At 28.9% G+C, this 115,343-nt stretch carries 103 protein-coding genes, 6 tRNA genes and 2 rRNA genes (1 of these 111 running past the window's edge); 14 read left to right on the top strand and 97 right to left on the bottom strand.

Annotated elements, in window-relative coordinates; translation table 11 throughout:
- From GPX08_RS14645 to rph, 7 genes are all read right to left on the bottom strand, one after another.
- Positions 1-51 (bottom strand) — tRNA-Pro (locus GPX08_RS14645) (it extends 25 nt beyond the left edge of the window).
- Between the two features lie 6 nt (positions 52-57).
- Positions 58-134, bottom strand: a tRNA-Arg gene (locus GPX08_RS14640).
- Positions 135-207: 73 nt separating this feature from the next.
- Positions 208-281, bottom strand: a tRNA-Gly gene (locus tag GPX08_RS14635).
- A 15-nt stretch (positions 282-296) separates the two neighbouring features.
- Positions 297-372 (bottom strand) — tRNA-Pro (locus tag GPX08_RS14630).
- Positions 373-520: 148 nt separating this feature from the next.
- Complete coding sequence (locus tag GPX08_RS14625) at positions 521-1,000, bottom strand: YfcE family phosphodiesterase (protein WP_156627579.1); 480 nt, start codon at positions 998-1,000, stop codon at positions 521-523.
- 9 nt (positions 1,001-1,009) lie between these two features.
- Positions 1,010-1,621 (bottom strand): XTP/dITP diphosphatase, encoded by a 612-nt coding sequence (locus tag GPX08_RS14620; RefSeq protein ID WP_156627578.1) that lies wholly within the window; start codon positions 1,619-1,621, stop codon positions 1,010-1,012.
- A gap of 2 nt (positions 1,622-1,623) precedes the next feature.
- Complete coding sequence (gene rph, locus GPX08_RS14615; protein ID WP_156627577.1) at positions 1,624-2,370, bottom strand: ribonuclease PH; 747 nt, start codon at positions 2,368-2,370, stop codon at positions 1,624-1,626.
- 96 nt (positions 2,371-2,466) lie between these two features.
- Between rph and GPX08_RS14610 the strand changes: the two genes are divergently transcribed.
- Positions 2,467-4,020 carry a hypothetical protein gene (locus tag GPX08_RS14610; RefSeq protein WP_156627576.1) on the top strand — a complete coding sequence of 518 codons (1,554 nt, stop codon included), beginning with the start codon at positions 2,467-2,469 and terminating at the stop codon, positions 4,018-4,020.
- 15 nt (positions 4,021-4,035) lie between these two features.
- On the opposite strand, the gene GPX08_RS14605 is transcribed toward GPX08_RS14610, so the two are convergent.
- Positions 4,036-5,589, bottom strand: a complete 1,554-nt coding sequence (locus GPX08_RS14605; RefSeq protein ID WP_156627574.1) for a peptide ABC transporter substrate-binding protein — start codon at positions 5,587-5,589, stop codon at positions 4,036-4,038.
- Between the two features lie 112 nt (positions 5,590-5,701).
- On the opposite strand from GPX08_RS14605, the gene GPX08_RS14600 reads away from it, so the two are divergent.
- Complete coding sequence (locus tag GPX08_RS14600; RefSeq protein ID WP_156627572.1) at positions 5,702-5,971, top strand: hypothetical protein; 270 nt, start codon at positions 5,702-5,704, stop codon at positions 5,969-5,971.
- Between the two features lie 75 nt (positions 5,972-6,046).
- Here the strand turns inward: GPX08_RS14600 and GPX08_RS14595 are convergent, their stop codons facing one another.
- The 3 genes from GPX08_RS14595 to GPX08_RS14585 all read right to left on the bottom strand — a co-directional run bounded on the left by GPX08_RS14595 (position 6,047) and on the right by GPX08_RS14585 (position 9,293).
- Positions 6,047-8,203: a sensor histidine kinase gene (locus GPX08_RS14595; protein WP_156627570.1), complete on the bottom strand. Its 2,157-nt coding sequence runs from the start codon at positions 8,201-8,203 to the stop codon at positions 6,047-6,049.
- Complete coding sequence (locus GPX08_RS14590) at positions 8,178-8,879, bottom strand: response regulator (RefSeq protein ID WP_156627568.1); 702 nt, start codon at positions 8,877-8,879, stop codon at positions 8,178-8,180. Before GPX08_RS14590 ends, GPX08_RS14595 begins: the two co-directional genes overlap by 26 nt.
- A 111-nt stretch (positions 8,880-8,990) precedes the next feature.
- Positions 8,991-9,293, bottom strand: a complete 303-nt coding sequence (locus GPX08_RS14585; RefSeq protein WP_156627567.1) for a thioredoxin — start codon at positions 9,291-9,293, stop codon at positions 8,991-8,993.
- Positions 9,294-9,590: 297 nt separating this feature from the next.
- Here GPX08_RS14585 and GPX08_RS14580 point away from each other — a divergent pair, with 297 nt between their 5' ends.
- Positions 9,591-10,304, top strand: a complete 714-nt coding sequence (locus GPX08_RS14580) for a superoxide dismutase (protein WP_156627565.1) — start codon at positions 9,591-9,593, stop codon at positions 10,302-10,304.
- 152 nt (positions 10,305-10,456) lie between these two features.
- Here GPX08_RS14580 and GPX08_RS14575 read toward each other — a convergent pair whose 3' ends face one another.
- The 6 genes from GPX08_RS14575 to GPX08_RS14550 all read right to left on the bottom strand — a co-directional run bounded on the left by GPX08_RS14575 (position 10,457) and on the right by GPX08_RS14550 (position 17,987).
- Positions 10,457-12,535 (bottom strand): AAA family ATPase, encoded by a 2,079-nt coding sequence (locus GPX08_RS14575; RefSeq protein WP_156627584.1) that lies wholly within the window; start codon positions 12,533-12,535, stop codon positions 10,457-10,459.
- 221 nt (positions 12,536-12,756) lie between these two features.
- Positions 12,757-14,760, bottom strand: coding sequence for an ATP-dependent zinc metalloprotease FtsH (hflB, locus tag GPX08_RS14570; protein ID WP_156627563.1), 2,004 nt, complete (start codon positions 14,758-14,760; stop codon positions 12,757-12,759).
- Between the two features lie 22 nt (positions 14,761-14,782).
- The gene (gene lepB / locus GPX08_RS14565; protein ID WP_156627561.1) at positions 14,783-15,316 is read right to left on the bottom strand and encodes a signal peptidase I; all 534 of its coding nucleotides are present in this window, start codon (positions 15,314-15,316) and stop codon (positions 14,783-14,785) included.
- Positions 15,316-15,540 (bottom strand): DUF3006 family protein, encoded by a 225-nt coding sequence (locus tag GPX08_RS14560; protein WP_156627559.1) that lies wholly within the window; start codon positions 15,538-15,540, stop codon positions 15,316-15,318. The genes lepB and GPX08_RS14560 overlap by 1 nt, the downstream gene beginning before the upstream one ends.
- Positions 15,541-15,784: 244 nt before the next feature.
- A complete protein-coding gene (lysA, locus tag GPX08_RS14555) occupies positions 15,785-17,077 on the bottom strand; it encodes a diaminopimelate decarboxylase (RefSeq protein ID WP_156627557.1) in 1,293 nt (430 codons plus the stop codon).
- 232 nt (positions 17,078-17,309) lie between these two features.
- The gene (locus GPX08_RS14550) at positions 17,310-17,987 is read right to left on the bottom strand and encodes a hydrolase (RefSeq protein ID WP_156627555.1); all 678 of its coding nucleotides are present in this window, start codon (positions 17,985-17,987) and stop codon (positions 17,310-17,312) included.
- A gap of 374 nt (positions 17,988-18,361) precedes the next feature.
- On the opposite strand from GPX08_RS14550, the gene GPX08_RS14545 reads away from it, so the two are divergent.
- On the top strand, positions 18,362-19,612 hold the full coding sequence (locus GPX08_RS14545) for a DUF1576 domain-containing protein (RefSeq protein WP_156627554.1): 1,251 nt from the start codon (positions 18,362-18,364) through the stop codon (positions 19,610-19,612).
- A 30-nt stretch (positions 19,613-19,642) separates the two neighbouring features.
- On the opposite strand, the gene GPX08_RS14540 is transcribed toward GPX08_RS14545, so the two are convergent.
- Both GPX08_RS14540 and sfsA read right to left on the bottom strand, forming a co-directional pair.
- Entirely contained in the window at positions 19,643-20,140 is a 498-nt protein-coding gene (locus GPX08_RS14540; protein WP_156627553.1) for an NUDIX domain-containing protein, read from the bottom strand.
- A gap of 33 nt (positions 20,141-20,173) precedes the next feature.
- Entirely contained in the window at positions 20,174-20,869 is a 696-nt protein-coding gene (gene sfsA, locus GPX08_RS14535; protein ID WP_156627552.1) for a DNA/RNA nuclease SfsA, read from the bottom strand.
- Between the two features lie 528 nt (positions 20,870-21,397).
- Between sfsA and GPX08_RS14530 the strand changes: the two genes are divergently transcribed.
- Positions 21,398-22,093: a DUF1700 domain-containing protein gene (locus tag GPX08_RS14530; RefSeq protein ID WP_156627551.1), complete on the top strand. Its 696-nt coding sequence runs from the start codon at positions 21,398-21,400 to the stop codon at positions 22,091-22,093.
- Positions 22,093-23,076 (top strand): DUF4097 family beta strand repeat protein, encoded by a 984-nt coding sequence (locus tag GPX08_RS14525; protein ID WP_156627550.1) that lies wholly within the window; start codon positions 22,093-22,095, stop codon positions 23,074-23,076. Before GPX08_RS14530 ends, GPX08_RS14525 begins: the two co-directional genes overlap by 1 nt.
- Before the next feature lie 650 nt (positions 23,077-23,726).
- On the opposite strand, the gene GPX08_RS14520 is transcribed toward GPX08_RS14525, so the two are convergent.
- From GPX08_RS14520 to GPX08_RS14490, 7 genes are all read right to left on the bottom strand, one after another.
- Positions 23,727-24,005, bottom strand: coding sequence for a DUF3892 domain-containing protein (locus tag GPX08_RS14520; RefSeq protein WP_156627583.1), 279 nt, complete (start codon positions 24,003-24,005; stop codon positions 23,727-23,729).
- Positions 24,006-24,134: 129 nt separating this feature from the next.
- Positions 24,135-24,572 carry a hypothetical protein gene (locus tag GPX08_RS14515; RefSeq protein WP_156627549.1) on the bottom strand — a complete coding sequence of 146 codons (438 nt, stop codon included), beginning with the start codon at positions 24,570-24,572 and terminating at the stop codon, positions 24,135-24,137.
- A 131-nt stretch (positions 24,573-24,703) separates the two neighbouring features.
- Positions 24,704-25,294 carry a response regulator gene (locus GPX08_RS14510; RefSeq protein ID WP_156627548.1) on the bottom strand — a complete coding sequence of 197 codons (591 nt, stop codon included), beginning with the start codon at positions 25,292-25,294 and terminating at the stop codon, positions 24,704-24,706.
- A gap of 12 nt (positions 25,295-25,306) precedes the next feature.
- On the bottom strand, positions 25,307-27,139 hold the full coding sequence (locus GPX08_RS14505; protein ID WP_156627546.1) for a HAMP domain-containing protein: 1,833 nt from the start codon (positions 27,137-27,139) through the stop codon (positions 25,307-25,309).
- Between the two features lie 240 nt (positions 27,140-27,379).
- Entirely contained in the window at positions 27,380-27,967 is a 588-nt protein-coding gene (locus tag GPX08_RS14500) for a rubrerythrin family protein (RefSeq protein ID WP_156627544.1), read from the bottom strand.
- A gap of 189 nt (positions 27,968-28,156) precedes the next feature.
- Entirely contained in the window at positions 28,157-29,059 is a 903-nt protein-coding gene (gene pfkB, locus GPX08_RS14495; protein ID WP_156627543.1) for a 1-phosphofructokinase, read from the bottom strand.
- A 363-nt stretch (positions 29,060-29,422) separates the two neighbouring features.
- Positions 29,423-29,743 carry a (2Fe-2S)-binding protein gene (locus GPX08_RS14490; protein ID WP_156627542.1) on the bottom strand — a complete coding sequence of 107 codons (321 nt, stop codon included), beginning with the start codon at positions 29,741-29,743 and terminating at the stop codon, positions 29,423-29,425.
- Positions 29,744-29,988: 245 nt separating this feature from the next.
- On the opposite strand from GPX08_RS14490, the gene pflB reads away from it, so the two are divergent.
- Entirely contained in the window at positions 29,989-32,217 is a 2,229-nt protein-coding gene (gene pflB / locus GPX08_RS14485) for a formate C-acetyltransferase (protein ID WP_156627540.1), read from the top strand.
- Positions 32,218-32,315: 98 nt separating this feature from the next.
- On the opposite strand, the gene GPX08_RS14480 is transcribed toward pflB, so the two are convergent.
- The 9 genes from GPX08_RS14480 to GPX08_RS14440 form a co-directional block, all read right to left on the bottom strand.
- A complete protein-coding gene (locus GPX08_RS14480) occupies positions 32,316-33,203 on the bottom strand; it encodes a hypothetical protein (protein WP_156627538.1) in 888 nt (295 codons plus the stop codon).
- Entirely contained in the window at positions 33,193-34,635 is a 1,443-nt protein-coding gene (locus GPX08_RS14475; protein WP_156627537.1) for an FAD-dependent oxidoreductase, read from the bottom strand. The genes GPX08_RS14480 and GPX08_RS14475 overlap by 11 nt, the downstream gene beginning before the upstream one ends.
- A gap of 31 nt (positions 34,636-34,666) precedes the next feature.
- Positions 34,667-35,119: a DtxR family transcriptional regulator gene (locus tag GPX08_RS14470; RefSeq protein ID WP_156627535.1), complete on the bottom strand. Its 453-nt coding sequence runs from the start codon at positions 35,117-35,119 to the stop codon at positions 34,667-34,669.
- 208 nt (positions 35,120-35,327) lie between these two features.
- Positions 35,328-37,346, bottom strand: a complete 2,019-nt coding sequence (locus tag GPX08_RS14465; RefSeq protein WP_156627533.1) for a chemotaxis protein — start codon at positions 37,344-37,346, stop codon at positions 35,328-35,330.
- Between the two features lie 335 nt (positions 37,347-37,681).
- Positions 37,682-38,092, bottom strand: a complete 411-nt coding sequence (locus GPX08_RS14460; protein ID WP_156627532.1) for a PTS mannose transporter subunit IIA — start codon at positions 38,090-38,092, stop codon at positions 37,682-37,684.
- Between the two features lie 48 nt (positions 38,093-38,140).
- Positions 38,141-38,944 carry a PTS system mannose/fructose/sorbose family transporter subunit IID gene (locus GPX08_RS14455; RefSeq protein WP_156627582.1) on the bottom strand — a complete coding sequence of 268 codons (804 nt, stop codon included), beginning with the start codon at positions 38,942-38,944 and terminating at the stop codon, positions 38,141-38,143.
- The gene (locus GPX08_RS14450; RefSeq protein ID WP_156627530.1) at positions 38,937-39,740 is read right to left on the bottom strand and encodes a PTS sorbose transporter subunit IIC; all 804 of its coding nucleotides are present in this window, start codon (positions 39,738-39,740) and stop codon (positions 38,937-38,939) included. The genes GPX08_RS14455 and GPX08_RS14450 overlap by 8 nt, the downstream gene beginning before the upstream one ends.
- Positions 39,741-39,762: 22 nt before the next feature.
- Complete coding sequence (locus GPX08_RS14445) at positions 39,763-40,239, bottom strand: PTS mannose transporter subunit IIAB (RefSeq protein WP_156627529.1); 477 nt, start codon at positions 40,237-40,239, stop codon at positions 39,763-39,765.
- On the bottom strand, positions 40,232-42,727 hold the full coding sequence (locus GPX08_RS14440) for a hypothetical protein (RefSeq protein WP_156627526.1): 2,496 nt from the start codon (positions 42,725-42,727) through the stop codon (positions 40,232-40,234). Before GPX08_RS14440 ends, GPX08_RS14445 begins: the two co-directional genes overlap by 8 nt.
- Before the next feature lie 302 nt (positions 42,728-43,029).
- On the opposite strand from GPX08_RS14440, the gene GPX08_RS14435 reads away from it, so the two are divergent.
- The gene (locus GPX08_RS14435) at positions 43,030-43,881 is read left to right on the top strand and encodes an SIS domain-containing protein (RefSeq protein WP_156627525.1); all 852 of its coding nucleotides are present in this window, start codon (positions 43,030-43,032) and stop codon (positions 43,879-43,881) included.
- A gap of 134 nt (positions 43,882-44,015) precedes the next feature.
- Here GPX08_RS14435 and GPX08_RS14430 read toward each other — a convergent pair whose 3' ends face one another.
- The 48 genes from GPX08_RS14430 to GPX08_RS14195 all read right to left on the bottom strand — a co-directional run bounded on the left by GPX08_RS14430 (position 44,016) and on the right by GPX08_RS14195 (position 98,667).
- Positions 44,016-44,759, bottom strand: coding sequence for an ATP-binding cassette domain-containing protein (locus GPX08_RS14430; RefSeq protein ID WP_156627523.1), 744 nt, complete (start codon positions 44,757-44,759; stop codon positions 44,016-44,018).
- Positions 44,760-44,778: 19 nt separating this feature from the next.
- Positions 44,779-45,546, bottom strand: coding sequence for an ABC transporter permease subunit (locus GPX08_RS14425; protein ID WP_156627522.1), 768 nt, complete (start codon positions 45,544-45,546; stop codon positions 44,779-44,781).
- A 190-nt stretch (positions 45,547-45,736) separates the two neighbouring features.
- Entirely contained in the window at positions 45,737-46,552 is an 816-nt protein-coding gene (locus GPX08_RS14420) for a transporter substrate-binding domain-containing protein (protein ID WP_156627520.1), read from the bottom strand.
- A gap of 783 nt (positions 46,553-47,335) precedes the next feature.
- On the bottom strand, positions 47,336-48,148 hold the full coding sequence (locus GPX08_RS14415; RefSeq protein ID WP_156627518.1) for a MerR family transcriptional regulator: 813 nt from the start codon (positions 48,146-48,148) through the stop codon (positions 47,336-47,338).
- A gap of 74 nt (positions 48,149-48,222) precedes the next feature.
- Positions 48,223-48,858, bottom strand: coding sequence for a transcriptional regulator (locus GPX08_RS14410; RefSeq protein ID WP_156627517.1), 636 nt, complete (start codon positions 48,856-48,858; stop codon positions 48,223-48,225).
- Between the two features lie 163 nt (positions 48,859-49,021).
- Positions 49,022-49,357, bottom strand: coding sequence for a branched-chain amino acid transporter AzlD (locus GPX08_RS14405; protein ID WP_156627515.1), 336 nt, complete (start codon positions 49,355-49,357; stop codon positions 49,022-49,024).
- Complete coding sequence (locus tag GPX08_RS14400; RefSeq protein ID WP_156627513.1) at positions 49,354-50,070, bottom strand: branched-chain amino acid ABC transporter permease; 717 nt, start codon at positions 50,068-50,070, stop codon at positions 49,354-49,356. The genes GPX08_RS14405 and GPX08_RS14400 overlap by 4 nt, the downstream gene beginning before the upstream one ends.
- Positions 50,071-50,387: 317 nt before the next feature.
- Positions 50,388-50,642 (bottom strand): branched-chain amino acid transporter AzlD, encoded by a 255-nt coding sequence (locus tag GPX08_RS14395; RefSeq protein ID WP_156627511.1) that lies wholly within the window; start codon positions 50,640-50,642, stop codon positions 50,388-50,390.
- Positions 50,643-50,660: 18 nt separating this feature from the next.
- Complete coding sequence (locus GPX08_RS14390; RefSeq protein WP_156627509.1) at positions 50,661-51,473, bottom strand: esterase family protein; 813 nt, start codon at positions 51,471-51,473, stop codon at positions 50,661-50,663.
- A 353-nt stretch (positions 51,474-51,826) separates the two neighbouring features.
- Positions 51,827-52,081: a hypothetical protein gene (locus GPX08_RS14385; protein ID WP_156627508.1), complete on the bottom strand. Its 255-nt coding sequence runs from the start codon at positions 52,079-52,081 to the stop codon at positions 51,827-51,829.
- A gap of 9 nt (positions 52,082-52,090) precedes the next feature.
- Complete coding sequence (locus GPX08_RS14380; RefSeq protein WP_156627506.1) at positions 52,091-52,669, bottom strand: TetR family transcriptional regulator; 579 nt, start codon at positions 52,667-52,669, stop codon at positions 52,091-52,093.
- 705 nt (positions 52,670-53,374) lie between these two features.
- A complete protein-coding gene (gene rlmD, locus GPX08_RS14375) occupies positions 53,375-54,751 on the bottom strand; it encodes a 23S rRNA (uracil(1939)-C(5))-methyltransferase RlmD (protein WP_156627505.1) in 1,377 nt (458 codons plus the stop codon).
- Positions 54,752-55,405: 654 nt separating this feature from the next.
- The gene (gene pyk, locus GPX08_RS14370) at positions 55,406-56,824 is read right to left on the bottom strand and encodes a pyruvate kinase (RefSeq protein ID WP_156627503.1); all 1,419 of its coding nucleotides are present in this window, start codon (positions 56,822-56,824) and stop codon (positions 55,406-55,408) included.
- A gap of 106 nt (positions 56,825-56,930) precedes the next feature.
- On the bottom strand, positions 56,931-57,890 hold the full coding sequence (gene pfkA, locus GPX08_RS14365) for a 6-phosphofructokinase (RefSeq protein WP_156627502.1): 960 nt from the start codon (positions 57,888-57,890) through the stop codon (positions 56,931-56,933).
- A gap of 521 nt (positions 57,891-58,411) precedes the next feature.
- Positions 58,412-61,963, bottom strand: coding sequence for a DNA polymerase III subunit alpha (locus GPX08_RS14360; RefSeq protein WP_156627500.1), 3,552 nt, complete (start codon positions 61,961-61,963; stop codon positions 58,412-58,414).
- Positions 61,964-62,130: 167 nt separating this feature from the next.
- On the bottom strand, positions 62,131-63,081 hold the full coding sequence (whiA, locus tag GPX08_RS14355; protein WP_156627499.1) for a DNA-binding protein WhiA: 951 nt from the start codon (positions 63,079-63,081) through the stop codon (positions 62,131-62,133).
- Positions 63,082-63,165: 84 nt separating this feature from the next.
- Positions 63,166-64,413 carry a GHKL domain-containing protein gene (locus tag GPX08_RS14350; RefSeq protein ID WP_156627497.1) on the bottom strand — a complete coding sequence of 416 codons (1,248 nt, stop codon included), beginning with the start codon at positions 64,411-64,413 and terminating at the stop codon, positions 63,166-63,168.
- A gap of 195 nt (positions 64,414-64,608) precedes the next feature.
- The gene (gene yvcK / locus GPX08_RS14345; RefSeq protein WP_156627496.1) at positions 64,609-65,946 is read right to left on the bottom strand and encodes a uridine diphosphate-N-acetylglucosamine-binding protein YvcK; all 1,338 of its coding nucleotides are present in this window, start codon (positions 65,944-65,946) and stop codon (positions 64,609-64,611) included.
- The gene (gene rapZ / locus GPX08_RS14340; protein WP_156627494.1) at positions 65,943-66,827 is read right to left on the bottom strand and encodes an RNase adapter RapZ; all 885 of its coding nucleotides are present in this window, start codon (positions 66,825-66,827) and stop codon (positions 65,943-65,945) included. Before rapZ ends, yvcK begins: the two co-directional genes overlap by 4 nt.
- Positions 66,828-67,024: 197 nt before the next feature.
- Positions 67,025-68,125, bottom strand: a complete 1,101-nt coding sequence (locus GPX08_RS14335; protein ID WP_156627493.1) for a histidinol-phosphate transaminase — start codon at positions 68,123-68,125, stop codon at positions 67,025-67,027.
- Between the two features lie 235 nt (positions 68,126-68,360).
- A complete protein-coding gene (locus GPX08_RS14330; protein WP_156627490.1) occupies positions 68,361-69,152 on the bottom strand; it encodes a TIGR00266 family protein in 792 nt (263 codons plus the stop codon).
- A 21-nt stretch (positions 69,153-69,173) separates the two neighbouring features.
- Complete coding sequence (locus GPX08_RS14325; RefSeq protein ID WP_156627489.1) at positions 69,174-69,656, bottom strand: hypothetical protein; 483 nt, start codon at positions 69,654-69,656, stop codon at positions 69,174-69,176.
- 210 nt (positions 69,657-69,866) lie between these two features.
- Positions 69,867-70,787: a UDP-N-acetylmuramate dehydrogenase gene (gene murB, locus GPX08_RS14320; protein ID WP_156627487.1), complete on the bottom strand. Its 921-nt coding sequence runs from the start codon at positions 70,785-70,787 to the stop codon at positions 69,867-69,869.
- A 114-nt stretch (positions 70,788-70,901) separates the two neighbouring features.
- The gene (uvrC, locus tag GPX08_RS14315; RefSeq protein ID WP_156627485.1) at positions 70,902-72,773 is read right to left on the bottom strand and encodes an excinuclease ABC subunit UvrC; all 1,872 of its coding nucleotides are present in this window, start codon (positions 72,771-72,773) and stop codon (positions 70,902-70,904) included.
- 147 nt (positions 72,774-72,920) lie between these two features.
- Complete coding sequence (locus GPX08_RS14310) at positions 72,921-73,469, bottom strand: dTDP-4-keto-6-deoxy-D-glucose epimerase (RefSeq protein WP_156627484.1); 549 nt, start codon at positions 73,467-73,469, stop codon at positions 72,921-72,923.
- Between the two features lie 327 nt (positions 73,470-73,796).
- Positions 73,797-75,263, bottom strand: coding sequence for a penicillin-binding protein 2 (locus GPX08_RS14305; protein WP_156627482.1), 1,467 nt, complete (start codon positions 75,261-75,263; stop codon positions 73,797-73,799).
- A gap of 31 nt (positions 75,264-75,294) precedes the next feature.
- Positions 75,295-76,527, bottom strand: a complete 1,233-nt coding sequence (locus GPX08_RS14300; protein ID WP_156627481.1) for an FtsW/RodA/SpoVE family cell cycle protein — start codon at positions 76,525-76,527, stop codon at positions 75,295-75,297.
- A 10-nt stretch (positions 76,528-76,537) separates the two neighbouring features.
- Complete coding sequence (locus GPX08_RS14295; RefSeq protein ID WP_156627478.1) at positions 76,538-76,990, bottom strand: FHA domain-containing protein; 453 nt, start codon at positions 76,988-76,990, stop codon at positions 76,538-76,540.
- Between the two features lie 75 nt (positions 76,991-77,065).
- Positions 77,066-79,891 (bottom strand): excinuclease ABC subunit UvrA, encoded by a 2,826-nt coding sequence (uvrA, locus tag GPX08_RS14290; RefSeq protein ID WP_156627477.1) that lies wholly within the window; start codon positions 79,889-79,891, stop codon positions 77,066-77,068.
- A gap of 154 nt (positions 79,892-80,045) precedes the next feature.
- The gene (locus GPX08_RS14285; RefSeq protein ID WP_156627475.1) at positions 80,046-81,278 is read right to left on the bottom strand and encodes a DUF4179 domain-containing protein; all 1,233 of its coding nucleotides are present in this window, start codon (positions 81,276-81,278) and stop codon (positions 80,046-80,048) included.
- Positions 81,279-81,280: 2 nt separating this feature from the next.
- Positions 81,281-81,763, bottom strand: coding sequence for a sigma-70 family RNA polymerase sigma factor (locus tag GPX08_RS14280; RefSeq protein WP_156627474.1), 483 nt, complete (start codon positions 81,761-81,763; stop codon positions 81,281-81,283).
- A gap of 108 nt (positions 81,764-81,871) precedes the next feature.
- Positions 81,872-82,768: a radical SAM protein gene (locus GPX08_RS14275; protein ID WP_156627473.1), complete on the bottom strand. Its 897-nt coding sequence runs from the start codon at positions 82,766-82,768 to the stop codon at positions 81,872-81,874.
- 2 nt (positions 82,769-82,770) lie between these two features.
- Positions 82,771-84,216 carry a hypothetical protein gene (locus tag GPX08_RS14270; protein ID WP_156627472.1) on the bottom strand — a complete coding sequence of 482 codons (1,446 nt, stop codon included), beginning with the start codon at positions 84,214-84,216 and terminating at the stop codon, positions 82,771-82,773.
- A 118-nt stretch (positions 84,217-84,334) separates the two neighbouring features.
- A complete protein-coding gene (uvrB, locus tag GPX08_RS14265) occupies positions 84,335-86,308 on the bottom strand; it encodes an excinuclease ABC subunit UvrB (protein ID WP_156627471.1) in 1,974 nt (657 codons plus the stop codon).
- 320 nt (positions 86,309-86,628) lie between these two features.
- Positions 86,629-87,897 (bottom strand): signal protein PDZ, encoded by a 1,269-nt coding sequence (locus GPX08_RS14260; protein ID WP_156627470.1) that lies wholly within the window; start codon positions 87,895-87,897, stop codon positions 86,629-86,631.
- Between the two features lie 11 nt (positions 87,898-87,908).
- Positions 87,909-89,165, bottom strand: a complete 1,257-nt coding sequence (locus GPX08_RS14255; RefSeq protein ID WP_156627469.1) for a PDZ domain-containing protein — start codon at positions 89,163-89,165, stop codon at positions 87,909-87,911.
- Between the two features lie 120 nt (positions 89,166-89,285).
- Entirely contained in the window at positions 89,286-90,176 is an 891-nt protein-coding gene (locus tag GPX08_RS14250; RefSeq protein WP_156627468.1) for an FtsX-like permease family protein, read from the bottom strand.
- Positions 90,166-90,852, bottom strand: coding sequence for a cell division ATP-binding protein FtsE (gene ftsE / locus GPX08_RS14245; protein WP_156627467.1), 687 nt, complete (start codon positions 90,850-90,852; stop codon positions 90,166-90,168). The genes GPX08_RS14250 and ftsE overlap by 11 nt, the downstream gene beginning before the upstream one ends.
- Positions 90,853-90,980: 128 nt before the next feature.
- Positions 90,981-91,817: a DUF2179 domain-containing protein gene (locus GPX08_RS14240; RefSeq protein WP_156627466.1), complete on the bottom strand. Its 837-nt coding sequence runs from the start codon at positions 91,815-91,817 to the stop codon at positions 90,981-90,983.
- Positions 91,818-91,858: 41 nt separating this feature from the next.
- Entirely contained in the window at positions 91,859-92,704 is an 846-nt protein-coding gene (locus GPX08_RS14235) for a DUF2179 domain-containing protein (protein ID WP_156627465.1), read from the bottom strand.
- Positions 92,705-92,925: 221 nt separating this feature from the next.
- The gene (locus GPX08_RS14230; RefSeq protein ID WP_156627464.1) at positions 92,926-93,870 is read right to left on the bottom strand and encodes a transketolase family protein; all 945 of its coding nucleotides are present in this window, start codon (positions 93,868-93,870) and stop codon (positions 92,926-92,928) included.
- Entirely contained in the window at positions 93,870-94,694 is an 825-nt protein-coding gene (locus GPX08_RS14225; RefSeq protein WP_156627463.1) for a transketolase, read from the bottom strand. Before GPX08_RS14225 ends, GPX08_RS14230 begins: the two co-directional genes overlap by 1 nt.
- 265 nt (positions 94,695-94,959) lie before the next feature.
- Positions 94,960-95,313 (bottom strand): PemK family transcriptional regulator, encoded by a 354-nt coding sequence (locus tag GPX08_RS14220; protein WP_156627462.1) that lies wholly within the window; start codon positions 95,311-95,313, stop codon positions 94,960-94,962.
- An 8-nt stretch (positions 95,314-95,321) separates the two neighbouring features.
- Positions 95,322-95,564 carry a hypothetical protein gene (locus tag GPX08_RS14215; protein WP_156627461.1) on the bottom strand — a complete coding sequence of 81 codons (243 nt, stop codon included), beginning with the start codon at positions 95,562-95,564 and terminating at the stop codon, positions 95,322-95,324.
- A gap of 219 nt (positions 95,565-95,783) precedes the next feature.
- The gene (locus GPX08_RS14210) at positions 95,784-96,395 is read right to left on the bottom strand and encodes a hypothetical protein (RefSeq protein WP_156627460.1); all 612 of its coding nucleotides are present in this window, start codon (positions 96,393-96,395) and stop codon (positions 95,784-95,786) included.
- Positions 96,396-96,442: 47 nt separating this feature from the next.
- Positions 96,443-97,942 carry an NAD(P)H-hydrate dehydratase gene (locus GPX08_RS14205; protein WP_156627459.1) on the bottom strand — a complete coding sequence of 500 codons (1,500 nt, stop codon included), beginning with the start codon at positions 97,940-97,942 and terminating at the stop codon, positions 96,443-96,445.
- A complete protein-coding gene (locus tag GPX08_RS14200) occupies positions 97,939-98,310 on the bottom strand; it encodes a holo-ACP synthase (protein ID WP_156627458.1) in 372 nt (123 codons plus the stop codon). Before GPX08_RS14200 ends, GPX08_RS14205 begins: the two co-directional genes overlap by 4 nt.
- A gap of 54 nt (positions 98,311-98,364) precedes the next feature.
- Positions 98,365-98,667 carry a hypothetical protein gene (locus GPX08_RS14195; protein ID WP_156627457.1) on the bottom strand — a complete coding sequence of 101 codons (303 nt, stop codon included), beginning with the start codon at positions 98,665-98,667 and terminating at the stop codon, positions 98,365-98,367.
- 477 nt (positions 98,668-99,144) lie between these two features.
- Between GPX08_RS14195 and GPX08_RS14190 the strand changes: the two genes are divergently transcribed.
- Positions 99,145-101,775: an MBL fold metallo-hydrolase gene (locus GPX08_RS14190; protein ID WP_156627456.1), complete on the top strand. Its 2,631-nt coding sequence runs from the start codon at positions 99,145-99,147 to the stop codon at positions 101,773-101,775.
- A gap of 219 nt (positions 101,776-101,994) precedes the next feature.
- On the opposite strand, the gene ssb is transcribed toward GPX08_RS14190, so the two are convergent.
- Positions 101,995-102,372: a single-stranded DNA-binding protein gene (gene ssb, locus GPX08_RS14185; RefSeq protein ID WP_156627455.1), complete on the bottom strand. Its 378-nt coding sequence runs from the start codon at positions 102,370-102,372 to the stop codon at positions 101,995-101,997.
- Positions 102,373-102,447: 75 nt separating this feature from the next.
- Positions 102,448-103,287, bottom strand: coding sequence for a YihY family inner membrane protein (locus GPX08_RS14180; RefSeq protein WP_156627454.1), 840 nt, complete (start codon positions 103,285-103,287; stop codon positions 102,448-102,450).
- Between the two features lie 235 nt (positions 103,288-103,522).
- Between GPX08_RS14180 and GPX08_RS14175 the strand changes: the two genes are divergently transcribed.
- The gene (locus GPX08_RS14175) at positions 103,523-104,401 is read left to right on the top strand and encodes an aldose 1-epimerase family protein (protein ID WP_156627453.1); all 879 of its coding nucleotides are present in this window, start codon (positions 103,523-103,525) and stop codon (positions 104,399-104,401) included.
- Between the two features lie 191 nt (positions 104,402-104,592).
- Here the strand turns inward: GPX08_RS14175 and GPX08_RS14170 are convergent, their stop codons facing one another.
- The 3 genes from GPX08_RS14170 to GPX08_RS14160 form a co-directional block, all read right to left on the bottom strand.
- Positions 104,593-106,878 (bottom strand): ATP-dependent DNA helicase, encoded by a 2,286-nt coding sequence (locus GPX08_RS14170; RefSeq protein ID WP_156627452.1) that lies wholly within the window; start codon positions 106,876-106,878, stop codon positions 104,593-104,595.
- Between the two features lie 191 nt (positions 106,879-107,069).
- Positions 107,070-107,213, bottom strand: coding sequence for a YvrJ family protein (locus GPX08_RS14165; RefSeq protein ID WP_156627451.1), 144 nt, complete (start codon positions 107,211-107,213; stop codon positions 107,070-107,072).
- A gap of 47 nt (positions 107,214-107,260) precedes the next feature.
- Positions 107,261-107,851, bottom strand: coding sequence for a DUF1836 domain-containing protein (locus tag GPX08_RS14160; RefSeq protein WP_156627450.1), 591 nt, complete (start codon positions 107,849-107,851; stop codon positions 107,261-107,263).
- A gap of 447 nt (positions 107,852-108,298) precedes the next feature.
- Between GPX08_RS14160 and GPX08_RS14155 the strand changes: the two genes are divergently transcribed.
- Positions 108,299-108,538, top strand: a complete 240-nt coding sequence (locus GPX08_RS14155; protein ID WP_016207519.1) for an AbrB/MazE/SpoVT family DNA-binding domain-containing protein — start codon at positions 108,299-108,301, stop codon at positions 108,536-108,538.
- 89 nt (positions 108,539-108,627) lie between these two features.
- On the opposite strand, the gene rsmI is transcribed toward GPX08_RS14155, so the two are convergent.
- The 4 genes from rsmI to GPX08_RS14135 form a co-directional block, all read right to left on the bottom strand.
- Entirely contained in the window at positions 108,628-109,473 is an 846-nt protein-coding gene (gene rsmI, locus GPX08_RS14150) for a 16S rRNA (cytidine(1402)-2'-O)-methyltransferase (RefSeq protein WP_156627449.1), read from the bottom strand.
- Positions 109,474-109,475: 2 nt separating this feature from the next.
- On the bottom strand, positions 109,476-110,225 hold the full coding sequence (locus GPX08_RS14145; RefSeq protein ID WP_156627448.1) for a methyltransferase domain-containing protein: 750 nt from the start codon (positions 110,223-110,225) through the stop codon (positions 109,476-109,478).
- Between the two features lie 175 nt (positions 110,226-110,400).
- The gene (locus tag GPX08_RS14140; protein ID WP_156627581.1) at positions 110,401-111,612 is read right to left on the bottom strand and encodes a glycoside hydrolase; all 1,212 of its coding nucleotides are present in this window, start codon (positions 111,610-111,612) and stop codon (positions 110,401-110,403) included.
- A gap of 240 nt (positions 111,613-111,852) precedes the next feature.
- Positions 111,853-112,158: a hypothetical protein gene (locus GPX08_RS14135; RefSeq protein ID WP_156627447.1), complete on the bottom strand. Its 306-nt coding sequence runs from the start codon at positions 112,156-112,158 to the stop codon at positions 111,853-111,855.
- Between the two features lie 151 nt (positions 112,159-112,309).
- Between GPX08_RS14135 and GPX08_RS14130 the strand changes: the two genes are divergently transcribed.
- Positions 112,310-112,385, top strand: a tRNA-Pro gene (locus GPX08_RS14130).
- 125 nt (positions 112,386-112,510) lie between these two features.
- Here GPX08_RS14130 and GPX08_RS14125 read toward each other — a convergent pair.
- Entirely contained in the window at positions 112,511-112,648 is a 138-nt protein-coding gene (locus GPX08_RS14125) for a hypothetical protein (RefSeq protein ID WP_156627446.1), read from the bottom strand.
- A gap of 115 nt (positions 112,649-112,763) precedes the next feature.
- On the opposite strand from GPX08_RS14125, the gene GPX08_RS14120 reads away from it, so the two are divergent.
- Entirely contained in the window at positions 112,764-113,405 is a 642-nt protein-coding gene (locus GPX08_RS14120) for an HAD-IA family hydrolase (protein WP_156627445.1), read from the top strand.
- An 80-nt stretch (positions 113,406-113,485) separates the two neighbouring features.
- Here the strand turns inward: GPX08_RS14120 and GPX08_RS14115 are convergent, their stop codons facing one another.
- Positions 113,486-114,232 carry a peptidylprolyl isomerase gene (locus tag GPX08_RS14115; protein WP_156627444.1) on the bottom strand — a complete coding sequence of 249 codons (747 nt, stop codon included), beginning with the start codon at positions 114,230-114,232 and terminating at the stop codon, positions 113,486-113,488.
- Positions 114,233-114,403: 171 nt separating this feature from the next.
- Here GPX08_RS14115 and GPX08_RS14110 point away from each other — a divergent pair, with 171 nt between their 5' ends.
- A complete protein-coding gene (locus GPX08_RS14110) occupies positions 114,404-114,856 on the top strand; it encodes a thioredoxin-dependent thiol peroxidase (protein WP_156627443.1) in 453 nt (150 codons plus the stop codon).
- 78 nt (positions 114,857-114,934) lie between these two features.
- Here the strand turns inward: GPX08_RS14110 and GPX08_RS14105 are convergent.
- From GPX08_RS14105 to GPX08_RS14095, 3 genes are all read right to left on the bottom strand, one after another.
- A tRNA-Phe gene (locus GPX08_RS14105) sits at positions 114,935-115,010 on the bottom strand.
- Positions 115,011-115,015: 5 nt separating this feature from the next.
- A 5S ribosomal RNA gene (gene rrf, locus GPX08_RS14100) occupies positions 115,016-115,132 on the bottom strand.
- Positions 115,133-115,218: 86 nt separating this feature from the next.
- Positions 115,219-115,343: ribosomal RNA gene (locus tag GPX08_RS14095) — 23S ribosomal RNA — on the bottom strand; the annotation flags it as partial.

Below are 115,343 nucleotides of genomic sequence, written 5' to 3'. Positions count from 1 at the left end.
TGCGACCTCATGGTCCCAAACCACGCGCGCTCCCATCTGCGCCACACCCCGAGATTATGGTGCGTGTTAAGAGATTCGAACTCCTGGCCCACGCCTTAGAAGGGCGTTGCTCTATCCAGCTGAGCTAAACACGCATATTCTCGTAAAGAACATAAATTATTTTATATCATTACCGCTTAAATGTCAACATTTTTTTAAACCCTTTTTTGGAGCGGGTGATGAGAATCGAACTCACGTAACTTGCTTGGAAGGCAAGGGCTCTACCATTGAGCTACACCCGCATATAAGGATTTAATTGGTCGGGGTGACAGGGATTGAACCTGCGACCTCATGGTCCCAAACCACGCGCGCTCCCATCTGCGCCACACCCCGAAACACTAACATCTCTCAGCGACAATGTTTATTCTACAATAGGAATGCGAATCCGTCAATATATTTTTTTAAAATACTTGCCATAAATTTAATGCCATATTATAGCAAAAATATATTGATGGATTGCAACCACAGTTAACTTCTTATATTAGACTATTTCCTTCAAATATACATAAGGCCTCTTACCTTCAGTTAACTCTATAAATCCCATAGTTTTTTTAGCTCCACCATAAGGCAAAGTTACACTTCCAGGATTCATTAATATCATATTATCCTGATTAGCTACCATAGCTTTATGAGAATGTCCAAAAAGCACTATATCAGCTTCTGATTCTTTTCCTTTATAAAAAATAGTATTATACTCACTTTTTACATTATACATATGCCCATGGGTAACAAATATTTTAGTACCTATAATATCTAAAAGTCTCTCTTTAGGATATTTATTACTAATATCACAGTTTCCTCTAACAGCATATATTTCACCCTTAAAATCTTGTTCTAATAACTTCGTATCTTCTGCCCCATCCCCACAATGAATTAATACATCTACATCACAAAGATATTTCTTTACTAGTTTTATGGATGAGGCATCATAATGAGAATCACTTATTACAGCTATTTTCATCATTGCCTCCTATATTAAACTTTCTAATATTCTAACAGCCTTTTGTAGAGCTATTCCTCTATGAGATATTTTATTTTTTTCTTCCATACTCATTTCTGCAAAGCTCTTATTAAATGGTTCATATAAGAATAAAGGATCATAACCAAACCCACTATCTCCTGATTCTTTTTCTAATATGATTCCTTCTACATGTCCCTTTACATTAAAGTATTCATTTTTGTCATTTATTAAAGCTAGCTCACATACAAATCTAGCTTTTCTATCATCTTTTTTTACTCCACTTAGCTTATTAAGAAGCTTCTCATTATTTTTCTTATCATTTCCATGCTCACCTGCATATCTAGCTGAAAAAACCCCAGGTTCTCCATTTAAATAATCTACTTCTAATCCAGAGTCATCAGACATAACAATAAAATCTGTTTCCCCTCTTTTAATAAGCTCTTTATAAATTTCTACGCTTTTCTTTTTGGCATTTTCTTCAAAAGTTAAACCATCTTCTACTACATCTATATCTATTCCCATATCCTTTAGAGAAAATACTTCAATAGGAAACTTCTCTAATAGCTTTTTTATTTCTACTATTTTTCCTTTGTTATTGCTTGCTAATACTAACCTCTTCATATTTAATTTCCCCCAGTGCCTATCCATAATGCATCCATTTTTAATGCATCCTTCTGCAATTGTGTCATTTGCTTAATTCCCTTTTGAGCTAAATCTAATAGTTCATTTAATTCATCTCTATTAAAAGGTGCTTCTTCGCCAGTACCTTGTATCTCTATAAATTCACCTTCATCAGTAGCTATAATATTCATATCTACCTTTGCCTTAGAGTCTTCTTCGTAACAAAGATCTAATATTTTCTCACCATTTAAAACTCCAACACTTGTTGCACTAACAAATTTTCTAATAGGATATACATTAAAAGGCTTCTCTTTGTGAAGTTTATTTACTGCATCTACTAATGCAACAAAAGCTCCTGTTATAGATGTAGTTCTAGTTCCTCCATCTGCTTGTATAACATCACAATCTATCCAAATTGTTCTTTCTCCTAAAGCTTTTAAATCCATAACAGACCTTAAAGCTCTACCTATTAACCTCTGGATTTCCATAGTTCTTCCGTCTATTTTAAGTTTAGCAATATCCCTAACTTTTCTAGTGCCAGTTGATCTAGGAAGCATATTATACTCCGCTGTGATCCATCCTTCTCCTTGCCCTTTTAGAAAAGGAGGTACTTTATCTTCAATAGAAGCTGTACATATTACCTTAGTATCCCCAACTTCTATCAAAACAGATCCTTCTGCGTATTTTGTGTATCCTCTAGTTATCTTAGTACTTCTTACTTGGTCGTTTTTTCTTCCATCTATTCTCATAATCCAGCCTCCACTCTTAATATTATTAAAAATTATGCACTATTTTAACATTAAACTCATATTATTAATATAAGGATTAATGAAGAGGTGACAATTTTGCGATATATTGGACCATATTTTAGAATGAACAAATTATCTTGTAAAGAAATTAATGGCCAACTTTTCCACTTATCAAAAGAAGCCATTAGAACCTTGGTTCTAGAATCAAAATGTGGATTAGTAGATTCTATAAAAAATTATAAAAAACTATCATCCACCATTGATATTACCACATCCAGTAATTTTTCTCCACTACTATGTATATATAGAAAATCGTCTCCTAACTATATTCATAGTAAAAATTATAATGGTTTTGATGAAGAATCTTTCAAAAAAGATATTTCACCTATAACAAATGCTTTACTGACTACTAGTGTACTTAATTTATCTAATTATTATTCTCGTTTTTACGGTGTAGATGAGAAATTATATTCATACTCAAAAGCTTATAAAACTTTGGCTAGAAATCAGCTAGAATTTTACTCTGAAAACTTAAGAAGTAATGAGGGAGTTTTTATTGAAAAAAGAAATCTATCTGAAAATAATTATAAAGGCTTTAATTTAGTTGATAAAAACAATAAGTTTAAATTTTCTGATCAGGCTTTTATGATGGTAGCTTATAATTTATATTCAATATTATATGAAGAAGATGATATATCTGAGGATTATAAAAAATTCTCGTTAGAGATATTACAAACTCTTATAGAATTTAAAGAGAAAATTTATGAATCTTCTTTTGAGGAAGTCTGTAAGATTCTTTTTGCTATTAATATATTTTATAGTAATTCAAAAAATAAAGATGCACAGATACTAATAATAGATCTAACTGATTTTTTAATTAATAAATTTGATGAGAAAGATTATTATGTTGAATCTTTAGATTATACATCCCTTTTTTCAATTAACTTGATACTATCTTATAAAAATACTAATATCTTTACATTTAAGGATAAATCTAAGGAAATAAATAATAAGTTATCTTCCTTATATGATGATGAAAAAGAAGTTTTCCTTAAGCTTTCTAGTAAAAAAGAATTAAAATATTCATGCTTTGATATAGCATTTTACTTTTTAGCAATTTATACTTACTCAAAAGAAGATAATAGAGAGAATGAATATAAGACTATGATATCTTCATTATATAAAAAATATTTTATAAACTCAGGCTTGATTACTTCTTGGCCTGATGCTCCAACTTTAGATGAAGCAGAAAGATACAGAGGCCTAACCTTCAGTTCTTCTGATATGCTTGATGAAGGGTTCTTTAGAACTACCACTACTCCAACACCATCTAGCTTAGGTGTTGCCCCTATATTTAGAAGAAATATATCTTATTCTAAAAAGAAGAATACTTTTTCTAATTCAAGTTCTTCTTTTGATAGCTTCAAAAATTTATTTATATATCAATTGATAATTTTTCTATTTAGAGATGATTTTCTAAAAGAAGTTAGCTTAATTAAATTAGAAGCTCAACTAAGGAATACAGATGATCTTGAAATAGATGAGTCTAATATAAATATTGAATCTATAGCAAAAGAAGAAAGTAAGTTAGAAGAAGAAATATCTTCTAATATAGATATTTCTATATTAGAAGATGACTTAAAATCATAAAGATTGAGTATAAACTCAATCTTTATCATTTTCTATTTTACTAAAGTCAATATTCCCGTTTCCATCTAAATTTATATTTCTAAATTTATTATTAACAGCAATATTATCATTATAAAACATTATCGGTAATATCTTATAATTATTAAAGAGCTCATCTTCAATCTTTAAAAAACTTTCAATTCTCTCTCCTTCAGTTTTTAAATTCATAAACTCTTCTTTATTTGAAGAATCTAGAAATTTAATTATATCATTATATATTGATACTTCATCAGATAATGTTAAGCTTCCACTAATTAATGCCATATCATAATAATTTTCTTTATCTATATTCTCTAAGTCTGATAAATTTACTAAATCATAAATTAAGTATATATCAGAGTTATTTTCAAACCATTTCACTAAATACTCACATATTTCTTTATTTTCGCTGCTTTCTTCGGCTATAAGATGGATAACTTCTGGTTTCTTCCATTCACCTTCCCCCACACTCATTACTTTTCTAGCCTGTAATTTTGATAAATCTTCTTTATCTGTTCTAAAATAGCTTCCCTCAGCCAGCTCTACATATAAACTATTATCTAATTGATAATTTTCAAAAGCTTCATTAAAAAGCCTATATATTTCCTTTCTTCCTTCTAACTGAAGCCTATCATCCTTCGGATTGAAGGCAAGATACATCGCCTTGTTAGCCTTTAAATTTATTAACCTTTCTTCATTGTTTAATCTATCGAGCTGACTCTTAGGCGGATTTATAACTATATCTCTATCCCCTATTTCAAAAGCTGCCATAGCGACCTCTTCACCCTCATCAATTATCACTTTAATATTATTAACAATATTTAAGTTTATGTAATCATTCTTCTCAAGGTCAATTTCTGATAATGACATACCAGCAATAGTATAATTACCTGAATATATTAATGAGCTATAATTATTATTTATATCTTCCCATAACAAAACATTCTTTCTTATTCTATACTGAGGCATAGTAAGTTCTTCAATGAATTTATCATCTTTAGAATTTAATCTAAAAACTATATTATTTTCGCCATAACTAATTCCAACATCCTTTAAGAAAGAACCAGTTCCTCCCCTATATGTTTTAGCTCCATATACATTGAGTAAAGCTGGAATGTTTTCCTCTTCTTCTTCAGTTAATATCTCCCTAAAAAAAGTTGCTATATCTAAAGGAGTAATTTTACTTCCATCACTCCAATATATATCTTCACGTAATTTAAAATCATATTCTAACCCATCATCTTTAACTTCTACACTTTCAGATAATGATGGTTCTATTTCATTATTAGAATTTAACTCAACAAGACCTCTGCTAGTTGCATTAACTATATCTTGCATCCTCTTATCTAAGTTTCCAACGGACTTTAGATTGTATTTTATTTCTGGTATAGAGTACACAAACTCCTTACCACCTTCTTTTTTCTGTGGTTCTACAACATCTATAAATACTATTAAAAATAGAATTAAGCATAATGCTAATACTATAGTAGTTATAATTTTCTTCATAATATGCTTCTCCTTATATTTAATATCCTCTAAAATTATATCCATATAGATAAATTAGTAATCACTCTAGATAAAAATATTGACTTTTTAAATTTATACTAAATAATTGTTTTTCTATGCTATAATATTTTTATATAGTGTTTGGGAGGATGGTTTTATGGATTTAGCAGTTAAAATTTTTCAAATAATTTTTTATAGCATTGGCGCTTTATTTATGCTGACATTTGCTATTATAGGAATATGGTCTTTTATAATTTTTTATAAATACTATAAGACTAAGAGAATAGAAAATTATCTTTTAGAAAAGATCTATCAAGCTATAAATCAAATTACATATAAAAATAATAATTCTCTTATGGAAAACACTGATGAAGATTTACTTAGCTTAGATGATTTGATAGATGAAAATACAGATAATGAAAAATAAATAATTAAGGTTGCAATTTTTTCCAAATTGTTAATAAAAAAAGAAAACTCATACAAGAGTTTTCTTTTTTTATTATTAATTATTAGATTTTTTGAATTTTGTACTTACCTTAAATAAATCTCCATCTATTTCTATATTAAATACCCCACCTTGTAATTCTACTATGCTTTTTGCAATGGAAAGACCTAATCCTGATCCTTCAGTAGTTCTTGATTGATCTCCTCTTTTAAATCTTTCAACTATTTCTTCTGATGTAAAGTCAATTTGATATGCTGAAATATTTTTCATTACAACAGTAACATATTTTTCATCATCTACTACTTCAATATAAACTCTTGAGTTTTTCATTGAATACTTAATTATATTATTTACTAAATTTTCATAAACCCTATAAGTTTTTCTACCATCTAAGTATAAAATCACTTTATCTTCAGGCCATTTAGTTACTATATTTAAATTAGCTTTTGAAATTTTCTCTTCTAATTCACCTAATACTTGTCTTAATAGAGCTGTTATATTTAAGTCTTCTTTTTGAAAATTCATATTTCCAGAAGCTGCTTTTGAAGCTTCAAATAAATCTTCTATTAATACCTTTAGTCTCTTCGCCTTAGTATCTAAAACTTCTATATATCTAGCTTTCTTTTCATCACTTACATCATCCTTAAGTAAATTAATATAATTAATTATTGAAGTTAAAGGGGTCTTTAAATCATGAGAAACATTAGTAATTAACTCACTCTTCATCTTCTCACTAACAACCGCCTTATCTATAGCATCTTTTAATCCATCCTCTATTGTAATAAGATTATTTTCTATGCTTTTTAACATTACAGTCTTACTTTCATTTTTATTATCGTAATTCCCCTTAGATATTTCAAATGTTTTTGAATCAAGCTTACTTATATCAAAGATAAGCACTATAAAAATAATCACTGTCATTATTATATAGAAGGCTAGAAATGTGCCAGCAACAATCGTGAGCATAGTATACCAATACATATACTTATATACCCATAATGAAATCAACGCAAGTATAGACATTATAATAATAAAGGAAATTTTAAATTTATTACTCTTTATAAAATTAGTAATTTTAGCATTATTTTTTATAAAATTGTATAAATTAAATATAGAAACTTGACCTAATTTCCTTTTCCCTTCTAAGATTAAGATTACATCCTTAATTAAGTATAAATCTAATACTATTAATGGTACTGCATATATAACACCACTTACACTATATTCTTCAAAACTAAAGTAAGGAATTATATTAAAGATTATTTTTTTGATATGACTTATACTATATATAAAAATTATTGCTCTAATATCTATCGGTACTTTAATATATAATTTCTCTATTATAGTCATTTCATTATCTTTTCTCTTTTTATAAAGAATAAATACTATAGCTAATATAAGAATTCCATATACTGATGATTTAGCTATATTTTTGTAAATAGATTTAATATTCATTTCCCTATAAGACCATATCTCATATAAGTGATCTCCTTGAACTGGATTTTTAGGCATCCTATAGAACCTTAGTATTTCTTTATCATTACTACTTAATGCAGTATATAAATTCTCTAAGCCATCTGAATAAAGATCTTTATTTCCAATTGGTTTTTCATTTGGAAAATATACATAATAGTAATTTTCATCATTAATAAAGGATTTATTATTTATTATATCTTCAATATTATAATCTTTAATATTAGTTACTATATTCCCTTCACTATCCTTAAAGAAAAATTCTAAATTAATATAAGTACTTAAAAAGCTTTTAAATCTATTTTTAACCTCTTCAAAATTTTCATCTACATAACTTTCACTACTTAATATTATTTTTTTTGCCTCTTCTACTTGTTTATTTATTTCTTCTTCTGATAAGTTTTCTTCTTTTCCTCTTTCTCTTATACTTTTTTCAGCCTCTTTAATATTTTCCTCTTGATTCTTCTTATATTCTTCTACTTGCTTATTATAGACATCTTCTTTTATATTTCCATCTATATCCTTATAGTTATCAGCATATTCAGTAAAGTAAACATCTGCATACTGTATATCCTTTATCAAGTAACTATCATTTAAATAATTGTTACTGAAATCTCTTTCTAACCTACTATACTCAGTTAAAGTGTTTTTCAATGAAATAGCAAAACATATAACTAAAGTAACTAAAGCTATTATCCCCAAATCTTTGATAATCTTATTTTTTGTCGACTTTGTATCCAATTCCCCACACCACCTTTAAATATTGAGGATTTCTAGGATCTACTTCTATCTTCTCCCTTATCCTCCTAATATGGACAGTTACTGTATCTACATTATAAGGTGCTTCGTTCCAAACTCTTTCATAAATCTCTTCTATCGAAAATACCCTACCTAGATTATTCATTAATAAGCTTAATATCTTAAATTCTAATGGAGTTAATTTAACTTCTTTGTTATCTACAGTTACACTTTTACTTTCCTTATCTAACTCTAAAGCTCCTACTGTAATTATGTTGTCATTATTATTTAAGCTGTTTAATGATGAAAATCTAGTATATCTTCTAATTTGAGAATTTACCCTAGCAATAAGTTCTAAAGGATTAAAAGGCTTTGTTAAATAATCGTCTGCCCCTAAATTTAGTCCTAGTATAATATCAGAGTCCTCAGACTTAGCTGATAACATTATTATCGGTATTTCCTTTTCCTTTCTTATTTCCATAGTTGCTCTAGTTCCATTAAGATTAGGCATCATTATATCCATAATTACTAAATGAATATCTTCCTTTCTTATAGTATCTAGCGCTTCCATTCCATCATAAGCTACAAATACCTTATATCCTTCATTTAAAAGATATATCTCTATTGCTTCAGTTATTTCCTTATCATCATCTACCACTAAGATATTGTACTTATTCATATATCCTCCCCTATTAACTGTAGTATTTAAATGTAGTTTAAGTAACTTCCTATACTGATGATATTAAATTAAATAAGTTACAAAGTTTCTATCAAAATTCTTAAGGAATTCTTAAAAAATCATATTGTAATATCTATCTATAGAATTTTTAAACTCTAGAATATCAAAATACCTTCCAAATCTTAATACTTCTTTACCCTCTACAAATAAAATTAATATTGGCAACGTAAAAACATCATATTTTGCTGCTATTTCCTTATTTTCAACTGCATTAATTTCTAAGAAATTAATCTTTTCATAATCTTTAATAAGTCTCTTAACTTTATCTCTAATAACATCACATGCTCCACAAATAGATCCGCTAAAGTAAACTATACTTATTAAATTATCACTTACATATTTTTCTACATCCATCTCTGAATTTCCTCCAAATAAATAATCTATGTCTCAATTAATAACCTACATATATAATCTTATAAAATTACAGATTAAAATATTTTTATTAAATTATCTTCATCGAAATCATAGTTCTTTAAATTCTATATAAGTTATTAAGATACCTATCTATCTTAAATATTTCTAACTCAAAAAGCAATTTTATATAAAGTAGATTTTTTCTTAAAACTTATATACTTATTTTATTATAACATTTTTAGTATTTATTAATAAATTTCCTTCCAATTGTAAATAATAATAAAGGAGGTGTATTTTATGAAGAAAAAATATTCAATACTTTTATTAGCAACTTTATCTATAATAACATTCATCACATTAATTCCTAATATATCTGCAAAGAGTAGTAAATTAAGCGATTCACAATTTGAGCTTAAGCCATTACCTTATGCTTATGACGCTCTTGAACCATACATAGATAAGGAAACAATGATGCTTCATCATGATAAGCATGAAAAAGCATATTTGGATAATCTTAATAAAGCTATTTCTAAGTATCCAGAACTATATAAAATGGGTATAGAAGGAATGCTAAAAAATCTAAATTCAGTACCTGAAGATATAAGAGAAACTGTTAAAAACAACGCTGGTGGTGTGTATAACCACGAATTTTTCTGGTCTATAATGTCGCCTGAGAAAAACCAAGCTCCATCAGGAGAATTATTAAAGGCCATAAACAGAGATTTTCAATCCTTTGATAATTTCAAAACTAAATTGAAAGATGCTGCTTTAGGAAGATTTGGCTCAGGCTGGGCTTTTCTTGTTAAAGATAAAGATGGAAAATTATCTATCATATCTACAGCTAATCAAGATTCACCTATTTCTAAAGGCTTAACCCCTATTATTGGTATAGATGTATGGGAACATGCTTACTATCTAAAATATCAAAATAGAAGAGGGGATTATATAGATAATTGGTGGAATGTAGTTAATTGGAAACAAGCAGAAAAAAATTATTCAGATAAAAAGTAATTTAAAAGCTTACTTTTTATATTGAAAATTAAAATAAAAAACTCCTTTTGGAGTTTTTTATTTTAAAGTATTTCAGGTAATCCTAACAGAATTACATTAATAGTTTTAAATTATCATTTTTTAAATACCATGTCTTAATTAAATATAAGTATTTATCTTACCTTTACTACAGATAATCTATGAAGCGCTCTTGTACTCATAATATACTTAATTAAATTATCAGTATTCTCATCAAAATCTACTATAATAACTCCATCAAATTCTAATCCCTTTGCATAATAAGAAGGAACCATAACTTTTCCACCTTTATACACTATTTCAGATTTATTAAATGCTAGTATATTAGTATATTTTTTAATTTCAGGAGCTATTTTATTTAACTCTTCCTTATCCTTTGTAATAACAGCTATATTTTCGTACTTTTCTTCTTGATAATCTTCTAATAAGTTTAATATAACATCTACTAACTCATCCATATTATCTTTTGGAACTGTAGTTTCTAACACATCAAACTCACCTTTTCTTACAAATGGAACTACTGCATCTTCGTCTAATAACTTACTTGCATACTCCATTATTTGATACGTAGATCTATAGCTCTTCTTTAATTCAAATAGTTCAAAGAATCCACCAAAGATTTCTTTAAGTCTAAGCATAGCAGGTACTTCTTCTGCCTTTACTAATCTTTGATTTGAATCTCCAACAATAGTATAACTTCTACATCCAGTAAGTTCTTTTATAACCATGAATTGAAGCATATTATAATCTTGTGCTTCATCAATAACTACGTGTTTTATTTCGTAACTAGACTTCTTGCCATCAAGCTTAATCATTAGATATAATATACCAGCTAGATCTAAATATGATAGTTTTTCAATATTTAAAATTTCCTTATAAATATCAACAATAGACTCATTTTCTATCCACTCTTCTATTTCAGACTTAACTTTCATTACTTCTCTTACAACATCTCTTATAGCAAGTCTTCTTCTAAATTCAATATTATTTTCTTCAATTTGAAGCTCTTCAGGAGATAAGGCTTCTCTTTCCTCTTTTGCTTTTAAGTTTATTAGCCTTACAGCCTCATCTCTTTTATCTTTTATCTTAGAAACTAATATTCTTTTTACCTTTTGACTTCTTCTAAAGATAGGCATGTATTTATAATGCTTATTAAATAATTCTTCAACTTCTTCTTTAGATACAACTTCTTCATCTAAGAAATTAACAGATCTTAATTTGAAATATCCCTCTTCTATTTCGTTTGCTTTATTATCTAAGAAATCTATAAATTCTTTAGAAGATTTATATTTAATTTCATCTATTATTTTATTGTTTCCTTTTAACACCTCTTCTAAATAAGATGTAATGTCGGAAACTTCTTCTTCTAAATTAATTTCTTTATAAGCAAAAGATAAGAATGTTTCATTCTTAACAGCCGTTTCTCCTAAGTTAGGTAAAACTTCAGAAATATAATCCATAAAAATATCGTTAGGTCCTAAGATTAAAACTTTATCTGTTAACTGTTTTCTATAATTATATAAAAGGTATGCAACTCTATGAAGAGCAATAGTTGTTTTCCCTGAACCTGCTACTCCATTAACAACTACAGCTTTACTTCTATCAGCTCTTATTATTTCATCTTGTTCTTTTTGAATAGTATTAACTATATCTTTTAGCTTTTCTCCTGAGTTAGATGATAATACCATTTGTAATATTTCATCCTGAATATTAATATCTGAATCAAAGAAACCTTCAAGCTTAGCCTTCTTTACGATAAGCTGTCTTCTTCCTATTATATCTACAGGTATTTCTCCATTCGGTGTTGTATAAGAAGTTTCTCCTACCATTCCCTTATAAAATAATGATGCTACTGGAGCTCTCCAATCCACTATCACTGGATCATAGCTACCTTCTGGTGTTAATCCATATCTACCTATATATAGACTTTCAGCTATATCATCATCAACAAAATTAACTTTTCCAAAGTAAGGTGATTCTTTAAGTTTAACGAACTCACCTAGCTTTCTATCTATAGTTTTATAACTTTCTTCCTTTATATATCTTTCATGATCAAAATATTCTACAAGTTTATCTTCATCATCTCTATATTCCTCAATATATTTTTTTCTATAATCTAATATATAATCAGCTATAGCTTTTCTTTTTTCTATATAATTTAAAGTTTCCTGATTTAGTATATCTAAAGTCTTCTCTAAATTTTCTTCTTCCATCAATAATTCAATTCTATCCAAGGTAACTCCCCCTTAACATTTACTAAAGAAAGAGTGTAACAAAACTCTGTACACTCTCTCTTAGTATTGACTGACTTTTAAATTTTAAACTTTTATAGTCTATGTTTTGATTAATTCTATATAAGTCTCTTAATCAATAGTATTACTTAAACACTATTAATAAAATATAATTTAATTAACTGTAAAATATTTACTCTAACTTATATATCTTCAGAATTAGAGTCATTACTCTTATATTCTATACTCTCTTCATTAGCGTTTATATTTTCAACATTATTATTTTCTTCTATATCAACATCAATAATAATATTTTCCTTATTAGATTTATCTGATTCTACTTTCTTTCTTTTTTTCAATTTAAGCTCTGGATATTTTTCAAATACAAATTCCATGAACTCATCACCAAATATTGTTTCTTTTTCTAATAAGTATTCAGAAATCTTATCTAATAAATCTCTATTATCTCTTAAAAGCTTTCTAGTATTTTCATGACAAGTTCTAATGATTCCTAGTACTTCTTCATCTATTAATGTAGAAGTCTGATCACTACATTCTCTAACAGCTCTACCATCTAGATATCTATTTTGTACTGATTCTAAAGCCATCATATCAAACTTATCTGTCATACCATATACTGTTACCATACTTCTTGCAGTCTTAGTAGCTCTTTCTATATCGTTAGATGCCCCAGTTGAAACTAAGTTGAATACTTCTTCCTCTGCTGATCTTCCCCCTAACATAACCATTATTTGATTAGTTAGCTCTTCTCTAGATACTAAGTACTTTTCTTCTTCTGGAAGCTGCATTGTATAACCTAACGCTCCCATAGTTCTTGGAACAATAGTTATCTTATGAACAGGATCAGTATTATCTAAAAGAGCTGCTACAAGAGCATGCCCAACTTCATGGAAGGCAACTATTCTCTTCTCTAAAGGAGATAGAATTCTGTCCTTCTTTTCTTTACCTGCTATTATTACTTCAACAGCTTCTCTTAGGTCTTCTTGCATTACATATTCTCTACCATTTTTAACAGCAGCTAATGCACCTTCATTAACTATGTTAGCTAAGTCTGCTCCCACAGCTCCTGGAGTACTCTTTGCAATTTCTTCAAGATCTACATCATCACCAAGCTTTACTCCCTTAGAATGTACTTTCAGTATATCTACTCTTCCCTTTAAGTCTGGTCTATCAACTATTACCCTTCTATCAAATCTACCTGGTCTTAATAATGCTTTATCTAATATTTCAGGTCTATTAGTAGCTGCTAATACTACTATAGCCTTTGTAGAATCAAAACCATCCATTTGAGTTAATAATTGATTTAAAGTTTGTTCTCTTTCATCATTAGTTTGAATCTGAGAATCTCTACTTTTACCTATAGAGTCTACTTCGTCTATAAATATTATACAAGGAGCATTCTTTTCTGCTTCTTGGAATAAGTCTCTTACTTTTGCAGCTCCCATTCCAGCAAACATTTCAACAAAGTTTGAACCTGAAATTGATAAAAATGGTACATTTGCTTCACCTGCAACCGCTTTTGCAAGTAATGTTTTCCCTGTTCCTGGAGGTCCAACTAATAAGGCTCCCTTAGGCAACTTTGCTCCTATATCTATGTATTTTTCTGCGTGATTTAAATAATCTATTATCTCTTTTAATGATTCTTTAGCCTCATCTTGACCTGCAACATCATTAAATGTAATTTTTATATCATTTTCTCTATATACTTTGGCATTACTTTTCCCCATGCCCATCATAGGTCCGCCCATACCCATTTTCTTACCTAGTCTTCCGAATAAAAATCTAAATATACTAAATAATATTAAAGGCATGATAACCCAATTAAATATAAATTCAGACATAAAGTTATTTTGAACCGCTTCAGCTTTATACTCTACACCTGCTTCATTTAATAAATTTATTAAATTAGGGTCATCTACATTACCTGTATATAATATCTTTCTACCAGATGCATTTTCCTCATTTTCTTTAGGTAAAATCTTTATTTCTCCTGATGATATGATAACACTTTCTACTTGTTTTTCTTCTATCATAGAAAGAAACTTATTATATGTTATTTCTTCAGTAGTCATAAAACTTTTGGCAGATGTAAATGCATATAAAAATAAAAATGCTAAAATTATATACCATATACTATTCTGTTTTTTTCCATTATTGTTGTTTTCTTCGGTATTTTTATTATCCATATTTCTTCCTTTCTATATCAATCTACTTTACACTTCCTATTTCATCAAAAGGAAATACTTTAATTTGAGCCTTTCCACTTATATCGTCACCATCAATATAAGGATTAATCCAATACCTTGAATCTTTTGACCAAAGTCTATTATCTCCTAAGAAGAAATACTTTCCTTCTGGAACTTCATATTCTCCACTAAAATTATCAGATGCTCCAATATAATCTTCTTTTAAAACTTCTCCATTTACTGAAACTATTCCGTTTTCAATCTTTATTTTATCTCCTGGTAAGCCTATTAATCTCTTTATTAAATCTGCTTGAAGCTCTTCTGAATAAAATACTACAATATCTCCTCTTTTTAACTTATCCAAATTATAAACTCTTGTTACAAATAATCTATCATCAACGTTTAATGTAGGTACCATAGATTCTGATGGAATTATTACTTTAAACAATAAGAACTTATTTATAAGAAAAGCTATTATAATTGCAGAAATTATTGGAATTCCCCATTCACTAATAAAGCTTTTTTTAGTAACCTCTTCCTTTTCATCAATTTCCATTAATCTTCCCATAATCCTTTCAATAAATTATTTATTTCTTCACTTCTTATTCTAGTTGCTTCTTCATCTATAAAGTATAGGGAATCCTTTTTATAAAGAACACTGCCCTCTTTTAAATTTCCTCTTATATTAGTAATTTCTACGTTAATTATATTACCTTCTTTATCCTCTAATATTGCATTGTTACCTTCTATTCTATCTACTATGTAAAACATTTCTTTCATCGTAGTACTAAATATCACCTCTCTTTTTTAGCTTATATTATAGTATATCATATTTATAGCAATTTTAAATAGAATAATAATTAAAATACATCAGACATAACTCGAAATTTATAAACAAAAAAGAGTTGTTATAAAACAACAACCCTTCAGGAATTAAGAATGAAAAATTGAAAATGAAAAACTGAGGAAGTAATTTTTTCAAAAACTCCATAGGAATTTTTTCATTCATTCTACATTATACATTTTAAACTTCATCTTTTACTAAATCCTCGTAACTTTGTCTCTTTGCTACTATTCTTGCTTCACTATTTCTAACAAATACTACAGCTGGTCTTAATATTCTATTATATCCACTTGCCATTGAGAATCCATAAGCTCCTGTAGATAAAACGGCTAAAATATCTCCACTCTCTGCTTTTTGAATTTCTATATCATTAATCAGTATATCACCAGATTCACAACACTTACCTGCTATAGTAACCTTATCGTTAGCAGGAGAGTTTGCCTTATTCGCTATAAATGCTTCATATTTTGCACCATAAAGGGCAGGTCTTATATTATCAGTCATACCACCATCTACAGCTACGTATTTTCTTATTTCCGGTATTTCCTTGATAGAACCTACTGTATATAATGTAGTTCCTGCATTTGCTACTATAGATCTACCTGGTTCTATAGTTAATATAGGTCTTTTTAGTCCTAACTCATTACATACTTCATCAACTCTATCTAATATAACATTACAATACTCTTCAATTGATTTAGGTTTATCTCCTTCAGAATAATATATTCCAAAACCTCCTCCTAAATCTAATTCCTCTATTAAATGTCCTGTTTCTTGCTTTATTTCATTTATAAATTTTAACATAACTTCTGCGGCGTCTCTAAAAGGTGTAGTTTCAAATATTTGAGAGCCGATATGACAGTGCAATCCAACTAAATTAACATTTTCTAATAATAGCCCTTGCTTTACCGCATCTAAAATTATGTTTCCAACAGGCGCAAAGCCAAATTTGGAATCTATTTGACCGGTCTTAATATAATCATGAGTATGGGCTTCTATTCCAGGTGTTAATCTTAAATATATATCTTGTTTTTTATTATATTTTTCTGCTATCTCATTTATTTTAGACATTTCCCACGAATTATCTACAATAAATCTTCCTACCCCTAATTTTATGCCTAAATCTATTTCATCTATTGTTTTGTTGTTCCCATGAAAATATATCTTTTCCATAGGGAAATCAGCCTTATATGCAGTATATAATTCCCCACCTGAAACTACATCTAAATATAGACCTTCTCTATCAATAAGTTTACACATTTCTACAGTTAAAAAAGCTTTTCCTGCAAATGCAACTCTATTATTCTCTTCTTTTGCTCTAAATGCATTTATATAGCCCCTACAATTATCTAATAAAAGCTGTTCATCCATAACATATAACGGAGTCCCATATTGTTCCGCAAGGCTAGTCGCCTTAATTCCTCCAATATATAAGTCACTTCCTTCTATCTTGCTCGCCCCAAATAACTTCATAAAACAACCTCCAAATATTTTATATTTATACATAAGTTGTTAAGATAACTTCATACTATTAAATACTTTTAACGCTAAATATAACTTAATAAAGTGTAGAATCTTATTGCAACTTATATAATAAAACCACTATGGAATTCCATAGTGGTTATTTTAACTTAACAGTTTATTTATATATATATTATTATACACTTTTTTTCAGAATTATTCTATAATTTTAAAAATTTATTTTCTAATTTTCGCCTCTATATTTATCCATTAAATCTCCCATAATATCTCCAGATAGTGGTGGGGTATAAGTAATAGCATTAGCTCCTGCTTCAATAGTTCTCATTATGCTTTCTTCAGTAGGACCTCCAGTTGCAATAATAGGGAAAGTAGGAAACTCTTCTCTTATCTTTCTTACAATTGCTGGTGTATGTTTACCTCCTGATACATTTAATATAGTAGCTCCTGCTGCAATTCTATCTGCAATACTTTCACACTCAGATACTATAGTAACTATTACAGGTATATCTATTACTTCTCTAACATTTTCTATTATTTCATTTGATGTAGGTGCATTTACTACCACTCCCATAGCCCCTTTAAACTCTGCATCTAAGGCTAAGTTAACTACTCTTTTCCCTTGAGTGATTCCACCACCTACTCCACAAAAGACTGGTATATCCGCAGCCATTACTAGAGCTTGAGTTATAATGGGTTGAGGAGTAAAAGGATAAACTGCTATAATAGCATCAGCATTTGTATTTTTTATAATTGCAACATCTGTAGTGAATAATAATGACTTAATTCTTTTTCCGAAAATTTTTATTCCGCTACACTCTCTTATGCAAGATGGAACTTCTATTACATGGCTTCTTAATGCGCCCTTTATCTCTGGTACATGTTTGATTTTCTTCCCATCCATATAAAACTCCTCCTATTAGTTTTTATATATTATGCTTTTTTACGTTTAATAATATTATACTACTTTTATATTTCTTTACGGTATACATAACTAGAATATTTTATAAAATAGTAATAATATAATCAATATTTTTTTATAAAAAAATATGTATCTTTCGATTAATAATCTACATAGTTATGTTATTATAAAATTAGAAATTAAAAATTAATATAATTATTTTAATAAAATATCAAAATTGAAAGGATATATACTAATTAATTTCTTATATAACTTTATAAAATACTAAAATTAATTAAAATTATTAGTTTTAATTATAATTCGATTAACTATATAGAATATTTATTACAACATATATCTTTAATTATTATTGAGAGGTGATTTATATAAAAGAGAGGAGATTTTATCCCCCCTATATTGTAATATCTATAATTAATTTATTATTTTTCTTAACTGCTTTTATCTTAGATTCTCCAAGGGAAATTTTATCTGGACTTACAACTATACTTAAAAGCCCAGATATCCTTATTACTGATTATGTTGAACTTGGGGGTATTGGTGCTGCACTAATTAACTCTAGTCTCACAAGTTTCATTCCTATGATAATATTAATTCTTTTAAAAGTTAAACCCACAGGATCTATTATAATGTCACTATGGCTCATAAAAGGATTCGCTTTCTTCGGGAAAAACATTCTAAATATTTGGCCTATTATGATAGGCGTATATTTATATTCAAAATATAAGAAGGAACCTTTTTCAAATTATATATTAGTTGCTCTTCTTTCGACAACACTTGCTCCAACAGTAAGTCAATTTAGTTACACGGGACATTTCCCAAATTATTCAGGAATAATTTTAGGTTATTCCCTTGGCATATTAACTGGCTTTATATTATCACCTATTGCTAGTTATTGTTTTAATGCTCATAGTGGGTACAACCTATATAATGTAGGCTTTGCTGCTGGATTATTTGCCACCTTATTAATGGCAATATTACGTGCTTTAGGTATTGAATTCCCTTCAAGATTAATATGGAATGTAGGTTCAAATCTTGAATTCTCTATCTTATTATTTTCTATATCAATTTTTCTAATTATTATTGGTTCATATAAAAATAAAAATCTAGTTACAGATATGAAAAATATTTTTAAAAGTTCTGGAATTCTCTCTACTGATTTTTATGAAAGTTTTGGTAGAACATCTTACTTCAATATGGGCATATTAGGTTTACTATCCACATCCTTAGTATTAATTATTAATGGTGACTTAAATGGACCAACTATCTCTGGAATTTTCACTATTATCGGATTCGGAGCCTTCGGTAAACACATGCTTAATGTTATCCCAGTTATTATAGGAGCTTTAATTGGAGCCTATATTAATATTAATCCTATAAATTCTCCATCCTTAATATTATCAATACTATTCTCAACAGCTCTTGCTCCTATAGCAGGGAAATTTGGCTGGCTAGCAGGTATATTAGCTGGTGTACTTCATGTAAATATGGTTAGTAATATTGGATACCTTCATGGTGGATTAAACTTATATAATAACGGTCTGGGTGCTGGTTTCGTAGCAATGTTATTAGTACCGATTCTGAAAACCTTTAAACCTCAAAAAATATAAGGAGCTGTCTTATGACAGCTCCTCTATGACTTATTTTTTTGATATTTTATCTAATGCTTTCTTCACTACTTTTGTACCAATAACATCTTCTTTCATTTCTTCTAATGCCTTTGATAGCTTGGTCCATCCCATACCTTCAACTTCACATGACTTTTGAATTTCACCACTAACATATTCAGCCATAAAGGTAATCATTAATATTTCCTTATCTTTTACATAGTCAGATCCAAGATACTCTATATTCGTAATATCTATTCCGGCTTCTTCTTTGACTTCTCTATATACAGCCTCTTCAGCTGTTTCATTAATTCCAACATATCCAGTTAAAAGAACTTTAGAATTTTCATATATATAGCTTTGTTTTAATAATAGAATTTCATCTTCTTTAATTATCGCTACCATAATACATGGTTTAGGTATATCAAAAAACATCATATCATCATGGGAACAATAAGGCACTCCGCCCTCATCCCAGCTATACTTTTCCTCTAGTCTTCTTCCGCATATAGGACAAAATCTACACTTCATAATTCACCTCTCACTTAGCAAAACCTGGCTTAATTACAATATTATATCAACCTTTTTATTAATTTCAATCATATTTTTTTCTACCTTACAGTTATATGCCATTATATCAACATCATTTTCTCTTGCTAATCTTAAAGCTCTTCCGAACTCTGGATCTCTTTCATCATTTGGAGAAAATGTATCTACATTATCTAATTGTACTAAAAAAAGTATCCCAGCGCCATATCCTTCCTTTTTTGCATCTATTAATTCTAGTATATGCCTTGCTCCCCTTTCTGTAGGTGCATCGGGAAACATACAATGACCATTATCCTCTAGGGTTACCCCCTTAACTTCTAAATAATAAATTTCTTTCTCATCCTCAGTGGATAGCTTAAAATCAAATCTACTTTTTCCATAAGTCTTCTCTCTATTTATTTTACTATATTTATGTAAAGTATCAATTTTTTTATTTAATAAAGCTTCATTAACTACCTTATTAGGTATTTGTGAATCTATATTTATTAATATATCCCCTTTCATAGCTGCAATTAAATCATATTTAGTCTTCCTAGTTGGATTCAATTCTTCCCTTAAAAATATCTTAGTTCCTTCCTTTAAAATTTCTCTACATCTACCTGTATTAGGAACGTGTACTACTAGCTCTTCACCATCTAATAACACTTTTGCATTAAACCTATTAGGTCTCTCTATGAATATTCCTTCATAAATTTTCTTATCAAATTCCATAATTTCTCCTTATCTATTAAAAATAATCTAATTATTCAACAATTTTTTTAATTTTATCCACTTGATATAATAAAGTTTTCCACAGGTTAATTCTTAAAACCTATGAATTTTTCGTCATTTACTGTAATATTGTAACATTATCCACACTTTTTATCCACAATCAGTACAAACTGTGCATAACTTTATAAACAACTTTTAAAAGTGTATTTTTATTACTTTCTATATTACATCATATACTAATATTATTCTCCATATATCATCATATTGTTACAAACATATATTCACTCCATATATATTGTGTCAATATTTTTTTTAAAGTTTTCAACAGTTTTTAATAGTTGTCCACATTTTGTGGATAACTTTCCACAATTTTAACATTAATCACTTCTTAATTTTTACTTATCTACACCTTAAAATTTCCTTAAAGGACATATAAATCTATTGTATTGCTAAATAGTATTTTTTATACTTAAATCAACATTACAGTATTATAAACCAATTTATTTTTTAATATAAAGGAGAATTTTTATGAATAAAGAAACCTTTTTAGGAATACTAAAAAACGGTTTAAGTGACTTTCCAGAAGGAGAGCTTATAGATATATTGTTTTATTATAAAGACTACTTTGATCTAGCAAATGAACAGGGAAAAACCTACGATGAAATTATAAATGAATTAGGTGATCCACATGATATTGTTAAAAAATATAGATATAATAAAGAAAATCTTACTTCAAACCAATTAATAATACCAGGTAATATTAATAATGAATCAGGAAGTAATTCAAGAAATAATAATAACTACAATGGAGCAGATAATTATAATATAAACTCCTATAATAGAAAGAAGAAAAGAAATAATTCTAATAATTTTATAGTTACTTTACTTATTATTATTCTTTCTTGTGTGTTGTTTGGTCCCTTTATTATAGGATTAGTAGGCGTAGTTGGAAGTATATTTTTAGCTATAGTAGTTTCTTCTTTTTCTTTATCAGTATCTGGTATTATAGTTCTAATAGGAAAAGTTATAACTAACATCGGCTTAACAGTCCTACCTAAATTCATTTTAGATTTTCCTAATTCTGTATTAGCTTTTTCAGTTTTAGGGAGTATATTTTTATTTATCTTTTCAATTTTATTATTGTACTACTTCATAAAACTTTTAATACATCTATCTAAAAAGATATTTAAATCCTTATCTAATAAAATAAAGGAGGAAAGATAATGGAAAAAAGAAAAATAATTAGTAATAAGATGAAGATATTTATGGCTTTTCTATTACTTTCATCTATTATTTGCTTTACTACTGCCTTTATTCAACTCTACTATAGCGATTTTAAAATTGATAACTATTTTGATGTAAGTCAATATTATAACAATACTCTGAGTTTAGGTATGGATTCAAATGTTTTAAATGGTGACGAGATTTATTCGAAATCTATCGATTTAAAAGACATTGATACTGTTAATATAAATTTTGATAATTATACTACTATTGTTCAAAGCTATCCTGGTGATAACTTAAGTATTTCAATTTACTCGAAGTATAATTCATCTTCTGCTCAAAATAAACAAATTGAATTACTTTCTAACTCAATAGACAATAAAGTATTAAAAGTTACACCTTCTCAAAATATATTGTCAGTAAATGAATATAGAAACAATATAAGTTTCCTAATAAAAATACCTTATTCATACTCAAATAGTGTAAATATTAATAACTCTAATGGAAATATTGATTTAACTAATTTAAACTTAAAGAACTTAAATATTAAATCCACTAATTCAGATGTTTTAATTAATAATCTTAATGCTGAATCAACTACCATTTCTACTACTAGTGGAAATATTGTAACTAATGGGCTTAACTCTAAAGAATTAGCTCTAAATACTACTGATGGAAGTATTTCTTCTACAGATAATTTTTCTAATAGCTCTATTTCAACTATAAATGGATATATATCTGCATTAATATCTAGTAATTTAAGTAATTTAACTATAAATTCTACTTCTGGAGATGTTAATTTATCAATCGAAAAAGATTCTAATTTAACTTTAACTTACTCTACTATAAATGGTAGCTTATACAGGGACTCTTCTGATAATAATTCAGATTATGTAGATACTGATACTACCTTAACCTTTGGAAATGGATCTGGTAAAGTCAATATTAAAACTGTACATGGAGACTTAAATATATCAGAATAAAAAAGCCAGAAATTTTCAATTTAAAATCATAATTAAAAGTTAAATAAAAAAACTCTTTTAAGATTATTAAAAGAGTTTTTTTATTTATTAACGATGGGATGTCCACGACAATCACTCATTAATTTATTTAAATATTATTTAATTGCATATTTATTTTTATAGCATGATAGTAAATATTGAACTGCTAAAACAGTTGGTCCTAGAAAAACTGTTACAGCTGCCCATATAATCTTATTTTGCCCTTTTTCTTCTGCTAATTTAAATGATGCAAAAACTGATAGCACTAATACTAATACTAATGTCATAATTATTTTTTATCTCCCTTATGTTTTCATAGTTCCTTAATCCAATTTAATTCTACATAATAAGTTAGTAGCTTTCAATAAAACTATGTCATAGAAAAAGTAAACTATTTATGAATTATTCACTAAAATTTAAAACATTAAATTAGCCATATATAAAAACCTTCTTATTCATTAGCTATGCACCAGGTCATACAAAACTTATACATCTTCCTCATGGAGCTATAGGAAGAAAACAACAAAAATTACTCATAGTATAGATTATTTATATTTTCATCATAAAATAAAAAAGAGTACTACAGAAATAATCATATTACTTTCGAGTACTCTTATATAAATTTAATTTTACTATTCTACTGTTGGTAGTGAACTTAAATTATTATTTTCACTTTGATCTGGAAGGCTTCTTAAGTATTCTTCTCCCTTTTTAGAAACTCCAATAGCAACTCCGGAAATCTCTCCTTCTCTAGCCATCTTTACTCCTTCTTCCTTAGATATTCTTTCACCACTCTCTAGTTCATATCCTACTACTTCCCCAGATTTTTTTATTAATGCTTTTATTGAATGTGCATTATCCTTTGCTGTAGGCACCTCTTTATTAATATTTACAGGTAATCCTCCAAGCATATTGTCATTTTTATTTTCCAAAATAGCACCTCCTATACTTTATGGTGTTATTTTGCTCAATTAAAATTCTTTAATTCGTTTATTTAAAGATAAAAAAATAGGAATACTATGTATTCCTAAACTATATATTTATAAAATCATTTCCGCTTGCTCTTTTAAAAGTTCAATATTATTTTCTGCATCAACAGTAGTAAAATTATATACATCTGTGAAATTATAGAAATAGTTCGCTATTGCAATTCTTTTAGCTCTAGGAATGTTAAACTCAGATGCTATTTTTTCTAAGAAATCTACTTCTTCTTCTTCATACTCTCCATCTACTAAAGCTAAGCCAACTAGTTCAAAATATATTATTCTCCTTGCTCTTTCGCTTGAGGATTTTAAGTTTTGGATAACATCTTCATATCCTATCTCTTTAATCTCAGAACCTACTAAGCCTAATTCTTCTTTGTATTCATCTAAAAGCGCCTTTTCCTCTTTTGCAAATTCATTATCAATTTTTGCAAATATTGATACTAAATTTAAAAATGCATTTGCCTCTTCCTTACTCAATTCCTTTAAAAACATATTTCATAATCTCCTATTATCATAAAATTTTATTATAATATAATTATATATTAGTTATTATCAATTTTAAATATGCTATATGTTAATTTTTTAGCCTATTTGTTCAAATATTCTACAAATTTCTCTTTACTCTATTCAAACAGCTTGTATATCTCTCTAAATCTAAGCATTTCAGCTTCATTTCCTAGAATCTTATTTACTTTACTTATTAATAAATATATTTCTTTATAATAAGGATTCATACTAAGCGCTTTTTTTAATAAGTCATGAGCTCTATTTATATTTTCTTCGCTTTGTAGTAAACTCCTTACTTCATCTAATATGGAATCTATATCTTCATTTTTATTTTCTATTGCTCTCTTATTTTCAATTTCATCTAAAACCAAATTTATTCTTTCAGGAGAAAAAGGTTTTTGAAGATATATCAAAGCTCCTAACTTAGTACATTCTACTGCATTTTTCACTGTTGCAAATGCAGTCATAATAACTACTGGACAGTTACTTCTTATGTATTTTATGTTTTTCAGTAATTCAGTACCACTTATTCCAGGCATTCTTATATCTAAAAATATTAGATCTATATTTTGATTTTTATCGTTAATTATATCTAATGCTTCTGCACCATTATCCGCTGTAATTACCTCATAGCCCCTAAGCTCAAGGCATGTACTTAATAAAACTCTAATATTCTTAGTATCATCAACAACTAATATTCTCTTCATCAACTTCATCTCCTAGTTATCCTCGGGAGAAATTGGTATTGTAAATATGAATTTACTTCCAACTCCAACTTCACTTTCACACCATATTTCTCCGCCATTAATTTCAACTATATCCTTTGCAATAGAAAGCCCTAATCCTGTACTCTCTTCAGGAATCTCAAATTCCTCTACCCTAACAAATCTTTCAAATATCTTTGTTAAATAGTTATTAGGAATCCCCCTACCTGTATCAGCTACTTGCACATATATTTTATCTGATTTTTTATAAGAACTAACTATTACTTGTCCTACTTCTGTATACCTTATTGCATTAGATATTAAATTATTAAGAACCCATTTTATTTTTTCCCTATCAATCATGACTAGAGGAAGGTCTTCATTAATATCTAATTTTAATTCAATATTTTTTTCCTCGGCTTGATTAACAAAATTCAAAACTACATCATTCAATAGCTTTTTCATATCATTTTCCTTAATATTAAAGCTATATTTATTCCCTTGAATTTCTGATATTTTTAACAAATTAGAAACGAGTTCATTTAAGTTCTGAACATCTTCTCCAATTGTCTTAACTATGTCTTTCTGCTTCTTATTTAATTCACCAATATTGTTATTATTTATTAACCCTATACCCATCATAATTGATGTAAGAGGTGTTTTTAACTCATGAGAAACAGCTCCAATAAACTCTGTTTTCACAGCTTCAAGTTCCTTTAAATCTGTAACATCTTTAAATAGAACAGATAATTCCTGAACATCTTCACCACTTATTTTTATTGCATTAATAGTTAAGTTAAAGAAATACTTTTTATTATTTTTAGTAAATTCTATAATCTTTGTTTTATTATCATCCTCTAGGCTACCCTTAATAAATTTAAAAGCTTCTGGAATCGGAATAACCTCTAAGAAATTCTTATCCTTATAGGTATCATTATAAATATTGAAAAATTTCTTTCCTTTGTCATTAATAAATTTTATCTTAAAACTATTATCTAATAATATAATAGGATCTGATATACTCTTAATTATATTTATAGATTTATCTTTTTCTGCTTGCAAGCTACCTTTAGATTCTATTTCATACTCATAAAGTCTATTTATCATATTGTTGAATTCTAAAGCTAACTCTCCTATCTCATCATTATAAACTATAGGAGCCTTCTTATTTAAGTTTCCTTCTTTAACTGACTTTATCGCATCTAATAATAAATTAATAGGATTAAAATATCTATTAGTTAGAAACATTGCAATAGATCCTCCTACCAAAGAAACAATTATAGCAATAAACCCAACTATAATGATAGCTGTCTTTGACATGCTTTTTAAGCTTTCTTTCTTGCTAAACATAATCTCTTCATTTAAATCTGATAGTTTCTCTAAGGAAGTATTTATAACTTTGAATTGAGGTACTATTTTATTATAATAATACTCTACTATTTCCTCATGATTGCTACCATTGCTAATATCCTGAAGAGATGAAAATAATTTGCCAAATTCAATATATTGAGTATTAATTTCATCTACAACATCCAGTTCTCCATCTTCAGTAATATTACTTTTTTCAATATAGAACCACTTATAAAACTCATCATCATTAGTATGAAATAAATTCAACGCTTCTTCTTTATTTCCTTGAAGATAAATTAATATAGCTTTATCTTGATTGTTTATAGCATTTATCATATTATTTACAGAATCTATGCTTTTATAGTTATTGCTTATAAACCCATTTATATAATTCCTTATTGAATATGTGCTGATTGTTGATGCTACTCCTACAAAAATTATAAGTAAAACTAATGCAAGATAGATTGATGTAAACTTTTTTTTCAAAGATTTAAACATAATAATACCCTTTCATGCATTTCTAATATTATATTAATTATATATCTTATTTTACTTATTAATCTATATGTATTTATTATAGATATAAACTATAAATAAAAAATTCTGTCCTACAATGTGAAATTCACAATATAAAAGTTAAAGAAAATAAAAAAAACTCTTAAAAGAGTTTTATTATCAACATATTTTTAGCTGTTAAGTATAAATTAGGGGCTGCCAACGACAACCCCTTGAAAACTATTAATATCTTTCAGTGTATAATTCAAAGTAAGCTTTTGGATGTAAACATGCTGGACATAATTCTGGAGCTTCTTTTCCTTCAAAAATAAATCCACAATTTCCACATTTCCAAAGAACTACTTCTTCTTTCTTAAATACAGTTCCATCTTCAACATTCTTTAATAATGCATTATATCTTCTTTCATGCATATTTTCTACTTCACTTATTTTATCATAAGCTGCTGCTACTGCTGGGAATCCTTCTTCTCTTGCTATTCTAGCAAACTCAGGATAATCGTGAGACCATTCTTCATGTTCTCCAGCAGCTGCTGCTCTTAAATTATCTGCAGTGCTTTCATATAATCCTACTGGATAAGCTGCATTTATTTCAATAGCTTCACCTGCAAATTCATCTTTTAAGAATTTATAGAATCTCTTTGCATGCTCTTTTTCTTGTTCAGCTGTTTCCATAAATATGTTTGAAATTTGAACAAAGCCTTCTTTCTTAGCTACACTTGAATAATAAGTATATCTAGTTCTAGCTTGACATTCACCTGCAAATGATTTCATAAGATTTTCTGCTGTTTTTGTACCTTTTAGACTTTTCATTCTATCACACTCCTATAATATAATTTGATTTTATACTAAACTTCCTATGTTTCTATTATATTACAGTTTATCCTTATTTTCAAAGTCTAAATTTACAATTAATATGAATCGTTCAAATATTGCATCAATTTATTTCATTTTACTTACTCATATTTACTTTTATTAAGGATCCCTCAATTTTAACTTATTTTATAATTGATTTAATAATTCATAAACTTTATCTTTTACGGCAAGTCCTTCTGAAAATGCACTAGCACTTCCAGTAGCTACTCCCATTTTAAAAGCTTCCTTTAAAGAATTACTTTTTAAGTATCCAGCTATAAATCCGGCTACCATTGAATCTCCTGCCCCAACAGAGTTAATTAATTTTCCTTTTGGGGTATTTGATTTAATAACTTCTTCATCTTCATTTATAAATATAGCTCCATCACCAGCCATAGATACTAATACATTCCTAGCTCCCATTTCTCTAAGTTTTTTAGCATATATTATTATTTCTTCTTGGCTATTCAATTTAGTATTGAATAATTCTCCTAATTCATGGTGATTAGGCTTAATTAAAAAAGGCTTATACTTAAGAACTCTTAATAATAGATTTCCTGTTGTATCAACAATAAATTTAATCCCTCTATTTGATAATCTCTCCATAATATCTTCATATATATCTTCAGATAATGTATTTGGTATACTTCCAGCTAAAACTAGAATGTCTCCATCCTTAAGAAAATCTAATTTTTCATATAACTTAGTTAAATTATTAGCGCTTATCTCAGGTCCTTGAGCATTTATTTCCGATTCTTCTTTAGATTTCATCTTAATATTGATTCTTGACATTCCCTTTTCAAGCTTTATAAAGTCAGTTTTACATCCCAAAGACTTAACTCTTCTCTCAATTTCATCACCAGTAAATCCAGCAATATATCCTAACGCTACATTATCAATTCCTAGATTATTTAATACTATCGAAACATTAATCCCTTTCCCTCCAGCATAAAATTCCTCAAAATCTGTTCTATTTACTTCTCCAATCTTTAGATTCTTAACTCTAACTATATAATCTAAAGCTGGATTAAAAGTTATAGTATAAATCATAGTTTTACACCTCACAATTTCTGTTTTATTAAAATATCTTGAATCCTCTAACCTAGTAATTATTATAATAGCTTCATCTATTTCGCCAAAAGCTATGCAACCTATTTAATTAAATTTTAATTTCTCTGCTAAAATAATTTTAGATGTTTCATCTGTTAACATAAATAAAACTTCCTGTATATATAATACAATGGTTCTCACTTAAACCCAACCATTTCCACTTAGAATAAGTCAACCATATTTAAAAACATCTATAAATAATCACAACTATTTTTAATATCCTCACTTTTCCAAATGAGAAAATAATTAGTTAAAAAAAAGTCATTTTAGTGATCTAAAATGACTTTTTTATTTATTATTATGTTATCTTTTATATTTTATTACACTATCTATTAACGGCCTACACCTTCCACAAGTAGTTCCAGCTTTAGTTAATTTGCCTACCTTTTCAACAGTATCTGCACCATTTTTAATAATTTCTTCAACTTCTTTCATCGAAACATCATTACATCTACATACAGATTCTAATATTCCAATAACTTGGCTTGTACACCCTCCACAGCAAGTGGCAGCACCTGTAATTTCCATAATATCCTCTAAACTTCTAGCTCCCTCCACCATTGCATTTCTTATCTCTAAATAGCTAACATCTCTACATCTACAAATTTTTATTCCCCTAGCCATAAAAAACCTCCAACTTTTTTTGTAATACACCTTTATATTTTTTAAATTTTCTATATAATTATAAAGGTATGATAATTTATAATCAAGATATTTTGCATTTAGAATGTATATTATATTGTTAAATTTTAAACATTTTTCTTGCAATTACATTTTATTAATGGTACAATTTAAATGATAAGCATTATTTGTTGAGAGCTATTTTCAAGCCTTTAGTGCTAATAATTTTAAAAAAAGGGGTGCAATGCATGAAGCAAGAATGGATCAACTTTAAAGAAGGTCAATGGACTAAATCTATTGATGTTAGAAACTTTATCCAACTTAACTACACAGAATATAAAGGTGACGACAGCTTTTTAGCTGGAGCTACTGATGCAACTAAAAAATTATGGGATGAAGTAAGTGAACTATTTAAAAAAGAAAGAGAAAACGGTATTTTAGATTTAGATACTGAAACTGTTTCAGGAATAAATGCATATAAAGCTGGATATATAGATCAAGCTTTTGAAAAAATAGTTGGGGTTCAAACTGATGCTCCATTAAAAAGAGCCGTTATGCCTTTTGGTGGAATAAGAATGGCTGAAAATGCTGCAAAATCATATGGCTATGAAGTAAGCCCTAAGATTTCAGAAATATTCACTAAATATAGAAAAACACACAACCAAGGTGTTTTCGATGCTTACACAGATGAAATGAGACTTGCAAGAAAATCTGGTGTTATCACTGGTCTTCCAGATGCTTATGGTAGAGGAAGAATCATAGGTGATTACAGAAGAGTTGCTCTATATGGAGTAGATAGATTAATTGAAGATAAAATTGCTCAAAAGAAGAGTTTAGAAGTTAAATGCATAGATGAAGATATTATTAGATTAAGAGAAGAAATCTCTGATCAAATCCTAGCTTTAAAAGAATTAAAAGGCCTAGCTGAAACTTACGGATTTGACATTTCTAAGCCAGCAACTAATGCTAAAGAAGCTATCCAATGGTTATACTTTGGATTCCTTGGAGCTATAAAAGACCAAAACGGTGCTGCTATGTCTCTTGGAAGAACTTCTACTTTCTTAGATATATATATAGAAAGAGATTTAAAAGCTGGATTAATTACAGAAGAAGAAGCTCAAGAATTAGTTGACCATTTCGTTATGAAATTAAGACTTGTTAAATTCTTAAGAACTCCAGAATACAACGATTTATTCTCAGGAGATCCAACTTGGGTTACTGAATCAATCGGTGGTATGGGATTAGATGGAAGAACTTTAGTTACTAAGAACTCTTTCAGAATTCTTAACACACTATATACTTTAGGACCATCACCTGAACCAAACCTAACTGTACTTTGGTCAACTAGATTACCTCAAGGATTTAAAGATTTCTGTTCAAAGGTTTCTATTGATACAAGCTCAGTTCAATATGAAAATGATGATTTAATGGCTCCATACTGGGGAGATGATTATGCAATTGCTTGTTGTGTATCTGCAATGAGAGTTGGTAAGCAAATGCAATTCTTCGGTGCTAGAGTTAACTTAGCTAAAACTTTACTTTACGCTATAAACGGTGGTAAAGATGAAAAGTACGGAATGCAAGTAGGACCAAAACTAGCTCCTATCACTAGCGAATACTTAAATTATGATGAAGTAATGGAAAAATTCGAAATAATGACAGATTGGTTAGCTAACCTTTATGTTAATACTTTAAATGTTATCCACTACATGCATGATAAGTATTCATATGAAAAATTACAAATGGCTTTACATGACAGAGATGTATTTAGAACAATGGCTTGTGGTATAGCAGGACTTTCAGTTTGTGCTGACTCACTTTCAGCTATTAAATATGCTAAAGTTAAGCCAATAAGAAATGAAGAAGGAGTTGCTATTGATTTCGAAATCGAAGGCGATTTCCCTAAATACGGAAATGATGATGATAGAGTTGATGATATAGCTGTATATCTAGTTGAAAACATGATGAATAAGATCAGACAAAACAAGACTTACAGAAATGCATACCACACTCAATCAATATTAACTATAACTTCAAATGTTGTTTATGGTAAGAAAACTGGAACTACTCCTGATGGAAGAAAAGCAGGAGAACCATTTGCTCCAGGTGCTAACCCAATGCACGGAAGAGATAGCAGTGGTTCATTAGCATCATTAAACTCTGTTGCTAAATTACCATATGAACATTCACAAGATGGTATTTCAAATACATTCTCTATAATTCCTGATGCTTTAGGAAAATCTCCTGAAGACAGAATTAAGAACTTAAGTGCATTAATGGATGGATATTTCGGCCAAGATGCTCATCACTTAAATGTTAATGTATTTGATAGAGAAACTTTATTAGATGCAATGGAACATCCAGAATTATATCCTCAATTAACTATAAGAGTTTCAGGTTATGCTGTAAACTTCATTAAGTTAACTAGAGAACAACAATTAGATGTTATAAACAGAACATTCCACAAATCAATGTAATATAAAAAAGAACTGCCTCAAGGCAGTTCTTTTAATTTTATTTTGAAAACTCTTTTAGGAGTTTTTTTATCAATTATTCACTTTTAATTATTCTTTACTTAGCTGTTTACGCACTCAAAACTTGCCTTATCACTATCTAAATCAAATATTTTCTCTTCATTTTTATAAAATTTGAAATTTGCTTTACATGATATATTTTCATATATAGTTCTTATCATTTCTCCACCATTAGGAGCTAATAAGCTTTGAGGAGATACTTCTTTTATTTTTACTTCCAATCTGTATATTCCTCTTTTTATTATTAAGCCCTTTTCATCATAAGAAATTAACTTTACTCCATTATATGTAGCTAATCTATATTCCTTGCCTTTATAGTACACTACTGCTATACATCCCTTAAATTCAAAACCTAAAAAAGGTATATCAGCAATAGATACCATTATACTAGTTTCTTCTGTAGAATAGTCATTACATTGTAACCATAAATACCTCTTAGGGAAAGACCTCCCCCAATCTTTTTCTATGTATCCTATCCCATTATTAAAAATTAATTCTTTACTATTTACCACTATACTTCCACTAACTCTATGCTTCATACTTAAGACTCCATGGAAGCACTCCATAAATGGAAAGTATGCAAAAGGCCCCATAATATCACCTCTAATTGGAGTAATATCACTATATATAAGCCTTCCCTTAATATTGATATCTTTATTTCTTATATTTAAAATCAGACCTTTTGTTGAAAATATACTGTCTTTTATCTTAATCGTAAGCTTATCTTTACTTATAGAAAAGTCTCTAAAATCATAATTTACATTATATGATTCTTCGTCAGTAATTATTTGAATGAAAGCATACTCAGTTCCATCTTTACTTATGTTGACTCCAGGAATAAATGCAATACTTTTATCCTGAATTTGATGTTTAAAATACCATCCTTCAAAAAAGCTTTTCTTATTGCCGTAATCATACTTATTCTTCATATTTTAACTCTTTAATTGATGGTGAATCTAATAAATTACCTTTATAATCAAACCTTGATCCATGACAAGGACAATCCCAAGATAAGTCATCATTATTCCATTTTAGTTCACAACCTAGATGAGGACATTTTGTAGATACTGTATGAACTTCCCCCTTATCTGTTTTATATATCCCTACTTTTTTACCTTCATACATTATTACATCCGCTTCTCCATTATTAACATTTTCAATAGTCGCTAATGGTAGTCTTATCTTTTCCGCTATAAAATTATATGTAGTTTCAAGTCCATCTATTGCTAAGTTTTTAATTGATGCAGTAAAATCAAATCTACTTGGGGAGAATATTTCATTAAAATCATATTCTTCACCAGTAATTAATCCACTTATTATAATGGCAGAGACCATAGATGAAGTCATTCCCCACTTATTAAATCCAGTAGCTACATATACATTAGGCATTTCTTTTGAATAGTATCCTATAAATGGAATCCCATCAGAAGTAATGCAATCCTGAGCTGACCAGTGATACTCTTCTACTGAATTTTCATATAACTTCTTAGCAAAATTTCTAAGCTTATCATATGACCCACCTACTTCATTATTCCCAGTTCTACCAGCAGCCCCACCAAGTATTAAATAATCCTTGTATCTTCTAAATGAATATCCTCCATCCTTTTCATCTATATACATTCCATTTAATATCTGAGCATTTTTTAAAGCAATAACATATTCTCTTTCTTGATGCATTCTTAAGAAATAAAAGCCTGGAACATTTATAATTGGGAAATGAGTTGCAACTACTATATGCTTAGCTTTAATTTCTCCCTTATCAGTTATTACTGTATTTCCCTTAACTTCTATAGCTGTAGTATTTTCATATATAGTTAAATCCTTTGCTATAAAATTTAAAAACTTTATAGGATTATAATTAGCTTGATTTTTAAACTTAACAGCCTTTGCAACTTCAAATGGAAGCTCTGTTTTATCTACTAATTCAGCATCAATTCCTAATTTCATGGCGGCTTCATATTCTTTAATGATCTTTTTAGGATCATCTAAGGAATAAACATAAGCATCTTCTTTTTCAAATTCACAATCAATATTATTCTTTTTTATTATCTCTTCATAATTCTCTAGAGCAAGTTTATTTGCATCTGCATATCTTTTAGCATTTTCTTCTCCATACTCTTTAATTAATTTATCATATATAATGTTATGTTGTATTGTTATCTTTGCAGTAGTATTAATAGTATTTCCTTTTAGAACCTTACCTCTATCTATTACTATTGCCTCTACTCCCTTTTCCTTAAGTTTATAAGCAGTAAGTAACCCTGCAATTCCTCCCCCTATAATTAAAACCTCTACCTCTTTTGACCCCTTTAATTGATTCTTTCCTTTTATATCATAACTTTCACTCCAAATGGATTTCATAATATCACTCCTAAATAATAATATTTTCTTATTATTTAGTATTACCTAATCTCTCTCTAATTATTGGATAATTATCTATTATCTCTATAAAATTTTCTATCCTTTCAAAGGTATCCTTACTTAATACATGCTCTATTTTTTCAGTTTCCTCTAATACATTTTTAGTAGCTCCAATAATATTTAAAAACTTTTCCACAGTATTATGCCTATATAATAGATATTCTCCATATATATTCCCATCCTCAGTTAATCGTATATAACCATATCTCTCATAAATAACTAAACTCAATTCATTTAATTTTCTTATCATCTTAGTTGTAGATGCAGGTTTCACATTGAGCTCTTTTGATAAATCCCCTACCCTAGTAAATCCCTTATCATGTGATAACCTATAAATCATTTCTATATAGTCTTCCATTGAAGCTGTAATAATTCCTATATTTGACTTCAAGTAATTATTAAATGTATAAAAACCTTTTGACATAATAATTCCCCCAAACATTTACTGCCTTAATATATCTATATTTTAGATTCCAATATTAATTCATAAATATTCTTTATTAGTATCAAAAGATCTATGTATTAATTATGTTGATTTGACACATATTTTTTTATATTAAAAATGACTATATCATAATTCACTTGTAATTATTATGATATAGTCATTTTGTAATTATATAAATCTTATTATATTAAACTTTAAATTTATTAATCATGTCGTTTAGATTTTTAGCATTATCCTTTAATCCTTCTGCCTCATTAGCTATTTCTTGTAGTCCTGAAGATTGTTCTTCTGAAGCAGCGCTTAGCTCTTCTGTAATTGCAGCTGTTTCTTCTCCTACAGCTGATACTTCTGAAATTTTAAATACAACATTATCTTTGCTCATGGTAATTATATCTAATGAATTCGTTACTTCTTCAATATTAGTTTCTAATTCATTAATTATTTTATCAATTACTTCAAACTTAATTTTAGTTGCAATTAAACTTTCACCAGTTTCATCATTCAATTTGCTAGTTTTCAATATCTCTCTATCTAATTCACTTATACTTCTCTTTATTTCATCTATTACTAAATTAATTTCTGATGCTGATTTTGCTGATTCTTCTGCAAGTTTTCTTACTTCTTCAGCTACAACTGCAAATCCTTTACCTACTTCTCCAGCTCTAGCAGCTTCAATACTTGCATTTAGAGCTAGAAGATTAGTTTGTTCAGTAATTGATTTAATTACTTCTACTATAAGTCCCACCTGATTTGATTTTTCAGATAGTAAATTAACCTTATTAACTATATTATCATTTGCTTCTTTATTTTGAGCATATTTTTCGCTTAATTCCTCAATAGCTATCATACCTTCTTGTGAAGAAGACTTAACTTCATTTGAAGTTTTAAGCATTTTTTCAGAGCTTGCAAGTGATTTATCAATTTCTTCTTCAAGTCCACCAACAATTCTAACCCCTTCTTCTAATTGTGCTGCTTGGTTAGTTGCTCCTTGTGCAATTTCTTGAACAGATTTAGCAATTTCTTCTCCAACATTACTTGATTCAGATATTATATTAAATAATGTGCTACAACCTTCATTAACACCTTCAGATGCTTCTTTAACTCCAGATAATAAAACTCCCATATCATGTACTAATGCATTAGCACCTTCTAACATAGATGTTACTTCTATATTATAATGCTCATTTATCTCTGCATATTCAGTGAAATTACCATCTTTTATTTTATTTATAATTTTAACTACTTCCTTAATTGGAGACGTTAATTTTCTTGTAAATATTCTTGAAGAAATTATCAATACTGCAATTGCTAAAACTAAAATTATAGCAGGTATTACAAGTTCTTTTACATATAAAGATATAAGTTCCTTACTTTGTACAAATACACAAATTGTATATCCACTTTCCTTTTCAATAACTTTATTTACTGAGTAATTTAAATCATTTATTTTAATATACTCACTTTTTCCATCCTCAATATTAAGAACCTTTTCTATCCATGGTAGATCATTAGCGTTTTTTCCTATCATATTAGAATCTTCATCAGCTATTATTGTTCCATCATTTGTGAAAATAGTTGCATAAGCATTATTTATATCATCTATCTTCTTAACTGTATCTGATAACTTTTCTAAATTTTTATCTATAGCTATAACTCCTTGTAGCTCTCCCTTATCATTAAAGACAGCCTTAGAATAAGGAACCATTATTTTTTTACTAACTACATCAATATAAGGCTGTGATACTACAACTTCTTCAGGGTTATTTATAGCATTCTTATACCACTCCCTTTGCCTTGCATCAAATCCTTCTTCTGTTTCAACATTAGGTGCTATTATAAACCTACCATTTTCACTTGCCATATAAACATTGGCTACATCATCATTTGCATTTAAGAAATTCTCTAATGACTTTTGAAACCACTGAGCCTCATTATTCTTACTATCTTTAAAACCTTTAGCATTAGCATCAGAGGCTAAAAATGCTAGGTTTTTTTCAGTATTCTTATGATCAATTGATAGCGCTTCTTTAATTAAGCTTATATTTCCATTAATAACAGAGTTATTTACATTTATAATATTTCTATTTAAAAAATATGCATTTACTCCAACTATTAAGATAATTGGTATTATTGAAGTTAATAATAATAAATGAATTATTTCTCTTTTTAAAGAAATCCTTTTTTTCTTTATTTCTTTTTCGCTCATTTGTTTCCTCCTTAAGTTTAAATAATTTAGTTTATATTTAATTTATCGTTTCTTATTACGTAAAATTAATATAAAATTCAATATTATTTCACTTTTCTTTACATGTAATTTATATATATTAATAAAGTTATTAACTGAAAAATTTAGATATCTCAATTAATATGACTTTAAAGTTTAAATTTAATCTATAAGCACACTTTATATCAAATAAATTTAAAAGATTTTAAAATAATAATGTCCTTAAGTATATTCTTATTTATCTAGTTTTTAATAACAAAAAACATCATTGAAGTAAATTTCTCATTCTTCAATGATGTTTATATAATTTAAATTATTCAATCTTCATCGTCATATTTCATGCTATTATAAATGTCCTTTACATCAATAATTGCATTTCTTCCAATATTTAAAAGGCTATCTACATGTTCCTCTTCATTTAAAGATGCTGATATAACCATTGATAAATTCATGCCACTAATTATTCGATACTTATCATCGTTAACTAAGTATTTCATTGCATTATTACAAGGCGATCCCCCATATAAATCTGCAAATACAATAACCTCTTCATATTTACTTAACTTATCTATCTCATTTCTTAGTTTATCAATAAACTCTTCACTCTGATCTCCACTCTCTAAACAAGTGTAATATATATCATCAATAGTCCCAGTAATCATCTTGATAGATTCTTTTATTTCTTTAGCTAATTTCCCATGTGAAATTAGTAATATAGCTCTATTCATCTCTCAGCTCCATTCTCCACACTTATTATGTAGAAATATTTTTGTAAGTTATGCAACTAGTACACCCATCATTGAAAATATTATAGATATGGCAATTACAAATAAAATAAGTTTTGTAGTTGTCATTCCTTTTCTTCCTGCTAACCAATAAAGGGCAAATGCTAGTAATGCTTGTGGTAACTTAGGCATTATTTTATCAAAAAAACCAGCCTGTAAATCTAACGGTGTTGAAAATATATTTATTGTTCCAAGATTTATAGAAACCATAGATGCTAACATGGATCCTACAACTATTAATCCTAATACAGACACAGCCTTTGTTATAGATTTCAATTTATCACTATATGCTCCAATTAGATTAGCTCCTTGTTTATATCCTAATCTAAATAGAAATGGTCTTAAAATAAATAGTACAAACATATACCAAACTTCCCAGATAATTAATCCAAGGGGATTACCTTCAGCTGCCATAGTAGCTGCAATACTTCCGAAAACTACTGAATTCATAACTGCAAAAATTGTATCTCCTATACCTGACAGAGGTCCCATTAAAGATGTCTTTAATGAACTTACTGTATCAATAGCTTTAATTCCTTCTTGCTCTTCAATTGCAATATCCATACCTAATATTAAATGCGTCATTTGAGGAGTACAATTATAAAATTGTGAATGAGCAACTAATGCTTTTTCTTTTGCTTCTTTGTCATCACCATATAACTTTTCAATAACTGGTAGCATTGTTGTTAAGTACCCTGACCCTTGCATCTTTCCATAGTTCATGCAAAGCTGCCCCATCAATACCCATCTCCAACTTATCTTTTTTAGCTCTTCCTTAGTGAATTTCTTACTCATCATAATCATCTCCTTCAAAATCAGCTACATTCTGATTTACTACTAGCTGATTAGTATTAGTTGAATTCTTATATATTATCATAGCTATAACAATACCAAAGATAGCTATACCTATTGTATTTAATCCTAAATATGCAGATAAGGCGAAACCTAATAAAACAAAATGAATATTTTCTTTTGTTGGTAAATATTTTAGTAATATAACAAATCCTACTATTGGTAACATACCACCCGCAATTTTAAATCCATTAACTAACCAAAGTGGTGTATATGTATCTAATAAAGCAACTAAACTTGGTCCAACTATTAAACCTAAAGCAACTGGTATAGCTCTTCCTAAGAATAGAGGAACTGCACCTAATAGATTGTATTTTTGAATAGCTTTAAAATCTCCTTGCTCTACAGCCTTATCAATTCTACCTTGGAAGAATGAATTACACATTTTTGCAAGAACATCAAGTTGAATTGTAAGTGCGGCTACAGGTATTCCAAAAGTAACTACATATTCTTGAGCAACATCCACTCCACCACTAATTGAGGCTAGTGCAATTACAAGAATTGTTGCAGAACGATATTCTGGTATAGAGGAACCCCCTATTGCTGCCATTCCTAGTGCTAATAGCTGGAATGTACCTCCTATCATTAATCCTAGTTGAAAATCTCCTACAATTAACCCAGCTACAACTCCTGTTAATACTACATTATGATATGCTCCTGTCATAAAACTCATAGCATCCACATAACTTAACCCTGCAAATAGTGTAAGTGCAGTAATTTGCCATGCTTCTAATACCATTATAATTCCCCCTTTTATATTATTAAATTAATTCTTTATAATCTTCACTTGTATCTCCTGGTGTCATTTGTAATGTTACTTTAACTCCAAAATCACAAATCTTATTTAAAATTTCAATTTGCTCTTCATTAACAGATACAGATTTTCTTAGTCTTCTTGAATTTTTATCTCCAGATATATTACCTAATATAAGATGCTCAAATTTAATATTACCCTCTAACAAATTTAAAAAATATATTGGTTTCTTACATACAATAAAAATTCTTTCATCTGCATATTTATCAGAAGATAAATTTAAAATAGCCTTTTCAATAGATAATATTGATAGTTTACAGTTTGATGGACACGCCATTTTTAATGCCATCTTATCAATGCTACTTTTTATAATATCATTATCTATAACCATTATTCTTTCAGCACCTAATCTATTTGTCCATGCAGTTGCTACTTGTCCATGAATTAATCTTTCATCTACTCTTAGTCCTACAATATTACTCATTATTTTTCCTCCTTTTTTCTAAGTAATTTACAGAATCAAATTCTGTCGAATACATAATATGACCACTTACATTTTCTATTCTATAAGCCTTACCCCATTCAGTATCAATGAGTTCATAGTTAATTTCTTCTCCCACTATATTAGGTTTTGTAGAATTCATAAGTAACTCACACTTAAACTCCTTACCTTCTTCTGGGAACACATAAACAGTTGCATTTTTAAGACCTTCTAATAATACTCTTCGTTTCATTACCATACTAACTGGTCCATATTCACTCATTGAAATCGGTCCATTTTCAGCTTGCTTAACAAACACTCTACATTCACGATTAAAAGATCTTGGAAAATTATATATACCATAACCTTCTTCAATATAAACTTCATGCCCAATAAGGATAGGAACTCCTAATGGGAATTTCAGTTTTACAGCAACTGTTGTATCTGGAAAATATCCAGAAAACATAAACGCATTATTATTTCTATGAATTGTTAATGCTGGTAAATTTGAATTAATATTCTTCTTTTCAAATTCAATATGATAATCAAAATACTTTAATGCATATCTAAGTTCTAATGCACTATTAAAGTATAATTCTGGTGAATATGGAACTAATAAATTACTTCCTTCTTTTAACTTATTAGGATTACTTCCTCTTAGCCAAATAACTCTACCACCTATATCCCTACAAATTCCTGATACTCTTTCTGATTTGCCATCTGTTACTGTTGAAAATACTACAGACTTATCATCTTTTTCTTTAATAACAGTATCTATATATCCATCTGATAAGTGTATATTGTGATGTATCTTATCAGATTTTCTTTCTGTAATAAAATCATTAAATAGTTTATTATACACTGTTAGATCTTCTGAAATTCCTTCTACTATTTTAATGTTTAGTAATTCTAAGATTTTATTACTAGCTTTAGTTAGGGAGCCATAAATAATTACTTTGCCTCCATCTTTTATATATTTTATTAAAGCCTCTTCAAATATTGAATTGCTATAAGGAACAGGGACTACTAATACTGAACCATTATATATCTTAACATTATTATTTATATGCTTTGCAAATATTTCTGTTGAAACAACTGTGCTTATTGGCAGCCCTCCATTTATGGCAGAAGTTATATACCAGTCTTCAAAAAAGCCTTTTTGCAAGTTATATTTCCCATCATATTTATCAATATTCTGATACTCATTAAAGGGATATACCCATACAATAGGTGCTACTTTATCAGGCTTTATTTTTTGAGCCTTTAATATATGAGGTGTTATTGTATTTACAGCTTCTTCTGGCATTTCTCCAAATGAAGTATCTACTGTTAATAAATTTAAATATCTCGGTGTTTCTATCTTCATATCATCCGACACTCTAGAAATAGCCATTGGTAAATAAATATCATGTGGCTCTCCTTCATACCTATCAAACCAAGGACTATTAACCCACCAAGGATCATGTAAGTAAAACCTATACATATATCCTCTGTCTTTTGGTAATTCAGCGATTCTTGACATATACCCAGATAACTCAAGTCCAAAATTTTTATCTAAAGCTGCCCAAGGTGAATTTGGAGGTGGTACGATATTAAAATCTCCATTATATATCTCTTTTGTAGCAACACCATCTGTTGCAAAGTCTATACCTATACTTAAGTTAGTTCCTCTAGTTTGAACTTCATAATTAGGACATCCTTCTCTAAATAATCTCCAAAAGTTCAATGTTTTTTCCTTCACTTCTTGAACACTTTCTAGATCCTCACAAAATTTTTCACCATCAAATAATGCTCCTGTAGTCGCCCAGTTTTCAGCTCCAAATCCAAAACCATTAGAAAACCATATATAATCGAAATTCATATCTTTTAAAAATTCATTTGATTGCTTACCTAAGAAAGTTGCAAATGGTGTTCCTTCTTCTATTCCATTTGGATAAGCCTTGTACTTAAAAGTATCTCTATGTAGAGTCTCGTAACTTACTGCAAAGCTTTTGTCTCCCATAGTTCCAGCTGTACAAATTTCTGGATGTCTACTATATTTAAATTCAGAAACCGCAAATTCAGGACCTGGATCAAAAGTTGCACCTATCTTTATATTTTTCCCAGTAATTCTTTTACCTATAATTTTCAATTTAGAAATAATTGACTTAATATCACCATATGTAAATTCAGGAGGGTTATCTATATACAAATATCTTCTTGCATGTGGACTTAATTTATCTGGATCTTTCTTTTCATCCCAGTCTCCATGAAATTCATTTGCTCTTCCTATATACTTTGCCCATTCTATTTTCTTATTTTCTTCCCCTGAATATTCTAGTATCTCACTTCCATCACCAATCCATAATAATACACAAATTGTATCTGAATCTTTAACTAAGGGTTTCCATTGTTCAAAAAGATTACAACAAATACTTTCAATATATCTTTCTTCATTTACTTTAAATGGTTTCAAGCTCATTTCAAGTGTAATTTCTCTAAAATTTTCCACTCTATACTTACCTCCCTTTTATTCTGTCTTGCTCCTAGGATTAACTTAAGTATATGTCGGATTATATTCATAATTCAATAACTCTAAAACACTTTAAATCATCGTTCCTATAATTCAAAGTTATTCCTATTTAAAACTGGAACTATGTTTCAAACAAGACATAATTTATTTACAATAAATTTGTTTTTTGATATAATATTTTAAAAATTTACTAGCTTTTTTCCTTATAAATATACTAATAAAGAAAGGAGAGCTATGAAATTTACCACTAAAAAGTTATGTAATTTTCATACAAATTTATTATGAATCTACTAAAATCAATGGAGAATAATGATATTTTTTCCCAATCTGAACTTATAATTAGAAATTATGTTTTAAATCAGAAAGAAAATATAATGAGTCTAACTGTAAATGAAATAGCATCATCAAACTTTGTATCTAAATCAACATTAACAAGATTCTCACAGAAACTTGGCTTCTCTGGATGGAATGAATTTAAACTAAGTTTTCTAAAAGAATTGAATATTGAAAAAGTAACTTTAAGTAATGTTGATTATAATTTTCCTTTTTCTGAAACTGATAGTCCTTTAAGTATCGCAAATAAACTTCAAATTATGAAAAAAGATACAATAAGTCATACTTATAACCTTCTTGATGTAACTACACTTAGACAATCCCTAGAACTTTTATGTTCACAAGATCATATACATATTTTCGGAGAAGGTTATTCTCTTATCACTAGTACCGATTTCTGTTATCGCATGATTAGAATAGGTAAACATGTATCTAATTCAAATGAAATGGGAATGAGTTACATTGCAAGAACATTAAATAAAAAAGATCTAGCTATAGTAGTTTCATATAGTGGTCGGACTAAGTCTGTCCTTAATGCTACTTCAATATTAAAGAAGAATAATGTACCAATTTTATCAATAACGACTAGAGAAGATAATCCAATAAGTGAACTTAGTGATATTTCTCTTTACTTACCTACTAAGGAAGACCTTTATTCCAAAATTGCAAATTACTCCACTGTAGACTCTATGAGATTTATTTTCGATATTCTATTTAGTATATATTTCAACACTAACTATAATTTAAATTTAAATAAAAGAATTTCAATTGCTCGAATAGTTGATAAAAAGAATGATTAAGAGCTTTTAACTATAGTTAACCCATATTCTAATTAAAGAAATAAAAAAGAGCCTAGTACTTTTTTATAATACTTAGCCCTTTTAAATGTTAATGGTATTTCTTTATAATTACTGCAAAGAAATACCATTAACATTTATATATTACTTTTTAATGTTCTCTTTAGGAATTCACGAGTACGTTCCTTCTTAGGATTATTAAAGATTTCTTCAGGCCTTCCTTCTTCTTCTATTATTCCATCATTCATAAATACTACTCTATCTGCTACTTCTCTTGCAAATTCCATTTCATGTGTAACTACAAGCATTGTAAGCCCAGTATGAGCAAGTTCCTTCATTACCTTTAGAACTTCTCCTACCATTTCAGGATCTAAAGCTGAAGTTGGTTCATCAAATAATATTACGTCTGGTTCCATAGATAATGCCCTTGCTATTGCAACTCTTTGCTTTTGTCCCCCTGATAACTGTTTTGGCTTAGCATTTATATATTTTCCCATTCCAACTACATCTAAGAACTTCATAGCAATTTCTTCTGCTTCTGATTTGCTTCTTTTTAAAACCTTCATTTGCCCAACAACGCAATTACTTAATACATTATGATTATCAAATAAATTAAATTGTTGGAATACCATTCCTAGTTTAGTTCTATACTTATATATATCGTGATTATCATCTAATATATTTTCACCATTATATATAACTTCACCACCTGAAGGCTTTTCAAGTAGGTTTACACATCTTAAAAGAGTTGATTTTCCTGACCCAGATGAACCTATAATACATACAACTTCACCTTTTTTAACTGAAAAGTTAATATCTTTTAAAACTTCATGGTCTCCAAAAAACTTATTTAAATGTTTTATTTCTATAACATTTTCCATTTGATCTCCTCCTTAAGTACTAAACTTCTTTAGCCTTTCTTACTATATCTTCTGCCCTAGCTACTTGCATTTGATTTCCTGCAATAATATAGTTTTCTGGTCCATCTATCTTCTTTTCTATAAATCTTAGTATTCTTGTAATTGTAAATGTCATTATAAAATAAAGAATACATGCTACGAAGAATGACTCAAAATATCTAAAATTATTCCCTGCTACTGACTTAGTTTGGAAGAATAATTCAGATACAGCAATAACATTTAATACTGATGTGTCTTTAATATTTATAACAAACTCATTACCTGTAGCTGGTAATATATTTCTTACTACTTGAGGTAAAACTATATTTCTCATAGTTTGAAAATGATTCATACCTATAGCTTGAGCTGCTTCAAATTGTCCCTTATCTACAGATATAATACCACCTCTAACTATTTCAGCCATATAAGCCCCAGTATTAATTGAAACTATCAATAACCCTGCAAATGTTTTATTTATATCTATTGAAAAAGCTGCTGCAGATCCATAATAAATAACCATAGCTTGCACAATCATCGGTGTACCACGGAAAAACTCTATATATGCTGACAAAATTCCATTTACTATTTTTAGAATTATTCTTTTTACTCCCTTTTCCGGAACTGGTATAGTCTTTATAACACCGATAACAAGTCCTATTAAAGTACCTACTAAAGTACCTATTATAGATATATATAATGTAACCCATGCCCCTCGAAGAAACATAGGTCCATTCTCTTGAACTATTCTAACTATCCAATCTAAACTCACGATAAAACCCCCACTTATAATTGTTGTAAAATGCAAAGCATTTTACTTATTAAGAATTAAAAATTAAAAATGAAGAATTAAGGATGTTTTGCACAGCAAAATTTAAATTTTAAGTGGTGCAAAGCCCTTTTATTAAAAACTTCTGCAGAGTTTTTTCCTTAATTTCTCATTCTTCATTCTTAATTTTTCATTATTGTGCTGCTGGTTGATTCTTAATAGCCTCATCCATTATTTCTAATCTTTCTTCTTCAGATATTCCTTTTAATGCTTCATTGATTTTATCTTTTAATTCACTATCCTTTTGTAATCCTACAGCAATTGCACTATCTTCTTCAGAAGTAACAAATCCTTCTTTAAATTCTACCATTTTAAAGTTATCATTTGCCATTTGAGCACTTAATGCTTCTGGTCTTTCAGTTACATAACCATCAATAACTCCTGATTCTAAAGCAACTCTCATAGCTGGGAAATCACTCATAGCTGGTTGCTTATTAACATTAGGTATTTGATCTACAACTGTATAGTGGAAGGTATTTAATTGTCCTGTTATCTTAGCTCCAGAAAAATCTTTTAATGTTTGAGCATTTTCATAAGCTCCACCTTTTTTAACTAACATAACTAAGTCTGATTTATAATAAACGTCTGTAAAGTCTATAGTTTCCTTACGTTCTGCTGTTGGTGACATACCAGCAATAATTGCATCTATCTTATTTGATACTAATGAAGGAACTAGCCCGTCCCATTCAGTCTTAACAACAACTAATTTTTTCCCTAAAGAATCTGCTATTTTCTTTGCAATTTGAATATCATATCCACCTGCATATTCTGAACTTCCTTCTATTTTAACTGCTCCATTTGAGTCATCTGATTGAGTCCAGTTAAATGGTGCATATCCAGCTTCTAATCCGATTCTAAGAACATCTTCTTCTTCCTTAGATCCACACCCTGTTAAAGTAAACACTGCAGTAACAATAAATAAAAGTAATAATGATAATTTTTTCTTCATGATAAATCTCTCCTTATTTTTTAAAATAAAAATACCAGCCCTATGAGGCTGGTGCTATCTTAAATAATCAGATAAGATACTATAAAAACAAATGAGCCCTTGGGCTCATATTAAATTCATAATTACTTAACCCTCATCTTTCCCATTTGAGATAGCACAACTTAATAAACCGGGAAGCTTATTAAGACAGTCCTGCAGCTCTTAACTACAGACCCAGCAAGTAATACCGAGAAATATTACAAACTTCGGCAAAATCTCCTTCTCCTTAGCTTCATAGCGTTCTCAAGCTCCACTAAAGACTGTTAAATTTTGCGCCTCTACCTCACAATGAAGTGAGGTATTTATTAAATTTACACTAAGTTTACATCTTATTAACATTAATGTCAAGGGCTTGTCTTATATTTTATTTTATTTTATTTTATATATGCTTTATATGACATAGATATATTTTATATAATGAAATCCATAATACATAATAAATTGGCTATTGAAAATAATTGATAATCACTAATAAAAATATAAATAATCTATGCTCCTTTTTTCTTCTACCTTATGATTAGCACTTATCTCCTTCATTTTTGGTTCAACTTGTCTACATTTTTCTGTTTCATATGAACATCTAATGTGAAACCTATATCCTGAAAGTATATTAATTGAACTCGGTAAATCTCTCTTTATTATTTATATTTCTAATTTTCTAGCTTCTATTGGTATAGATGAAATAATTCCTTTTGTATGTGGATGAAGTAGCTTTTCATAAAGTTCTTCACTTTCATTCTTTCACTATTTTGCTTCACAAAATCCTACAATTGGAATAATTACTTCTGTAATATAATTTCCCGGATTTCCTTTAAAAATCATTCCTGGTCCTTTATGATATATCAATCTTGATGGTACATTTATTTCAATATTATTTTCTTTAGCATAGTCTATTATTGCCTTATAAGCATTATTTATATTATCATATGATCCCTTATGAATAGTCGATAAAGCATGAATTTCTGGTAGTTCTTTAACTTCAAACTTAGATGATGTGATCTTCTTCTTTAAAGGGACACATATTTCTATATCAGCTTCTTCTTCATATCCCTCATCATAATATAAATTTAAAACAGGTCCCGTTCCATTAGATTTAGCTTCTTTATATAAGCTAGAAATATATTCTCCTACATCAGAATATCTCCCCTTAAATCTAAAAGTAATTACATTAGTCTTTTGAATATTTTTTCGTTCTACTAAATAATTCATAGTATATTCCTCCTTAAATAAAGTAGAAGGAATATTTCTATCAATTAGATTTACTAACTCTTTTTCTTTTTTTATATTTTCTAAAATTGCATCTCTTTTTTCATTAAGAAAATACTTTAAGTCTTCTTCTGATGTATAGTTGTCTATGACATCTTTAATTTCTTTAATAGAAAAAGAAAAGTTTTTTAGAAGAACTATTAGCCTTGCTTTCTTTAAATCTTCATCACTATAAAATCTATAATTTGCCTCATTCTTTGAAGATGGTTTTAAAATATTTTGATCATCATAATAGTGCAAAGCTTTAATAGTTAAGTTAGTTATTTTTGAAAATTCTCCAATCTTATACATAGTCTACTCCTCCTCTTATCTATACTTTAACCTCTCCTGTATAGGTAAGAGTCAACACACTTTTTCTTATATTTTTAATCAATCTTTTTAATAGGATGTCTAACTACCGTCTTCAACCTACTTATATCACATTTTCTTGGATCACTTATATAAATTTCATGATGATATCTTTCTTCATTAATATCAATCTGATATCCATTTTCTAAAGCAAACTTATACATAGCTTCAACAGTTTTAGGTTCATCATCATAAGGGCCAATATGCATACATTGAACAGCAAGACCTTCTTTATATGTTAAAAATTCAACCTTAGAATAATCGATTTTCTTCTTTCTTGTAGCCTCTTCTATAGCCCAATCAAAGTCTTCTTTCCTAATAAAATCAGGTAGTCTAATAATTGATATCCACTTAAAACTATCCTTATTGGAATAGTCAACCCCCTTAATTCCTTCCTGCCACCAAAACCCTTCTAATGGCGGTACAACATATTGAAAATAGTCCTTAATTTTATACTCTCCCTTATAACTCATCTTTAAAGTAAAGGCAATTCCATAAAGTAATCCAATAGCTTTACTATACTCTCCATCTTCTTCATTAGGATTACCCTCTCCCCTTACAGCAATAAAGTTCATTTTAGGAATTTCTACTATAGTAGGCTTCTTAGGTGGCATATAAAATTCCTTATATTCTTTCTTGTAATCAAATGCCATTTCTCTTCCTCTCTTTCATTATAGTAATATAATATTTTTATAAATATATAATAAGAGTACCTATTCTTTTATATTTGTAACTAATAATTCTATAATTAGATTAATTAATACTCTTTATACTTCCATTATACAATCTACTCTATAGGTAAGAGTCAACATATTCTTAAACAAAAACCACCTGAACTAGAAACATATAAATAACTGTACCAGCACCAATACTTAATAGAGTATTTTCCTTCCAATAATGAAGTCCAATAATGCAAGTAATAGCTATAGCCTCAGGAATCCAAAGTGAAGGGTTTGTAAAACTTACATTCTTAAGACAATAAATTACTAAAAGTCCTATTGCTGCATAAGGCAACACTTCTCCAAGATAATTTATATATGTATTATCTTTATTATGATTTTTAAACAATATAAAAGGTAAGAATCTAGTAATCATTGTCCCTATAACTACCATAAGAATTATAATTAATGTTTGAATAGGTGTTAAAGTCATTGAATTCCCTCCTCTTTTAGATTTTTCTCTTCCTCAAATCTCTTTTGGGTTATTGATAATACAGCTATAATTGCAATCATAGAAGGAATTATAAAACTGCTTGGCCCGAATATAATTAAAGAGATTACTGAACATAAAATACCAATGATAGCTGGTTTATGATCCTTATTGCTTTTCCATTGTCCAACAAATATTACTACAAACAATGCAGTTAAAACAAAATCTAATCCCTTAGTATTAAATGTAACTACATTACCTAGTAATGAAGCAATTACAGATCCCACAGCCCAATATGTATAATTAAGTAAAGTTATAAAAAATCTAAACCACTTACCACTTACTCCTTCTGGCGGTTCCTTAGCACATACTATTGAAAATGTCTCATCACATAATCCAAATATAAGGTATGGCTTTAACTTCCCAGCATCCTTATACTTGTCCAACATTGAAATACCATAAAACAAATGACGGGCATTTATCATTAATGTCATTAATAATGCGTATATAGGATTAAAAGCAGTAGTAAGAAAAGTAACTGCTACAAATTGTGCTGAACCAGCATAAACAATTAAGCTCATTAAAAGTGTCCAACCAACGCCATACCCCTTACTATTCATTAATATACCATAGGCAATACTCAAAAAAATAAAACCTGTAAAAACAGGAATAGTTAATGGAAATGCTGCCTTTAATGCCTTAATTTTTTCTTCCATATTTTCCACCTCACTAAAGTAATAAATTATACATTTTATATCTCTTCTATTTCTTTCTAAATCTAAAATAATTAATCCATTTTAGATTAACTTTTTTATTTTAAAATTTTGATTACCAACTATACTACCATTTTATTCTTTTTATGTAAAATATAATTCTTTATTAAAGTTATATATTCTTTAAAATAAAAAACTCTATTAAGAAGATAAAATTTTACTTGTATCTTCTCAATAGAGCTTAATTCTATAATTAGATTAATTAATACCCTTTATACTTCTACTATAAATTTATTCTATAGGTAATAGTTAACATATCTTTACACAAAAACTACTTGAACTAGAAACATATAAATAACTGTACCAGCACCAATATTTAACAGAGTATTTTCTTTCCAATAATGAAGGCCAATAATGCAAGTAATAGCTATAGTCTCTGGAATCCAAAGTAAAGGATTTGTAAAACTTACATTCTTAAGACAATAAATTACTAAAAGTCCTATTGCTGCAAAAGGCAACACTTCTCCAAGATAATTTATATATGTATTATCCTTATTATGATTTTTAAACAGTATAAGAGGTTAGTATATTTTTTATTCATTTCTTAAATCACTAAACCATTTTAACACATTTTGTATTTCTCTATCCCAGCATGTCCAATTATGTTCACCCTCTGAATGATTAGCATCTAAATCCATTCCTATAGCCTTCATTTCATCCTCAAATTCCAAATTACAAGTATATAAAAAATCTTCTGTTCCACACCATGAATAAAGCTTAGGTCTTTCTTCAATTCTAATTTCCTTATTCTCTAATATAGAATCTGCAAGATAAACTAAGTCTCTTTCAGATCCTTTTATATCTTCAAGACTTCCAAATATATCCTCCCAAAAAGGTCTTCTACTTTTAAATCTTTCAATATTTGAATCGCTTGCAATTTCTAATGGACCCGATAATGATGCAGCTGCCTTAAATCTTTCTGGCTTGGATAAAGCTAACTTAAAAGCTCCATGTCCTCCCATAGATGCTCCCACTACAAATGTATCTTCCTTTTTATCTGATATATTAGCAAAATGCTCCTTACAAAAGCTCGGAAGTTCTTCTGAAATAAATGTCCAATATTTAGGTCCATAAGTAGTATCTCTATAGCCTCCTAATTGAGTCGTTGGCATAACTACTGCAAACCCATACTGTGATGCATACCTTTCTATGGAGGTTCTACGCATCCAAATACTTTCATCATTTCCTAGACCATGTAATAAATATATTACTGGATATCCATCTTTATAATAATTATCATAATCCTTATCATCTATTTGCTCTGTTTTCCTCTGAGGAATAAGAACATTTAAATTAGTATTAATACCTAATGCATTTGAGAAATAATTTACTTCAAATAAAACCATCAATATTCTCCTTAAAATTATTACTTTTATGTTATTATATACCTAAATGTTTAAAATATATAGATAATTAATGTTAAATAATAATAATTATGAATAATTTTAAAATAATTCTTAACTATGATGATAGCAATTATCAACTATGTTTACATTTTAAATAAGAATTAATGAAATAAAAAAAGAGCTGTCGTACAAACAGCTCAAATTAAGAATTAAAAATTAAAAATGAAGAATTATTGATGTAATTCTTACAGAATTACTAAAATTAACTTCTTTTCAAAGCTCCTTTAGGAGTTTTTTCATTAATTTTTCATTATTCATTCTCAATTTTTCATTGTGCCACAGCTCCTTATAGTTTACTTAGATTCAATTCTTTTCAAATTAATAATATTAGAAACCCCTGTAATTACACCAGCGATTATTGTACCTGTACCAAATATTGCACCTTGTGTTAATCCATATATTCCACCTAACACTAATACTCCACCTATACCTAATCCTGCAATAGAGCCAATCTTTGCGACTTTCTTAGATGGATATATTCCTTCTGCTGCTTTCTTTGAAATTTCCATATACTTTTTATTGTGTTCTTTTAAATTTATAGTTTTCATATTGTCCTCCTATTCAAAAATACTATCTATAAGATTATCAATCATAAAGTCAAATACATTTATCGGATCACATAACATACTATCCTTTTGAGTTATAGTAATTAACAGTGCCGATAAAACAGAAATAGCTAAATCTTCTTCAATCTTTAATTTAAGAAAAGGCTTATCTAGCATACCTTTTGCACCAATATAACTTTTATTAGATAAGTCATTTCTTTCTTCTTCACTTAATTTGTTAAAGAAGCTTAGAAAATCTACACTCTTTGTATCATACATAAAACTACTATTGTTATACTCACTAAAAATTTCTTTAAGCGCATCAGCTACACCATTTTTATTAGGATTCATAGCGATTTTTTCTTCAACAACTTGATATAAGTTTTCTTGAACTTCTTTTAGTGTATTATAAAAAAGTTCTTCTTTAGTTTTAAAGAAAATATAGAAAGCTCCTTTGGAAATCCCAACGTTTTTACACAGTTCGTCAACACTAGTTTTTTTATATCCGTACCTCTGCCAACTATATTTACATTCTTCTATTAGTTTATTAGTAATTATTTTCTTCTCATCATCAGTGAACCCCTTAGGCATACTATCACCTCTTTCGATATATATGACCAAAAATATTTTTATAGTCATATATATTATATACTTATTCACAAACTAGATCAATTGTGATTTATATTTATATTTTTTTATAAAGAAAATAATAGCTTACAAAATATTATAAATGCATATTTAAGAATTAATCTAAAAAAAGTTAAGGTCTTAAATAAAGCTTTTTAAAAGTAGCATTGTTTATAGTATTTCTAACCTATGCTTACATACTGCTTATCTTCTATTAAATCATGATGAATTAACTATTCTGTGAGAAATTTCATTAACTCAAGTAAATCACTTTGTTGATCTAATTAATAATTTCCCCGAATATTTTCCGAAAGCACTATTTATAGCCTTAGTTTCATATTTATAATTTGTACTTTTCTTCTTACTTATTATATTAGTCTATATTTTTCTTATAATCTAATTTTTCAGATTATCAAATTCCATCTTATTTTGAATTAAATACCATTTGATTCTCCTCCCCTTAATCCTTTGGGAAATCCACTCCATTTTTAATACTATTATTCTTCAAATAAAAAAGTTCTTGAAAGCACCTATTTTAAATGAGCTTTCAAGAACTTTAAATTTCAATTTCTAAACAACTTAACTATAGCATCAGCATTAGATTTCTTCCAATCAGACCTCACAATTTAGCCTTCTTGGTGAACCCTTACTTAAACAGTAGTAAAAAACTTACAACCTTACTCTGTTCCTTGTGAGTTTAACTACCGTCTCAACATGACTAGTCATAGGGAACATGTCTACTGGTTGAACTTCTTCTGTTTTATAGCCTTGTTCTTCTAGTATCTTTAAATCTCTTGCTAGAGTGCTTGGATCACAAGATACATATACTACTTTCTTTGGCTTTGCTTTTCCTATAGCTTCTAGTAGCTTTATATCGCAGCCTTTTCTTGGTGGATCTACTACTATAATTTCTGGTACAATACCTTTTTCAATTAATTCTGGTATTACTTCTTCTGATTTTCCTACAAAGAATTCTGCATTTTTTATATTGTTTATTCTTGCATTTTCTCTAGCATTTATTATAGCTGGTTCTATTATCTCTACTCCGTATACCTTCTTTGCTTTTTGAGATAGGAATAGTGTTATAGTTCCAGTTCCACAATAGGCATCAAATACTGTTTCTTCTCCTGTTAATCCTGCATACTCTAAAGCCTTTGAATAAAGCTTTTCTGTTTGTACAGGATTTACTTGGAAGAATGATAGTGGTGAAATATTAAACTTAAAGTGATCTATGTAATCTGTTATTGTATCCTCTCCCCATAGAGTTATACATTCCTGACCTAATATTACATTAGTATTTTCTTTATTTACATTTAAAACTATGCTCTTAATTCCATCTATCTTTTCTACTATTTCATCTATAAATTCCTTTATGTATGGAACTTTATCTTTAGTAGATACTAGCACTACCATTACTTCATTTGTTGTGAATCCTTTTCTAATCATTATATGTCTTATTAAACCTTTTTTATTAAAAACTCCATCAACACTTGCTGGCTGAATATTATATTTTAACATCCATTGCCTTGCTATATTAGTAACTCTATCAGCTACCTTATCTTGTATTAAACAAGTGTCTAAATCTATTATATTGTGACTTCTTGAAGCATAGAATCCTATATTAAGTTCTCCCTTTACCATTCCTACTGGTAATTGAACCTTATTTCTATATCTTTCTGGATTATCCATTCCAATTGGATACTTAACTAATTTTTCTGATAATCCACCTATTTTAGTCACGCAATCTTTAACTCTTTCAAATTTATAATCTAACTGCTTTTTATAACTCATATGCTGAACTGTACATCCACCACATCTTTTATAAATACTACATTTAGGTTCAATTCTTTCTGGAGAAGCTTCTATTACCTCTAGTAATTTTCCATAGGCATAATTTTTCTTTACCTTAACAATTAATACCTTAACCTTTTCTCCTAAGATTGCTCCTTCTATAAATATAGGATAGCCTTCTATTTTAGCTATTCCTTCACCTTCATAACCTATGCTTATAATATCTAATATATATTCTTTATTTTTATCAACCAATTTACTCACCTCGTAAACTTTATAAATTTGTTTATTCCTAGAGTTTCACTTTATAATAGCACAAAAAATTATAATTTTCTATTATCTATGTCTTAATTATAATCTCATCTATATTCTTATAAAATTATAATTTTAAACCTTATTTAGTTAATTATCTAAATTGAAAGCATATAACTTTTATTTTATATAAGTTGCTTGGATAATTTCCTAAATCAAATACTTTAAACATGAGCTATCTAGTAAAAAAACATAAAAAAAATGGCATCTTTTCAGATGCCCAAGTTCAGAATTTTGTTGCCACTTAATTCCATATTAATATTATTATAATATTCATATCATAATATACATTATAACTTAACTTTTATCAATATAAATGTGAACATTTTGTTAATTATCTGTATTAATATATATTTCTAACTATATTTATACTAATAATTAACTGTAAATTACTTTTATAATTTTTAAATGATAACAATAATCAATTAAATAGTAATTTCTGAAATTTATTAAAAGCAAACAATAAATTATTCTTTATTTCTACTGTAACAATTTAAATTATATCCTAATTTATTTTCAGTAATTTGGAACAAATTACATCCTAAATTGCTAATTGTTAATTGAAAAAAGGTTGCCTTTAGGCAACCTTTTTTTATATTATTCTACAACACTTACTCTTAATAGGTTAGTTGCTCCAATCTTATCTACTGGAACTCCTGCTGCTATTACAACAGTATCACCTTTATTAACAAATCCGTTTGATTCTGCAACCTTAACTGATTCTTCCATCATGTGGTCAGTTGATTCCATCTTTCCAGCTACTATTGGGTAAACACCAAAGAATAAAGCTAATTTCTTAGCAACTTGTTCATTTGGAGTTACTGCAACTATTGGACAGTCTGGTCTACATTGAGATAATCTTCCTGCTGTTGCTCCACTTTGAGTTGAAGATATAATAGCTGAAGCTTGTAATTCAAATGCAGCATTTGCAGCAGCTCTTGAAATAACTCCTGCTATTGCAGGTATATGTTTCTTAGCCTTTGAAGTAGCTATTTCATAGTGTAATTGGTTTTCTGCTTCTAAAGCTATCTTAGCCATAGTTTGAACAGCTTCTACTGGCCAATCTCCGTTAGCTGATTCTCCTGATAACATTATAGCATCTGTTCCATCATAGATAGCGTTAGCTACGTCTGATACTTCTGCTCTTGTTGGTCTTGGATTTCTGATCATAGAATCTAACATTTGTGTAGCAGTTATAACTGGCTTTCCAGCTTCGTTACACTTTCCTATTATCATCTTTTGAACAGCTGGAAGTTTTTCCATAGGAATTTCAACTCCTAGGTCTCCTCTAGCTACCATTATACCATCAGAAGCTTCTAATATAGCATCTATATTATCAACACCTTCTTGGTTTTCTATCTTAGAGAATATTTGAATATTTTCTCCACCATTTTCAACTAGTACTTTTCTTATAGCTTCAACGTCAGATGCTTTTCTTATAAATGAAGCAGCAACTAAGTTTACTCCGATTTCACAACCGAATTTTAAGTCAGATATATCTTTTTCAGTTAATGCTGGTAATTTAATTGATACTCCAGGAACGTTAACTCCTTTGTGAGTTCCAACAAATCCAGTGTTCATAACTTTACAGTTGATTTTATTTCCATCAATAGATTCAACTTTTAATCCAACTAAACCGTCATCTATTAAGATTGTATCTCCTGCTTTAACATCGTTTGCTAAACCTTCGTATGTAACTGTACACTTAGTAGTATCTCCAATTACTTCTTCTCCAGCATAGATTACAAAGTTGTCTCCAGCTTGTAATTCAACTTTCTTAGGTTCAAACTTACCAGTTCTTATTTCTGGTCCTTTAGTATCAAGCATTATAGCAATTTCTCTATTATATTTCTTAGATAATTCTTTAACTAAATTTATTCTTCCTGCATGTTCAGCATGATCTCCATGTGAAAAATTGTGTCTTGATGCATTCATTCCTGCTTCTATTATCTTTGATAATATTTCTGGATTTTCACTAGCTGGTCCTATAGTACAGATCATCTTAGTCTTTCTCATGTAATTAACACTCCTTTAATTCTATATATAATATTTTCAGCTTATTTAAAAGCTCAATTTGATTAAGTATTAAGAGTAATAATTCTTATATTTACTCTATAAATTATTATGATGATATTTCATTTGCCATTTCAAATAACTTTTCATCAAATTTTCTATCTAAAGCTAAAGCTTCATCTATATCATCATCAATTATTTCATTATTTCTAATTCCAATAACTCTTGAAGTTTTTCCTTCTAATAATACTTCAACAGCTTTTGCACCCATTCTTGATGCTAAAACTCTGTCAGTAGCAGATGGGCTACCACCTCTTTGAATATGTCCTAGAACAGTTGCTCTAGTTTCAATTCCAGTAACACTTTCAACATATTCAGCTAATTCTTGAGCTCCACCAACACCTTCAGCTAATAGCACTAGGTTATGAATCTTACCCTTTTGTTTTCCTTCTAATATTACTTTACATAGTTCTTCCTTAGAGTATCCTTTTTCTGGAGTAATTATATATTCAGCTCCACCTGCAATACCTGCATATAAAGCTAAATCTCCACAGTCTCTTCCCATAACTTCTACTATTGAAACTCTTTCATGGGATGTTGATGTATCTCTAATCTTGTCTATTCCGTCTATTACTGTATTTAATGCAGTATCGAATCCAATTGTATAATCAGTATAAGTTAAGTCATTATCGATAGTTCCTGGTAATCCTACAGTCTTAACACCAAGTTTTGATAATAACTTAGCTCCTGTAAATGATCCATCTCCACCAATAACTACTAAAGCATCTACTCCATAAGCTTTTAAAATTTTTGTAGCTTTAATTCTTACTTCTTCTTTCTTAAATTCAGAACATCTAGCAGTTCTTAAAATAGTACCACCTCTATGGATAATATCTGATACTGAAGATCTATCCATATTGAATAATTCACCATTGATTAAACCACTATATCCTCTTTGAACTCCTACTACTTCAAGTCCATGATGTAAAGCAGTTCTTACAACAGCTCTTATTGCTGCATTCATTCCTGGAGCATCTCCACCACTAGTTAAAATAGCTATTTTTTTCATGTTGTTTCCTCCTTAACACCACCGGGACAAAGGTTGTCCCACTTTATGTGGAATTATCCATTTTTTTATTTACTATAATAAATTTAAAATTATCTACCTTAATTAATTATTGTTATTTACTAAATTTTATCACCTTATTTATTTTACTTGCAACTTTTACTTTATGCAACTAAAATAAGTGCAATATTACGATTTTTATCGACTTTTTATTCACTATATTTTATATTATAACCTAATTAAATAATAATTATAGATTAATTTTTAAATTTTTCTTATTTTGCTTTTGTAAATTTTTTCATTTATTTCTTTATTAATTTAACTTGCCTTTTTATGAAAATAAGTAAATTTTACATGCTAATTTTTTACTTTTCATTATATGGATATAAAATATTTTATAATTTACTCTAAAAAATTTGAAATTAAATAAAAAATTAATAATATTTTTATATAAATTTAAATATTTTTTATTTATATAATTAGGCTGTCTTACAACAGCCCTAATTATACTTATAAGTCTTATTTTATATAACTTTTATATTTTCATCGCCAGCTAGTTCTCTTAAATATTCTAATACATCTGATTCTAAGTTAACCCATGTATCTTTTGTCATTCTATATTGCTTCCTATCTTCTTCAGTAAATAAATATACAGTAGTATCACCTTTAAAGTAATCAGGCATTGCTCTTAACTCTTTCATTAATTTCTTACCCTCTTCTAGGTTTTTACTTCTAACATATACTTTTGATGTATTTACTTTCTCTAAAGGCTCTACACTTTCACAAATTAATTTAGGTAATTCATCTTCCTTAATATTAACCTTACCTTTAATTACTACTAGAGCATCTTCTTTTAATGAGTCTCTAATTTTATCTAAAGTTTTTGGGAATACTATCACTTCTATTACCCCAGTTAAATCTTCAAGTTTTAGGAATGCCATTATAGTATTGTTCCTAGTTATTTTTTGATTATATTCAGCAATTATTCCACCAAGTATAACTCTTTCATCATCATGAATAATTTCTTCTGGTAAATCTTCCTGATTAAAGCTTTCTTTAATTATTTCATATGATTTATAAATTTTTTCGATACTTGTTGATGTTTGAACTTTTAAGCTTTCTGCATATTCATCTAATGGATGACCTGATAAATATAATCCTGTCATTTCTTTTTCCATAGCTAATAAATTCTTCTTTGGAAATTCTTTTATATTAGGATAATTAACTTCCGGAAGCTCAAGTTCTTCTTCTAATCCAAAGAGACTAATTTGACCATCTATATTTCTTCTCTTTTCGTTAGCTATCCCATCCATTAGTTTTTCATAAACTGCAAGCATTTTAGACCTAAACACATCAAATTTATCTAAAGCACCAGCCTTAATCAAACTTTCAATAGCCCTTTTATTAACAGCTGATAGGTCCAATTTATTTATAAAATCTATTAAAGATTCAAAGTTACCTTTTTTAATTCTTGAATTAACTATTGCCTCAACTACATTATACCCTACATTCTTTATAGCTGCTAATCCGAATCTTATCTTATCACCTTTAACAGTAAATTTAGAGTAACTTTCATTTATATCTGGAGGAAGAACTTGTATACCTAACCCCTCTGCAAAAGATATATAATGAGCTACTTTTTCACTTATTCCCATTACTGAGTTAAGCATTGCTGCAATAGTTTCAACAGGATAATATTTCATTAAATATGCAGTTTGATATCCTATAACTGCATAAGCCGCTGCGTGGGACTTGTTAAATGCATACGAAGCAAAGTCCATCATTTGATCAAAAATCTTATTTGCAGCTTCTTCTGAAATTCCATTTCTCTTACATCCTGGGACTTCAATATTACCATCTTCATCTACTACACCATAAATGAAGTTCTTTCTTTCCTCTTCCATAACCTTGTGTTTTTTCTTAGACATCGCTCTTCTTACAAGGTCACTTCTTCCCATTGAGTAACCAGCAAGTTTTCTTACTATTTCCATAACCTGTTCCTGATATACCATAACTCCGTAAGTAACATTAAGTATATCTTCAAGCTCTGGCGCTACGTATTCAACCTTATCTGGGTTTTGTTTACACTCTACGTATCTAGGGATTTCAGCCATTGGACCTGGTCTATAAAGGGAAATACCCGCTATAATATCTTCAAGACTATCTGGCTTTAATTCTTTCATAAAGGAAGTCATTCCTGGTGATTCTAACTGGAATACACCTGCTGTCTTTCCTTCACCAATCATCTTATATACTTCTTTATCTTCAAAATCTATTTTATCTAAATTAATTTCTATTCCTTGGTTTTCTTTAATCATCTTAACAGCATCATTCATAACTGTTAATGTTCTAAGACCAAGGAAATCCATTTTTAGAAGTCCAAGTTCTTCTAATGTAGTCATGTCGAACTGAGCTACTACAGATTCATCATTCTTTTGAAGCGGTACATATTCAACTAAAGGCTTAGATGCAATAACCACACCTGCTGCATGTGTCGAACAATGCCTTGGTAATCCTTCTAAATCCTTGCTTATATCAATTAGCTCCTTAACTCTATCCTCATTATTATACGCTGACTTAAGTTCCGGATTAACTTCTAAAGCCTTATCTATAGTTATTCCAAGCATATTAGGAATCATTTTAGCTATTCTATCAACTTCAGCATAACTATAATTCATTGCCCTACCGACATCTCTAATGCAAAGCCTTGGAGCCATCGTACCAAAAGTTACAATTTGAGAAACGTTATTTACTCCATATTTCTCAACTACATAATCTATAACTTCTTGCCTTCTTTCATAACAGAAGTCACTATCTATATCTGGCATACTTACTCTCTCAGGATTTAAAAACCTTTCAAAAAGCAAGCTATACTTAATTGGATCTATCTTAGTTATTCCTAATGTAAATGCAACAATTGAACCTGCTGCCGATCCACGTCCAGGCCCTGTTGGAATTCCATTTTCATTAGAAAATCTTATAAAATCCCAAGTAATTAAGAAGTAATCTACATATCCCATCTGCTTAATAACAGAAAGTTCATACTCTAATCTTTCAATATATCCACAAGCTTCTTCATTTTCCTTAAAATAATCCACAAATTCATCAACATTAAGTGGTTTATTTATAAACTCCTTAAATACCTCATATCTTTCAATTAATCCAGAATAGCATTGCTGCCTTAAATAATCATACGGCTCTATACCATCTGGAACTGGGAATTTAGGAAGCTTTGATACGTGAAATTCATAATCAAAGTTGCATTCTCCAGCTATTTTAGTAGTATTCTCTAGGGCTTCTGGAATATAAGAAAACATATCCCACATCTCTTCTGGAGACTTTAGGTAAAACTGATCAGAAGGATATCTTCTTCTATTAGGATCATCCACAGTTTTAGCAGTCTGAATACACATTAATATATCGTGAGATGCTGAATCCTTCTTATTTATGTAATGAACATCATTAGTTGCAACTAAAGGTATTCCTGTTTCTTTAGATAACTTAATGTTAGCTTCTGTAACCTTCCTTTGTTCATCCATTCCGTGATTTTGGATTTCAAGATAAAATCCATCCTTAAAAATATCCTTATATAAAAGCGCTACTTCCTTTGCCCTTTCATAATTATCCTTAAGATGCCACTGTTGGACTTCCCCACCTAAACAAGCACTAAGGGCAATAAGACCATTACTATGCTCTCTTAGGAAATCATGATCTACCCTTGGCTTATAGTAGAATCCTCTTATAGAAGCTTCAGATACTATTTTCATAAGATTTTTATAGCCTTCTTCATTTTTAACTAATAAAACTAAATGGTGGGTACTATTTTCTTTATCATTAACCTTAATATCCATAGACTTTGCTGCTACATATATTTCACAACCAATAATAGGCTTAATGCCCTGCTCCTTGGCTTCCTTATAAAAAGCAACACATCCATACATAACTCCATGATCCGTAATAGCTATACTATCCATACCAAGCTCTTTAGCTCTACTTATCATCTTTTTAACTTTTCCAGAACCATCTAACAAGCTATACTCTGTATGAAGATGCAAATGAGTAAATTTTTTCTCCAAATAAACACCCCCTTGGATTGCTTCGCAATCCCAATTAAAAATTAAGAATTAAAAATGAAGAATTGAGGAAGTAATTCCTTCGTAATTACTAAAAAATCTAATTTTAGAAACTCAGTTTACTGAGTTTCCTCCTTCATTTTACATTCTTCATTATTCATTTTTCATTCCTAATATGTTCCTGATCTAATTTCTTCAGCTATTTTTTCTATTTTTCTTAGCCTATGATTGACTCCTGACTTTCCTACTGGAGGTTCAAGCATCTCTCCAAGTTCTTTTAAAGATTCATCAGGATAGCTAAGTCTAAGCTCAGCAATTTCCCTTAAATTCTTTGGTAACCTTTGAAGTCCAATTTCCCTTTGAATTAACTTTATGCTTTCGACTTGTCTTACTGCTGCATTAACCGTCTTACTTAAATTAGCAGTTTCACAGTTTACTAGTCTATTAACATTATTTCTCATTTCCTTCATTATTCTTATATTCTCAAGCTCTAGTAAGGATGTATGAGCTCCAATAATACTTAAAAGATTCGATATTTGCTCGCCTTCCTTTATATAAATAATAAAGCTATTTTTTCTTTGAATAACTTTAGAGTTTAATCCATAAGTGTTAATTAGCCTAGATAAGTCCTTAGCATATTCTTCACTATGAGTTACAAATTCTAAATGGTAAGTTTTTTCAGGGTTACTTATACTTCCCCCTCCAATAAAGGCGCCTCTTATATACGCTCTTTTTAATTCATCTTCTCTAACCATATTTTCATCTATTCTATAATTTAAAGTTAATACTCCATCAACTTCAGCAAATATACCAGTATCTCTTAATAGATCTCTGACTCCCATATCTTCCTCTATAAGAACCATATAAATATTATTCTTTTTTAAAGAATTACTTTTTTTAACCATTAATTTAGAGTGAATATTAAAATTCTCCTTAAGTAAGCTAAATATATGTCTAGCAGAAGCTGGATTCTCAGTAGTTATCCTAAAGGATAAACCAAGTCCACTAAAAGCTATAGTTCCGCTTACTTTCATTATTGCCGAAATTTCAGCTAATGCTTCTTCCTTACTTAATTCAGAATATCTACATATTTCTCCTTTTACTTTTGATGAAAATGACATATTGCCTATTCTCCTTATTATCTAATCTATCAAATAATTATAACACAAATAGGCAAAAAATTTATAAGAATTTATTACCTAACTTTATATGAAAATTTCAATAACTAAATAATTATCCATTAACCTTCCATAAATATTCCCCTTGTGCTTTTTAACAATATTCTTTACATTATATAGACCATATCCTCTGCCAGTTCCCTTACTAGAAAATCCTTTTTTAAAGAATCCTTCAATATCTTCATTAGAAATATTAATGCCCTTAACAGAATTTTTAACCTCAATTCTGTACTTTTCAAGTTTAGTAATATTAATAATTACATTCTTCTCTAAAGCATTCTTACTTGCCTCAATCGCATTATTTAATAAATTACTCAAAATAATAGTAATTTCTGAATCATCTAATTCTGAATTATCTATATTTGACTTTATATTATATTTAAAGCTTACCTCATGTTGTTCACATTCTACTATCTTACTATATAAAACAGCCTTTACTACAGTGCTTTCAATCTCTAAAATTGAACTTAAGTCATTTGTATTTTGAATATTTACAACATATTTACCTGCTCTCTCTTTCATTTCTGGAATACTTTGAGAAACTTGTATCATAGAATATAACATATTTATATGATTTTTATATTCATGCTCATTGGCTCTTATGTTTTGAATTATCTCATCAAGCAAAGGATTATAAGCATTTTTAACTTCAAGATTTTTATTTTTCAATATAGTTTTATGTAGACTCTTATAAAAACTTATATTTAAGAATATATTTACAAAGATAAGCATATTAATCTCTATTATTACAAGGTTAGGTAATTTACCACTATCATAAATTATCTTAAATATCATAAAGAACATGAAAATATTAATTATTATATTAGAAATAAGAAGATTATTTTCTATATATTCTTCAAAGTCTACATCCTTCTTTTCCCTATATATTTTTAGACCTATTATTAATACTAATATACCTAAAGCGTATATTAATAGATGAATATATCTTAATTCTTTGGTAAGTCCAGTAAATAAATACAAAATAGTAACTATTGAATTTTGAAGAACAAAAGTAACTACTACGCAAATAATCATTTCTGTCAAAGTCACATTCTTATCCTTTTTGTCTATATAAGCTATTGCAATTATTTCTAAAACTAGCAGAATAACATAAACAAATAATATATTTACTGCACTCAATCTATAAAATAGATAACTACAAATAGCAACAACTACACAATACTTTGGTATATTTTTTAGTTTTCCGTTATTAAATAAACCATTGTAAAGTATAACATTCAGCATCATCTCAATAAAAATCATTAAAACAACCATAATTATAATTCCCCTTTGCATTAAAACCACTTTTTAAAAATTTTACTTAATATACTATATTTTAACAAATTTTTATATAATTTGCTATATTACTTATAATTATTGTAGAATTTTAACAAATAATATTACTTTTAAAAATAAAAAAGATCGTAGAAAACACAAATTATCCCATTTTTCTACAATCTTTTTCAATATTTATTTACTCTTTTTATCTCTTTCTTTTATTCTTTGAGAAACATACATATATTCAATAATTTTCTTTCTATCATATAGTAATTTCTTTTCCATTATCGTATCTACTAGAACCTCAGCTAAATATTCAGAGTCATGCTTAACATATCCTTTTTCAATTTTAGCTAAAGAGGCTTCGATAACTTCCACACCTAGACTTTTAAGCTCTTTACTATCTAACTCTACTAATTGGGAACCATCATCTAAATATTTTTCTTTAATATCAGCTGGTATATCCCCTCTATTAGCTATTACATAGTTTACTATTCCTCTACCACCATACTTCTTTAAGACTTTTATATGATCTGAAGCCTTAAATCCATGAGTCTCTCCAGGTTGAGTCATAATATTAGATATATATATCTTAATAGCATCACTTTTTCTAATATATTCTGAAATATCCTTAACTAAAAGGTTAGGTATTACACTAGTATAAAGACTACCAGGTCCTAATACTATCGCATCAGCTTCTTCTATAGCCTTTAAGGCATCCTTTAAAGGTTTCGCATCACTTGGCTCTATCATAAGTCTTTTTATCCTAGCATTTTGCTTTATTGCTTCCTCTGGTATTTGCGATTCTCCTTCAACCAAGTTACCATTTTCAAGCTTAGCCACAAGCTTCATATCTTCTAAAGTAACTGGAAGCACCTTCCCTGTAACTGCTAGTACTGAACTCATCTTTTGGACAGCATCTTCAAAGTTTTCACTTACACCATCCATTGCGGCCAAGAATAAGTTTCCAAAACTTTGATTTTTCAATCTTCCATCCGTAAATCTATATTGTAATAACTCTTCCATTAGAGGTTCTGTATCTGCTAATGCTAAAATACAGTTTCTTATATCTCCTGGAGGAAGCATACCTAGGTCTTCTCTTAAATCTCCAGAACCACCACCATCATCAGCAACTGTTACTATTGCTGTTATATTAGATGTATAATACTTTAATCCTCTAAGCATAGTTGAAAGTCCTGTTCCTCCACCGATTACTACTATTTTAGGACCTTTTACTAACAATCTTTTTTCATATATTAAATTCTCCATTTTTTTGCTATCTATTGATAACTGTATATACCCTTTATTATTTAAGGCAATTATTGATTTCATACTTTCAATAACTGAAATATATATAACTAGCACACCCGTTATATTTAAGAATATATAAAATATCTTATAGTAAATATCATAAACTCTTCTTACAGCAAGTTCTGTAAATCCAAAAGCAATTAGTAGAATTCCAAATATTCCAAAGAATAACCACCGCTTTATCTTAACTCCTGGCCTCAACCAATCTCTAATTCTCATAGCTTTTTAGCTCCTTGATGTACATCCTCTCTTATATCTCTGTGTTCTACAGAAACATTGTAATTTTTCTTTGCTAATGTTTCATATAATGCATTTGCTATTGCAACTGATCTATGTCTTCCACCTGTACATCCAACAGATATAATTAATTGTCTTTTTCCTTCTTTTTTATAATTAGGAATTAAAAACTCTAATAAGTCATCTGTTCTTTTTATAAATCCCTTAGTTTCCTCTTGTGCTAAAACATAGTCCTTTACTGGTTCATCTTTGCCAGAGAAAGGTTTAAGCGTAGGTATGTAAAAAGGATTCGGAATAAATCTTACATCAAAAACTAAGTCTGAATCTACTGGAATTCCATATTTAAAACCAAAGCTTAAAACAGTTATTGAAAGATCTTTTTCAGGCTGATTTGAGTTTCCATAATTCTTACTCATTTCTTCCCTTAAATCTTTAATAGCATATTTAGATGTATCTATTATTATATCTGCTCTATCTTTAACTTCTCTAAGTCTCTTTCTTTCATCATTTATCCCTGTAATAATTCTACTTCCAGGTGCTAATGGATGGCTTCTTCTACTTTCCTTAAATCTCTTAACTAAAACCTCATCTGAGGCATCTAAAAATAATATTTCATATTTAAATTCTTGCTCTTTTAAATAATTGATACTTTCAAATAAATCATCAAAGAAAATTCCACCTCTAATATCTATAACTAATGCAACCTTATCTATTTTGCCTTGACTTTGAACACAAGCTTCTGCAAATTTTGGTATTAGCTTTGGAGGAAGGTTATCTACACAAAAATATCCCATATCTTCTAAGCTTCTTGTTGCTTCTGTTTTACCTGCTCCTGATAATCCTGTTACTATTATAAATCTCACCAAAATTACCTCCCTTAACTTTGAATTTCATATTTAAATTATATCATACTGGTCCATCATAAAGAAGATAGCCCAATTAATAATTAACAATGAATAATTAAGAAGCTTTCACATTACTTTTTTCATTCTTCATTTTTAATTGTTCTACAATTTCGATACTTAAAAAAGGAGAAAAGTCTTCACTTTCCTCCAATATATTATTTATCTCTATTTTCAATAGCTTTCTTTAATAAATCAACAAACTCAATATTTTGCTCCTTAGTTCCAAGACTTACCCTTATCCATCCTGGCATATCTAATAAGTATCCTGGTCTTATTATATAACCATTTCTTAATAAATATTCATGTATAGGCTTATCATCTCCGTTTACATTAACCATTATGAAGTTAGCCTCTGAATGTATATAGTTAAGTCCTATTTCTTTAAATGATTCATATAATAAATCTCTTTGTTCACTATTATATAACTTAACTCTATTAATAAACTCATCATCTTCAATTGCAACTAATGCAGCTCTTTGTGCAAACAAGTTAACATCGAAAGCATTTATAACTCTATTAATATAATCGACTATCTCTTCATTAGCTATTCCGTATCCAAACCTTAAAGACGCTAATCCATAAGCCTTTGATAAAGTCTTTAATATTATCATATTAGGATATTCCTTTAATAATTCTAAAGAATCTGGAAAATCTTTTGAAGTAACATACTCTCCATAAGCTTCATCCATTACTATTATTACATCCTTAGGAATTCTTCCTACCACCTTATCAAAATCTGACTTAGTAAAAATTCCACCTGTAGGATTATTTGGATTACAGAACCAAATTATTTTAGTCTTATCTGTAATTGATGAAACCATTGATTCTATATCTAACCCATTATCTTTTAGTGGTACTTTAACTGGAGTTGCCCCCATAAGTAAAGTATTACTTTCATACCTCGGAAAGGTAATTTCAGCCATTATACTTTCATCACCTTTATCTAAAAAAACTTCACATAGTACATTTATTAAGGAATCTGAACCTGCCCCACAGAAAATCATATCCCTTGTTACATTAAGTTTCTTACTTAATGCTTCTTTAAAATCATATGAAGCCGAATCCGGATACATATTCATTTCATTAACTAGCTCTACCATAAGCTTCTTAACCTTCTCAGAAGTTCCTAATGGATTCTCATTAGATGCAAGTTTTACAACTCTATCTATTCCATACTCCCTCTTTACTTCTGATATTGGCTTTCCTGCAACGTACTTGCCAAGTCTTTTCACTTCTTCTCTAACTTTATATTCCATCCTACATCGCTGCGCTATTTGTAATTAACAATTGGCAATTAGTAATTAACAATTATTGAAGTAATTCCACCGGAATTACAAAAAATAAAATCATTTCAAAACTCCATAGGAGTTTTTTCATTAATTGTTCATTCTTCATTATTCATTGTTCATTGGCGCAGCCCTACCCCCTTTGTTATTTATTGTAATATACTTTTCTTATAATTATATATAAGTTAAATAAAAGTTTCTACCCTTACCTTTCAAATATATTTCCAATAGAACCTAATACACTACCTTGATCCACTGATCTTCCCATATTTTGAGGTGCTGAGGCATATACTCTAGATGCAAGTTTACTGAAAGGTAAACTTTGAATCCAAACCTCTCCTGGGCCTGTTAGTGTTGCAAAAAATAATCCTTCACCACCAAAAACTGCATTTTTAATACCACCTACAAATTGAATATCATAGTTAACATTTTGTGTCATTGCCACTAAACAACCAGTATCAATTTTTAAGGTTTCTCCAGGCATAAGTGTTCTTTTTACTATAGTACCACCAGCATGAATAAATGCTAATCCATCACCTTCAAGCTTTTGTAGAATAAATCCTTCACCACCAAAGAATCCAGTCCCTAATTTCTTAGCAAAAGCTATTCCTATACTAACACCTTTAGCACAACATAAAAAAGAATCTTTTTGACAAATTAATCTTCCACCATAAGCTCTTAAATCCATAGGTAATATTTTACCCGGATAAGGAGCAGCAAAAGCTACTTTTTGCTTTATCATTCCTGTATTAGTGAACGCAGTCATAAATAGACTTTCACCAGTGATTACTCTCTTCGCTGCACTACCAAGTTTACCAAAGAATCCTCCACTTTGAGATTTTTCACTACCATCACCAAAGATAGCATCCATACCGATGAAATTATCCATCATCATCATTGCTCCCGATTCAGCAACTACAGTTTCCCTTGGATCTAACTCAATCTCAACAAACTGCATTTCATTCCCCTTAATTTCATAATCTACTTCATGTGCCATTTTTAATCCTCCTATTTATATTTAATTATCACTGTGGAATCTTACCATATCTATCATAATAAGCAATCCAACAAAAAATGTTGTATAAGTTTCATCTAATACTTCAAGAAAATATCTATCTCTTCCAAAAGTAAATTCCTTATCTATCCTTCCTACTACTGTTCCTGCTACTTTTATTTCATAATGCCTTCCCCAAATACTTGCACTTTCCATTACCATATTTCCATATTGTCCTGATATATTATACTCAGGATTCATAAAACTTTTATCAATAACAGCTACTTCCTGCATATTTTCATCATATGCAATATACTTATGAGCTCCTATTCTTAACTTCTGTTTTAAATATAATATTTTTCTCTTATTTAAATCATATAGGCTTACATTTTTCCCTATATCAAACTTATCCGCTTCTGCTATAAAAACCTTATTTTCATTTTCATCATAAATATCAAATTTTGCTCCAAAAGCTATTAGCCTTTCCTTAACATAAAGCCTTCTCATATAATTCACCTCTAAATATTTATTTTTACCTTTAAATATAGTATATTATACCACTTAATCTATGTCAACTATTTTTAGTATTTTTATTTATATGTAAGCTTTATAAATAGTTATTCATAGGATACTCTCTTTTATAATTTCTAAATAAATAACAAAACACCCTATATTTAAGTAATCCATACATCACTTAAATATAGGGTGTAAATTTATTTATTTTTCATCTTCACCAATTATTCTAACTTCTGGGTGAAGGTCAACATCGAATTTATTCTTAACTTCACTTTGAATATGTGCTATTAAATCTAGTATATCTTTAGCAGTGGCATTGTTTTTATTAATAACAAAGCCTGAATGCTTTTCTGAAACTGCTGCACCACCTATTCTATATCCTTTTAACCCAGCATCTTGAATTAACTTACCAGCATAATATCCAACTGGTCTTTTAAAAGTACTTCCAGCAGAAGGATACTCTAAAGGTTGTTTAGATTCTCTTTTATTAGTTAAATCATCAACTATTTCTTTTATTTTTCTAACTTCACCATGTTTTAACTTAAATCTAGCTGATAAAACAATATAGTTTTTCTTCATTACTATTGAAGATCTATAGCCTAGTTCAAGCTCTTCATTTGATAAAACTTTTATTTCACCGTTGTTATCTATAACTTCAGCACTCTCTATTATATGAGCAATTTCTCCATCATAGGCTCCTGCATTCATAAAAACAGCTCCACCTATAGTTCCAGGTATACCACAAGCAAATTCAAAACCAGCTAAAGAACTTTTTAAAGCTTCATTAGATACATCTTTAAGCATAGCGCCACATTCAGCTTCAACTATTTCATCTTGTACTGTAATGTTTTTTACTTCATTTAATTTAATTACTACACCTTTAATTCCGCCATCTTTTACTAAAAGGTTTGACCCATTTCCTACTACAAAGTAAGGTATGTTATTATTTTTACATATTTCTATAGTTCTAACAACTTGATCTTTCTTCTCAGGAATCAACAGAATATCTGCAGGGCCACCTACTCTAAAATGAACATAATTTTTCATTTCTGCATCTACTATAACATTTTCGCTTTTATAAAACTCTTTAAACAAGCTTTCAAATTTTTTATATTGATTCATACCTAACTCCTTATAAATAACCAGTAATACTTACATAGTATAAATTAAAAATTATTAATTAACAACCCCATAAAAGCCATATTTAAATATTATAAAATATTTGTAACCATTTTATTACTTTTTCTCCTCACCATTAAAGTAGCTTATTATACTATTAGCTGCTTTCCTGTCTATACTAGGAGTTTCTAAGAGCTCTTCATAGGTTGCATTCTTTATATTTTCAACACTTCCAAATTTCATTAAAAGATTTCTCCTTCTTCTTTCTCCAACATTAGGTATATCTTCTAATATAGAATGTAGTGTTCTTTTATCTCTCAAGGTTCTATGATATGTAATTGCAAATCTATGAACCTCATCTTGTATTCTTCTAATCATTTGCATTAAATTTGAACTTCTATTTATAATTAACTCATTATTATTATAAATTATCCCCCTAGTTTGGTGCTTACCATCTTTAACTAAACCACAAACAGGAATGCTTATATTTAGACTATCTAAAACTTCTAAAGCTACATTTACCTGTCCCTTACCACCATCCATCATAATAAGATCTGGGAAACTAGAGAATTTACCACTTGAAAAATTTAATTGCTTCTCTTGAATCTTCTTTATTTCTTCAAGTCCATGCTTAAATCTTCTTTCTAGAATCTCTCTCATACTATCATAATCATTAGCACCCTTTACAGATTTTATTTTGAACCTTCTGTAATCACTATTTTTTGCTCTTCCTTCTTCAAATACCACCATAGTTCCAACAGAATCAACCCCCTGAATATTGGATATATCATATGATTCTATCCTAAAAGGTGGTTCATCTAAATCTAGCATATCTTGAAGCTCTTGTAGAGAAATCCTATTTATTTCTTTTTCTTTTAAATACTTATCTTTAAACTGCTCCAGGGTAATTTTTGCATTTTTCTTAACCATCTCAAGCATATCTTTCTTTTGTCCCTTTTGAGGTATCTTCACCCAAGCCTTAGCCCCTCTTTTAATAGTTAAGAACTCTTCAATAAGTTCAGTGTCATTTACATAAGGTAAATAAATTGTTTTAGGGACCTTAGCTGTACCACCATAAAAGGTCGTAATAAAATCTTCTAATACCTCACTAACTTCATCATCTGCAGTATTTTCAAATATAAAATGCTCTCTACCAATTACCTTGCCATCCCTAGAGAAGAAAACTTGAATACAACTATCCTTTTCATCTTCATAAACATTGATAAAATCTTCATCACCTTCCATAGTCTTAAATATCTTTTGTTTTTCAACTATTGCTTCGATTGCAAGAATTTTATCTCTAAACTTTGCTGCCTTCTCAAATTCTAATTCTTTAGAGGCATCTTCCATTTCCTTTTTAAGAGCATTTACTATAGTCTTATCTTTTCCATTAAGTATATCCATAATATCAGTTATCATTTTACCATATTCTTCTTTTGTAACATATCCAGCACAAGGAGCATCACATTTTTTAATATGATAATTTAAACAAGGTCTAACTGGATCACTATTTTCATTAATTAACATCTTGCAAGTTCTTATAGGAAATATCTTATTAATTAAATTTATAGTTTCATAAACTGCTGTTCCATTTGTATATGGTCCAAAGTATTTAGCTCCATCTTTTGCATATTTCCTAGTTACAAATACCCTAGGAAAATCATCATTATTAGTTATTTTTATAAACGGATAAAATTTATCATCCTTTAATGCAATATTATATCTAGGACTATATTTTTTAATTAAATTACATTCTAAAATTAAAGCTTCCATCTCAGAGTCAGTAACTATATACTCAAATTCAGAAATATTCTTTACCATTACTTTTACTTTTTCAGAGTGATTCTTTGAATTTTGAAAATAGCTTTTTACTCTGTTTTTTAAAATTTTCGCCTTACCTACATATATTACTTCGCCAAGATTATTTTTCATTATGTAGACTCCTGGCTTTTCTGGTAGGTTTTTTAAATGGTATTCAAAATCGAACATTTAAATTACTCCTCCAAATAATCATTTTGCAAGATTAATTTTATCACTACTACTAAATAATACAATAGCAAAGTACTTCAAAAGGAGATAATTTACATACAGAATTATTATCTCCTTAAAATACAGTAATAAATCAATCTCAATACATTAAAAAGGCGAAGTAAAATCTTCAAATTTCTGCCAGGTTGTGTCTTCATTCTCCACTAAAACCTTATTATAATCAAAGCTCCAAGGTATACCTAATGAATTCCAGTGAACACCACCTCGCAATCTTCTTATAAATGGCTTTGTTACCTTATAATAAATTAATGCTTCCTTATTTCCCTTAATGTAATATCCATGAGCACAGCCTGATGGTACGTATATTAAGTTTTTGTTTTCTTCATTGAGATTTACCATAGTAAACTTTCCAAAAGTCTTTGATTCCTTTCTTAAATCAATTACTACATCTTCTATTTCTCCAACTATACATGTAATTAACTTATCATGACCTTCTGGAGGAAACTGAAAATGCATCCCTCTTACAGTCCCTGGTTTTGCTATTGCATAATACTCTTCTTTAAATTCTGTACTTAATCCATATATATTAAACTGACTCTCACTAAAAATTTTGATTAAATCACAAGTACTGTCCATAACCACTGTTGGTGTAATTAAGTAACAACCTTCTACCTCTAAACCCTTAACCCTAAACATACCTAATGTCTCCTTTTATCCTTTCGTATTGAAAATTTAGTCATATTTTAGTATATGCTTAGGGTTAATTGATTTGTTCCACCTTGGATTGGGATGGAAGAAAAATTACTTCCGAACACTACTGGACTTAAAATGTAGAATGAATAATGTAGAATGTAGAATTAATGAAAAAAGCCGTCCTCGACAGCTTTTAGATTAAATATAGAAAGGCTGCAAAAGCAACCTTTCTAAGAAACTTTATTTTCAGTGATTTTGAAAAAATCACATCTTCAATTTTTCATTCTTAATTCTTACTTATTAACTCTTCATTCTTTAATTTTTTCATTACTAATAGCCTAATGTTGCCATTCTAACTACCTTTGAGGCTATATCAGCTGCTGAGCCTGCTCCATTTTCACCTTCTTCAACTATTACAGCTACTGCAATCTGTGGATCATCTACTGGAGCTACAGAAATAAACCACCCATGAGGTATTCCTTCAGATCCATCTTCCAACATATAATCGGCTGTACCAGTTTTTCCACCAGCATTTGTTCCTTCAAAAGCTGGCCATCTGTAAATATTGTTAGAAACCAAGTACCCCATATATTCTTTAATAGTCCCCGCAATATCTTTAGATATTACATCTTCTTTTAAAGCTTTATTCGGATATTCCTTTACAGTGTTTCCGTCCTTATCTACAATTTTATTTACTAATTTAGGTTGCATTAAAACACCATCATTACCAACTGTTGCTGCTACTATGGCCATTTGCATTGGTGTACTTAGCACACTCCCTTGACCTATACCACTTTGAGCAATATTACCTATTTCTTCAGGCTTTAATGTTGGGAATTTACTTGCTGGCATGCTTACGCCAATTCCATTAATTCTTGAATTAAATCCAAATCTTTCTGATACTTCTTTAAGCTTTTCATTTCCCATTTCCATAGCTAATGTACCAAAAACAACATTACTTGATACTCTATATGCCATTTGTAGACTAAGATCTCCATGAGCTTGCTTCATATAGTTATTTAATTCTCTTCCATCAGGGAAAGTGATTTTTCCTGTATCACTAAAAGTTCTATTTACTATACTCGGATCATTTTCTAGTGCTGCTGCTAATGTTACTGTTTTAAATACAGATCCAGGTGGATACATACCATCAACCGCTCTATTTAAAAGTCTAAATTCTTCATCTGCACCTGTGTTAGCATTTTCTATTGCTTGCTCTAAATTACTTGGATCATAAGTAGGCTTAGAAACCATTGCAAGAATCTCTCCTGTCTTAGGATTCAATGCTACTACTGCTCCCTTTAAATCTCCCATAGCGTCATAAGCAACTTTCTGTAAATCGTGATCTAAAGTAGTTACAATTCCATTACCTACTTTTTCCTCATCCCTATTTTCAAAAGCTTTCTTTATGTCAAAATCACTTAAGAAACTTCTTAATCCATTACCAAAGCTATTATATTTTGAAAGTTCAGAGTCAAATTCTTCCTCTAAACCTGTTAAACCAAATCTTTCATCGATATAACCTAAAGAGTGGACATATAAATCGCCATAAGTATATTCCCTACTTTGGTTATCTTTATCTATCCTAACACTCTTAGTTAATGCTTCTCCATCTCTTGAATAAATAGTTCCTCTTAAGACTTCATTTCTCTTTGCCCAAAGTCTTTTGTTACCTGTATCATTTGCTATATCAGGGCCTTTAAATACTTGAAAATATGCTATATAAGATATTAGGGCTATAAAACAAAATAGAAATATAACCATAACATTTCTTACACTCTTAGATAATTCTTTCATAGCTCCTCCTTATTATAATATCTAACACCTATTAGGCCTCAGAAATTTTTTGTAATATGCCTAGTGCAAAAAACATAGTTAACATAGAACTACCACCATAACTAATAAGCGGTAGAGTTATACCTGTTAAAGGTATTACAGTAAAAATCCCACCTATAATAACTAAAGTTTGACAGGCTATCATGGTACTGAATCCAACTGCCACTAATTGACTAAATGCATCATTAGTAACAAAGGCATTTCTAATACCTCTATAAAATAATAAGAAGTATATTATCATTAAACCAACTGCAAATATTATTCCAAACTCTTCACATATTACTGCAAAAATAAAATCACTTTCACTTGCGAAGATTAAATCAGGATATCCGTTACCAAGTCCAACTCCAGACAATCCTCCAGAAGCTATTGCATAAAGCCCTTGAACTATTTGATACCCTTCATCATGGGCATACTGCCATGGATCTAACCAAACCTTAACCCTTCTCTGAACGTGTCCAAATACTCCATAAGCACCTAAGGCTCCCACTACTGAAAGACCTAAACAAGTAAATACGTATTTCTTCTTAGATGTTGCTATGTAAAGCATAGTTACTGATATACCAAAGAAAATTAATGTAGATCCAAGATCTGTTTGTAAAACCATACATACTAATGAAAACATTACTACTAATGCTGGTTCTATAAGCTGCTTAAAATCTTCTTTGATAACATTCTTACTTTCATATTTAATTAAAGCAGATGCTAAATATAGAACTAATGCTATTTTCCCAAACTCAGAAGGTTGAAAGCTAATTGGCCCTAAATAAACCCAGTTCATAGCTCCATTAGTACTTGTTCCTGTTACTAATCCAAATATAAGTCCCATAGGCATTAACACTAAGGTTAATATCATATATATCTTCTTATACCCAGCAAAGCTTTTTAAATCTGGCATAGCTACAACTATAGTTATATAAGCTATTATCCCAAGAACTACCCAGACTAATTGCTTTAATGCAAGACTAGGATCTATTCTATATAATACAGCTATTCCTACTACTGCAAGAATACTTGAGAAAATTAATAAAAACTTATCTCCTTCAGGATAAAATCTTCGAATTAGATAATGAGAAAAACCTATTATAATGCAAAGAACTACTCCTATAATTAATGCCTTTTTATCAAAGGGTTTTTGTAATAAACCTAGGTTTGTAAATAGAAGTAAGCATAATAAATAAATTAATTTAAGAACTCTTTTTTCTAGCTTTAACGTCTTATTCATATTCTCACCTCTATTTTTTATCAGCTCTTATAACCTTAAAAGTTGCACTTCCAATTCTTATATTGTCATTAGCCTTAATCTTACAACGTCCTTTTACCTTAGCATCATTAATAAAGACGCCATTAGTACTATTTAAATCCTCTATCTCTATTTCATTATTTTTAACTATAATTTTAGCATGGTTTCCTGAAACATATTGATCAGTTAATCTTATATTATTTCCTTCTTTTCTACCAATAGTTAACCTATCATTTAATAATAAAACTGATCCTTCTTCTAAGTTTGAGTTATCTCCAGCGCTTAGTACCTCTATTCCAAAATTTCTTTTTGCTGAAGATGGTCTTCTTCTTCCGCCACCCTTAACATCCTTGTACATTATTTTTAATGCATAATAAATTATAAAGTATAGTATTATTATAAAAATCACACCAAAAACAAATGTCATTAGTTCTGAAAAACCCATATTCCACCTCTAAATTACTATTATATTACCATTATATATTAAAACTTATAGCCAAAAATAACAAGAGTACAAGGATTATCTTAACATCTTTTTAAGATATTGGCCTGTATAAGATTTTTTCACCTTTGCAATATCTTCTGGTGTTCCGGTAGCAACTATAGTTCCTCCCTTATCTCCACCTTCTGGTCCTAAGTCTATTATATAATCAGCACATTTTATCATATCTAAGTTATGTTCAATTACTACCACTGTATTTCCCGCATTAACTAATCTTTGTAGAATCTCTACTAATCTACTCACATCATCAATATGAAGTCCTGTAGTTGGCTCATCTAAGATATATAAAGTTTTTCCTGTACTTCTCTTTGAAAGTTCAAAAGCAAGCTTTATTCTTTGAGCTTCTCCTCCTGATAATTGTGTTGATGGTTGACCTAGTCTTATATATCCAAGTCCTACATCATATAATGTTTCTAACTTGTTTTTTATTCTCGGAAGATTTTCAAAGAACTTCAATCCTTCTTCAACAGTCATATTTAGGATATCATCTATTGATTTTCCCTTATATTTAACTTCTAAAGTTTCTCTATTATATCTCTTTCCTTTACATACCTCACAAGGTACATAAACATCTGATAAGAATTGCATTTCAATCTTAATTATTCCATCTCCAGTACAAGCTTCACATCTTCCACCTTTAACATTGAAACTAAATCTTCCCGGCTTATATCCTCTCATTTTAGCTTCTGGTGTTGTTGAGAATAACTCTCTTATAATATCAAATACACCTGTATATGTAGCTGGATTTGATCTTGGAGTTCTTCCTATTGGACTTTGATCTATATCTATTATTTTATCAATATTTTCATATCCAAGAATCTCTTTATGCTCTCCAACTGGATTTTTACTTCTATTAACAAGTCTATTTAATCCCTTATATAAGATTTCATTAACTAGAGTACTTTTCCCTGAACCTGATACTCCTGTTACAGTTGTTAAAGTTCCCAAAGGAATATCAATACTTACATTCTTAAGATTATTCTCCTTTGCCCCTTTAACTTTTATAAAGTTTCCATTTCCTTTTCTTCTTTCAGTAGGAATATCTATCTTCTTTTTACCTAATAAATATTGTCCTGTTATTGATTCTTTAGTGTTCTTAATTTCATCTAAAGTTCCAGCAGCTACTACTTCTCCACCATGTTCACCAGCTCTAGGTCCAATATCAACAATAAAATCAGCTTCTCTCATAGTATCTTCATCATGCTCTACAACTATTACAGTATTTCCTACATCTCTTAAATTTTTAAGAGTACCTATTAATTTATCATTATCTCTTTGATGTAATCCGATACTTGGCTCATCTAAGATGTATAGTACGCCCATAAGCGCTGAACCTATTTGTGTAGCAAGTCTTATTCTTTGAGCTTCTCCACCAGATAGTGTTCCTGAATTTCTAGATAAGTTTAAATAATCTAGTCCTACATCTATTAAGAATTGTAATCTGTTTTTTATCTCCCTAATAATTTGATCACTTATTATCTTATCTTTTTCTGAAAAGTCTATTGATGAAATATACTCTAATTCTTCTTTTATAGATAACTTAGTAAACTCGTTAATATTCTTATCTCCAACTCTAACTGCTAAGGCTTCTTTCTTAAGTCTTGCACCCTTACATTTAGGACATGGATTATTACTCATATACTGTTCTATTTCATTTTTTATATAATCAGAATTAGTCTCTCTATATCTTCTTTTTAGAGAATTAATTTCTCCATCATAAGCATAGTGATATTGTGAAGTTACTCCTTCCTTCTTATAAGTAACATTCATCTTCTTTCCATTTGTTCCATATAAAATTAAATCTAAAGCCTTTCTACTAAGCTCTTTTACAGGCCTACTTAAATCTATATCATATTCTTCACTTAAAGCTTTTAATATAGCAAAAGTCCACGAATCATCCTTAAGTCTTCCTTCACCCCAAGTAGCAATAGCTCCTTCTAATATACTTAAATCCTTATTAGGAATAACTAAATCTTCATCTATCTCCATTAGTGTTCCTAATCCATCACAACTGTCACACTTACCGAAAGGAGAGTTAAAAGAGAATAATCTTGGAGCAAGTTCATCTATGCTCATTCCACATTCCGGACAAGCAAATTTTTCACTAAATAATATATCTTCTCCATCTATAATATTGATTACTACTAGACCTTCTGCAAGTTTTAAGGCAGTTTCAATAGAATCAGATAATCTTCCTTCTATACCTTCCTTAATAATTATTCTGTCCACAACAGCTTCAATATTATGCTTTATATTCTTTTCTAATTTAACTTCTTCTTCTGTTAGTTCATATATAGAACCATCTATTCTTGCTCTTACAAATCCACTTCTTTTTATACTATCTATAACTTTCTCGTGAGTTCCTTTTTTGCCTCTAATAACTGGAGCTAATACTTGAAGTTTAGTTCTATCCCCAAGAGCCATAATACTATCCACAATTTGATCAACAGTTTGTTGCTCTATTGGGATTTTACATTTAGGACAATAAGGCTTTCCAACTCTTGCATATAATAATCTTAAATAATCATATATTTCAGTTACTGTTCCTACAGTAGAACGTGGATTTTTACTAGTTGTCTTTTGATCTATAGATATTGCTGGTGAAAGTCCTTCTATATACTCTACATCAGGCTTATCCATTTGACCCAAGAATTGTCTTGCATAAGATGAAAGAGATTCAACATATCTTCTTTGTCCCTCTGCATATAGGGTATCAAATGCTAATGATGACTTTCCTGAACCAGATAGTCCAGTAAATACTACTAATTTATCTCTAGGTATTTCTAAAGAAACATTTTTTAAATTATTTACCTTAGCACCCTTTATTATAATTTTATCTTTCATTTCTAATACCTCTTCTAATTTTACTCATTCTTCGAACAAGCGTTCTTTACTATATTCTAAATTTTATTATATTTATTGTCAATTATATATTAAAGTATTTACTAAAAAAGAATGTAATAAACCTCCCCTAGACTTATTACATTCTTTAATAATTTTATTCATTAATTACGAATTCAAAACCACCACTTTTATCCTTAGCTATGAAATTTATATCTATTTCTATGATGCCATCACCTTCATCAACTATATCAAAACTAGTAATTATCGAACTTCCCTTATATAAATTTTCACTAACACTCTCTCCAAAACCAGATTTACTAATAAACTCATATTCTTTTGATTCTCTTTCAAATTCTATATCTTCAACATTTTCAGTTTTTAATTGTAATATATTACTTTCATAACTTTCAAATGTAGTATTATATTCATTATCTTGAACTAGTTTATTATTTAAATCTACTATTAATTTTTTACCATATTTTTTATCATAAAAAATACCATCACATTTAAATATAATATTGCTATCTTTAACTTCACCTTCAAATTCTATCCTTTTATCACCACTTGGATATGATAATAAGTTTGACATTTCATACTCAATTCCTTTATCATCTATTAATACTGGATTTTGAAAGCTTACAAAATTATATTCATCACTATTCAAACTAAAACTTAAACTAGTCCTTGTCTTAGAAGAGTTTATACTTTTTATTTCAATATCTCCAACTTCTGTTTTGATTATATTATTACTAATATCAATATCATTTTTACCTTTTCCAAATTTATCTTCTAATTTTATTGGCACCTTAAAAACTGCTAGGCTTTCAGATCTATCCTTATTATAAATATTAAATATCATTAAAAATTCTTGCTCAAATTTTTCAAAATTACATTGAATATAATTTCCACTCTTGCCATAAGCCTCTGTAGTATGACTATAAAATGCACTTATTTTATCTTCCTCATTTTGATTTAATAAATCTACTTTTACATTATATTCTTCTTCTACTTCATATTCTATCCATATAGTTTTATAATCACCAACTACATTGCTTACCTTTAATTTAATTCCATTTATCTCATTTTCATATCCTATATTTTGAACTAAATTTGCCTCTACAGCATTACTAAATCCCTTATCCATTGTTAAAAGCTCAGCTAATTTCCCTATTATGGGTAGACTTTGAGCTACTATTGAAACCTTAGGCACTAAATTTAAAACAAGAAAAATAGACATAAATGAAGCTGCAACTATTTTAACTATTAATCCTATTTTATTATTTTTCTTCTTACCTTCATGAATAAACTTACTAACTAAGAAATCTAAGTCTTCTGGAGTCTCAATATTTTTATAAGCTATTTTTTCTTTTTCAAATATATCCTTCATAACTATTCCTCCTCAATTTCTTTTCTTAGTAAATTTAAGGCTTTATGAATTTTATTTTTCACTTGAGATTCCTTTAAATTTAATATTTCTGAGATTTCTCTTATTTTGTAACCATGAAAATACTTTAGTATAATTATTACTCTAAGTTCTTCATTTAAATTTTCAATTAATAAATTGAAACCATCACCTTGAACTTTGGATTTATTAATTAAAACTTCCATATCTTTATCTTCTACCAATACAGTTCTAGAATTTTTTCTAATATAGTCTATTGCTGTATTTATCATAAGCCTTATAAACCAATTATCAATATTATCTAAGTCTTTTACATTTCCAAGCTTATTGTATGCTTTCACTATACTCTCATGTATTACATCCATAGCATCATCTTTATTTTTTAAATAAACATAGGATATCTTAAATAATTTTTCCTTATTAATATCAATATACTCTTCGAAAATCTTTTCCCTATATCTCTTAAACATATTTTTCTCCCCAATCCCAAGCCTAATTTACCCTCTATACCTTATAGACGAATAAGAAAGTATTTTTGTTTAAATTAAATATTAAAAAATTAGGCTACCTATAGTAGCCTAAACCCCTTCAAAATCAAATAAAGGAATAAAGCTTTCCTTATCTGTTCCCTCTTCTTGTATAAATCCATTTTCAACACCTATACTTAAAGCATAATCTATAAGTGCTTCATAATGTTTTTGATTTAATGGCTTATTTAGTTCTGGGTAGATCTTTACGTGCTCAAGAGGTGTGTACTGATTCATAATGCTAATATAAACCTTATTTCCATATGTATTGTGAATATAGTCTATTATTTTCTTTGAATCAAATAGCAAGCCTGGCAACATAAGATGTCTTATTATTACCCCTTTTTTTATTATTCCACTCTTATCAAATTTAACTTCTCCAACTTGATTTACCATTTCTTCAATAGCTTCTTTAGCATATAAAAAGTAATCTTTTGCTTTAGAGTATTTCATTGAATACTTACTATTAAAGTACTTCATATCTGGTAAATAAACGTCTATATATCCTTTTAAAAGTTTTATAGTTTCTATATTTTCATAACCACTACTATTATAAATTATAGGAAGATTCAGCCCTTTTTCCTTTGCTATTTTTAACGCTTCAATGATTTGAGGTACATAGTGTGTTGGAGTAACTAAATTTATATTTAAAGCTCCTTTTCCCTGTAGCTCTAAGAAAATTTCTGCTAATCTATCTATAGTTATTTCTTTTCCAAAAGAGCATTGACTTATATTATAGTTTTGACAAAAAACACACTTTAAAGTACAGTAAGAAAAAAATACTGTACCTGAACCAATATTACCTGATATGCAAGGTTCTTCCCAATAATGAAGGGCAGCTCTTGCCACCCTTATATTCTTTCCAGCTCCACAATATCCTGTTTTATCTTTTAATCTATTTATGCCACAATTTCTTGGACATAACTTACAACTTTCTAATAACTCCATACTTATCTCCCTAGGTAATTTAAAAACTTTTGACCATATTTATTTAAATAATAAATATCATTGCCCTCATCTATACTTAAAAGTCCATTTCCTTCAAGACTTACATAGTCTGATTTTATGCTTTTGTCAGTAATCTTTTTGTCTTCATAATAAATATCAATCTTTTCACTAAAAATACCATTCTTATAACAAACAAAGAAATTATCCATAGCGTCTATATTGGAATACTTATTAGATATTATCTCCTTACCACTTAAATCTATTACCTTAAGTTTATTAGACTTTAAATTTTCTACTATAAAATAATCTCCAACTACTGTTGATGTAATATAATTTATATCTGAATTTTCTATCTCTCCCTTTATATTACCATTAGTATCTATCAAAACAAGATTATCATTAAAATCATAAAAGACTAAAATATTTGATTTAGAATATCCTGAAAAATAATATTCAAATGGTAGTCTAAATATTTCATTAAAGTCCTTATCTAATGCTACTAACTCTAATGAGTTCAGGTCTTGTCCTATAATTATTCCATTAATAAAACTATAATATGAATTATCAAAACTTATATTATCTAATTTTACTTCTTTTAAGTTCTTATCAATTAATACGGAGTTGTTATAGTCACTTAGAACTGCATATCCTTCTGAAAATCCACTAATATTATTATACTTTAAAGGTATAACCTCTTGACCTTTTTCATCGATGAATCCATACATACCATCTAATTCTACTTTAGCATAGCCATCTTTAAACTCCTCTAGACTATTATATTTTAAATCTCCTATTTTTTTGCCTTCCTTATTTAAGTAACCTATGCTTCCATCTACACTGTTTTTATAAGCTGCTGATATATAGTCACCCTTTATATCCAAAAGCACGTATTCCTTAGTAGTAAATAATTCTTTCCCTGATTTATCTATAACAGCTTGAGTACTATCATCTAAATCAACTATTGCCACTCCATTTTTAAAGCTTCTTGCTCCATTGTACTTTCCTTCAATTACTAGCTTTTCATTAGTATCAATATATCCATATCTTCCTTCTACGTAAACAGCCGCTAGCCCTTCTGAAAAACTTTCAGCCATTTCATATTTAGGTTTTATAACAATATCACCATAGGCATTTTTAAATCCATATAGTCCACCTTCGCTATAGACATATAATCCTGACTTAAATTCCTCACTATCTAAATCTCTATTTATACTTAACTCTTCTTTATTTTCAGAAGATGTTTTAACTTCAATTAATTTAATATCTTCATCTTTAATAAACTCATCATAACTAGATAAACCTATCTTAATAAAAATCGTAACTAAAGAAGCTACTAAAATCAAAACTAAAGTAATTAATAAAATTATATATTTTTTCCCTAACCCCTTAGACATAACCTTCTCCTTATAAAGCATTATTTTAGTTATATTATTCCATATTATTTTCAAAACAACAATATACAAAGATACTTTATATAATTAATAGAACTTTATAAATATAATAAAGAGTCTACTTATAATAATTCACAAAACTCTTCTATTAATCTATAAAGCTCTATCATCTTAATTATTTACTTTTTAAATCATTAATTATATCACGAAGTTCTGCTGCTCTTTCAAACTGTAAGTTTTTAGCTGCATCCATCATTTCATCAGTATATTTCTTAATTAATTTCTTCTTATCCTTTGCTGATAATTTAGAATCAGGTGACTTCGCAGTATATTCAGTTACTTCCTCAGCAACCTTAGTTGCTTCTATTAATTCTCTTACTTCTTTAATTATAGTTTGAGGAGTTATTCCATTATCTTCGTTATACTTAATTTGAATTTGTCTTCTTCTTTCAGTTTCCTTAATAGCCTTATCCATAGACTTAGTAATATTATCTGCATACATTATTACTCTACTTTCTGAATTTCTAGCTGCTCTACCTATAGTTTGTATTAATGAAGTTTCAGAACGTAAGAATCCTTCTTTGTCTGCATCTAATATAGCAACTAAAGCAACTTCTGGTATATCTAACCCTTCTCTAAGCAAGTTAATACCAACTAATACATCATACTCACCAAGTCTTAAATCTCTTATAGTCTTCATTCTCTCAATAGTATCTATATCTGAATGCATATATGTTGTTTTTATGCCTAAGTCTTTAAGATACTTAGTTAAATCTTCAGCCATTCTCTTAGTTAATGTAGTTATTAATGTTCTAAATCCTTTTGCTGTAGTCTTTTGGATTTCTGCATATAAATCATCAATTTGACCCTTAACTGGTCTAATTTCTATAACTGGATCTAATAACCCTGTTGGCCTAATTACTTGCTCTGCAATATTAGTTGAATTATCTAATTCATATTGTCCTGGAGTAGCACTTACAAATACAATTTGATTTATCTTATCTTCAAATTCAGAAAACTTTAATGGTCTATTATCATAAGCACAAGGTAATCTAAAACCATAATCTACTAGAGTATTTTTTCTCGATCTATCTCCAGCATACATTGCCCTGCATTGAGGTAGAGTAACATGGCTTTCATCTATAAACATTAAGAAATCATCTGGAAAATAATCTATTAATGTTTGTGGTGGAGTTCCTGGTGCTCTACCATCTAAAATTCTTGAGTAGTTTTCTATCCCACTACAATATCCCATTTCTCTAATCATTTCTATATCGAAATTAGTTCTTTGTCTTAATCTTTGAGCCTCTAATAATTTTTCCTGACTATTAAGCTCCTTAAGTCTATCTTCAAGCTCATCTTCAATTTGCCCTATAGCTTTTTCTAAAACTTCATAAGACGCAGCAAAGTGAGAAGCTGGTGAAATAGCTACATGAGTTCTTTCCCCTAAAATATTTCCTGTTAGAACATCAAATTCTCTTATTCTCTCTATTTCATCTCCAAAGAACTCTACTCTAATTCCCTTATTAGAGTATGAAGCTGGAATAATATCTAAAGAATCACCTCTAACTCTGAAACTTCCTCTAGCAAAATCTATATCATTTCTTTCATATTGAATTTCTATTAATTTTTTAATTATTTCATCTCTATCCTTTATCATTCCGGGTCTTAAAGAAATAGTAAGTTTCTTATACTCTTCTGGATTACCTAACCCATAAATACAAGATACTGATGCTACAATTATTACATCTCTTCTTTCAAGCAATGCTGATGTAGCTGAGTGTCTTAATTTGTCTATTTCATCATTAATTGCTGCATCTTTTTCTATAAAAGTATCAGTTTGAGGTACATATGCTTCTGGTTGGTAGTAATCATAATACGAAACAAAGTACTCAACTATATTATTAGGGAAAAACTCTTTAAATTCAGAGCAAAGCTGGGCTGCCAATGTTTTATTATGTGCTAATATTAAGGTTGGTTTTTGAACCCTTTCTATAATATTAGCCATGGTATAAGTTTTTCCTGATCCAGTTACCCCTAAAAGTGTTTGCCCTCTATCTCCATTTTCAATAGACTTTACTAAACTGTCTATTGCCTTCGGCTGATCTCCTGTTGGTTTAAACTTTGATACTATTTTAAATTCAGGCATCTTATCCCTCCTTCTCTACTATATTTTTATTATACCCTTTTTTATAAAGTGATTCTAAGCTTCAGACGGAGTTTTCTTAAAAAGTAGAGAACCAAAATCTTGCATTTTGTGTGAATCATTTTCACAGAGTGCAGGAATATAATACTTCATCTGAAGCTTAGAAGAACTAATCCAAGCGAGTGCAGTGCTTAGCTCCCACTAAAAAAAAATTGGATTATTAGCAATGCTAGTAATCGGATAAAGCTATAACTTATGATGAAAATTATATCAAATTGGTAAAAAAAAGTACAGAAAGTAAGTTCCCCTTCTGCACTAAAATCCTATTTTTTTCTTTTCATTTCCTCTAGAACTTTTTTAAAGTCATCATTATCTACACTTAATGTACTCTCTACATCTACCATTTTAGGAACTATTAACATTCCGACTTTTTTATTTATTGGTTTAACACTTAAATCGACTATTTCCCCGGAAATTTTTCTTACTTTAAAAGATATTTCGTTGAAACTCTCCCTAACTGCTTTAAATATTTCAACTTCTGACATAGCCCTACTTTTATTTACTTCAATAATTTTGTCGCCTCTTCTTATTCCTGATTGGTATGCTGGCGAATTTGGAGCTACTTCGAGTACAGCCACTCCTTCATCATCAGTTACATATAAGTAATTACCACTATTCTCATTCTTATTTTGAATCTTTATCATTATTTCATGTCCTAAAGGTGCTAATATCACTACCACAATTTGTCCAATTATTCCAAACTGAGCAACTTGTGCTACTAAAGCTAGTAAAACACCATAAATTAAAATTCCTAAACCAGAATATAATGGTTTTTTATTTTTATCTTTAGTAAAGGTAACAGAATTATACCCTACTACTCCGTATAATGGTAAGCTCATTATTACAGCAGTACTTAATAATAGCAGTGTATCTGCCCTATTTACTAATGGCCACCATTCTGGAGTTGCAATAGGTGATGTGCCAACACTAGATATTTTGCTAGTAATTGCAATAAAAATTGCTACAGGTAAAGCCCAATATCTACTATAAGCAAATCCTCCAACTATCTTATTATCCTTATTAGAAAATACAGGTATAGCTCCTCTACCTCCATCAAACATAACAAGAATACCTTCAACTACATGCATTAATCCCACGAAGGTCATAAGTGCCACTATATTAATATTTATATATGATTGTGAATTAGTAGCACTAGCTAATAAACTAGCTATAATCCCTAATGCACCTAGTACTGCTCCTGAATAAGAAAAGCAAATGAATCTCTTTTTAACAAAGAGAAGTAAAATAGAGATTATAAACATAATTTCTATTCCTGAATTCTCATCAAATACTATTCCAAAAATAGTTAGCATTATACTTATTATAATACCGCCTATAATACCTAAACATATTTGTGATAATGTAAGTTCCAAAGGGGAGTTTATGCTCTCCCCAATGGTCATTTTTTGCATTATTGCTATTCTTTTGTTCTTTAAATAAAACATTACCCCTAAAACTACTAACATAATTATATTCATCGGTCCTATTATTGCATATGCTACAGTTCTTAAGGTATATAGTATTAACTCCATCTATGAGCCTCCTACTTTATCTTTTCCTTAATAACTTCTATACCCTTTATTAATTGTGTATCTATACTTCTATCATATTCCTTATTTAAATTTTCTTCAGGAATAGTCACTTCTATATCAGGAGTAATTCCAACTTTGTGTATGTTTTCTCCATTAGGAGTATAATATTTAGAAGTTGTAACCTTTAATCCACCATTACCATCTTTAAAATCAAATAATTGTTGTACGACACCCTTACCAAAACTCTTAGTTCCTATTATTGTCGCTAATTTATAATCTCTTAATGCTCCTGTAAGCACCTCTGATGCTGAAGCACTTCCACCATCAATTAAAACAACTAACGGTAGTCCTTGTGAATCTCCACCTGTGGATTTGTATTCTTTTTTATTATTATACTTATCTATTGTATAAGTTACAACATCTCCCTTAGGTATAAATTCTGATGCTATATTATTAGCTTCATGCAGATATCCACCTGGATTTCCCCTTAAGTCTAAAATTAAGCCCTTCATTCCTTCACCTTTAAGTTGAAGAATCTTTTCTTTAATTTGCTTACCGCTATCTGCATCAAAAGAAGACAATCTTATATAACCCACATTATCTTCAAGCATTTCTCCTCTAACTGAAATAGTCTTTATCTCTTCTCTTACAATTTCAACATCTAGAGTTTCGTCACCTCTAGATATAGTTAAAGTTACAGATTTACCTTCTTCTCCCTTTATCTTAGAAACTGTATTTTCTAGCTTAGGTTCTGGCATTTCATTACCATCAACCTTTAGAATAACATCTCCAGCCTTTAAACCTGCTTTTTCAGCTGGTGATCCTTCTATAGGTGCAATAACAGTAACCTTATCATCTTTAACTCCAACTTGAACTCCTATGCCTACAAAATGCCCTTCACTTTGTTCAACAAAAGAAGAATATTCAGCACTATTCATAAAAATAGTATATGGATCATTTAGTGAGTCAGTCATGCCCTTTATAGCAGCTTCTAATAGAGCATTATCATCAATTTGCCCATTATAATTTGAAAGTAAAGTTTCCCTTACCTGAAATAATAAATCATATTTTTTTACATCCTTAATCTCACTTATGTCCTTAGCAACTTCTTCACTTACACTTTTTGATTTTATTATTCCTCCGTGAGCAAATGAAGTACCCATGTAAAAGAACATTAAATTAGAAAGTACAAATATACCCACAATTATTGCTATATTTAAGGGTTTTTTTAATGCATTTTTACCCTTATAGTTGTTTTCCTCTTCCATCTCAGATATCTCCTTTCATAAAGTCTAACTAATCAGTAAAAATTTCTCTTAATAATATTTTAAGTGGAGAAATTTCTCCACTTAAAGTATATAATTTATTCTCTCTTTTTATTAATAACTTTATACATCCAAGAATTTTCTTAAAGCAACTATACTTCCTAAGGCACCTATTACTATACCACCTGCTAAGAATGCCCAAGTTAAAATTCCTAAGACAAAGCTTGGTGGAACTAGTGATACTAAGAACATAGTAGATACTATATAACCAAATATACCTTTATATAGGAAGTATAATAGTAAGCTTGCCAATAATGATCCTACAAATCCGATTATCATACCTTCTATTATAAAAGGCCATCTGATAAACCAGTCTGTAGCTCCTACAAACTTCATAATTCCAACTTCTCTTCTTCTTGAATAAACAGTAATCTTAGTAGTATTAGTTATTAAGAATATTGATACTCCAATAAATACTACAAATAAAATTAAACCAGCTATTCTAACTCCATCTATAAATGAACTTATAGTCTCAATCATATCTTGTTGATTGGATATACTTTCAACTCCAGACATTTCATTTACAGCTTCTCCAATCCCTTCAGCATAACTAGGATCTTCTAATTTAACTATAAATGCACTTGGAAGTGGATTGTTTTGTAAGTCGAACCCTTGCAATAATCCTGGACTATCTTTTAAGTTTTCCTTAAAATTTATGAAGGCTTCTTCTCTTGATTCATAAACAACTTCCTTAACGCCTTCTTGTTCATTTAACTTAAGCTCTACTTCTCTTTGATCTATTAATTTAATATCATCATTTAAATAAACTTTAATTTCTACTTTTGAAGCAACATCTTCTATAGCCTTATTAAAGTTAAGCCCAATAAGCATAAATGTACCAAATATAAAGAATGTTATTAGTACAGTTATCATCGCTGCAATACTTAAGGTTCTATTTCTCTTAAGACTCTTAAATGCATCTACAAAAAAGTACTTTAATGTATTAAACTTCATCTTCGTACATCCCCCTTGCTGTATCTCTTGCTATAGCACCCTTCTCAATAGCAATAACTCTCTTCTTCATATTATTTACTATGTCTTTAGCATGCGTAGCCATTAAAATAGTAGTTCCTGCTCTGTTTATATCTTCTAAAAGATCCATTATTTCATTTGCAGTCTCAGGATCTAAGTTACCTGTTGGCTCATCACATATTAAAACTGAAGGGTTGTTTACAATAGCTCTAGCTAAAGCTACTCTTTGTTGTTCTCCACCAGATAATTCATTTGGGAACATCTTATACTTATGTGAAAGTCCAACTAGAGATAGTACCATAGGAACTCTTTTTCTGATCTCCTTAGGCTGAGCCTCTACAACTCTCATAGCAAAAGCAACATTTTCATAAACGTTTAAAGTAGGAATAAGTCTAAAGTCTTGGAAAACCATCCCTATCTTTCTTCTGTAATAAGGTACTTGTTTTCTTGTTACATTATTCAACTTTTTACCTGCAACTACAATTTCCCCAACTGTAGGCTCAGTTTCCTTAATTAACATTTTTATAAAAGTTGATTTACCTGCACCAGAAGGCCCAACTAAGAATACAAATTCTCCAGATTCTATAGAAATATTTACATCAGATAATGCTTTAACATTATTATCATATAGCTTAGATACGTTTTTAAATTCTATCATTCTCTAACACCTCACACATAAGCGTATTTTTAAAGCTATTAAACCTATAGCGTTATTATAGCATAACAAAGCTTAAGGAAAAACTTTTTTCTACTTTTATTCTAAATTAAATCCATATTTTTAATATTTTAATAATCTTTAAATCCTTCCCCTAATGCTTCTGTTGATTCACTTACAGTTAAAAATGCCTCTGGATTATTATGTTTTATAAACTGCTTTAGTGTAATAAACTGCTTAGAAGATAAAACTGTATATATTACAGTCATGTTTTCTTTTGTATATCCGCCTTTACCAGTTAAAATTGTACATCCTCTATCAATACCATTATTAATAAAATCTACCACAAGCCTTTCTTTATTAGTAATTATAAATACTTGTTTAACAGGGTTTATCCCTGCAATAAATTTATCTACTAAGTTCCCTATTAATATAGCACTTAGAAGTCCAAAAAGCCCCTTTTCAACGCCAAAAGAATAAATAGCTAATAAAGTTACAGTACAATCTGCTAATAACAATCCTTGGCCTATAGGTAAATGAAAATATTTATTAATAATTTTAGCAACTATGCTAGTTCCACCTGTGGATGCATCTTGATAAAAAGTAATTGCAGTCCCAAAAGCTAATACTGCTGAACCAAATACACAAGCTAATACCATATTATCTGTTATAGCTCTTGGATTTAAAAAGTTTTCAAAAATCCACATTATTACCGACATCATTACTGTAGCATAAATACTCTTTGCTCCAAAAGAACCTCCTATTAAGAAAAAGGCTAGAGCAAATAATAAAATATTAAATATAAAAACTAGTATACTTGGATTAATGTCTATTAACTGATTAATTGCTAAAGCTAATCCTGATACTCCACCTGCTGCTATATCTAATGGAAAGAAAAAATATTCTAATCCAAAAGCAACTATCGCCACTCCTACAGTAGCTAAAAAATATTCTTTTAATTTTTCCATATGTATATTATTCTCCTTAAAATAGATAGTATATTAAAAGGTTATTGGATATTTTTAAATCCCTCTCCCATAACTTCATGCACCTCTCCAACTGTTATAAATGCATTAGGGTCAACTTTACTAATATGTTGTTTAAGCTTAATAAACTCACTTCTCCCTAAAACCGTATATAACACATAAGTATCTTTACTTGTGAATCCCCCGATTCCTTTCAAGAAAGTACATCCTCTCTCTAATTCATCCATTATGAATTTACCAATTTCATCACTCTTAGCACTTATTATTGTTACTTCCTTACAAACATGGAAACCTTCTATAACTTTATCAATAGCAATTCCATTAATTATTACTGAAAGTAATCCATATAGACCTATATTTATTCCAAAAGTAATCGCCCCTAATAAGGTTACTATAAAATCGACTGCTAATAAAGACTTTCCTATATCTATATGAAAAAATTTATTCAATATCTTCGCTATAGTGTCTGTTCCTCCTGTTGAAGCATTCGCATTAAATACAATAGCCATACCAATTGCTGTAATTAAAGTACCAAATATAGCAGCCAACATCAAATCATTAGTTACTGCTTTTGGTTCAAAAAACTTCTCAATAATAGTCATCATACCTGCTAAACTAAAACTTGATACTATTGTCTTAACTCCAAAATTTTTTCCAAGAAAAATAAATCCAATTATAAATAAGAATAAATCCATTATAAATACTAAAGGCCCAGTAGAAATTGCTGGTATATAATGATTAATTACTATAGCTAAACCAGTTAGTCCCCCTGCAGCAATATTATTAGGTATGAAAAAATACTCTAATGATATAGCAACTAAAAAAACTCCAGTAATTATTAGTAAATAGTCTTTAATATTTTCTCTCATATAAATCTCCTTTCATAGAGAATCTCTATTATTTTCCCTCAATTATACTTTTCTATCCCACTATAATCTCATAATATATGTACTTAGTCTATAAATATTATAATATTTTTTTAACTAGTTGTATTTACTTTAAAGCAAAAAGCTGTAGAAAATTATTCTACAGCTTAATGGTAAATATAGCTATTCCTAGTGATTTATTTAAATTTATATAGTAAACTAATTTATTTTTTTAGAGAAATTGCTTTCTTTGCCTTTAGGACTACATTAGAAGATGTTAATCCATACTTCTCTAATAATTGATTTGGTAATCCACTTTCTCCAAATACATCTTGAACTCCAACCTTTAATACAGGTACTGGAACTTCTTCAGTTAAAACTTCAGCTACAGCAGATCCTAATCCACCGATAATGCTGTGCTCTTCAACAGTTACTATAGCCCCTGTTTCTTTAGCTGCTTTAACTAATATATCTTTATCTATTGGCTTTAATGTATGTATGTTAATTACTCTTGCATTAATGCCTTCTTTCTTTAACTCTTCCTTAGCTTCTAATGCAACATCTACCATTATTCCTGTTGCAACAATTGTTACATCATTTCCTTCTGATAAAGTTACACCTTTTCCTATTTCAAACTTATAAGTATTTGCATCATTTATTACATTTACTGCCGCTCTACCTAATCTTACATAACAAGGCCCATTATATTCAGATATAGCTTTAATTGCAGCTTCAGTTTCAACTGCATCAGCTGGACATATTACTGTCATGTTAGGAATACTTCTCATTAATGATAAGTCTTCTATAGCTTGGTGTGAAGCACCATCTTCTCCTACTGTTAATCCAGCATGAGTTGCACATACCTTAACATTTAGTTTAGGATAACAAATTGAATTTCTTATTTGCTCGAAAGCTCTACCTGCTGCAAACATAGCAAAAGTACTAACATATGGTATCTTTCCACAAGTTGATAAACCTGCAGCAACACCCATCATATTTCCTTCTGCAATTCCCATATTAAAGAATCTTTCTTCGCAAACAGCCTTGAAATCTGCAGTTTTTGTTGACTTTGAAAGGTCAGCATCTAAAACTACTATATCTTTATTTACATCAGCTAAAGCAGCTAATGCTTTTCCATAAGCTTCTCTTGTTGCAATCTTCTTACTCATTATTTATCCCCTCCAATTTCTGCTAACGCTTGTTCACATTGTTCCTTGTTAGGAGCTGTACCATGCCATGAAGCTTGATTTTCCATGAAAGAAACGCCCTTACCTTTTACAGTATTACAAACAACAACTGTTGGCTTACCTTTGAAGTTCTTTGCTTTTTCAATTGCATCTAATATTTCATCTATATTGTGTCCATCTATTACTAGTACATTCCAACCAAAAGCCTCGAATTTCTTGTCAATTGGTGAAGGATTCATAACCTTAGTTATATCTCCATCTATTTGAAGTCCATTAAAATCTACAAAAGCTGTTAAATTATCAAGCTTATAATGAGCTGCTGACATAGCTGCTTCCCAAACTTGACCTTCTTCAAGCTCTCCATCACCTAAAAGTGTATAAACTCTATAGTCTTTCTTATCTAACTTACCTGCTAAAGCCATACCTACAGCTGATGAGATACCTTGACCTAGTGATCCTGTAGACATATCTACTCCTGGAAGACACTTCATACTTGGATGTCCTTGTAATCTTGAGTTAATTTTTCTTAATGTATTTAATTCTTCTACAGGGAAATATCCCTTTCTAGCTAAAACGCTATATAAAACTGGCGCTGCATGTCCCTTTGATAGTACAAATCTATCTCTATTTTCGTCCTTAGGATTTTCTGGATTAATATTCATTTCTCCAAAATATAATGTAGTTAGGATATCAGCCGCAGATAGTGATCCACCTGGGTGTCCTGAACATGATTCTGTCAACATAGAAACTATATCCTTACGAATAGTTTTAGCAATGGACTTTAATTCTTCAACATTTTTACTCATCTTTCATCCTCCTAAGATTATATTTACTAGTACATAGTGTGCCGTTTTTTAACTAAATTTATTTTAGCACAACATTTTTTATTTGTATATACTATTAACCTTTATTTTTATTAAAAATAAGGTTTTTTTATCAAAAGTGTTATACTATTTACTAATTGTATATCACTTTGACTTTTAAGTTTATATAATAAAAGAAACCCTATAAGGGTTTCTTAAGTATTTAATATACTCAAATATTAACTAAATTTTTAATTAGTACTACTTTTTACGCTAAGCTCAAACTAATTAATAGAGCTTTATTTACTTTTTTCATATCTGAATCTGTCATATGCCCTATTTTCTCTTTTAGTCTTTTTTTGTCTAAGGTTCTTAACTGTTCTAATAATACTACTGAATCTCTATTTAAGCCATATTCCTCAGATGAAATTTCAACATGAGTTGGTAATTTAGCTTTATTTATTTGAGAAGTTATAGCTGCAACAATTACTGTCGGGCTATATTTATTCCCAATGTCATTCTGAATTATTATAACTGGTCTAATTCCACCTTGTTCTGAACCTATTACCGGGCTTAAATCTGCATAAAAAATATCCCCTCTTTTTACTACCATATTTGTCATTAGAAATATCACACTCCGCAAAGCCAGTTCTCATATTCATCAATATTTGCGTTTTCGCACTCAAAAGGAAGCTGTGAAAGCTCTAAATTAATTTTAGCCATTTCTTCGTAGCCTTCTTTCATAACTTCTAAAATATCCATATTTAATTGATCTTCATTATATTCTATTAAAGAATAATCAAGAAATTGACTGTTTTTTTTAATTTCCACGACTTTTTTTACAAAGCGTATATTATTGACTTTTTTAGACATAATTTGCCTCCAGGTAGTAAAAGATCTATGTATAAGTAAATTATATTGCAAATTACGTCTCTTTGTCAAAACTTATGTTTAATTTTTTGATTATTTATTTAATTTATATAATTTTTTCTATTTAAACATTTCCATCCCTCTCATAAAAACTTACATGCTTATGTACACCATTTTTTTAATTTATTTTTATAGTAATTTTAAATATTGAACTGGTTATTTTTAATTTATTAATTCTTGATCTAATTGCTTTAACTTTTCAAAATCTTTATAAACTATTCTCACTCTATCATTATCATTCCTATCGTAGACAATAGCTCCAATAGGTACCTTCTCATTTTTATCTATAAAAATCTTTACTTTATTTAAGTTATAGTTGTTTAAAAATAGTTCACTTGTGAATTCTATATATTCAGTATCTCCCCACTCTTCTTGTCCTTCTTTTATTCCATCTTCATCAATAGGATAAGATAAAAGATTATTTAAAAAACTTAAAGAATATAGGTCGTCCATTCTATCTTCCATATAGAATTCTTTATTTGAAATATTATCTTTAACTAAAACTTTATTATCCTTATATATTTTTGTTCTATATTCCCCAAAGTCAATTCTTCCACCAGTATCTTTTATGTAATATTGTACATTCTCTTGTCTTTCTTCGTCTCTAGCGTTAATAACGACAAATTCTACCTTAGCTTTATAAGCTTTAAGTTCTTTTAAAGCTTTTATTATTTCCTCATTAGTCGGCTCTGCTGTTAATCTTAATATAATCACTAAAGAAATTAAGATTACAGGTATAGATACTAAAAATACTAGTAATAATTTTTTTCTCATAAATGCTCCTCTTATAAATTACTCATTATTACTAATATTACTTTTTATTAACATTTATTCATAGAGTTCATAACCTTAGGTATATTTTCTATCACTTCAGAAGCTGTAGTAGAATACTTATCTATTGATGCTTCCTCACCTGCAAGTCCATGAATATATGCTCCAAGTAATGCAGAATCTAAAAGTGAGTGCCCTTGAGCTAATAATCCTGCAATAATTCCTGTAAGGCAATCTCCCATACCCCCAGATGCCATTTTACTATTTCCCGTATTATTTATGTAAACATTATCCCCATCAGTTATTACAGTGTTATATCCTTTTAATAAAATTATGATCCCTTTTTCTTTCGCATAATTTTTAGCTATATCTATTCTATTCTTCTCTACATAGTCTATTGATCTACCTATAAGCCTTGCCATCTCCCCTGGATGTGGTGTTAACACAGCTCTCCCTCTTAAACCATTAATTATACTCTCATTATCTTTTACTATATCTAAAGCCCCTGCATCTACTACAAAGAATTTATCTCCATAGCTTATTAGTTTCATAAAAGTATCTACATATACTTTTTCTTTAGAAATCCCAGGTCCTATTGCAATAACTTTAGATGACTTTAGCACTTCTTCGCTTGCCTCTTGATCTTCTATATCTGAAGTCATTGCTTCTATTAACTTACTACTTAATTTATCTTGCACATAATTTTTAGTAACTAATGTAGTTAGTCCTACCCCCGATTTCACACAAGCCTCAGTTGAAATATACGCAGCCCCAGTAAAGCCCTTTGATCCTGCTAGTATTGCAACCCTTCCATAACTTCCTTTATGACCGTATACATTTCTCTTTAATAATTTTTCCTTATAATCTTTTTTATCTAGTATATTTATACCATCACTATTAATTTTTTTAACAAACTCTGGAATACCGATTTTCAAAACCTCTACCCTTCCTAAATAACTTAACGCCTTATACTCTATAAACCCTCTCTTTATCACTTCAAAAGTATAAGTAATATCAGCTACTATAGAGGCTCCCATTATCTCTCCTGAATTAGCATTTAGCCCAGAAGGTACATCTACGCTAACTATACATCTTGATTCTTTATTTATATTATTAATTAATTTAATATAAAAATCATTTAGAGGCCTATTTAACCCTACCCCAAAAATACAATCTACTACCACATCATATTTTTCAATTCTATTCTTTAAACTTTCTATGTCCCCATCTTCTTTTATATAGATTATGCTATTAGTAAGCTTTTTTAAAATATCTAAATTAACCAAGAAATCCTTTGAATAATTATCATCACTATTAACTATAGCTACAGTTACATCTTTATTCTCTATTAATAACTTTCTAGCTATGGCTAATCCATCCCCACCATTATTCCCATTTCCACAAAATATTAAAAATTTATCCCCATAATTAATTATATTTCCACATACCTCACCTGCTGCATTTTCCATTAAAACTAGTCCAGGTATTCCAACCTCTTCTATAGTATATCTATCTATTTCCTTACACTTATCCACCGACATTATCCTCATAGAGCTTCCTCCAATACAGCAAAAGCTATTGCATTACTTCTATTATGCGATATAGATAAGTTTAATTTATAGTCCTTTCCTATTATGCTATTAATATTATCACTTAATAAAACTACAGGTTTTCCTAATTCATCTCTTAAAACTTCAATTTCTTTTAGTGAGAATCCTCTAACACCTGTACCTAAAGTCTTACTTATTGCTTCCTTAGCTGAAAAATTTCCAGCTATAACTTCAAATCTCATCCCCCTTGACTTAAACATTTCAACTTCTTTATCTGTAAATATACTCTCGAGAAACCCCTTAGTATTTTCTACTGCATTTTTAATTCTTTCAATTTCAATAATATCTGTCCCCACTCCTAAAATCATAAAATCACTCCTTTAATATATTTTACTATATTTGTGATTTCATTTCCTATAGTCTTAATTAAAATCCATTACGTAATTGTCAACATATTCACCTAATATGTCAACTAAGTGGACAGGAGATACTTGATAATTATGAATTAATGATAACAACTCTCTTACTTTATCTTCTATTGTAGATATTTTCCCAATATAATCTCTTTCAATAGTTATTACATTACCATCAACAATATCTTGTCTTTCTACTTCAATACCAAATGCTTGTCCATCTCTATAGGATTCCTCAGTAAGTCTGTATAAGTACTTTATTTCCTTGTCCTCATTTTTCAAACTAGTGTATAAACTATTAACAACCTTCATATTATTCACTCCTTCTATCGTTAATTCTTAAATAATGCTTATTCCCCTCTATATTTAAAACAATATCACAGAAAACCTTAAAACTATGTCAAACTGTGGTTTACTTCAGCAAAAATATTTCCTTACATTTCTACAAAATTCACATTCTAATAATTTCTTTTCTTAAAATATTTAATTTATATAAACTTTTTATTATAACTATTTTCATTTTTACATATATTGCCTGATTAAAATAAAAAATTGTAAAATCAAGCTTTTATTCTTTTATGAAAGATAAGGATATATGCATTATTTTGAAATATGATTTTTGTATTCGTTTTAATAGTAAATTGAAAATATTCTCAAAAAAAATCTTAATTATATACAAATTAATTGTAAAATATTTTAAATTATTATTGATATTGTTAATAATTAGACATATAATAATTTTATGATAATAGTTATTAATTAATATTAATTTAAAGGTAGGTGTTAGTTTTGAAATCATTAGAGTTAAAAAAAGATATTCACTGGGTCGGAGCTCTTGACCCGAACTTAAGAATTTTCGATATTATTATGTATACGCCTTACGGTACAAGCTATAACTCATACGTCGTAAAGGGAAGTAAAAAAACAGCTGTATTCGAAACAGTTAAGGTTGAATTCTTTGATCAATATATAGAAAGATTAAAAAATTTAGATGTAGATATAACAAAAATTGACTATATTGTAGTAGACCATACTGAACCAGATCATGCCGGATCAGTGGCTAAGTTGTTAGAAATTTCACCAAATGCTAAAGTTGTAGGTTCTGCTCCAGCAATAAGATTTATGAAAAAAATTGCAAATAGAGATTTTCAATCTATTACTGTAGGTGATGGAGATACAATAAGCTTAGGAAATAAGACTCTTGAATTTATTTCAGCTCCATTCTTACATTGGCCAGATTCTATTTACACTTATATTCCAGAGGATGATGTATTAATTACATGTGATTCATTCGGATCTCACTATTCTTCTGAAGCTATTATAAATAGTAAGGTAGAAAGCAAAGAAAATTATATGGATGCACTGAAATACTACTTTGATTGTATTTTCGGACCATACAAACCATATGTATTAAAAGCAATTAAAAAGATTGAAAATTTAGATATCGATATGATTTTACCTGGTCATGGTCCAGTTTTAGTTGAAAATCCATGGGAAATTGTAGAATACTACAGAACCTGGAGTACTCCAGAAGAAGTTCCAGCTGATGCTAAGAAATTTGTTACAATACCATATGTTTCAGCTTATGGATATACTGAATCATTAGCGAAAGAGATAGCTAGAGGTATTGAAGCTGCTGGTAACATAGAAGTAAGATTATTTAACATTATTCATCATGAAATTGGTGATATAGTAAATAGCATCGGAGAATCTGAAGGATTATTATGTGGTTCACCTACTATCGTTGGTGAATTATTAGAACCTGTTCGTGATGTTTTATCTAAACTTAATCCAGTAGTTCATGGTGGAAAATTATGTGCTGCCTTTGGCTCATATGGATGGAGTGGTGAAGCTATTCCTAGAATGGAAGCTAGACTAAAAGAATTAAATATGAAATCATATGGTCCAAGCTTAAAAATTAATTTTAAACCATCTGATGATGAATTAAATGAAGCTTTTGAATATGGATTAGGATTTGGAGAAGTTCTATTAGGTCAGAAAGAACCTATAAATGAAGCTCCTAAAACTGAAGAAATCACACCTTCAACTGGTGGTGGATTAAAACTTTGGAAATGCGTAATATGCGGAGAAATATTCGAATCTGAAACAGTTCCAGAAATTTGTCCAGTATGTGGTGCTGGTAGTGATCAATTTGTTGAAATTAAGAGAGAAGTTACTACTTACTCTATAGATAAAGAAGAAACCTATGTAATTATAGGTAATGGTGCTGCTGGATTCTATGCTGCTAAAGCAATTAAAGAAAGAAATGCTAGTGCTATAATCAAATTAGTTTCTAATGAAGATACTCACTCTTATGTTAGAACTCAGCTTTCAGACTTAATCACTGAAGAAATAACAGAGTCATTCTATTTAGCTAGATCTAATTGGTATAAAGAAAATAATATTATAGAAATCTTAGGTGCTAATGTTAATACTGTTGATAGAGAAACTAAGACTGTTAGATTAGATAACGGACAAGGTATTCGCTATGATAAGTTAATCCTAGCTAATGGAAGTTACAACTTTGTTCCTCCTACTAAGGTAGTTATTGATGGTTCAGAAACTGAAATTAACTCTTGGACTTATAATGGTGTAAATGGAATCCATACTATTAAGAAGTTATGCGATGTTAAGGCATTAAAAGAAGACTTAACTGATTCAAAGAATGTATTAATTATTGGCGGAGGCTTACTTGGTTTAGAAGCTGCTTGGGAAGTTCAAAAGCGTAACATCAATGTTACTGTAGTTGAATTAGCAGAAAGAATGCTTCCACGACAATTAGATAGTGATGGATCTGCTTTATTTGAAAGCCTTGTTAATAAGACTCCTGTTAAAGTTCTTTTAGGCGAAGCTGTTGATTACATCACTGCTGATTCTAATAGTGTTAGTTCAGTAAAACTAAAGAGTGGTAAAGTAATTGAAGCAGATACTGTAATCTTCTCAGTAGGAGTAAGATCTAATATATTCTTGGCTCAGCCTATAGGTGTTCAATGTAACAGAGGTGTTATAGTTGACCAATACATGAAGACAAATGTAGATAATATATTTGCTTGTGGTGACGTTGCAGAATACGATGGAGTTTACTATGGTAACTGGCCAGCCGCTATAGAGATGGGTAAGGTTGCAGGCGCTAATGCTACTGGTGATAATATTAAATTTGAAAAATTCGTATCATCTACAGTATTCCAAGCAATGGATACTCAAGTATTCTCTGCTGGTACTGTTAACTTCGATGACCCAGCTTTAGAAAAGATAGGTTATGTTGATAGCTTAAATAATAAATATGCTAAATTATTCTTTAACAACAGTATCCTTGTTGGTGGTATCTTGATAGGAGATATAACTTCTTCTGTTAAAATAATTCAAGGTATACAAAACAGAGAAAATAAAGCTACTGTTTTAAGTAAAGGAACTATCTAAAAGAAGCTGCTTAGGCAGCTTCTTTTTAATGTAAGATGAGTAATTAATAATGGATAATGAGTGATTCAACCCTTTCAGAATTACTTTGATTAAATTTTTTATTTGTAATGTCTATAAATTTAATAATTACACTTATACAATATAATTAAATAATAAAAAAGGATTGCCTAATAATTAGACAATCCTTTTTTACTATTTATTTAAATTTATATTTTAAGCTTAATTAGTTGCAGTTGTGTTTATATCCTCTTCATAAGAGCTTTCTTCTTTTTCAGTTCTTCTAGCTCCCACAAATTTAAAATCTTCAGCCACTACTTCTGCAATATACTTTTTACTTCCATCCTTATCTTCATAGCTGCCTGTTCTTAATCTTCCACTTAAGCTAATATAGCTTCCTTTTTTCATATATTGACATACTACTTCTGCCTTTCTTCCCCAAATGGTAACAGGTATTAAATCTGCCTTTCTAGTTCCATCTTGAGACTTAAAGTTTCTATCTACAGCAATAATAAACTTTGTAAAAACCTTATTACTATCTTCAAGGCTTCTAAGTTCAGGGTCTCTTATTAATCTTCCTAATAATACAATTTTATTCATAAATTACACCTCCTGAATATTTCTTCTTTGATTATATCCAGTTAGGTATTTTCTATTCATATTTTATAAAATTTATTACTTTTTGACTCCTATTTTAAATACAGAATTAATTTCAGCTCCAACAATAAGAATCATTGATGTTATATACAGCCATGTCATCAGGATAAATACAGCTCCTACACTTCCATAAAGTCTTGAATAATTAGCTATATTGTTTATATAATATGAAAATCCTAAAGATGCTATTATCCATCCTAATGTACTTACTATCGCACCAGGATAAACTTCTCTCCATGGAATCTTTTTTGCAGGAGTATATCTATAAATAGATGCAAAAATTAGCACCATCATGAATACTACTATAAGATATCTGCTTATATTCCATATATTCTTTATTATTTCTTTAAATGGGAAAATCCTAAGTAGGTGTTCTCCTATTATCTCTCCAAATACCAGCATTGCCAAGGTAAGCATTATTACTAGAACTAAAGCAAGTGTAAAAATAATTCCTACAATCGCTCTTTTAATGAAGGTTCTCTTCTCTTTAATATCATATGCTTTATTTAAACCTTTTATAACCGCCCTAAAACCTGAAGAAGCAGACCAAATTGTAAGTACTAATGAAGCTCCTAATAATCCAGCATTTTGTGTTTCTACTACCTCTACAACAGTTGTATCTATTAAACTATATACACTAGTTGGTAAAATAGTGCTAAGACCGTCTAATATATCTGATGCATTAAGCTTACTAAACCCAACTACAGTTAATAAAAAGAGTAAAAATGGGAAAAATGCTAACATTAAATAGTATGCGAGTTGTGCCCCTAAAGCAAAAATATCATCATTATTTACTTTTACAATAAAAAATACTATTTTATCTAAAAGAGATTTATTATTCATATTTTCATTATTCATTAAATCACCACATCTCTATTAATCTAAGTTAATTACTATTATTATAATCTATATCGTATTACTTTATATATGATACCTATTTATTATATCTTTTTATTAATATTTTACAACTTATGGTTTCTTATTATCTCAAATACATATATAACATCTTGTAATTAATTTAAAATTCTTTCTAATTAATATCCATTATAGTATAATTTTCAATAGGCTAGTATGTATGAAAGGAGTTTTTTATATGAAATATACTTTAGAAAATGAAGATATAAAAATTATTGCTAGTACCTTTGGTGGAGAACTTAATAGTCTTTTAAGTAAAAAAGAAAATGTAGAATTTTTATGGAATGGTGATGAAAAGTATTGGAAATATCACTCTCCTATTCTTTTCCCTATTGTAGGTAAAGTTAAGGATGGAAAATATTTAGCTGAAAATAAAGAATATGAGCTTCCTCAACATGGTCTTGCGAGAACTAGAGAATTTGAAATGGTAGAGAAAGATGATAACCATGTGGTATTTGAACTATTATGGTCAGAAGATACTTTAAAAGTTTATCCATACAAATTTTCATTAAAGCTTTCTTACGAACTTTTAGAAAATGGTGTTAAGGTAGGATACTCTGTTAAAAATTTAGATGATAAAGATATTTATTTCTCAATAGGTGGTCATCCAGCCTTTATGTGTCCATTCTTCGAAAATGAAAGCTTTGATGATTATTACTTTGAATTTAATAAGAATGAATCTAAAAAAACTATGAATTTAAATCCTAATACAGGTTATTTCTTAAATACTGAATCTGAGTGCTTAAATAACGAAAATACTATCAATCTTTCCTTAGATTTATTTAAAAATGATGCTCTAGTATTTAAAAATTTAGACTCTAATTTAATAACTCTTAAATCTAAGAAAAATAATAGAGAATTATCTATGGACTTTACAGGATTCCCTTACTTAGCAATATGGACTAAGCCTACTGGCGCTCCTTTTGTATGTATAGAACCTTGGTATGGCCATGCAGACTTTGAAGATTTCAAAGGTACTATTAAAGAAAAATCAGCTATAGAAAAATTATCTATAGGAAGCGAATTCAAAGCAAGCTACAACTTATACATTAAATAATAAAATTTTGCGAAGCAAAATAATGAAAAATTAATAATGAAGAATGAAGAATTGAGGAAAAAACTCCTTAGGAGTTTTGAATAAAAGGTGCTTTGCACCAATTTAAATTTAAGTTTTGCTGTGCAAAACATCCTTAATTCTTCATTTTTAATTTTTAATTCTTAATTAATAAAATGCTTCGCATTTTATTACTAAAGTTCCCACTCAGCAGGTAAAAGACTTTTATACTTTATGGTTGAATATCTATCATCTATAAGGAGTATTCTTCCCTTATCTTCCTCTGTTCTTATCACTCGTCCTGCAGCCTGCATAATTTTATTAATTCCTGGATATATATATGCATAATCAAATCCATTCTCTTCATAATAATCTCTTATTATGTCTCCTTCATTTGATATCCTAGGGAATCCAACTCCTACTATTATACATCCAATCAACCTTTTTCCAGGTAAGTCTATCCCCTCTGAAAAGACTCCTCCAATAACACAGAATGCTAATACTTCACTATCATCTTTAAAATTATTTAAAAACTCAACTCTTTCTTCTTCCTTTAACACTTCATTTTGACATATAGTATTTTTATCTCCATAAAGTTCACAATATCTTGAGTACATTTTATTTAAATACTGATATGAAGGAAGGAATACCATATAATTTCCTGATTCCTCTTCTTTAAATCTATTTATTATTCTGCAAAGTTTATCTATATTATTTTCTCTTTGACTAAATCTCATATTAAGAGGATTACTATACACCTTTAGGTGTTCTTTTTTGAATGGTGATGGTAGCTTCATCCTATAACTCTTGTCATCTCCACCTAGAACATCAATATAGTATTTTATCGGAGTTAATGTTGCAGAAAAAACTGTAGTTGAGTGTGATCCTTGAATAATCTTAGATAGATTCTTAGATGGATTCACACAGAATAATTTTACTTTCACATCATTTTTATTAATTTCAACTAATGTTACATATTCCTTGGAAGAATATATTTCAGAAATGGCTATAAATGATCTTATTTCAAAATATAAATCCCTTATCTCCTCATAGCCCTCAGTATTTATTGATTTAACTAGATATTCGTCACACTCATTTATAAATAGTCTTAAAAGCTTATTTAAATCCTTATACTGATCTTTCTTATAAATAGTCTTTACTTCCGCTTCCTGTAGTTCCTTTCTTACTTCTATAAGATACTTATTTATTGAATTTAAGCTCTTATATAATTTAGGAGCCTTTCCCTTTACTGCTTTGCTAGCACTTAATATCTTTTCCTTATAAATTTCAGCACTATACATATTTCTTGATCTATCCACAAGGTTATGTCCTTCATCCACAAGTAATATATTCTTATCAACATCTTCATCGAAAAATCTTTTTAGTTTTGCTCTTGGATCAAAAGCATAATTATAATCACATACTATTACATCGCACCATAGACTTAAATCTAATGATAGTTCAAAAGGACATAGCTCATCTTTCCTTGCATATTTCTCTATATTCTCTCTAGTGAAGGTATCTTCTTCTTTTAACATATTATAAATACTGTTATTAACCTTATCATAATAATTCAAAGCATATTCACAGTTTTCAGGATTACATATTGATTTATCTTTGAAACAAATTTTTTCTTTTGCTGTTAAAGTAATGTTCCTACAATTGAGTCCTTTACTTTTAAGTTTATTCATTGCCTCTTCAGCAACAGTTCTAGTAATAGTCTTTGCAGTTAAATATACTATACGCTCTCCTCTATCTTCTCCTAATGCCTTAATAGCAGGAAAAATTGTAGATATAGTTTTGCCTATACCTGTTGGAGCCTGAGCAAATAATACTGATCCTTCTCTTATTGTATTAAAACAAGCTTTTGCTAGTTCCCTTTGTCCTGCTCTATATTTTTCAAACGGAAATTGCAATGTCATTATGCTTTTATTTCTATCAGCTACTAATTTAGATTTTAAAATAACCCATTTTTTATATTCTTCAATAATAGAAAATACATATTCCCTAAGTTCTTCAAATGAGAAACTTTTATTAAAGCTTTTTACTTCTTCAGTCTCTATATTAAAGTAACTTAATCTAACCTTTATTTCTTCCATTTGATGTTGAAAAGCATAAATATAGGCATAAAACTTTGCTTGAGCCCAATGAAGCATGTTATAATCTTCATCTATTAAAATAAGTGACCTCATTGTAGACTTTATTTCTTCAATGTAGACATCTCCATTTTCTATAATAATTCCATCAGCTCTTCCATCTACTATTAAAGTAACATCTTCTATCTCAAATTCCTCACTAAGTCTTACTTCCTTTTCATAGTTATCATATATTTTCTCATTATTGCTTTGAAGTTTTTGGTGAGCAATAGTACCTTCAACAGCTCTTGTGCTTCCAACAAATCTATCATCAATACTTCCTGCTTTTAAAATATATTCAATTATCCCTCTAACAGATTCTTTAACTATTATCTTCTTACTCATAAAGCTCTTTCCTTACTTTTTACTTAAGTATATTATAAGGCTAATATTAGATAAATAAAATCTACTTGTACTAAAATAAATCTAATATCAAACTTAATACCACATTACAAACAGACCCTATAAATATTTTTATTTTATAAATTAGAAAAGGAGCTATGCATATTATATATACCAAGCTCCTTCTTAATTAACTACTTAATTGAGTTAATGGTTTGAGATAAGTTGTTAATACTAGTAGTAAGACTTTCTAGCTTTCCTTCTATTCTAATCAATAAATATAAAGAAATCGCTATAGGAAATCCTATATTAGATATTACTTCAACTAATTCATTCATAAAATCACCCTCTAATTATATATGCTATAGTAGTGATCTTACAAAAATTATTCTGAATGATATTCATTAACTATCTTTTGAACTAACTTCTTTATTGCACTAGCTTGAGCAATTAAAGACATAACTATTACAAACGTTCTTATACTATTCTCATCTTTTTCATTTAATTTTAATTCAGAAATTATATTGTCTAGCTTTTCTTCATCAACAACTGGCTTGCTTAAAAAATCTTTAAAACTTTCACTTTGAGTTTCTGAAAATATCTTATAAGCATTTTCCCAAGATATTATGTCATCTGATCTATCATTGATTTCATTAAAAGCTAAGCTAAAGACCTTCTTTATTTCTTCTGTAGTTAAGACTGGTCTCATATAGCTTAATAATACTAATTGAACTAAATGTATTTTAGTATACCCTCTCTTTTTACCGTCTTCAGGTTTACTAATTACTTCACTTTTAATATAGTTTTGAACTATATTATTAGTATATTTATCTTCAATAAACTTATCATTTAAAAAATCTATAACTTGTGATAAAAAAAGATCATACTTTGGCAAATCATCGTAGCCTACCATGTTACCATTAGACATTTCTTCAGCTACTTCAGTTATATAGTTAGTATCTATTTTTTTTACCATATATATTCACCTCTAAACTTATATTATTAATTAAATTATATAGTATATATAAACTTATTACAAGTTATATTTATCTCTATAATTCCATTTTAATACTTTTTCTCAATAAAATTGTTAAGAAACTATTAACAACTCAGCTATATTAATATTATTTACATTTTTTTCTTATTTTATCAATAATTTTTTAATATAATTCTCTTATTATATTAGGATAAGAGCTATAAATTAGTAGACAAGCCATTCTACATTTTTTTGCTATTTTTTTGGAAATTTAATTGAATCGTCTTGACTTTTCTAATTTATGGTAGTATATTGTAGTTATAAATGAATAATTTTAAAAAATATGTATTTTTTGAAAATATTTATGAATTTATATTGACTTTAAATTACATTTTTAGTAATATTAACGATGCAAGATGTCGAAACTTGTTTTAAGGAGGATGTGTAATGAAATCAACTGGAGTTGTAAGAAGAGTAGATGAACTTGGAAGAATTGTTATTCCAATAGAATTAAGAAGAACATTAGATATCGCAGAAAAAGATGCGTTAGAAATCTATGTAGATGGTGAACAAATCATATTAAAGAAATATGAACCAGCTTGTATATTCTGTGGAGACGCTAGAGATGTTGTTAACTACAAAGGTAAGAACATCTGTAAGAACTGTCTTAACGAATTAAAGAAATAATAACTTCAAGCTTAAAACCCCTAATAATTAATTTATAGGGGTTTTAAAATTTAATCAACATATTTATTATTATATTTCTGTAAACATCACTATAAATCCATAGAGTGTTTGTAAACATCCTTTTTAGCTAAACCTCTTTCTTTAGCTACTAGCTTTATAGCTTCCTTTTTATCTATCCCTTCAGATATAACCTTAATTAGGTGTTCTTTTATACTTAAATCTATCCATTGAGATTCTTTTTCTGCTTTAATATCTTCATCTGACCTACCTGAAATTACTAGAACGAACTCACCTCTTGGTCTATTTTCAGTAAAATAATTTATAGATTCTGATATAGTTCCTCTAAAAATCTCTTCATGAAGCTTCGTAAGCTCTCTACATACTGCAATCCTTCTATCACCTAAGTTTTCCACTAGGTAACTTAACGTGTTAATTAATCTATGAGGAGCTTCATAGAAAATCAATGTATCTCTAGCACTCTTTACTTCTTCTATAACTGGAGCCCTATCTTTATTTTCTCTAGGCAGAAATCCTCTAAATATAAATTTCGTAGTATCGATACCTGAATAAACTAATGCTGTTGTTATAGCTGTAGCTCCTGGTAGAACTTCAAAAGGTATTCCTTCATCTATACATTTCTCTACTATAACACTTCCTGGATCAGATATACCTGGTGTACCTGCATCAGTAATTAAAGCAATATTAGTTCCACTCTTTAACTTCTCAATAATGTTAGAACTCTTACCTTGCTCATTATGCTTATGATAGCTAAATAACGATTTTTTAATATCAAAATGGTTAAGTAATTTTAAACTTTGCCTTGTATCTTCTGCTGCTATCTCATCTACTGACTCCAGAACCTCTAAAGCTCTTAAAGTTATATCCTTTAAGTTACCAATAGGTGTAGGAACCAAATATAGCTTACCTAACTCCATAATTATCTCTCCCTTCCATATATCTTGTTAATATCATCAGAATAGGATCCATCCTCATTATAAACATAAATAGGTTTTTCCCACTTTAAAAATGCTCCACCATCTCTTTGACCTTCAACTAATACTATATTAGGAGATTTATTTATGTTAGGTTGAACCATTTGTACTCTTTTAGGCTCAATTTTATACTTTCTCATAAGTTCAAATATATCAATTAACCTTTCAGGTCTATGTACTATAAACATCCTACTGTTATCCTTCAAAAGCTTTCGAGATGCCGCTATAACATCCTCTAAAGTACACATTATTTCATGCCTTGCAATAGCTAGTTTATCATCTGGATTCACTATCCCAGAGTTATTTAACTTATATGGTGGATTTACAGTTAATACATCAAAAGTTCCCAAAGCACTTAAACTTTTTAGATCTTTAAGATCTATATTCTTAAAAGTTACTATATCATCTATCTCATTGTACTTAGCACTTCTTAACGCCATATCTACCATATCTTCTTGTATTTCTATACCTACTATCTCTTTAGGTTTATACTTTCCATATGTCAAAAAAGGAACTATTCCTGTTCCAGTGCATAAATCAACTACCCTGTGCTTATTCTTTACTTTTGCGAAATTAGAAAGCAATACTGCATCTACTCCGAATCTGAAACCTTGCTTTTTTTGAATTAGATATAAATTATCTAACTGTAAATCATCTATTGATTCATCTTGCAATAACTCTATGTTTTCCTTCATAATTTACCTCTAAAATTTAAATTATACTTATCTTTATTATAGACAATTTAAAAATAAAAAATATTATTTTATATGAATAAATCTTACTAAATTATAGCATAATATTCTTGTAACATAAAATGAACTCCGTCTCAAAAAGACGGAGCTCATATTTAATTAATTATTAACTTCTTAATTAAAGTACTCTTCTAGCACCCACGAAACCTTGAACAGGTGATACCTTTACTGAGTCACCCGGTTGAGGAGCATGTATATATTGACCACCGCCAACATATATTCCAACGTGATCTACTCCATAAGTAAATACTAAATCTCCTGGTTGTAATTCACCATATGAAACTGGTGTTCCTTGAGAATATTGAGACCACGTAGTTCTTGTTATCTCTACCCCAGCTGCATGTCTATAAACATAACTTGTAAATCCTGAGCAGTCAAAAGCATTTGGACCAGTTGCTCCATAAACATATGGAGTTCCAATTAATCCATAAGCAAAGTCTACTATAGCATTTCCTGTAGCAGAAGAACCTTGACCTCTATTTGGTGTGCTAGCTGCTAGTTGTTGAGCTTTTAAATCTTCAACTTTCACTTTTGCACTTTCTATAGCATTATTAACTTCTTCAATAACAATAGGGCTCTTAAGCTGATTATCTCTAATATTTCTTAATTGGCTTATAGCACTTTGAAGGGTTGTAAGATCATCAGAAGATCCAAGTATTCCCATTTGGTGATCAACTAAACTTCTTTCAGCAACAGATAAATACTCTGCATCAAATTTACTTTGTTCAGCTTGAGCTTCTGCAATTAGGCTTTCTTGTTCCTTCCTCTTTACTTCAAATTCAGCTAATGCTTTATTAGTTTTTTCATTAAGCTCAGCTATTTCATTTGATTTTTCTTGTAATGATGCAACCTTTTTATTTAGCTTTTCTTGATTATCAACCAATTCCTCTACTATTTTCTTATCAATATTAATAAGTCTACTAGCAGAATCAATTTTAGATATAAGATCGCTAAAGCTTTCAGCACTAAATAATAGAGTTAAGTAACTTCCTTGGCCACCTGATTTATATAACTCTCTTACTCTTTTGCCTAATACTTCTTCTTTTTCTTCAATCTCTACTTTTGAAGCTTCGATTTCTTTCTTAGTATTTTCAACTTCTTCATTAATAGACTCCATTTCTTTTTGGTTATTTTGAACCTCTTCCGCTAATGGAGCTATTTGTTCATTTAGATTGTATATCTTCCCTTGTATTTCATCTATTTTTGCGTTTAATTCGTCATACTTTTGTTGGCTCTCTATAACATCCTCATTAGGAGTAGCAAAAACTGGAGTTATAGAAGTTAATGTTAAAGCTCCTGCAATAACAACTGATAAAATCTTCTTTTTCATACATGATTGGTCTTGGACGACCATCCCCCTCTCCCTATATGATACTTTACCATTATAACACTTATGAAAAGCTTGGACAATGGTAATTTTTAAAAATCGAGATATTTAGAGCATGTAAATGTATTCTATACATATTTAAGTTCATACGCCTTATTAAGATATCTTAAGGAAACTCCTTTAATTAAGTATATTTTAATGGCCCTCAATTTATATCAAAATTTTTCATATAGTAAGGTTAATTTAAAAATTCCTATACTTTTTTAATACTTTTTTTTGAATTGTCGATGTAATTACTATTACTATTATGTACAAAATTATTAATATTCTAGACTTATCTAATAGGAGATAATCTAGAATTCCAAATATAACTCCTGTAATTCCTATAATTAAATTAAATATGCCGTTATATTCTAGAAACTTTTTAGAGTTATTATACACTCCACTTTCTTTAAAGTAATCTTTCATCTTCTTACTTAATAATGAAACTAACCCCATTAATATGAAACCTAAACTACCTAATATTAAAACTACGCTTGTAATTTTCACACTTCTTCCTCCTACTATAATACTTGCCTTTATCTGTATATTTTAAACATTTATTTTAAAATATTTTATCAATTTTATGATATAATGTAAAACAAATTTCTTTTAAGGTGTTGACACAATTAGATATTGTTACTATAATTATAATGTACTTCGGGGTGTGGCGCAGATGGGAGCGCGCGTGGTTTGGGACCATGAGGTCGCAGGTTCAATCCCTGTCACCCCGACCAAACAAAAAAAATCTTCTCAATTATTGAGAAGATTTTTTACTTTTATAGACTTCATAATCTTATGCTCTTATAATTCCATATATATATTATAAGCTTGTCTTATTAAAGAATTAAATAAAATTATATTATTTACAATCTAGATAATCATGAAATTCTTGAAACTCATTGTTAATTCCAATAGAATCACAAAAAATTAATATAATTGGAATTATTGAAATATACGTACAATACATTAATATCCACATAACTCCTATCCCCTTCATATAATTCGTCCTTAAAACATTATATGGAAAATAGCGAGATATTGTTATTCTTTTTAAGACTTTTAACATAGATTTATCCTTATAATAATATTCAACCGAAAAGGAGGCAGTATATATGAATAATATAAAGGCAGTAATATTTGACTTAGATGGAACTTTAATTGATTCTATGGGCGTATGGGCCCAAATAGATGAAGAGTATTTAAATGACTTTGGGTTAGAAGTTCCTAAAAATCTACAAGAAGAAATAACTCATCTTACTCTTACAGAGACTGCAATATATTTTAAAGAAAGATTTAAAATAGAAGATAAGATAGAAGACATAATTAATACTTGGCACCTAATGGCACATAATCATTATTCACATACCATAAAACTAAAAGATGGTGTTGTTCCATATTTAAATCATTTAAAAAATAAAGGAATTAAAATTGCATTAGCAACTAGTAATTCAATTCCATTATTAGAAGCCGTTTTAAGAAATAATAAAATATATGACTATTTCGATGCTATAACTACTACTGAAGAAGTTAATAAAGCAAAAAATAATCCTGATATTTATTTATTATCAGCTAAGAAATTAAATGTTAATCCAGAAGATTGTTTAGTTTTTGAAGATATTGTACAAGCAGTTAAAGGTGCTAAACTTGCTGGAATGACTGTTTATTCTGTTTATGATAAGCATTCAGAAAACCAAAAAGAAGATTTAATAAAGCTATCTGATAGATATATAGAAAGTTTTACTGAATTACTTTAATTAAAATTAATTGGGTTGTATCAAAATTTATTTTAAATTTGATACAACCCAATTATATTTATACTATTAAATCCTATAAACTAAGCTCTAGTAACACCATGCTTCTTTTCTAGTTCTTTAACAACATCTAAGTATTTTCTTTGTTGTGCTTCTTGTAATAAGTTATTTATAATTTGAGCTTTAACTTCTTCAAATGGACTTTCAGTTCCTTCAGTCTTTCCTTCAACCTTTATTAAATGATATCCAAATTGAGTTTGTACTGGTTCACTAACAACATTTAAATCTAAATTAAATGCAGCTTCTTCGAATTCAGGAACCATCATACCTCTACCGAAAGATCCTAAGTTACCACCTTCTTCTTTTGAAGGACATGTTGAATATTTTACAGCTGCTTCTTCAAAAGTTAATTCATTTGAATCTATTTCCTTTTTAATTTGATCACATAATTCTTTATCATCAACTAAAATATGCTTAGCAGTTACTGTAGGCGCCTTAGCAAATGATTGCTTGTTGTTATTGTAGAAGTTTAATGCATCTTCTTCAGTAACTGTTACTTCTAATAATAATTTATTTAAAGTAAGTTGAGTTAAAATATCTTTTTCTGCTTGCTTTACATTATCTGCATATTCTTCAGTTTCGTCTATCTTTAATTCTTTTCCTAATATATTGATTAGCTCAAATGAAACTAATTGTTCTAATAATTGCTTTTTTGCTTCTTCTGTTGCAAAATATGCTCTTCTATCTTCAGGATATCTTGCAATCACATTTTGTAAATCTGACTCCTTAATTTCTTTTCCAGCTACCGTAGCTAAAATCTTATCTTCCATCAATAATTCTCCTTTTAATATAAATTTAGTATCTCATTCATTATAGCAAAGTTTTCTATAAAATATACTATCTTTGCATAATTAATATAAAAATCTCAAAATTACATTATTTGTTGATAATAATTATTATTAGTATTATAATAAAGTTAATATATAAAGGAGGTTTTTTATATGGAAATAGGAAACTTAGCTCCAGATTTTTCTTTAGCAGGATCTGATGGAAAAAATCATAAATTAAGTGATTATAGAGGAAAAAAGGTTATATTATATTTCTACCCTAAAGATAATACTCCTGGTTGTACAACAGAAGCTTGTGACTTTAGAGATAATATAAATACAATTAACGACTTAAATGCAGTTGTACTAGGAATAAGTAAAGATAACTTAAATTCACATAATAAATTTATTGAAAAGTTTAATCTTCCATTTGTTTTACTAAGTGATGAAGATAAGACCGTATGTGGATTATATGATGTTATTAAAGAAAAAAATATGTATGGCAAAAAAACTTTAGGCATTGAAAGAAGTACTTTTATCATTGATGAAAATGGAAATTTAGTAAAAGAATTTAGAAAAGTCAAAGTTAAAGGTCACATAGAAGAAGTCCTTGAAACTATTAAGTAGAAGTTTATCTTCTACTTTTTCTATTTTTAAATAAATTATAATATAAAAAAGCACTAACTTGAGTTAGTGCTTTTTTTCTGGTGGCTCGACCAGGAATCGAACCAGGGACACGAGGATTTTCAGTCCTCTGCTCTACCGACTGAGCTATCGAGCCTTACAACCTGGCAACGTTCTACTCTCCCACACAGTCGCCCGTGCAGTACCATCGACGCTGTAGAGCTTAACTTTCCTGTTCGGAATGGAAAGGAGTGTTTCCTCTACGCCATCATCACCAGATGCTGTGAGATCCTAAATCTCTAATTTGTTTTTTTCAGAGTGTTCTCTGAAAATTGCATATGAATAATTTTAACATTTCCAAATTTTTATTGGTCAAGCCCTCGACCTATTAGTATCAGTCAGCTAAATATGTTACCACACTTACACCTCTGACCTATCAACCTTGTGTTCTTCAAGGGGTCTTACTAGCTTATGCTATGGGAAATCTCAT

The sequence above is a fragment of the Clostridium tertium genome, from assembly GCF_902652255.1.
GTDB lineage: Bacteria > Bacillota > Clostridia > Clostridiales > Clostridiaceae > Clostridium > Clostridium tertium_A.
Note: the sequence above shows the minus strand (reverse complement) of the source record. Positions and strands in the feature narration are given on the sequence as shown.

What these genes read in the sequence shown, in the direction of transcription:
- GPX08_RS14625 (WP_156627579.1), bottom strand. Translation starts at nt 1,000, where the DNA reads ATGAAAATAGCTGTAATAAGTGATTCTCATTATGATGCCTCATCCATA.
- GPX08_RS14620 (WP_156627578.1), bottom strand. Translation starts at nt 1,621, where the DNA reads ATGAAGAGGTTAGTATTAGCAAGCAATAACAAAGGAAAAATAGTAGAA.
- rph (WP_156627577.1), bottom strand. Translation starts at nt 2,370, where the DNA reads ATGAGAATAGATGGAAGAAAAAACGACCAAGTAAGAAGTACTAAGATA.
- GPX08_RS14605 (WP_156627574.1), bottom strand. Translation starts at nt 5,589, where the DNA reads ATGGATATAATTTTAGAGGATATTAAATATAAGGAGAAGCATATTATG.
- GPX08_RS14600 (WP_156627572.1), top strand. Translation starts at nt 5,702, where the DNA reads ATGGATTTAGCAGTTAAAATTTTTCAAATAATTTTTTATAGCATTGGC.
- GPX08_RS14590 (WP_156627568.1), bottom strand. Translation starts at nt 8,879, where the DNA reads ATGAATAAGTACAATATCTTAGTGGTAGATGATGATAAGGAAATAACT.
- GPX08_RS14585 (WP_156627567.1), bottom strand. Translation starts at nt 9,293, where the DNA reads ATGGATGTAGAAAAATATGTAAGTGATAATTTAATAAGTATAGTTTAC.
- GPX08_RS14580 (WP_156627565.1), top strand. Translation starts at nt 9,591, where the DNA reads ATGAAGAAAAAATATTCAATACTTTTATTAGCAACTTTATCTATAATA.
- GPX08_RS14575 (WP_156627584.1), bottom strand. Translation starts at nt 12,535, where the DNA reads ATGGAAGAAGAAAATTTAGAGAAGACTTTAGATATACTAAATCAGGAA.
- hflB (WP_156627563.1), bottom strand. Translation starts at nt 14,760, where the DNA reads ATGGATAATAAAAATACCGAAGAAAACAACAATAATGGAAAAAAACAG.
- lepB (WP_156627561.1), bottom strand. Translation starts at nt 15,316, where the DNA reads ATGGAAATTGATGAAAAGGAAGAGGTTACTAAAAAAAGCTTTATTAGT.
- GPX08_RS14560 (WP_156627559.1), bottom strand. Translation starts at nt 15,540, where the DNA reads ATGAAAGAAATGTTTTACATAGTAGATAGAATAGAAGGTAACAATGCA.
- lysA (WP_156627557.1), bottom strand. Translation starts at nt 17,077, where the DNA reads ATGAAGTTATTTGGGGCGAGCAAGATAGAAGGAAGTGACTTATATATT.
- GPX08_RS14550 (WP_156627555.1), bottom strand. Translation starts at nt 17,987, where the DNA reads ATGGATGGGAAGAAAATCAAACATGTACCAGAGATAAAGGGCGCATTA.
- GPX08_RS14540 (WP_156627553.1), bottom strand. Translation starts at nt 20,140, where the DNA reads ATGAAGTGTAGATTTTGTCCTATATGCGGAAGAAGACTAGAGGAAAAG.
- sfsA (WP_156627552.1), bottom strand. Translation starts at nt 20,869, where the DNA reads ATGGAATTTGATAAGAAAATTTATGAAGGAATATTCATAGAGAGACCT.
- GPX08_RS14530 (WP_156627551.1), top strand. Translation starts at nt 21,398, where the DNA reads ATGAATAAAGAAACCTTTTTAGGAATACTAAAAAACGGTTTAAGTGAC.
- GPX08_RS14525 (WP_156627550.1), top strand. Translation starts at nt 22,093, where the DNA reads ATGGAAAAAAGAAAAATAATTAGTAATAAGATGAAGATATTTATGGCT.
- GPX08_RS14520 (WP_156627583.1), bottom strand. Translation starts at nt 24,005, where the DNA reads ATGCTTGGAGGATTACCTGTAAATATTAATAAAGAGGTGCCTACAGCA.
- GPX08_RS14515 (WP_156627549.1), bottom strand. Translation starts at nt 24,572, where the DNA reads ATGTTTTTAAAGGAATTGAGTAAGGAAGAGGCAAATGCATTTTTAAAT.
- GPX08_RS14510 (WP_156627548.1), bottom strand. Translation starts at nt 25,294, where the DNA reads ATGAAGAGAATATTAGTTGTTGATGATACTAAGAATATTAGAGTTTTA.
- GPX08_RS14505 (WP_156627546.1), bottom strand. Translation starts at nt 27,139, where the DNA reads ATGTTTAAATCTTTGAAAAAAAAGTTTACATCAATCTATCTTGCATTA.
- GPX08_RS14500 (WP_156627544.1), bottom strand. Translation starts at nt 27,967, where the DNA reads ATGAAAAGTCTAAAAGGTACAAAAACAGCAGAAAATCTTATGAAATCA.
- pfkB (WP_156627543.1), bottom strand. Translation starts at nt 29,059, where the DNA reads ATGATTTATACTATAACTTTTAATCCAGCTTTAGATTATATAGTTAGA.
- GPX08_RS14490 (WP_156627542.1), bottom strand. Translation starts at nt 29,743, where the DNA reads ATGGCTAGGGGAATAAAAATTTGTAGATGTAGAGATGTTAGCTATTTA.
- pflB (WP_156627540.1), top strand. Translation starts at nt 29,989, where the DNA reads ATGAAGCAAGAATGGATCAACTTTAAAGAAGGTCAATGGACTAAATCT.
- GPX08_RS14480 (WP_156627538.1), bottom strand. Translation starts at nt 33,203, where the DNA reads ATGAAGAATAAGTATGATTACGGCAATAAGAAAAGCTTTTTTGAAGGA.
- GPX08_RS14475 (WP_156627537.1), bottom strand. Translation starts at nt 34,635, where the DNA reads ATGAAATCCATTTGGAGTGAAAGTTATGATATAAAAGGAAAGAATCAA.
- GPX08_RS14470 (WP_156627535.1), bottom strand. Translation starts at nt 35,119, where the DNA reads ATGTCAAAAGGTTTTTATACATTTAATAATTACTTGAAGTCAAATATA.
- GPX08_RS14465 (WP_156627533.1), bottom strand. Translation starts at nt 37,346, where the DNA reads ATGAGCGAAAAAGAAATAAAGAAAAAAAGGATTTCTTTAAAAAGAGAA.
- GPX08_RS14460 (WP_156627532.1), bottom strand. Translation starts at nt 38,092, where the DNA reads ATGAATAGAGCTATATTACTAATTTCACATGGGAAATTAGCTAAAGAA.
- GPX08_RS14455 (WP_156627582.1), bottom strand. Translation starts at nt 38,944, where the DNA reads ATGAGTAAGAAATTCACTAAGGAAGAGCTAAAAAAGATAAGTTGGAGA.
- GPX08_RS14450 (WP_156627530.1), bottom strand. Translation starts at nt 39,740, where the DNA reads ATGGTATTAGAAGCATGGCAAATTACTGCACTTACACTATTTGCAGGG.
- GPX08_RS14445 (WP_156627529.1), bottom strand. Translation starts at nt 40,239, where the DNA reads ATGAGTAATATTGTAGGACTAAGAGTAGATGAAAGATTAATTCATGGA.
- GPX08_RS14435 (WP_156627525.1), top strand. Translation starts at nt 43,030, where the DNA reads ATGAATCTACTAAAATCAATGGAGAATAATGATATTTTTTCCCAATCT.
- GPX08_RS14430 (WP_156627523.1), bottom strand. Translation starts at nt 44,759, where the DNA reads ATGGAAAATGTTATAGAAATAAAACATTTAAATAAGTTTTTTGGAGAC.
- GPX08_RS14420 (WP_156627520.1), bottom strand. Translation starts at nt 46,552, where the DNA reads ATGAAGAAAAAATTATCATTATTACTTTTATTTATTGTTACTGCAGTG.
- GPX08_RS14415 (WP_156627518.1), bottom strand. Translation starts at nt 48,148, where the DNA reads ATGTATAAGATTGGAGAATTTTCAAAAATAACTAACTTAACTATTAAA.
- GPX08_RS14410 (WP_156627517.1), bottom strand. Translation starts at nt 48,858, where the DNA reads ATGGCATTTGATTACAAGAAAGAATATAAGGAATTTTATATGCCACCT.
- GPX08_RS14405 (WP_156627515.1), bottom strand. Translation starts at nt 49,357, where the DNA reads ATGACTTTAACACCTATTCAAACATTAATTATAATTCTTATGGTAGTT.
- GPX08_RS14400 (WP_156627513.1), bottom strand. Translation starts at nt 50,070, where the DNA reads ATGGAAGAAAAAATTAAGGCATTAAAGGCAGCATTTCCATTAACTATT.
- GPX08_RS14390 (WP_156627509.1), bottom strand. Translation starts at nt 51,473, where the DNA reads ATGGTTTTATTTGAAGTAAATTATTTCTCAAATGCATTAGGTATTAAT.
- GPX08_RS14385 (WP_156627508.1), bottom strand. Translation starts at nt 52,081, where the DNA reads ATGAAAACTATAAATTTAAAAGAACACAATAAAAAGTATATGGAAATT.
- GPX08_RS14380 (WP_156627506.1), bottom strand. Translation starts at nt 52,669, where the DNA reads ATGCCTAAGGGGTTCACTGATGATGAGAAGAAAATAATTACTAATAAA.
- pyk (WP_156627503.1), bottom strand. Translation starts at nt 56,824, where the DNA reads ATGAGAAAGACTAAGATGATCTGTACTATAGGACCAGCTAGTGAAAAT.
- pfkA (WP_156627502.1), bottom strand. Translation starts at nt 57,890, where the DNA reads ATGAAAAAAATAGCTATTTTAACTAGTGGTGGAGATGCTCCAGGAATG.
- whiA (WP_156627499.1), bottom strand. Translation starts at nt 63,081, where the DNA reads ATGTCATTTTCATCAAAAGTAAAAGGAGAAATATGTAGATATTCTGAA.
- GPX08_RS14350 (WP_156627497.1), bottom strand. Translation starts at nt 64,413, where the DNA reads ATGGTTGTTTTAATGATTTTTATTGAGATGATGCTGAATGTTATACTT.
- yvcK (WP_156627496.1), bottom strand. Translation starts at nt 65,946, where the DNA reads ATGAGAATTAGAGATTGGTTGAGGCCAGGAGTTAAGATAAAGCGGTGG.
- GPX08_RS14335 (WP_156627493.1), bottom strand. Translation starts at nt 68,125, where the DNA reads ATGGAATATAAAGTTAGAGAAGAAGTGAAAAGACTTGGCAAGTACGTT.
- GPX08_RS14330 (WP_156627490.1), bottom strand. Translation starts at nt 69,152, where the DNA reads ATGGCACATGAAGTAGATTATGAAATTAAGGGGAATGAAATGCAGTTT.
- GPX08_RS14325 (WP_156627489.1), bottom strand. Translation starts at nt 69,656, where the DNA reads ATGAGAAGGCTTTATGTTAAGGAAAGGCTAATAGCTTTTGGAGCAAAA.
- murB (WP_156627487.1), bottom strand. Translation starts at nt 70,787, where the DNA reads ATGAATCAATATAAAAAATTTGAAAGCTTGTTTAAAGAGTTTTATAAA.
- uvrC (WP_156627485.1), bottom strand. Translation starts at nt 72,773, where the DNA reads ATGTTCGATTTTGAATACCATTTAAAAAACCTACCAGAAAAGCCAGGA.
- GPX08_RS14310 (WP_156627484.1), bottom strand. Translation starts at nt 73,469, where the DNA reads ATGTTTAGGGTTAAGGGTTTAGAGGTAGAAGGTTGTTACTTAATTACA.
- GPX08_RS14305 (WP_156627482.1), bottom strand. Translation starts at nt 75,263, where the DNA reads ATGAAAGAATTATCTAAGAGTGTAAGAAATGTTATGGTTATATTTCTA.
- GPX08_RS14300 (WP_156627481.1), bottom strand. Translation starts at nt 76,527, where the DNA reads ATGAATAAGACGTTAAAGCTAGAAAAAAGAGTTCTTAAATTAATTTAT.
- GPX08_RS14295 (WP_156627478.1), bottom strand. Translation starts at nt 76,990, where the DNA reads ATGGGTTTTTCAGAACTAATGACATTTGTTTTTGGTGTGATTTTTATA.
- uvrA (WP_156627477.1), bottom strand. Translation starts at nt 79,891, where the DNA reads ATGAAAGATAAAATTATAATAAAGGGTGCTAAGGTAAATAATTTAAAA.
- GPX08_RS14285 (WP_156627475.1), bottom strand. Translation starts at nt 81,278, where the DNA reads ATGAAGGATATATTTGAAAAAGAAAAAATAGCTTATAAAAATATTGAG.
- GPX08_RS14280 (WP_156627474.1), bottom strand. Translation starts at nt 81,763, where the DNA reads ATGTTTAAGAGATATAGGGAAAAGATTTTCGAAGAGTATATTGATATT.
- GPX08_RS14275 (WP_156627473.1), bottom strand. Translation starts at nt 82,768, where the DNA reads ATGGAGTTATTAGAAAGTTGTAAGTTATGTCCAAGAAATTGTGGCATA.
- uvrB (WP_156627471.1), bottom strand. Translation starts at nt 86,308, where the DNA reads ATGCCTGAATTTAAAATAGTATCAAAGTTTAAACCAACAGGAGATCAG.
- GPX08_RS14260 (WP_156627470.1), bottom strand. Translation starts at nt 87,897, where the DNA reads ATGGAGTTAATACTATATACCTTAAGAACTGTAGCATATGCAATAATA.
- GPX08_RS14255 (WP_156627469.1), bottom strand. Translation starts at nt 89,165, where the DNA reads ATGGAAGAGGAAAACAACTATAAGGGTAAAAATGCATTAAAAAAACCC.
- GPX08_RS14250 (WP_156627468.1), bottom strand. Translation starts at nt 90,176, where the DNA reads ATGAAGTTTAATACATTAAAGTACTTTTTTGTAGATGCATTTAAGAGT.
- ftsE (WP_156627467.1), bottom strand. Translation starts at nt 90,852, where the DNA reads ATGATAGAATTTAAAAACGTATCTAAGCTATATGATAATAATGTTAAA.
- GPX08_RS14240 (WP_156627466.1), bottom strand. Translation starts at nt 91,817, where the DNA reads ATGGAAAAATTAAAAGAATATTTTTTAGCTACTGTAGGAGTGGCGATA.
- GPX08_RS14235 (WP_156627465.1), bottom strand. Translation starts at nt 92,704, where the DNA reads ATGAGAGAAAATATTAAAGACTATTTACTAATAATTACTGGAGTTTTT.
- GPX08_RS14230 (WP_156627464.1), bottom strand. Translation starts at nt 93,870, where the DNA reads ATGAGTAAGAAGATTGCAACAAGAGAAGCTTATGGAAAAGCATTAGCT.
- GPX08_RS14225 (WP_156627463.1), bottom strand. Translation starts at nt 94,694, where the DNA reads ATGAGTAAAAATGTTGAAGAATTAAAGTCCATTGCTAAAACTATTCGT.
- GPX08_RS14220 (WP_156627462.1), bottom strand. Translation starts at nt 95,313, where the DNA reads ATGACAAATATGGTAGTAAAAAGAGGGGATATTTTTTATGCAGATTTA.
- GPX08_RS14215 (WP_156627461.1), bottom strand. Translation starts at nt 95,564, where the DNA reads ATGTCTAAAAAAGTCAATAATATACGCTTTGTAAAAAAAGTCGTGGAA.
- GPX08_RS14210 (WP_156627460.1), bottom strand. Translation starts at nt 96,395, where the DNA reads ATGAGAAAAAAATTATTACTAGTATTTTTAGTATCTATACCTGTAATC.
- GPX08_RS14205 (WP_156627459.1), bottom strand. Translation starts at nt 97,942, where the DNA reads ATGAGGATAATGTCGGTGGATAAGTGTAAGGAAATAGATAGATATACT.
- GPX08_RS14200 (WP_156627458.1), bottom strand. Translation starts at nt 98,310, where the DNA reads ATGATTTTAGGAGTGGGGACAGATATTATTGAAATTGAAAGAATTAAA.
- GPX08_RS14195 (WP_156627457.1), bottom strand. Translation starts at nt 98,667, where the DNA reads ATGAAGGTTGTTAATAGTTTATACACTAGTTTGAAAAATGAGGACAAG.
- ssb (WP_156627455.1), bottom strand. Translation starts at nt 102,372, where the DNA reads ATGAATAAAATTGTATTATTAGGAAGATTAATAAGAGACCCTGAACTT.
- GPX08_RS14180 (WP_156627454.1), bottom strand. Translation starts at nt 103,287, where the DNA reads ATGAATAATGAAAATATGAATAATAAATCTCTTTTAGATAAAATAGTA.
- GPX08_RS14175 (WP_156627453.1), top strand. Translation starts at nt 103,523, where the DNA reads ATGAAATATACTTTAGAAAATGAAGATATAAAAATTATTGCTAGTACC.
- GPX08_RS14170 (WP_156627452.1), bottom strand. Translation starts at nt 106,878, where the DNA reads ATGAGTAAGAAGATAATAGTTAAAGAATCTGTTAGAGGGATAATTGAA.
- GPX08_RS14165 (WP_156627451.1), bottom strand. Translation starts at nt 107,213, where the DNA reads ATGAATGAATTAGTTGAAGTAATATCTAATATAGGATTTCCTATAGCG.
- GPX08_RS14160 (WP_156627450.1), bottom strand. Translation starts at nt 107,851, where the DNA reads ATGGTAAAAAAAATAGATACTAACTATATAACTGAAGTAGCTGAAGAA.
- GPX08_RS14155 (WP_016207519.1), top strand. Translation starts at nt 108,299, where the DNA reads ATGAAATCAACTGGAGTTGTAAGAAGAGTAGATGAACTTGGAAGAATT.
- rsmI (WP_156627449.1), bottom strand. Translation starts at nt 109,473, where the DNA reads ATGGAGTTAGGTAAGCTATATTTGGTTCCTACACCTATTGGTAACTTA.
- GPX08_RS14145 (WP_156627448.1), bottom strand. Translation starts at nt 110,225, where the DNA reads ATGAAGGAAAACATAGAGTTATTGCAAGATGAATCAATAGATGATTTA.
- GPX08_RS14140 (WP_156627581.1), bottom strand. Translation starts at nt 111,612, where the DNA reads ATGAAAAAGAAGATTTTATCAGTTGTTATTGCAGGAGCTTTAACATTA.
- GPX08_RS14125 (WP_156627446.1), bottom strand. Translation starts at nt 112,648, where the DNA reads ATGAAGGGGATAGGAGTTATGTGGATATTAATGTATTGTACGTATATT.
- GPX08_RS14120 (WP_156627445.1), top strand. Translation starts at nt 112,764, where the DNA reads ATGAATAATATAAAGGCAGTAATATTTGACTTAGATGGAACTTTAATT.
- GPX08_RS14115 (WP_156627444.1), bottom strand. Translation starts at nt 114,232, where the DNA reads ATGGAAGATAAGATTTTAGCTACGGTAGCTGGAAAAGAAATTAAGGAG.
- GPX08_RS14110 (WP_156627443.1), top strand. Translation starts at nt 114,404, where the DNA reads ATGGAAATAGGAAACTTAGCTCCAGATTTTTCTTTAGCAGGATCTGAT.